Below are 114372 nucleotides of genomic sequence, written 5' to 3' on the forward strand. Positions count from 1 at the left end.
CGCTTCATCGGTGGCGCGGGCAACGATACCGTGTCGTATACCGACGCCGGTGCCGGTATCACCCTGAACTTCAAGACTGGCGTGCACACCGGCATCGCCGCTGGCGATACCTTCGACAGCATCGAACTGTTCCAGGGTTCGAACTACGCCGATACCTTCATTAGTGACGCTCGTGCGCACACCTTCGAGGGCGGTCTTAACGACACGATGGACTATTCACTGTCCGAGCAGGCAGTGACCATCACAATCGACAACACCGGTGGCAAGGGGCAGGGTGGCGACGCCGAGGGTGACAAGTTCACGGGCATGTACAGTGTCATCGGCAGCAGCCAGAACGACACCTTCATCATGCAGGCGACAGGTTCGAGCAAGAGCTTTGCCGGTGGTGCCGGTAACGATACCTATTACCTGTACAACACCGCTGGTGTGTTCGAGCAGGCTGGCGGCGGCATCGACGAGGTGCGCACGACCCTGGCCAGCTACACCCTGACCCCTGAGGTGGAAAACCTCACCTACATTGGTACCGGCAACTTTACCGGGGTTGGCAATGCCAGCGACAACATCATCACCGGTGGCAGTGGCAACGACGTGATGCGTGGTGGCGCCGGTGCCGACCGCTTCATCGGTGGCGCGGGCAACGATACCGTGTCGTATACCGACGCCGGTGCTGGCATCACCCTGAACTTCAAGACCGGTGTGCATACTGGTATCGCCGCAGGCGATACCTTCGACAGCATCGAGGTGTTCCAAGGTTCGAACTACGCCGACACCTTCATCAGCGATGCCCGTGCGCACACCTTCGAGGGCGGTCTGAACGACACGTTGGACTATTCGCTGTCCGAGCAGGCGGTGAAGATCACGATAGAAGGTAATGGCGGCAGCGGGCAGGGTGGTGACGCCGAGGGTGACAAGTTCACGGGCATGTACAGTGTCATCGGCAGTAGCCAGAACGACACCTTCATCATGCAGGCGACAGGCTCGAGCAAGAGCTTTGCCGGTGGCGCCGGTGACGACGTCTACTACCTGTACAGCACCGCTGGCGTGGTCGAGCAGGCTGGTGGCGGCATCGACGAGGTGCGCACGACCCTTGCCAACTACACGCTGACCAACGAGGTGGAGAACCTGACCTTCATCGGTACCGGCAACTTCACCGGCTATGGCAATGCCAGTAACAATGTGATTGTCGGTGGTGCTGGCAATGACACCTTGTTTGGTGGCGCTGGTGCCGACCGATTCGTCGGTGGGGCGGGTATCGACACCGTTTCGTATGGCGACAGCAGTTCAGGCATCCTCCTGAATCTCAAGACCGGCCAGCACGGTGGCATCGCCGAAGGCGATACCTTCGAGGGCATCGAGAAGTTCGTCGGATCATCCTTGGGTGATGTCTTCGTGGCCAACGACCAGGCCAATGACTTCAATGGCGCTGGCGGCGTCGATCTGTTGACGTTCGCGGGTGAGGGGGCTGGCATCACGCTCGATCTGAACGCAACCGGCAATGACCTGTTCACCAGTATCGAGAGCTTCGAGGGCACGGCCTTCAATGACGCGTTCATCGGGACTGCCGCGAGCGAGAACTTCATCGGCGGCGCTGGGGCGGATGTGATCAATGGCGGGGCCGGGCGGGATTCGGCCTGGTACATCTCGAGTAATGCTAGTGTGTCGGTAGATCTTGCCACGGGGGTTGTGGGGGGTGGGCATGCCGAGGGTGATGTACTAAGCGGTATCGAGGGGGTGGCGGGCTCCGCGTTCGCTGATGTGCTCAATGGCGATGCCGGGGCGAACACGCTCTACGGCGCGGAAGGTGATGACGTCATCAATGGCGGCGCGGGCAATGACATTCTCTACGGGGATGGTATCTATTCCACCGATTTCGGCGCCTTGGCGCGCCCGGCCAATACGCAGGTTGCCCAGGCGGACACGATCAATGGTGGTGACGGCGACGACACCATCACGGGTGCGTTGAACGATACAGGCTCCATCTATCATGGGGACGCTGGCAACGACACGATCCAGACCGCCAATGGCAAGGCGTACGGTGATGACGGCAATGATCGCCTCGTTGGCAATGGCTACGCCTATGAGCTGTATGGTGGTGCCGGTGCCGACCGCCTTGACATGATGAGCGCCGGTTATGCCTTTGGGGGTGAGGGCAGTGATATCTACACCATCTATTCCAAGGCTGGCGTGGTGATTCAGGACACCGGTACCGCTGGTATCGATGTGGTCGTGCTGAAGAACATCCAGACATTCCAGGATGTCGTGGTACAGAACGATGGCGTCAATGCCTATATCTTCTCCAAGGCGGACTGGAATGCCGGCAACCTGGATTCTGGTGTGATGCTCAGTAATTGGTACGCCGGCTCGAACACCATCGAGTCGTTCCAGACCAACAACGGAGATACCTTCACCATCACCTGACAGCCAAGTGTCGCCAGGTAGCGTCGAGGGCGGCCAGCCCTTGCCGCTGCCGGCCGCCCGCCGCCGAGATTTTGTCTCGCGCGCGCCGGGCTTTTCAGCAAAGGCCCCGTAAACCGGGGTCTTTGCCGTTTTAATGGTAGTTGGCGCGAAACTTGCTCGACGCTTGCCACAGCCACGGCGACCGGCAATCGATCGCCAGTGCAGCGGAGGATGACTGTGGACAAGATGCTTTACGTGGCCATGACCGGTGCCAGCCAGAACGCACTGGCGCAGAAGGCCCATGCCAACAACCTGGCGAACGTTTCCACCAACGGTTTCCAGCGCGACCTGGAGCAGGCGCGCTCGATGCCGGTGTTTGGTGACAGCTTTCCGGCGCGTGCTTTCGCCATGAGCGAACGCCCGGCCACCGATTTCAGTGCCGGCCCGTTGGTTGAAACCGGTCGTGAACTGGATGTGGCGGTCACCGGTGATGGTTTCATTGCCGTGCAGGCGCCCGACGGCAGCGAAGCGTATGTGCGTACCGGCAGCCTGAACATTGACGCGCTTGGCGTGCTGCGGGCCGGCAATGGCATGGCGGTCATCGGCAACGGCGGCCCTATCGCCATTCCGCCAGAGCAGAAGGTCGAGATCGGTGACGACGGCACCATCAGCATCCGCGCCATGGGCGAAGACCCACGGGTAATGGCCGAAGTGGATCGCATCAAGCTGGTCAATCCGGACACCAAGGGCATGACCAAGGGGCTGGACGGTCTGATCCACACCGCCAGCGGCCAACCCGCGGACGCCGATGTGAATGTGCGTGTGGTGTCGGGTTTCCTCGAGGGCAGCAACGTCAATGCCGTCGGTGAGATGACTTCGATGCTGGCGCTGTCCCGTCAATTCGAACTGCACGTCAAAATGATGAGCGCGGCCAAGGAAGGCGACGAAGCCATGGCGCGTGTTTTGCAAATCGGCTAATCACATTTGAACGAGTGCCGTAAAACAGGCGCACGAGGAGAACACTAAATGCTTCCGGCTCTTTGGGTCGCTAAAACCGGCCTGTCCGCCCAGGACACCAACCTGACGGTCATCTCCAACAACCTGGCCAACGTTTCGACCACCGGCTTCAAGCGTGATCGTGCCGAGTTCCAGGACCTGCTGTACCAGATCAAACGCCAGCCTGGCGCGCAGTCCACCCAGGACAGCGAGCTGCCTTCGGGCCTGCAGGTCGGTACCGGCGTGCGCGTGGTCGGCACCCAGAAAAACTTCCAGACTGGCGGGTTGCAGAACACCGAGAACCCGCTGGACATGGCGATCAATGGCCGCGGTTTCTTCCAGGTGCTCCAGCCTGATGGCACCGTGTCGTACACCCGTGACGGCACCTTCCACCTGAACTCCGACGGCCAGGTGGTCACCGCCAACGGTTTCGCGCTGGAACCTGCCATTGTCGTGCCGCCGGATGCCCAGACCTTCACCGTGGGTCAGGACGGCACCGTGTCGATCACCACCCAGGGCAACCCGGCTGCGCAGATCATCGGCAACATCCAGACCGCCGACTTCATCAACCCGGCCGGCCTGCAGGCCATGGGCAACAACCTGTTCCTCGAAACCGCCGCCAGCGGTGCGCCACAGGTCGGTACCCCGGGGCTGAACGGCTTCGGTCTCACGTTGCAGCAGACCCTGGAAAACTCCAACGTCAGCACGGTCGAGGAGATGGTGAACATGATCACCACCCAGCGCGCGTACGAGATGAACTCCAAGGTCATCTCCGCCGCAGACAAGATGCTGTCGTTCGTCACTCAGCAACTGTAAGTCCTGGCGGCCCAGCCACTTCGGGCCGCCGATAAACCGCACGCTGCTACAGCGCCTGCTAGAGGTAAGTGTCATGTATCGTCTGTTGTCCGTTTTCGCCCTGGGGGGGGCGGTGTTGCTGGCTGGTTGCGTCGCACCGACGCCCAAGCCCAACGACCCGTACTACGCGCCGGTTCTGCCGCGCACCCCGCTGCCGGCAGCGGCCAATAACGGCTCGATCTACCAGGCCGGTTTCGAACAAGGCTTGTATACCGACCGCAAGGCGTTCCGGGTGGGTGACATCATCACCATCACCCTCAACGAGCGTACCTCGGCGAGCAAGAACGCAGGTTCCCAGATCCAGAAGAACAGCAAGGCCAATATCGGCCTCACCTCGCTGTTCGGTACCGTGCCCAACACCAACAACCCGCTGGGCAGCGGGGACCTCAGCCTTGACGCAGGCTACAGCGGCGATCGCAGCACCAAGGGCGACAGCAAGGCCACTCAGGGCAACACGCTCACCGGTTCGATCACCGTTACCGTGGCCGAAGTGCTGCCCAACGGCATCATTGCCGTGCGTGGTGAAAAATGGATGACCCTGAACACCGGCGAAGAGCTGGTGCGCATTGCCGGCCTGGTACGTGCCGATGACATCGCCACCGACAATACCGTGCCGTCCACCCGTGTGGCCGACGCGCGCATCACCTATTCGGGCACCGGCTCCTTCGCCGATGCCAGCCAGCCCGGTTGGCTGGACCGTTTCTTCATCAGCCCGCTCTGGCCCTTTTGAGTACGGATGACCATGTTCAACGCTAGGCGGTTGATTGCCGCGACACTCCTTCTGTCCTGCGCGTTCGGTGCTCACGCCGAGCGCCTGAAAGACATCGCCAGCATTTCCGGCGTGCGTGCCAACCAGTTGATCGGCTACGGCCTGGTGGTCGGCTTGAATGGCACCGGTGACCAGACGACGCAAACACCGTTCACCCTGCAGACCTTCAACAACATGCTGTCGCAGTTCGGCATCAAGGTGCCGCCTGGGTCTGGCAACGTGCAGCTGAAAAACGTGGCGGCGGTATCGGTGCATGCCGACCTGCCGGCATTCGCCAAGCCTGGCCAGGTGGTCGACATTACCGTGTCGTCGATCGGTAACTCCAAGAGCCTGCGTGGCGGTAGCCTGTTGATGACCCCGCTCAAAGGGATTGATGGCAATGTCTACGCCATCGCCCAGGGCAACCTGGTTGTAGGCGGTTTCGATGCCGAGGGTCGTGACGGTTCGAAGATCACCGTCAATGTTCCGTCGGCTGGCCGCATCCCGGGTGGTGCGTCGGTCGAGCGTGCCGTACCCAGCGGTTTCAACCAGGGCAACAGCCTTACCCTCAACCTCAACCGCCCAGACTTCACCACGGCCAAGCGGATCGTCGACAAGGTCAATGAACTGCTCGGCCCTGGCGTGGCCCAGGCCCTTGATGGCGGTTCGGTGCGGGTGACCGCGCCCATGGACCCGAGCCAGCGCGTCGATTACCTGTCGATCCTGGAGAACCTCGAAATCGATCCGGGACAGGCGGTGGCCAAGGTCATCATCAATTCGCGTACCGGAACCATCGTCATCGGCCAGAACGTCAAGGTCTCGCCTGCGGCCGTCACCCACGGCAGCCTGACCGTGACCATCACCGAAGACCCTATCGTCAGCCAGCCAGGGCCATTCTCCAATGGCCAGACTGCGGTCGTGCCGCGTTCGCGGGTCAATGCCCAGCAGGAAGCCAAGCCGATGTTCAAGTTCGGCCCCGGTACCACGCTGGATGAAATCGTCCGTGCAGTGAACCAGGTGGGTGCGGCGCCAGGCGACCTGATGGCGATCCTCGAAGCCCTGAAGCAGGCCGGCGCATTGCAAGCCGACCTGATCGTGATCTAAGGGGGGCGTCTGATGAATCCTAAAACTCAGGTGTCCAGCCAGATCGACAGCGGCGCCTACACCGACCTCAATCGCCTGAGCGCGCTCAAGCATGGTGATCGGGATAGCGAGGGCAATGTTCGCAAGGTAGCCCAGGAATTCGAGTCGATGTTCATCAGCGAGCTGCTCAAGGCATCGCGCAAGGCCACCGATGTCATGGCCGATGAAGACAGCCCGATGAACAGCGACACGGTCAAGCAGTACCGAGACATGTACGACCAGCAGCTGGCTGTGAGCATGTCCCGCGAGGGTGGTGGTATTGGCCTGCAGGACGTGCTGGTGCGCCAGTTGTCCAAGAACAAGGCCGCCTCCGTGAACACCAGCCCGTTCCCGCGTATCGAAGGGCATGCCCCGGCGTTGTGGGCGTCGAAAGTCGCCGCGCCAGTGCATGCCGAGGCAGGCGCGGGTGTGCGCAATGACGTGGCGGCGCTCAATTCGCGGCGCCTGGCGCTGCCGGGCAAGCTCACCGATCGGCTGCTGGCCGGTATCGTCCCGTCTGCCGGCAACCCAGGCACGGCGACCAACACGGCGGCGTTGCCGCGCCGGGGCGATATCCCGGTCGGTGGCGTTGCAACCGGCGACTGGGAGCCGGCCAGGGCGTTCGCGGCCCCGAGCGGCAACCTGCAGATTCTCGGGCGCGCTGTGGCTCAGCCCCCGCTGGCACCGAAAAAGGCTTTCGCCGACAGCGACGCCTTCGTCGAGACCATGCTGCCGATGGCCGAACAGGCGGCCAAGCGCATTGGCATCGACCCGCGGTACCTGGTGGCGCAGGCAGCGCTGGAAACCGGCTGGGGCAAATCGGTCATGCGCAATGCCGATGGCAGCAGCAGCCACAACCTGTTTGGCATCAAGGCAACTGGCAGTTGGCAGGGTGGTGAGGCGCGTGCGATCACCAGCGAGTTCCGCAATGGTGCGTTCGTCAAGGAGACGGCTGCGTTCCGTTCCTACGACAGCTATCAGGAAAGTTTCCACGACTTGGTAACTTTGCTGCAGAGCAATTCACGCTATCAAGATGCCGTGAGCGCCGCCGATAAACCAGAACAGTTTGTGCGAGAGCTGCAAAAGGCCGGTTACGCCACCGACCCCAATTACGCCAGCAAGATCTCGCAGATCGCGAAGCAGATGAAGTCGCAGCAGAGCTACGCAATGCTCGGTACCAGTACACAACTTTAAGGGCAGGGAACCATGGCGAGTTTGATCAATATCGGTATGTCGGGGCTGGGTGCCGCCCAGTCCGGGATGTACGTCCTGGGTAACAACATCGCCAACGCCGATGTTGAAAGTTACTCTCGCCAACAAATGGTGCAAAAGACCAAGGGTGCCCAGCAGGTTGGCCAGGTATTCATGGGCACCGGTACCACCCTGGCCGATGTGCGACGGGTGTACAACGCCTTCATCGAGAACCAGTTGCGTACCACCACGTCGCTCTCCAGTGACGCCAACACGTATCTTAATCAGATCGGCCCGCTCAACACTGCCCTGTCCGGCGCCGATACCGGTATCACTGCCGCACTCAAGAGCTTCTTCAGCGCCATGCAGGATGCTTCGGCCAAGCCCACCGAAGATGCCTCGCGCCAGTTGCTGCTGACCAGCGCACAATCACTTGCCAAGCGTTTCAATACGTTGTCGGCGCAGTTCACCCAGCAGAACGCCAACATCAATGGCAGTCTGGGGTCGATGGCCGAACAGGTGAACAACATCACCAAGACCATCGCCGACCTCAACCAGCAGATCGCCAAGCTCGGTGCTGTCAATGGCCAGCCCAATGACTTGCTTGACCAGCGTGATGGCGCGGTGCGCGAGCTGAACAAGCTTGTCGGCGTGGACGTGGTGGAGCGCGAGGGCAACTACGACATCTACCTGAAGAACGGCCAGTCCCTGGTGCTGGGCAACTCCACCCAGACGCTGGGTGTGGAACCCGCCTCGACCGACCCGACGCGCATGAATCTGGTGCTCAATCGCGGTTCGACCAAGATGGACGTCACCGACAGCACTACCGGTGGCGAAATCGGTGGCTTGCTGCGTTACCGCAGGGACACCCTCGACCCTGCGCTCAACGAACTGGGCCGTGTGGCGTTGGTGGTCGCCGATGCGATCAACAGCCAGCTGGCCCAGGGTATCGACAAGAATGGCCAGTTCGGTGCGACCCTCTTTGGCGACATCAACAGTGCAACGGCCGTTGCCGGGCGCAGCATCCCCAAGCTGGGCAACAGTGCCGGTTCCGGCAACCTCGATGTGCACATCAAGGACAGCGGCAAGCTCACTACCAACGACTATCAAGTCGTCTTCACCAGCGCCACCGAGTATTCCGTGCGGCGTCTGCCCGATAATTCCGAGATGGGTACCTTCGACATCACGGCCGACCCACCTCCTGTGATCGACGGTTTCACGCTCAACCTCAATGGTGGCACCCCGGTTGCCGGCGACAGCTTCAAGATCACCCCGACCCGCAACGCGGCGGCCAGCATGGAAACCGTGCTGACCGACCCGAGCCGTCTGGCCATGGCCAGCCCGCTGAACGCCACCAGCGGTTCGGGCAACAAGGGGACCGGGCAGACCTCCCAGCCCACGTTGACGTCCAAGCTGGATATCTACGACGCCAAGCAACGCTCGGACATGCAGACGGGGCTGAAGTATTCGACCCCGGTCAAGCTGGTGTTTGGCGACGATTCCGTATCGCCTCAGGCGTACACCATGTACGACTCCAAAGGTAACCCGCTTGGCAGCGGTACGGTCATCCCTGGCCAGGAAAACAAGCTGCAGCTGTCTGTGCCAATGGTCGATGGCAGCGGCAACCCGATCAAGGACGCCAGTGGCGCTCAAATGAACTTCTCGTTCGAGATGAGCATCTCCGGTGCGCCCAAGAATGGTGACAACTACACCGTATCGCTGACCAAGGCCGGTTCTGCAGACAACCGCAATGCACAGTCGGTGATCGACCTGCAGACCAAACCCACGGTCAATACCGGCGATGGCAGCAAGGGCATCAGCTTCACCGATGCCTACGCCAAGCTGGTATCCAATGTCGGCGGCAAGACCAACCAGGCATCGATGGACAGCGACGCCACCAACGCGCTGCATGGCTCCGCGCTGACCAGCCGCAACTCCAGCTCGGGGGTGTCGGTGGATGAAGAGGTCGGCAACCTGGTCAAGTTCCAGCAGTACTACACCGCGTCGTCGCAGATCATCAAGGCGGCACAGGAAACCTTCGCAACCTTGATCAACAGCCTTTAAGGAGCCGTAGGCCATGCGCATCTCCACTCCGCAGTTCTACTCCAGCAGCAGCGCCAACTACGAGCGTACTTTTGGCAATCTCAACAAGACCCAGCAAGAAGCCAGCGATTTCATCCGCGTGCGCACCGCCGCCGATGATCCGGTTGGCTACGCGCGTCTGTTGCAGCTCGAACAGCAGCAAAACATGCTCGACCAGTTCAAGGGCAACATCACCAACGTGCGCAACGCGCTGGGCTCCAGCGAAAGCACGCTCAATGCCATTGGCGCGGTGCTGCAGCGGGTCAATGAGCTGGCCATGGGCTCCGGCAATGCCGGCTTCACCGATGCCGACCGCAAGGCCAACGCCTCTGAGCTTGCCTCCCTGGAAGACCAACTGTTCTCGCTGATGAACAGCCGGGACGAGAACGGCAAGTACCTGTTCTCGGGCTCCAAGGGCGACACTCCGCCTTACGTGCGCAACTCCGACGGCACCTACAGCTATCAGGGCGACCAGAGCCAACTCATGCTGCAGGTGGGCGACATGCTCAGCCTGGCCGCCAACGAGACGGGCTACAGCGCGTTCGAGCAGGCGCTCAATACCAGCCGCAGCGAGACCAAGCAGACAGCCCCGCTACCTGATGACGGGCGTGTCAGCCTGTCCAATGGCCAGGTTTCCGGCAGTGCCACCTACAACGACCGTTTCCGTAGCGGCGAGCCCTACAGCATCGAGTTCACCAGCAGCACCGAATACAAGATCCTCGATGCCGGGGGCAACGATGTGACCCTGGAAGCCAGCCAGGGCGGCAAGTTCGACCCCAAAGGCGATAACATCAGCATCAACTTCCGCGGTGTAGACCTGCGCCTGAAGATCGATTTCAAGCCAGGTGACGAAGGCAACCCGGACGCGGCTATCGCCGGCCATACGTTCAGCCTGAGCTCCAAGGCTGACTCGATCTCTGGTAGCCGTAGCCCAGGCAATACGTCGTCGGAGCAGGTCACCGACGCCAAGATCACCGACCCGACCGCCTACAAGGCCGCATTCCCGGGTGGTGGTGCTGTACTCAAATTCACCAGTGCCACCGACTTCGAACTGTATGCAGCACCAATGACCGCCGACAGCCGCCCGATTTCCTCGGGAACTCTCAGCGGGAATACGGCCACCGCAGCCGGTGTGAGCTTCGAGCTGTCCGGTCCGCCAAGCGCAGGTGATTCGTTCGGCGTCAAGGTCGATACCCACCAGAATCAGAACATCCTCAACACCATCAGCCAGTTGCGCGGTGCGCTGAACACCCCGCAGGACCATGACTCGGTTGCTCGCCAGGCCTTCCTGGCCTCGCTGGACTCGGCGATCGGCAACATTGCCAGTGCCACTAGCCAAGTGTCATCTTCCATCTCGGCAATTGGTGGGCGCGGCCAGGCCCTCGATGTACAGGCTGAAACCAACGAGGCTCTGGGTATCGAGAACACCAAGACCCAGGGTTCGATCCGCGACAGTGATATCGGCGAAGTGATGATGCGCCTGGAGATGCAGAAGAACCAGCTGACAGCTTCGATGCAGTCCTTTGCCAAGATTTCCAGCTTGTCGCTGGTCAACTACATCTGATCCTTCCTCGTGTCATCGGCTGCGCACTGTCTCTTGCGGGGTAGTGCGCAGGCCTCTTCCAGCAGGTTCCCCTCGTGAATCACTCGGCTCTCGTCAGCATTGCCATTCCGGCATTCAACCCAGATTTTCTGCATGCTGCTCTGATGAGCGCACTCAGCCAGGACTATCCGAATCTCGAAGTTCTTGTGTGTGACGACAGTCGTGGCGACGATATCCGCCGTATCGTCGACGATGTGACCGAGCAAACCAAAAAACCGGTGCGCTACCTGCGTAATCCGCAGACCCTCGGGTTCGGCCGCAACTTGGTGATGTGCGTCGAGCAGGCGCGGGGCCAGTTGATCAAGTTCCTGTGTGATGACGATGTGTTGTTCAGCTCTTGTGTCAGCGAGCAGGCGGCGGTACTGAACCGGCATGCCGATGTCAGCATGAGCATCTGCCAGCGGATGCTCTGTGCGGCGGATGACTCACTGCTGCCGTCACGCATGCTGAATATGCTGATGTGCCCGCAGGATGCCGTGGTCAAGGGGGCTGACCTGCTTGAAGCGCTGGAGTCGATGGGCTCCAACCTCTTTGGTGGATTGAGCCACGCGCTGATGCGGCGTGAGCTGGTGCAGGAGTTTCTGCCCCCGCTGGTCGAAGGCGGATTTGTTGCGCGTCTGGACATGGCGCTTTTTCTCTGCCTGATGCGGCGCGGTAATCTGGGGCATCTGGAGCGCTTCCTCAGCCTGGAGCGCCTGCACCCGGGAAGACTGAGCCATCAGGCCGGTATGACCTTGGCCTATCCCACCGAGACCTTGTGGATCAAGGCGATGCTAGAGGCGCGTGGCAGTGAGGCGGCGCCGGCCAAAGGTTGGGTGCGCTACGTGCCACTGGCGTGTTACGACGGCGCGCAGGACGCCCATTGGGAGGAGTACGACCTCAACGGTCTGCGCGCACTGCAGGAAGCCCGGGTGCACCAGCAACTGGGAAGCGATTGCCTTTCCTTCGAGGAAATCTACAGCCAATGGCTGGATTGTCGCCGCTTGACGGAGGCCCAGTTCAAGCTGCTGCCGAAACGTTTCGAACGTTGGCCGTCCAGGCCTCGCATCGTACCGGTGATCTGGGCCGGGGAAGGTGACGAGCAGGCCTTGCGCACGACCTTGGCCAGTCTCGCCGAGCAATCCTACGCGCCAGCCGCCTGTTGGGTGTGCGCACCAGTCGAGATGCGCTTACCCGAAACTACGGGTATCGAGCGCTTGCCGGCACAAGGCAATGGGCTTGCGCAGTTGCAGGCGCGACTGGTGCAGGGAGATGCCGACTGGGTATTCCTGTTGCAGGCAGGTGATCGCCTGGTGCCCCACGCCTTGGCCATCATGGGCGAACGCATGGCCTTGCGAGATCGGGTCTGCATGTATGTCGACGAAGGCAGTCATGACAACCTGCGTGCGTCGACACCGATCTTCAAGCCAGATTTCAATCTGGATCTGATGCGCAGCCTGCCGTATGTCGGGCGCTTGCTGGCATTCGAATGCAAGGCACTGCTCCAAGTGGGTGGCTTCGATCTGGATTTCGACATCATGGCCCCTCACGATCTGTTCTGGCGCTTGGCAGAGACGCGTGGACTGCAGGTCATTGAACACGTCGACGAGCTGCTGGTGCATTGCCAGTGGGACTTCGCCCAATGGTTGAGTGATCCGCGTTGTGTGACGCAGGCACCGCGTGTGGTGCAGGCACATTTGCGACGACTCGGGGTAGGCGCCGACGTGGTCGGGGCATCCGACCAGGCATTGTGCCGCGTGGCCTACCGGCATGAAACACAGGCAGGGGTTTCGATCCTGGTGAGTGTGGGGGACGATCTTGTATCGGCGAGGCGTTGTGTCGAGTCCCTGTTCGAGCACTGCGCCTATGCCAATTTCGAGGTGCTGCTGATTGCCGCCACGGATACTCCGGCTGACCTGCGCCAATGGCTGCAGGCCATGCAGAGCCTGGGCAGCGACCAGTTGCGGGTGGTCGAGGTGTCCGCTGGCGGCCGTGTGGCGCGGCTTAACGAGGCGAGCCTCACCGCCCGTGGCGAATACCTGTTGATGCTCGACACCGCCTGCATGGCTTTCGAGCCGCGTTGGTTGGCGGAGCTCATGGCCCAAGCCCAGAGGCCGGAAGTCGGTGTAGTCGGGCCCAAGCTGTGCACGCCATCAGGCACTGTTTTCGGTGCGGGCCTGGTGCTGGGGTTGCACGGTGAGGCCGGTAGCCCCTTCGTCGGTTTGCCGGCGGATGCCAATGGCTACATGCACAGGCTTGGTTGCACGCAGAACTGGAGCGCTCTGTCCCTGGACTGCCTGTTGGTGCGTCGGGAGGTCTTCCACGCCTTGGGCGGCTTTGATGTCGAAGGGTTGCAGGGTAGGCTGCAGGATGCCGATTTCTGCCTGAGGGTCACAGAGCAGGGCTATCTGGTGGTCATGACCCCCATGTCCATGGTGGCGCGTCTGACCAGTCAGCAAGGTGATGTTCAGGGTGGTCCGCAGGGTAATGCCGACAGCGAGGTCTTTCATGACCGCTGGCTTGCCAAGCTTGCCCGCGATCCTGCTTACAACTGCAATCTCAGCCTGACAATGACCAGCTTCAGCCTGGAGCCCGGTCTGCGCCAAGGCTGGGATCCGTTCCTGGAGCGGGTCTTGCCATCGGTGTTGGCACTGCCGGTCAACTCGTCCGCCGTTGGCCATTACCGGGTCTCACAACCCTTCCGCGAGCTGGAGAGTGCCGGCTGGATCCAAGGGAAACAGAACTATCGGGTACCCGGCTTGATTGAGCTGGAGCGTGAAAAGCCTGACGTCATCGTGTTCCAGTACCGTAGCCGGATGAGTTCGGTCGAGGAGATCGGGCGAGTGGTGCGTGCGTCCAGCGCCCGCCATATCTACGAGATCGACGACTACATCATCGGCGTGCCGGAGCGAAACGATCACTCGCGCAACATGCCTGCCGATATTCGTGAGGCGGTCAGCCTGGGTATCTCGATGTGCGATCGCGTGGTGGTCTCCACCCAGCCGCTGGCGGATGCCCTGTCGAGCATGCATCAGGATATTCGGGTAGTGCCCAACATGCTGGCTGCGAAGCTGTGGGTCGGCCTTGAAAGTGAGCGCCAGACCACTGCGCGCCCACGGGTAGGCTGGGCGGGCGGTACCAGCCATCGGGGAGATCTGGAACTGTTGCAGGAGGTGATCAAGACCCTGGCGGGCCAGGTCGACTGGATATTCTTCGGCATGTGCCCGGATCCGCTGCGGCCTTATGTCAAGGAGTTCCACAGCGGCATACCGATGTCGGAGTACCCGCGGAAGCTGGCAAGCCTCAACCTCGACCTGGCATTGGCGCCACTGGAGCAGAACCTGTTCAACGACTGCAAGAGCAATCTTCGCCTGCTGGAGTATGGCGCTTGTGGTTTCCCGGTGATCTGCTCCGACACCAAGGCCTACGATGGCTATCTTCCTTGCACCCGGGTCGCCAGCAACAGCACCTCCGAGTGGCTCGACGCGATCCGCATGCACCTGGCCGATCCCGACGCCAGTTACCGCCAGGGTGAGGCCCTGCGTGAAGTGGTGTTGCGCGACTATGTTCTGAACGAACGTCACCTGCAGCATTGGGCCAACGCCTGGTTGGCCGACTGATAACGCCATGTGCCTCCTGCGAGCGCATGGTCATACTGAAATCTGAGTATCGGGTATCCCATGACTGCACAAACATCCGTAAACACTTCGTCCGCCCTCGATACCCACGTCGTACTGCTCGGCAGCGAGGACCTGGGTTATCGCGAGCGTGCGATTGCCTACCTTGACGGTAGCGGTCATACCGCCACCGTAATCGAGGGGGGCAGTGGCGAGCAGGTGCGCGAGGCGCTGAAGCGGGTGCTAGATGAGGTCGATTCCCCCTACGTGGTGCTGACCAGGGACAGCGACTTCCTGCTGCCCGAGGCGATGCAGGAGGCCCAGGTCTGGCTGGCCGCCAATCCGCAGGCGCAGGGTGTGCAGGGGTACGCGCTAGGCATGCGTCCCGGCAACAGCACGGTCAGTTATCACCGCCTCGGTGAAACAGCGCAGCCTCAACTCGGCCCAGGCATGCGTGACCGTGTGCTCGCACACGCCATCAGTGGCCTGCAGCCCTGGCGTGCCGTGCTGCGGGTGAGTGCGCTGCGAACGGCTCTTGCCGATGCTTCGGCGCGGGTAGATGGCGAGGACTGGCTGGTAGGATTGTCATTCGCCCTGTTGCGCCAAGGTGATATCCCGGTGCTCGAACAGACGCTGGTGGTCAGCGAATGCCGGGACCAGATCATCGATCCGGATGCCTTGGCGCCGGTCATTCGCACCCTGCGGCAGTGGGATGAGCAGCAAGCAGGTGAGTTCGAGGGAGATGAAGGCTTTACCATACTGCGCCAGTTCGTACTGACCACGGCGCACCTCGGTGTCGCACCCCTGCTTTTCGAATCGCCCTGGACCAGCGTCGTTCATACGCCTGAGCGCAGCTTCGAGCCGCGCCAGCATGTCGAGCTGCCTTACTACAATGCCAGGGTATTCCGCCAGTTGTCGGATTTGGAGTTCTTGGTGCACGCCTGGCCGGTTGGGCGTGAGCATGTGCGCGCGGTGGAAGGGGCATGGGTGCGCCAGCGCGATCTGCTGCAGCGTCATGCCAACGACAACCTGATGACACTGCGCGGGCGGTACTGGGAGGCTCTGGCGGTCAATCTTTTCTCGCCGCAGGTATGCCAGTTGTTGCTGGAGGTGCTGGAAGACGATGAGCAAGAGGCGCGCGAGGAACTGGCGCATTGGCTTGATCGCCTGGCGCAGGTCGGGGCTCCGGAGTTGACGGGCTGCCTGGCGCGGACAGCATCGGGCCAGGTGCTGCGAGTGCTGGCGGCTGCGACCCTGGATGACGCCGCAAAGCAGCGCGTGCAGAAGCATCTGGACGCTGGCCAGCGTCCGCAGATCGCCTTGCTGGTGCTGGACCTTGAAGATGATGACGCTGCTCTGCAGCGTACCTTTGACACAGTGGTGGCCAGCGGCCTGCGCGACTTTCGTCTCGTGGTACTCAAGGCTGGAAGCCTGCCGGCGATTACCACCGCGCGGGATACCCTGCATTTCGTCAAGGTCACGACGGAGAACGCCGTTTCGCACCTCAATCAGGTGGTCAGGCAGTTGCCCTGTGAGTGGCTGATGCTGATGCAGGCCGGTGACGAGTTGGCGGGCAGCGGTCTGCTGCGTCTGCAGTTGGAGCTGGCTCAGGCCGAAGGCCTCAAGGCTGTGTGTGGTAACGAGGTGCAGCGTGACTGTGAGGGTCGCCTGGTCAGTGTTCTGCGGCCAGGGGCGGATTTTGACCTGCTGCGCAGCCGTCCTGACCTGATGGCCCCGCACTGGTTGCTGCGTCGAGAGGTGGTGCTGGAGGTGGGCGGCTACAGCGACACCTGCCGTCAGGCGCTGGATCTGGATCTTCTGCTCAGGGTGGTGGAGGCCAATGGGCTGGACGGCCTGGCGCATATCGACGAATACCTGGTGATCGGTAGCAACCATTGCGAGTCGATGCTCTCCGACGCCCAGGTTACCTTGGGTCGACATCTGGGGCAGTTGGGTTATCGCGGACAGGTCGAGCAGGGGCACGAAGGGCGCCTGTTCATCGACTTCCGTCATCCGACCACGCCGCTGGTCAGCATTCTGCTGGATGCCGGGGATGATATGCAGCAACTGGGCACCAGCCTGGCCAGCATCCAGCAGCGTACGCGTTATCCACGCTACGAAGTGCTGGTGGTCACCCGTGGTGAGCAACGGCAGGAGACGAGCCTGGGTGGGCGTGTGCGGATGCTGTCGTGTCCGGCCGCGAGCTCGGTTGATCGGCTCAACCAGGCCATTGGCGAGGCGCGCGGTGAGTATCTGGTGTTGATGAGTGACCGCAGCCAGGTTTCCAGTCCCGGATGGATCGAGAGCTTGCTCAACCAGGCCCAACGCCCCGAGGTGGGTGTGGTCGGTTGCCAGATGCATGACGAAACCGGGCGTGTGAGTCATGCCGGCTATGAGTTGCTTGAGGCCGGGCAGGTTCATGCCAGTTGGCTGGGGCTTGGCGTAGATGAACGTGGCGAGGCCTTGGGGCTGGACGTCGTACGTGTCTGCCAGGCAGTTTCGATTGATGGCCTGATGGTGCGCAAAAAAGTGCTGGATGCACTAGGTGGGCTTGGTCAGGGTCAGGCGCCGGATATCGAGTTGTGCCTGCAGGTTTCCCAGGCGGGCCTGCTGGTGCTGATGGCGCCTCAGGCGCAACTGATCAACCAGGGCGTGCCGGTGCTGTCCGATGCTGCGCGCCAGGCGCTGGTCGCATATGCGCCTGCGGCGTTCGCCCGGGCCGTTGCGGTGGACGGGGCGTTGGGTATCGCGCAGCCGGCAGATGCAAGTGGGCCGCGTTGGTTGAACGCGTTGGGCTGAAGGGTAGCTCGAACCTTCTAGTGTCCTGACTCGGAAGTTCGTTCTCTTTTGGTGAGTGGCAACGCCGGCCGGGCGCCCAAGACGCCGTCAAAAGTGAGCAGCTAATTTCGGGGCAGTACACTAGGTTCTGTACGAAAAGTCTTGAGACGCAGGTCAGGCAAGGCGAAAACAGCCGAGGAACGGCCGGGGTCGCGCCCGACTGTACTGGAGTACATGAGCAATCCGAGGCTGTTTTCAACGCAGCATGAACAAGTATCAAGGCTTTTCGTACGGAGCCTAGATGGGTAGGCGTAGTGCAGGGATGAATCAAGGCCCTGTATTGCCTTGAGGAGAGGTGACAGCCTGCTCAGGTGAGCAGCTTCAAAAGTTCCCAGGCATCATACTCGCGCCAGCGGCCTGGCTGGCGGAGAAGCGCTTTGCATCGAAAATGCAATATTGCATTGACTGTTTATGCGCTTATGCATATTCTTTGATGGTCGCCATCTGCGGGGCGTTTAGGCGTGATCAATCCCCAGTGATGGGCACTGGGCCTGCTGGTGGCAAATTCAAGGAAAAAATTATGAAAAGGATGTTGAGTCGGGTATCGAGCTTGGGCATTGCCTTAGGTGCAGCCTTGACTGTGCAGGCAGGCGAAGTGCCGTCAGGCTATTGGAAGTTGTCTACCTTTCACGTCTCCAACGGTGCCGCTGCCACGGTGCAGATGGTTTGTTTCAAGGCCAACAAGACCTGGTACTCCACTACCGAAGCCAACTGGAATGGTGCATGGTTTACAGACGGCGATGAAATTCACTGGTATGGCAGTGTTCCTCTCGCCGACTACGGCAATGTAGCGACCATTGGTATGGGGGGGCTGTCGGGGGCTGTGAGTATGTCGGGGAAATACGCGGAATGGTCCGCGCCTGGCAATGCGCCCTATAGGTTTGACAGGCATTACACCTACACACTGACTTATCAGCAGGCAGAGTGTCCGCCTCCCAAGCTGTGAGCGCTAATAAGAAACAAGCTCAGTTGGATCCTGGGTTCAAATTGTATGTCTGGAAACTTTCGATCTACAAATTGCCTCGTCACGTGGACACGAAAACCTATCGGTGATTGGCGATTGGGGTTGCGTAGGCGCATGGTTTCGTGCCTTGAAAGGCGGCTTGGTGCGGCGATTTATTGACAGATTCAATAATATTGGATGCTTGATGTTCGAAAGCGCTGCAACTGGCTTCACATCGTCCCCTTCCTGTAGAGCAAACGCTGGTGACCATAGTCGTTAACTCTGCACCTTGCCCCTCGTTCTTTGCCGTTTGATGCTGCGGTGATGCCTCGTGCTGGCGACTCTCTGTGTGATTACACAAGCCTGGATTTACTGATCCCCCATTGAACTGGTTGAGCTAAGCACAGCCCGGCATCCTGCCGGTCTGTGCATCCGGTCTCGCCGGTCAATCTCGTGCAGGCGAATCGCTAGGCGGTGCTTTGCCCGGGCGCGAGTTGGCAGTCTTTTTGCTATGTCTGCCCAAGTAGCTGAATTGGTCAGTATTTTGTCAGCCCGTCCAGGGCAGCGGCCTTCCAAGGTAAGTCGACAATGAAAACAGTCATCCTGGCCGGCGGCCTGGGTACACGCATCAGCGAAGAGTCGCATCTTCGTCCCAAGCCGATGATCGAGATCGGCGGCAAGCCGATCATCTGGCACATCATGAAGATCTACTCCCACCATGGGATCAACGATTTCGTGATCTGCCTGGGCTACAAGGGCTATGTGATCAAGGAGTACTTCGCCAACTATTTCTTGCACATGTCCGACGTGACCTTCGACATGTCGGAAAACCGCATGCACATCCACAACCGCAACGCCGAGCCGTGGAGGGTGACGCTGGTGGACACCGGCGAGAACACCGCCACCGGTGGGCGGATCAAGCGTGTGCGCGACTATGTCGGCGACGAGACCTTCTGCCTGACCTACGGTGACGGGGTGGCGAACGTCGATATCCCCGCGCTGATCGATTTCCACAAGAACCACGGCAAGCTGTCGACTGTCACCGCCGTGCAGCCGCCCGGGCGCTATGGCGCGCTCGATGTTCGGGGCGAGCAGGTGCAGGGATTCCAGGAGAAACCCCTGGGTGACGGCGGCTGGATCAACGGCGGTTTCTTCGTGCTGGAGCCGGGCATCTTCGACTACATCGACGGCGACGACACCACCTGGGAATACGAGCCCATGCGTGCGCTCGCCCAGGCCGGCCAGCTGATGAGCCATACCCACCGCGGCTTCTGGCAGGCCATGGACACCCTGCGTGACCGCACTTACCTCGAAGAGCGCTGGAAGTCGGGAGAGGCGCAATGGCGGGTATGGCCGTAAGCCGCGACTTCTGGGCCGGGCGCCGGGTATTCCTGACCGGCCACAGCGGCTTCAAGGGCGGCTGGCTGGGGCTGTGGCTCAGCCAGTTGGGTGCCAAGGTGTATGGCTATTCGCTCGCACCGGACACCCAGCCTGCGCTCCACCAAAACGCGCGCCTGAACGAGTGCATGGCGGGAGAGTTTGCCGATATCCGTGATGCCGGGCACCTGGGGCGCAGCCTGCAGGCGTTTCGCCCCGAGGTGGTCCTGCACCTGGCCGCGCAACCGTTGGTGCGTGAGTCGTACCGGACCCCGGTGGACACCTACGCAACCAACGTCACCGGTACCCTCAACCTGCTCGAGGCTGTGCGCCAGTGCGATACGGTGCGTGCGGTACTGGTGGTGACCAGCGACAAGTGCTACGAAAACCGCGAGTGGCTCTGGCCCTATCGCGAGCAGGATGCCCTGGGCGGCCATGACCCCTATAGCAGCAGCAAGGCCTGCGTAGAGTTGCTGTGCGCGTCGTGGCGCGATTCCTTTCTGCGCGAGCGTGGTGTCGCGTTGGCGACCGCCCGTGCCGGCAACGTAATCGGGGGGGGCGACTGGTCGGCAGACCGACTGTTGCCGGACATTCTGCGTGCCTGGGACGCGGACGAAACGCTGACCCTGCGCTATCCGGACGCGGTGCGGCCGTGGCAGCACGTGCTTGACCCCTTGCACGGCTATCTGCTCTTGGCCCAGGCGCTGGTCGAGCAGGGCCAGGCGGTGGCCCAGGCCTGGAATTTCGGCCCCGACAGCCAGGGCACGGCCACCGTCGGCGAGGTGGTCCAGGCCATGGCCGGGCTGTGGCCAGGCGAAGCGCGCTGGACGGTCGAGTCGCTCGGTCAGCCCCACGAGGCCGGGCTGCTCACCCTTGATTCATCCCGGGCTCGTCAGCTGTTGGGCTGGCGCCCGCGCTGGGGCTTGCCGCAGGCCCTGCAACGAACCCTTGATTGGCATCGTGCCTGGCGCGACGGCCAGGACATGCAGCAATACAGCCGTGTGCAGATCGCGGCATATGAAGGCGAAAACCAATGACTGATCAAACGGCGCAGCAGTTGCGCCAGCAAATTGCCGAACTCGTCGGGCGTTACGCCGAGCTGGAACTGGCAACGCCGCAGTTCGTGCCTGGACAGCATGCCGTACCGCCGTCGGGCAAGGTCATCGGTGCGCCGGAGTTGCAGGCCATGACCGAGGCGGTGCTTGATGGCTGGCTGACCACTGGCCGTTTCAACCAGGCTTTCGAAAAGCGTCTGGCCCGTTACCTGGGACGTCGCGGTGTACTGACCGCCAACTCCGGGTCGTCGGCCAACCTGCTGGCATTTTCCGCGCTGACCTCGCCGCGCCTGGGGGACCGTGCGATTCGCAAGGGTGATGAAGTCATTGGCGTTGCCGCCGGTTTCCCGACCACGGTCAACCCGATCCTGCAGTTCGGCGCGGTGCCGGTGTTCGTCGATATCGAGATGGGCACCTACAACATCAACCCGGCGTTGATCGAAGCGGCCATCGGCCCGCGTACCAAGGCGATCATGCTCGCCCACACGCTCGGCAACCCGTTCAACCTCAAGGTGGTGCGCGAGTTGTGCGACCGCTATGGCCTGTGGTTGATCGAGGACTGCTGTGATGCCCTGGGCGCGACCTACGATGGCCGTCAGGTGGGCAGTTTCGGTGACCTGGGGACGCTGAGCTTCTACCCGGCGCACCACATCACCATGGGCGAGGGCGGCGCGGTGTTTACCGACTCGCCGTTGCTCAAGCGTATCGTCGAGTCCTTCCGCGACTGGGGCCGGGACTGCTACTGCGGCCCAGGCGAGGACAACACCTGCAGCAAGCGCTTCTGCTGGCAGCTTGGTGATCTGCCGCAGGGTTACGACCACAAGTACACCTACTCGCACCTGGGCTACAACCTGAAGATCACCGATATGCAGGCCGCCTGTGCCTTGGCGCAGATGGACCGGGTGGATGACTTCATTGCCGCGCGCAAACGCAATTTCGCCTGGCTCAGCGATCGTCTCTCCGGCTGCACCGAGCAACTGATCCTGCCTCACGCGACGCCGAACAGTGATCCGTCCTGGTTCGGTTTCCCGCTGACCCTGCGTGACGAGAGTGGTACCGAGCGCCTGGACCTCCTGCGTCATCTCGATGCGCAGAATGTCGGCACGCGACTGCTGTTCGCCGGCAACCTGACCCGCCAGCCTTACATGAAGGACCAGCAGTACCGTGTGGCGAGCGACCTGAGTGTGACCGAGAAAGTGATGAACGACACCTTCTGGATCGGCTTGTGGCCGGGACTCTCGGAGGATCATCTGGAGCATGCGGCCCGCAGTATCGAAACCTACGTGCGGAGGCTGCGTTGATGCGCGCCTACGTCCTGTGCGGCGGCTTTGGCACGCGTCTGCAGAGCGTGACCCAGGGCGGCCAGAAAGCCCTGGTGCCGGTGCATGGCGCGCCGTTTTTGCAGGGCGTGCTGGGCCAGCTGGCACAGGCCGGGATCACCCAGGTGGTGCTGTGCGCCCATTACCGTGCTGACCAGATGGCCGAGCAACTTGATGCCTTGGCCCAGGCCAGCGGTCTGGAGCTGCTACTGGTGGTCGAGGCCGAGCCACTTGGCACTGGTGGCGCGTTGTTGAATGCCTTAGGTGAGCAGCCAACTGATGGGCGCTTTCTTGTGCTCAACGCTGACACCTACCTGGATGCACCTGCCTACCGCTTGGCGATGGAGGCAGCAGGGCACGCCATCGTTGGCGTCAAGGTCGACGAGCGCAGCCGTTATGGCAGCCTGGCGACCGATGCCGCAGGCCACCTTTCCGCCATCGAGGAGAAGGGTGCAAACGGCCCGGGGCTGATCAATGCAGGCGTCTACGCGTTCACCGCCACGGCGTTCGTCGACCAGGCCGTGCGCGGCTGTTCTCTGGAGCGCGATCTGCTACCGACGCTGCTGGGGGGAGAGTCGATTGCCGTATGCCAGTATCAGGGCCGCTTCATCGATATCGGCACGCCTGAGTCGTTCGCCCGCTACTCCGATGATTTCCACAGGGACGCCGTGCAATGACCCCACTTGTCCAGACCTTGAGCATCAGCGAACGGCACAGCATCCTTGATGCGGTCGAGCGCATCGAGGCCGGTGCCCTGCAGATCGTCTTCGTCGTTGATGAAGGCGGATGCCTGGTGGGCGTGGTAACCAACGGCGACGTTCGCCGCCACCTGCTGCAGGGTGGGCAGACCGACCTGCCGGTGACCGCCTGCATGAACCGCCAGTTCCGCGCCGTGCCGGTCGGTACCTCGCGCGAGGAGCTGCTCAAGCTGTTCGACCTGGGGTACATCGCCTTGCCGGGCGTGGATGCGGAGCATCGCCTGGTAGAGGTCTATACCCGCCAGCTGGCCGCCAGCCCCGAAGTGCCGGTGCTGGCCCGGGCCAGGGCACCGGTGCGCATGAGCTTCTGCGGCGGTGGCACCGACCTGACCTATTTCTTCATCGACCACCCGGCTGCCGTGCTGAGCTGCACCGTGGGCCTGTACGCTCATGCCACCCTGGTACCGCGTAAAGACCGGCAGATCAGCATCCATGCCGAGGACCTGGGCCAGGAAGAACACTTCGACTCCCTGGGCGACCTGCTGGCGGCCGACGGCAAAAGCCTGCTGGCGACCATCATCTCGGTGATCAAACCCAGCTACGGCTTCGACCTGTTCCTGCGCTCGGACTTTCCGGTGGGGTCGGGGCTGGGCGGCTCTTCGGCGGCGACCACGGCGACCATCGCGGTGTTCAACGAGCTGCGCCAGGATCGCTGGAGCACCTACGAAATCGCCGAGCTGGCGTTCCAGGCCGAGCGTTTGTGCTTCGGCATTGCCGGCGGCTGGCAGGATCAATACGCCTCGGCCTTCGGTGGCTTCAATCTGATCGAGTTCGAGAATCAGCGCAACCTGGTGCATCCGATCCGACTGGAAGATGCGATCCGCAACGAGTTCGAATCCTGCCTGCTACTGTGCAACACCGGTATTTCCCACGACTCCGGGCGGCTGCATGAGCAGCAGCGCGAAGAGATCGAAGCACAGGACAACCAGACCGATCTGCTGCACGCCAGTGTGACGCTGTGTCGTCGCATGCACCGTCATCTCATTCGCGGCGAACTGCATGGCGTGGGCCTCTGCCTGGACGAAGCATGGCGCCTGAAAAAACGTTTTTCTTCAGGGATCAGTCATGGGCGTCTCGATGAAATCTATGAGTCTGCCATCGCGGCCGGCGCAGTTGGCGGCAAGCTGCTGGGAGCCGGTGGTGGTGGTTTCTTCCTGTTCTATGTGCAGCCCCAGTCGCGTCAGCGCGTGATTCACGTGTTGAACGGATTGGGCTGTCAAACCCAGAATTTCCGCTTTGAATCCAGCGGCGTAACCTCATGGCGAGCGAAAATCCAATGACTTCAATTCTTCTTGACGGCATCCCTCTGGGCGGCGAGCGCGTCTATGTCATTGCCGAGGTGGGCAACAACCACAACGGCTCCCTGGAGCTGGCGCGACAGTTGGTGGACGCGGCCATTGCGGCTGGTGCGGACTGCGTCAAATTCCAGTTGCGCAACCGCGAGGCACTGTACCGACGCAAGGCTGATGGCTCGCGGGCCGAAGATCTTGGCGTGGAATACATCCAGGACCTGCTGGACAAGGTCGAGCTAAGCCTCGATGAGCACCGTCAGGTGCGTGCGTATTGCGCGCAGAAGGGAATCACCTACCTGTGCACACCTTGGGATGAACCCAGTGTCGATGCCTTGGCCGAGTTCGATGTGGCGGCGCTGAAGATCGCCTCGGCGGACCTGTGCAACCCCTACCTGATCGCCAAGGCGGCCAGTCTGGGCAAACCGTTGATTCTGTCCACGGGGATGTCCTTCGAGCATGAAATCATCCGTGCGATCGAGCAGCTCAAGGCGTTGGGCACTCCCTTTGCTTTGCTGCATTGCAACAGCGCCTATCCGGCGCCGGAGTCCGACATCCAGCTGGGGTATCTGCGTCGCCTGCAGGAGCTGCACGACCTGATCGGTTACTCGGGGCACGAGCGCGGCACCGCCATCACCCTGGGCGCTGTGGCGCTGGGCGCCAGCCTGGTGGAGCGGCACATTACCCTGGACCGCGACATGGAGGGGCCTGATCACTTGGCCAGCCTGGAGCCGGCCGAGTTCCGCCAACTGGTCGACGGCATCCGCCAACTGGAACTGGCGCTGCCATGGCAAGGTCCAGGCCGGCATGCCAGCCAGGGGGAACTGCTCAACCGTGAAAACCTCGGCAAGAGTGTGATTGCCGCTCAAGATATCACGCGCGGGTGCGTGCTTGAGTCGCACATGTTGCGCGTTGCGAGCCCCGGCCAGGGATTACCGCCCTATCGACTGCCGGAGCTGCTCGGCAAGCCTGCCCAGCGCGATATCGCCTTGGGTGACTTCCTGTTCGAAAGCGACCTGGAAGAACAGCAAGCTGCGCAGCAGCTGGAGTTCCAGATGCCGATTCGCTGGGGGGTGCCGGTGCGTTATCACGACTTCCTTGACTACCGTCGTCGTATTCAGCCGGACCTGTTCGAGTTCCACCTCTCGTACCGCGATCTCAGCCTGGCGCCGCAGTCGTTCCTGGCGCCGGTCGACTGTTCGCGTCTGGTGGTACATGCCCCCGAGTTGTTCGAGAACAGCGAGTTGCTGGATCTGGTGGCCGATGATCCTGCCTATCGCCAGCGTTCCATCGATAACCTTCAGCGCGTGGTGGATGCGACCCAGCAGATCGGCGAGTTCTTCACCAATGCCGATGCCCGCCTGATCGTTGCCAACATTGGCGGGTTTTCCGCTGACGCTCCGCGTCCGCTGGCCGAGCGCGAGCAACTGTACGAACGCTTCCATGAAGCGTGTGCCCGCATCGACTTCGGCTCGACAGAACTCATCCCGCAGAACATGGCGCCGTTCCCTTGGCACTTCGGCGGCCAGCGTCACCAGAACATCTTCATGATGCCTGACGAGTTGGCGACCCAGGCCCGTGACAATGGAATGCGCCTGTGTCTGGACCTGTCCCACCTGCAAATGACCTGCTTCCATTTCGGCCTTGATTTCCAGGAGGCGCTGACACTGCTGCTGCCGTATTCGGCGCATCTGCACGTGGCTGATGCCAAGGGTACCAATGGCGAAGGCGTGCTGATGGGGACGGGTGATATTGACTGGCCTTCGGCGTGGGCGCGGGTCAAGGCCCATTCTCAGGTGAGCTTCATCCCGGAAGTGTGGCAGGGCCACAAGGATCATGGCGCCGGTTTCTGGTCGGCCCTGCGCTACCTGCAATCACTCTGAGGCTTTACTCATGCATGCCGAACCACTTAGCCAACGCCTCGAACATTTGCTGGGCGAATCACTGGAGTCTGTCCGAGAGCGACAGGCCAATACCCTGGAGCGCCTGATCGGAGGGCTGGATCGTCCTGTCGTGCTGTTCGGCGCCAGCCATCTGGGGCGTAAGGCTCAGGCAGTGCTGAAGGCGATGGGGCTTTCGCCCTGTGCCTTCATGGACAACAACCCCGCACTGTGGGGCACATCCATCAACGATGTTCCGGTCTACAGCCCGGCACAACTCCGCGAGTTGTGGGAAGGGAAACTGCCCGCAGTGATCTGTACGATCTGGAGCGGCCACATCCATGATTGCATGGCTGATCGGCTTGCGCCGTTGCGCGAACTTGGATTTGAACACATCGCGCTGTTTGGGCACCTGGCCTGGCGTTATCCAGAGCAGCTTCTTCCTCACTACTGCATGGACTTGCCCGAGCATGTGCTGGGAGAGGCGGATGCAATTCGTCGCGCATTCGCCCTGCTGAGTGATGAATCGTCGCGTCAATTGTTCGTGGATCACATCGAGTGGAGATTACATCTGGATCACGATCTGTTGCCGGTTTCCTCTCCGTCGCAGATTTACTTCGATGCCCGTTTCAGTACCAGCCTGGCTGATGAGGTGGTCTACGATCTGGGAGCCTTCAATGGCGATACGCTGGAGGGCTACCTGGCCACTGGCCGTGGATATCGCGAATATCATTGTTTCGAGCCGGTGCAGCGAAACTTCCAGGCCCTGCAGATGTGCTTGCAGAACATCGCGCGTCCAGGGCTTCATTCTCATAGGCTGGCTGTGGGGGACTCCCAGGGGGACGTCTTGATCGAGGCGGGTAATGGTCCTTCCTCGCGTGTCGGTCTGGGTGACGAGCGGGTACCCATGACGACTCTGGATGATCTTGCTGCGGCAGGTCTTCCCCCTACCTTCATCAAGATCGACATCGAGGGCTTTGAACCTCAATGCCTATCAGGCGGGAAGCACTTGATTTCCCTGCATCAGCCGGTGGTGGCCGTCAGCGTCTATCACGAGCAGAACCATCTGTGGCGCATTCTCCTGCAGTTGCACGAGTATCGCGCAGACTATCGCTACACCCTCTGTGGACACGTTAGTGATGGCTGGGATCTGGTGCTCTACGCCGTACCTGCCGAGCGGGTTCCTTCCTATCTCAGTTGCGAGTAACCATACATGCGTGTTGCCGATTTTATTTTTGACTTCATCGCCAGCAAAGGCGTCGGGCATGTCTTCTTCCTGCCGGGAGGAGGAGCCATGCATCTGAACAACGCGTTGTTCCAGCAACAGAGACTGACAGCGGTGAGCATGCTCCATGAGCAGGGTGCTGCTATTGCTGCAGAAGGGTATGCGCGTACCTCCGGCAAGTTCGGTGCCTGTCTGGTGACTTCCGGCCCTGGTGCAACCAACGCCATTACTGGTCTGGCCGGGGCATGGTTTGAGTCAACGCCGGCCATGTTCGTTTCCGGGCAGGTCAAGCGGGCAGATCTCAAAGGCGATAGTGGTCTGCGTCAGCTCGGAACCCAGGAGCTGGATATCGTCAGTGTGGTAGGCCCGCTCACCAAGTATGCGGTATGCCTGCTCGACCCCTTGCGGGTACGGTATGAGCTGGAGAAGGCTCATCACATGATGCTTAGCGGCCGTAAAGGCCCCGTCTGGATTGATGTGCCTCTGGATGTTCAGGCCACAGAGATCAATCCAGAGCAGTTGGAAAGTTATCAACCTGAAACCGAGGTCCTGCCGTCTGCACCGGATGCAGTGGCGTTAAAACATCTCGTAAGCCGTTTGCGGCAGGCAGAGCGTCCGGTGCTGCTGGTAGGCAACGGTGTCCATGCCGCCGGTGCTCAGCGATCTATGCGTCAGCTGATCGAGTCCCTCGGGCTCCCCACGCTGACCACATGGATCGGTGCCGATTTGTTGGAGTATGAACATCCTCTTTATGTCGGGCGTTGTGGGACTGTGGCCCAGCGTGGCGCCAACTTCAGTGTGCAGAACGCAGACTTGGTGCTGGCTGTCGGCTGTCGTATGGATTTCTCCATTACCGGATTCGACCGCAAACAGTTCGCGCGTCAGGCCGAAATCGTTGTGGTGGATATCGATCCGGCCGAGATCGCCAAACTGGCTGATATGCCCGATGAGCGCTTCGTGTGTGATGCGCGGTTATTTTTCGAGCAGTTGCAGGGTGTAGCGGGCGAGGCGCGGCTTGAATGCGAAAGCTGGCGTGAGCGCTGCGCGGCCTGGAAGCACGCCTATCCGGTGGTTCTGCCCGAGTATCGTGCTGGCGGCGATTATGTGAATACCTATGTGTTCAGTGAAGCGCTGTCAGAGGCGCTGGCCGAAGGCGATCAGATCATTCCGGGTAGTTCGGGGGCGGCTCTCGATACCTTCTGGTTGTCGGTCCGCCTCAAGCGAGGCCAGCGTGCGGTGGCTACCGGGGGCTTGGGTTCGATGGGATACGGTTTGCCCGCTTCCATCGGAGGGTGCCTGGGTAGCGGTGGTCGCCGTACCGTCTCGGTGGATGGTGATGGTGGTTTCGTGATGAACATCCAGGAGTTGGAGGTGGCCCGTAGGCTGAACCTGCCGATCAAGTACTTCGTCCTGAACAACAATGGGTACGCGTCGATTCGTGCCTCTCAGGGGGGGTACTTCAAGCAGACCATTGGTTGCGATCCTGCATCCGGCCTGACGTTGCCGGATATATCGGCCTTGGGGACTGCCTTTGGCCTGCAAGTTCGGCGTATCGATGGCAAGGTCGATCTGCGCAAGGCAATTGATGAAGCCTTGGCCCTTGATGGACCTGTACTGTGCGAGGTGATGGTCGAACCCGATCAGGCAATTGGTCCGCGTGTTACGTCGAAGATTGGCCAGAACGGCGCCATGATGTCGAGCCCTCTCGAGGACCTGTTCCCATTCCTGAGCCGGGAAGAACTGCGAGCCAACATGTTGATCCCGCTGGTGGACGAATGACGATGAACGACTATCTGCGCCAGTACGCCGATGCTGGCCTCTACACCATGCAAGGCCGCCTCGGTGCTCCGGAGCAAGGCCGTTTTCAGTCTTTCCCCCGTGAAGGGTGGCAGTTGGAGATCGAGCGCGCCTCCCGTATTGGCTTGCGTGGAATCGAGTGGATCTACGATGTGTTCGGCGAGGGTGCCAACCCGCTGGAGACGGAGGCAGGGCGTAAGCTGATGGGGGATCTTCTGGCCCAGCACCAGGTCTCGGTCGTTTCCATCTGCGCTGATTACTTCATGGACCGTCCGCTGCTCCGCTGCTCCGTCATCGAGCGTGGCGAGCTCCTGGAGCGACTGAAATGGCTGCTGGATGTCTCTGCCCAGATGGGCGTTGGACGAGTAGTTCTGCCTTTTGTCGATGCCTCGCGCATACGCGATGACGCGGAGCGTGACCAGGTAGTGGAAAGCCTGACTCATGTTTTGCCTGTGGCAGAGCAACATGGGGTAGAGCTGCACCTTGAGACAGACCTTGCGCCGCTGGCGTTTGCCGGACTGCTGGAGCGTCTGGACCATCCTCTGGTGAAGGTCAACTATGACGCCGGAAACAGCGCGTCTCTCGGGTACCGCCCAGAGGAGGAATTCGAGGCTTATGGGCCCAGGATCGGCAGTTTCCACATCAAGGATCGTCGTCTGGGGGCGGGTACCGTGCCATTGGGCGAGGGAGACACCGATTTCCATGCATTGCGTGAGCAATTGATCAAGCATGAGTACCGTGGCGACTTCGTTCTGCAAGTCGCCCGTGGCGAGGCTGGAGACGAACCCCGCTGGCTATCCGGTATGGCCGCGCTAGCGACCGACTGGTTACGCGGTGAGGCGCTCAACGAAAGGACAACCTCGTGAAAATTCTTTTTTGTGGTCTTGGTGGGATAGGTCAGCGCCACCTGCGTAACCTGCGACAGTTGCTTGGCGACGATTTGGAAGTCATTGCCTATCGTGTGCGCGGACAACGCATCAAGCTGCGGGATAATCTCACTATCGACGAAGGTGCCGATCTGGAGCAGGACTATCGGATAAAGGTGCATCACGATCTGTCCGCGGCGTTGGCCGAAGAGCCGGCTGCGGTATTCATCTGTAACCCCAACGCATTGCATGTCCCTGTTGCGCTCGAGTGCGTCCGCGCTGGCGTGCCGGTCTTCATGGAGAAGCCTCTAGCCAGCGACCTTGAAGGTATCGACGAGCTATTGGCTGAAGTTGAGCGGCGCCACTTGCCGTTTCACGTGGGTTACAACTTCCGTTTCCACCCCGGCCTGCAACGACTGAAGTCATTACTCGAGTCTGGTTTTTTTGGGCGCCTGCTCAGCGTGCGTTCCGAGATTGGCGAGTATCTGCCTAACTGGCATCGCTACGAAGATTATCGGCAGATGTACGCCGCCCGGGCTGACCAGGGGGGAGGGGTCATTCTCTCGCAGATTCATGAGATGGATCTTATCTACTGGTTCTTCGGCCTGCCGAACAGCATTGTCACCCATGGCGGCCAACTCAGTGGCCTTGAGATCGATGTCGAAGACACCGCTTCCTCACTGATGCGCTGTGGTAATGAAGGCCATTCCTTCCCGATTCTGCTGCATCAGGACTATCTGCAACGCCCGCCTGTACGCAGTTTCAAGATCGTCGGTGATGGGGGGTACGCTGAAATCGATCTGCTGGCTAACCGGATGAAGGTGTACGACGCCGAAGGCCAGTTGAGCGAAGAGGATGATTTCCAAGGGTTTGTACGCAACGATATGTTCCTGGCGCAGGCTCGGCACTTCCTGGAGTGCGTGCGCGGTACGGCCACACCGGCAGTAAGTCTCCATGATGGGTTGCAGAGTTTGCGCCTGGCCCTGGCAGCGCTTCGCTCCCTCAAAGAGGGGCGTGAGGTTCAGTTGAGCGAGGTGAATATTCATGGCTGATATGGAAAGTTTGTTCCGTCTCGATGATCGCGTGGCTGTTATCACCGGTGGGGCCGGACTGCTTGGTTACCAGCATGCGGCAACCATCGCGGGCCTTGGTGGCGTGCCGGTCTTGCTGGATATCAATGGGCAGGGATTGGCAGATAATGCCGCACGGCTGGCCGAGGAGACCGGTTGCCAAGCGCTCACCATAGCGGCGGATATCACTGATCTGGACGCTCTCAAGGAAGCGGCTAAACACCTCATGGGAAGTCACGGTCGGGTGGATATTCTCATCAACAATGCAGCACGTAACCCAAAAGTGGAAAGTGCGGCTGACAAAGACTTTTCTCGACTTGAGCACTTTCCCTGGGAGCAGTGGCAGCTTGATCTGGACGTGGGGCTCGGCGGCGCCTTCAATTGCGCCAAGGTGTTTGGCGTCGAAATGGCGAATCGGGGACGGGGGGTGATAGTCAATATCGCGTCGGATCTTGGAGTGATCGCCCCAGACCAGCGGCTGTATCGAATCGAAGGGCGCAGCCCTGATCAGCAACCGGTTAAACCTGTAACTTATTCGGTGGTTAAGCACGGCTTGATCGGGCTCACCAAATACCTGGCGACTTACTGGTGCGAGCAGGGCGTTCGCTGCAATGCGCTTTCTCCTGGCGGTGTCTATGCGGGGCAGAATGACGTCTTCGTCAGCAAACTGACCCAGCTGATACCTCTTGGGCGCATGGCCGAGGCCGATGAGTATCGTGGTGCCATTGCTTTCTTGTGCTCCGATGCATCCTCCTACATGAATGGAACCAATCTGGTAATCGATGGGGGGCGCAGTACATGGTGAATCGCGATTTTATTGCAAGGCATTGCATCTGCTGTGACAGCCAAAGGTTAGAGCGCTCACCCGCCGTGCTCATGCCCTTTGTAGCCCAGCGTGTCTTTGGGCACGAACCTGTGGAAATTACGTCGGACTGGGGGTTGCGAGATCTCCGACAGGGCATGGCGTACACCTTGTGCGCTTCGCTGCAATGCCAGGATTGCGGTGCGCTGTTTCTCGATTACCGCTTTACCGACGAGCAGATGGCAGCGCTCTACCACAACTATCGTGACGATGAATACAACGCTCAGCGCATCCGCTTCGAGCCGGGCTACGCCAACGTGGTGCCACATTATCACCAGCGCGCGGCCTACCTCGACAAGGTGGAGGCGTGGCTTGCGGCCCGTCTCCCGCAATCCCCGGCGGTATTGGACTGGGGTGGAGACACGGGTATAAATAGCCCGTTCCGTGAACGGCATCACTTGTTGCACATCCATGACATTTCCGGGGTGGAGCTCGTCCCGGGGGCTGAGCGAGCCGATCTCGAACTCATAGGCCAGACACGCTACGACCTGGTGACCTGCAGTCAGGTACTTGAGCACGTTTCCTTCCCGTCGGCTGTGGTCGAGCAAATGTTGCCAGCGCTGCGCGCGGACACGCTGCTCTATCTCGAGGTGCCACATGAGAGCCTGATGCGTGAGCATCCTGGCAGCCTGGAGCTTGCGCCTCTCAAGCGACATTGGCACGAACACGTCAACTTCTTCAGCGAGGCGTCCATGCGTCGTTTACTCGAACGCCTTGGCCTTGTGGTGGAAGATGTGCTGCTTCTGCCGGTAGACGTGGGCTGGACGCGTGGTGAGGTAATGGGTGTGTTGGCGAGGTTGGCCTGAGATGCAACTGTTGATGCAGGTAGCACCCCGTAATCGGGTGATCGCCGAGGATCTCGAGCAGATCTTTACACGGCCAGAGGACTGGGAGCGCTTTGCTGGCAAGCATGTGCTGATCGCCGGTGCGACAAGCTTCCTGGCGGCTTATCTGGTCGAGTTTTTTGCAACGCTGAGCGAGCGCTGGCCTCAGCGGCCGGTCACGATTCATGCATTGGCCCGTAGCAGGGACAAACTGAACCGGCGCTTTGCGCATTTGATGGACCAGACCTGGTTTTGTCCCATCATCCAGGACGTGTGCAATCCTCTTCCGCCAATGGAGCAGGTGGATTTTATCGTCCATGCCGCGGGTGCTGGTAGTCCCCGGCAGTATCTGGCGGATCCTATCGGTACAGCCCGTTCCAACATCATTGGGACTCTCAATTTGCTGGAGCTTGCCAGGGTCCATCGCGCGCGCTTGATGTTCATGAGCAGTGGTGCTGTCTATGGGCATGGTGATAGCGGCAAGCCAATTACCGAAAGTGACTTTGGCGCCCTCGATCCGTTGGATGTGTCTGCCTGTTATGGCGAAGGCAAGCGAATGGCGGAAACCTTGTGCGCCGACTATCACCGTCAGCATGGGGTGGCTGCGGTGATAGCCAGGATCTCTCATACATATGGCCCCGGCATCGCACTGGATGATGGTCGTTCGTTCGCTGATTTCGTGGCCGATGCTCTGGCTGGGCGCGATATCGTGCTCAATAGCGATGGTTCTGGGAGTCGTCCGTTCTGCTATGTGGGTGACGCAACCGCTGCGTTCTTGATGCTGCTGCTACGAGGGGAGGGCGGCAACGCCTACAACGTAGGCCTGGATCACGAGACGACGATTCTTGAGTTGGCAAGATTGATCGCCCAGTTGTCGCCGACTCCGGGTCTGAAGGTGATGCATCAACCCCCCAGTGCTGATCGGCAGGCGCTGTTTCGTTCCGGTGGCCACTTCGATCTTTCAAAAATGGAGCGGTTGGGGTGGCGGCCGAAAGTCATGCCAGAAGAAGGTTTTGCCCGGACGCTGCGCTATTTCATCCAGCGCTGACCGGTTCTCAAGAAAATAACTGTTTAGTGCTGCGGCATACCTGGAGCGCTCGCCGGCCGATGGCCGCTGCATTCCGGAGGTTGGTCCGCACAGCAGAGCCCCGGTGGCGGGGAGCTAAATCGATAGAGGTTCATCCATGCTCGCACCTACAGCCATGAAATACGGTCTTATCACCAATGTGATGGTTTTTGGCCATCTGACGGCGGGGAGCCGACATAACATCGGTGACGATATCCAGACCCACGCAGTCGAGCACCTGTATGCGTGCATGGGAATTCCGGCCGAGCAGATTGTTCGCCTGAATCGTTATGAGTTTCACGATTACGATGGTCGTCATGGCTACATCCTCATGCCGATGTGCGGCTACTTCACGCTGGGCAATGCGCAAAGTCCACTGCCTCTGTCTCCCTACATCATTCCGGTCTACTTCAGCTTTGGCCTGTCCAGTGATGTTGAGGAGCCCGCAGATCTGGAGCATTTTCGCCGTCACGAGCCTATTGGTACCCGGGATGAGCGAGTCATGCATATGTTTCGCGAGCGTGGTATCAGCGCATTCACCTCAGGGTGCTTGACCATTACCTTCCCGCTGCGTCAAAAGACGCCGGAGCATGGCAAGGTCTTTCTGGTCGATGTTCCCGATGCTTTGCTCGAGTATGTGCCTGTTGAGCTGGCCGACAGGGTGGAACGTGTTACCCATATGTATCCGTTCGAAAAGATTCCCTCGGACCAAGAGGAGGCAGAGCGCTTCGATGCGATGACACGCGAACTCTGTCAGCGCTATGCCGATGAAGGCGCTCTGGTGGTGACCAGTCGTTTGCACTGCGCGGCTCCTTGCATCGCCATGGGGATTCCAACCATTGTGGTTGCCCATAACATCAGTGATCGATTCGCTTGGCTGGATCGCTATGTCAGGATCTATACCGAAGAAAGCTTTAGCGAAATCGACTGGCAGCCCGTGGTGCCTGATATCGAGCAGGCCAAGCAAATGATTCGTGACGCGGCGGCTCGTCAGATTGAGGCAGCCAGAGCCCGGTGGGCGCCTTTAGCGGAAATCAGCACTTTTTATGAAACTCGTGAACGCAGCCAGTACAACCACCTCATGGTTGAGGCGCTCGATCGTTTGTTGCCCCAAGAGCCGTCGGCCTTGCGTTTTGCGTTCTGGGGGGCCAATACCCACGGCGTGCGCCTGAGCCGAGCCTTGCGTGAGATGCGCCCAGGCAGCGAGTTGGTGGCTGTGGTCGATGAGTTCCTCGAAACCAAGCGGTTTTGCGGGGTACCGGTTGTTCGCTCATCCGCGCTGGATGAGTTGCGCGAAGCGGGGGTGTACGTCTTCATCTCCACGTATGCAGGGCGTGATTACGCATTGAGTCGCCTGCAAGAAAAAGCGGTGAAACATGGCTGCCTTTTCGATGATCTGCTCACCTTTCATGCGCTCTCCTGAGCACAAGTTGCCGATGGCGTCGAAGTCGAAGACCGCCATAGGCAAGGCATTCTTTGCCCGTGATATGCCAAATTTACACGTTAGAGGTACATACGATGCGCCGTGAGCTATTTTCAAAGCGACCGCAACCTTACTACATTTATGCGCCCGACTACCGTCGCAGTTCGGCAGGCATTCGCGTGTTGCACATGCTTTGCGATGCGCTCAACCGGTCCGGACAAGAGGCCTATGTCACGGCTGCGGTGCTAAATCCTGACCTGATGACGCCACGTTTGAGTGCCGACATTATCGCGCGACACGATGCGCAGGGGCTCTCACCGATTGTGATTTACCCGGAGATCATCGACGGGAATCCACTTAACGGTAATACGGTGGTTCGTTATCTGCTAAATCGTCCTGGGTTCTTGCATGGACAAGGGCTATACGACGAGGATGACATTCTTTTCTCCTATACCAAGCCGCTGTTGCTCCCAGGAATGAGCGACGACCGGGTGCTTTATCTTCCTGGGCCTGACCTTACCGTCTTCTGCCCGCCAGCAGATCCCGCCAAACGAATTCCGGGAAAGGTTTGCTATTACCAGGGGCGTAGTGGCCAGGCCCCTATTGATCCCGCGTTGCTGCCGGCTGACGCGATCGAAATTACCTCCCGTTGGCCTCAAAGTTGGGAGGAGTTGGCGGACCTGTTCCAGCAGTGCGAATACTTTTACTGCACTGAAGCCTCGGCCCTGGCAGGGGAAGCCGCGCTTTGCGGGTGCCTGGGCGTTGTAATACCAAACGAGTGGGCGCCGCTCAAGCTGGAAAGTACTGCCTATGGCGTCGCTTGGGGGACCGAGCCTGCCGAAATTGACAGGGCTCGCTCCACTAATCATTTGTTGCGTGAGCGACTGTTGAAAGCTCAAGTGGACTTCTGGCCGGCATTGGACCACTTTATTGAACTGACCCAAAAAGTCGCCATCAAGCGCGCGGGTCGGTCGGACAAGCACCAACTGCGAGGCTGGCTCGAGGGGCGCGTTCCAACAGCGGTACAGCAGCGGTTGATTGATGAGCGCCTGGAGACACGTCAGGGGCCGAGTATCGCCGTGCTGATCCTTGATACCGAGAATGATGGTTCGCGCCTGCTGCAAACCATCAACAGCCTGGGGGTCGAACCTAATCTCTACCCCGCCGTGCGCATTATCGCATTGACGACAGGAGACATCCCGTTCACGCCTGCGGATGCCAAGTTGCGCTTCTTCGGTCTTGATCGCGAGCGTCCATTGATCAGCATTGATCACGCCCTGCGTGAAGTAGTTCCCGATTGGTTCATGGTGGTCGAGGCGGGTTGCACCTTTACTGCCAGTGGGTTGCTGATCAGTGCCCTGGAATTGCAGGACGCACCTGCCTGTCGTGCCATCTACGGTGATGAGTGCGTTCTTCAACCTACGGGAGAAATGAGTGTCGCACTGCGCCCCGCGCTTAACCTTGATCTCCTGCTCAGCTTTCCTGCCGCTAATGCTCGCCACTGGCTCTTCAATCGCAAGACTTGGTTGGAGTTGGATGGCTTCCGTGAAGAGGCAGGTGTTGCCTATGAGTTCGACTACATTCTGCGCCTGATCGAAACGGGTGGTTTTGAGGGTATCGGGCATGTCAACGAACCGATATTGATCAGTGATGTTCGACCACTCGTCGATTGCCCGCAAGAGCGGGAGGTGATCTTGCGTCACCTGCAAACTCGCGGGTTCCAGCAGGGGCAGGTCAATTCGTCGCTTGCGGGTCGTTACGAGATCGATTATGGAATTTGTGACGGAGAGCGGGTCACTATTCTGATCCTGTTGCAGAACGATAGCCCGGGGTTGATTCAGCGCTGTCTGGACAGCCTGCTGGAGAAGACATCCTATCCCTATTATGAGGTTCTCCTGCTAGTCCAGGACATCAGCGACGTCGCGCTGCGCAATTGGGTGCAGGGTATCGAGGATATGGGCGTGGGAGGGATGCGTGTCCTGCGTTTCGCCCCAGGGCTCTCTTGCGCGCAGGTTCGTAACATGGCTGCGGAGCATGCGCAGGGGGACTTCCTGCTCTGGCTGGATGAAGGCGTTGCAGTGCTTGAGCCGGATTGGTTGCATCAGTTGATTAACCACGGATCGCGCCAGGAGGTTGGGGCGGTGAGCGGAAAGCTGATTGCACCCGATCAGACAATTGGTCTGGCAGGTATCGTCCTGGGGCTGAACGATTCGGTGGGCAAGGCTTTCGAGGGGCTGCCCATGGAGGCGCCGGGTTACCTGCACAGGCTACAGGTCGATCAGAACTATGCGGCATTGAGTGGTAAATGCCTGTTGCTGCGCAAGCACCTGTTTGTGGAAATGGGAGGTTTCGATGAGACGCCAGAATTGCAGCGCTGGGCGGATATTGATCTGTGCCTGCGTCTCAATCGTGCCGGTTACCTGAATGTGTGGGCTGCTCGGGTGCTGCTGTTGTTGAGCGAGAGTCCAGGCGCAAAGGCCTCCAGCGAAGAGCTGGAGGCGCTGCACGAGCGGTGGTTGCCGCTGTTGGCTCACGACCCTGCCGGTAACGACAATATGTCGCTTAAAGGCAAGGGCTTCGATCTTGAGTCAGAAATGAGTCTTAGCTGGCGGCCGCTGACGTGGCGTCCATTGCCGGTCGTGCTTGCTCATCCGGAGGGTAGCGAGTCGTCCAGCGACTACCGTGTTTTGCAGCCGTTCAACGCGTTGGTGCGTGATGGCGAGATTGAAGGGGCGGTAACCGGCAGGCTGCTCAATACGGTCGAGCTCGAGCGTTATGCCCCTGACTCGATCGTCTTGCAGCGTCCTGTGCTTGAGGAGCAGATCGAGGCCCTGCGACGTAGCGGTAAGTTCTCGCGAGCGTTCAAGGTCGTAGACCTGGATGCGCATTTCCCAAGCCATATCGTGAATGATGCGCAAGCTTTCGAAGCTACGCTCCACAGTCTTCACCGCGGGCTTGCTTTCGCTGATAGGCTGATCGTCGGCACAGAAGCGCTGGCTGATATCTTTTCCAGCGTGCACGGTGATGTAAGGGTAATTGAGAACCGGTTGCCGCCCGAGCACTGGAGTGGATTGGTAAGTCGGCGCGGCATGGGCCGTCAGCCCCGGGTGGGGTTGGTCGGTGATATCGATAACGCCGGCCTGCTGGAACTGATAAGCGGTGTGGTCAAGGCGCTGGCGGGGACGGTTGAGTGGGTGCTGTTGGGTGAGTGTCCGCCAGAGTTGCGTCCATACATCCACGAAATCTACGCGCTGGAAAGTGTCATGCACTATCCCCAGGCCCTTGCGCGTCTTGATCTAGACCTTGCACTGGCGCCGTTGGCGCTTGGCGTGCTCAATGAATGCAAGGGGAACCAGCGTCTGTTGGAGTTCGGGGCTTGTGGCGTGCCTGTGGTGTGCAGCGATGTTCGTGCGTATCAGGGAGGGCTTGCGGTGACGCGAGTACCGAACCGTGCGGGTGAGTGGGTTGATGCCATTAATATGCACCTGAATGATCCTGCTGCCAGTGCCGCCAACGGGATTCAGCTCAAGATGCAGGTTCTGCAGGAATGGATGCTTGACGACCGTTCTCTCGCAAGCTGGCGTGAGGCCTGGCTGGCAGGTTGACCTCGGATGAGTTGGCGTTCCGGCTGACTCTGTAAGAAAAGGCGTCTCGACTTCGTTCGAGGCGCCTTTTTTGCTAATGGGGGTTAGGGGTACCTTTGCGGGCTCTCGCATTTGAGCCGACAAAACGCGTGACTCAAGAGTCACTGCGGGCATCTTCACTGTTATCATCGCGTTATCTGAAAACGACTGCGCGCTCGACCTGTCGTCAGCTGACCTGTTCCCGCTTGCTCTACAGGTCGGTGCCGTAGCGCGTACTTTGCTGTCACTGAATTGGGAAGCCATATGATTGGCATCAAAAGCATCGCCAGTTACGTACCTGTCGAAGGCGTCGACAACTACGCCCAGGGCGCGAAATTTGGCAAAGACCAGGATTTCATCTTCGGTAAGATCGGCTCGACCTTCCTGCCACGCAAGGGTGTCGACCAAGAGACCTCCGATCTTTGTGTCGAGGCTGCCCGCACGTTGTTTGCCGCCAACCCGGCGCTTGATCCGGCAATCATCGATATCGTCATCGTAGTCACCCAGAACGGCGATGCCGAAGGGCTGCCGCATACGGCGGCCATCGTGCAGCACAAGCTGGGTCTGCCCACTGCCGTTGCCGCCTTCGACGTATCCCTGGGCTGCTCGGGTTATGTCTACGGCCTTTATGCAATGAAAGGTTTCATGGAGGCTGCGGGCCTGAAGAACGGCTTGCTGCTCACCGCCGATCCTTATTCAAAGATCGTCGATCCTGAGGATCGCAATACCACCATGCTGTTTGGTGATGCCGCCACCGCCACCTGGATGGGTGAGAATGCCGCCTGGCAACTGGGCAAATCGCTGTTCGGTAGCGATGGTGCCGGTGCCGAGCACCTGCGGACCACTGATGGCAAGTTCTTCATGAATGGCCGCCAGGTGTACAACTTTGCCCTGGTCAAGGTGCCGGCCCACCTGCAGCAGTTGCTCGAGAGCAGCGGGTTGCAGGCTGACAATGTCGACCTCTACTGTCTGCATCAGGGGAGCGCGGCGATCGTGGATGCGGTTGCCCAGCGCTTCGACGAAGGGCGCCACCGCGAGAAGTTCATCAAGGACATGGTCGAGACCGGCAATACGGTATCTTCCAGCATCCCGTTGCTGCTCGAGAAGCATGTGCTCGGGTCGCAGTACAAGCGGGTTGCATTGAGTGGTTTTGGTGTGGGTCTGTCCTGGGGGTCGGCGATCATTGAGTGCAGCAGCTGATCCCGCCCGCGTTTTTACGTAAGGCGCTGACTCTTTCGGGTCGGCGCTTTTTATTTCCAGTGCTGGCTTCCTGGCGTCAAACCCCTGATTTCATTGGGGTGGCAGGGTGCCAGTAAAAAAATTGAGAATTCGCCCTAAAGCAAACTGCCCTGACGACGATAAACATTACGAAGGTTCTCTAGGCCACCTACCCGGCGAATTGCCAAGGCCGGAAGCCGTAGTACCCAATCCAACGAGGAATTCGTCATGGCTTTGACTGTAAACACCAACACCACCTCTCTGGGCGTTCAGAAGAACCTGAACCGTGCTTCCGACGCACTCAGCACTTCGATGACCCGTCTGTCCTCCGGCCTGAAAATCAACAGCGCCAAAGACGACGCCGCCGGCCTGCAGATCGCTACCCGCATGACCTCGCAGATCCGTGGTCAGACCATGGCTATCAAGAACGCCAACGACGGTATCTCCATCGCCCAGACCGCTGAAGGCGCGATGCAAGAGCAGACCAACATGCTGCAGCGTATGCGCGAACTGGCACTGCAGTCGCGAAACGACTCCAACAGCACCGAAGACCGTGCCGCTCTGGACAAAGAGTTCCAGTCGCTGGCTTCGGAACTGACCCGTATCGCCAACAGCACCCAGCTGAACGGCAAGAACCTGCTGGACGGTTCGGCTTCGACCATGACCTTCCAGGTTGGCTCGAACACCGGTGGCATCAACCAGATCAGCATCAACCTGAGCCAGAAGTTCGACGCCACTTCCCTGGGCATCGCTTCGACCGTCAACATCCAAGGTTCGACCAGCGCCCTGGCCGAAACCAACTACAGCGCCGCCGTTACCGCGATCGACAAGGCTCTGCAGACCATCAACACCAACCGTGCTGACCTGGGTGCCGCCCAGAACCGTCTGACCAGCACCATCAACAACCTGCAGAACATCAACGAGAACGCCGAAGCTGCTCGTGGCCGTGTACAGGACACCGACTTCGCTGCTGAAACTGCCCAGCTGACCAAGCAGCAGACTCTGCAACAGGCTTCGACCTCGGTTCTGGCCCAGGCCAACCAGCTGCCATCGGCAGTCCTGAAGCTGCTGGGCTAATCTGCCTGATAGCTGATGGCGGGGGAGTGCTCTCCAGGCGCTTCCCCGCCTTTTCATTGTGAGGTGGTGGACATGGACATGAGCGTCAAGCTGAACCTGTCTTACCCGGCTGCGCGCACGGCTGAGCAAGTTGCCGAAAAGCCGGTCGCCCGGTCGGATATTCCCGGCGACAGCGAAAAAAGGCAGGATTCGACCAGGGTGCAGGGCGCTGAAAAGGTCCAGGCTGCCGACAAGGTCAAGGAAGCTGTTTCGGAAATCGAGAAGTTTCTCAAGGAAACACGACGTAACCTGGAGTTCTTCACCGATGAAGAGTCCGGTAAGATCGTGGTCAAAGTCATCGCCAGTGAAACAGGTGAGTTGATTCGACAGTTGCCCTCTGAAGAGGCCTTGCGGATCGCCCATAGCCTGAGCGATGTCAAAAGTATTCTGTTCGACGCCAAGGTCTGATTGGCGGCGAGCGCAAACAGGTGATTCAAGTCGGCCTCGCAGGAGCGGGGCGGGCCTATCGAAGAGAGGAGCGACAGCATGGCAAGCCCGATTACTACCAACACGGGTGCGGGCTACGGGCTCGATATCAAGAACATCGTCAGTGTGCTGGTGAATGCCGATACTGCGGCCAAGGCCAACCAGATTGCTCGGCAGTCGAGCAACAACTCCGCGATGATTTCCGGTATCGGCTCCCTGCGCAGCGCCCTCACGGCGTTCCAGGACGCCATGAAGAAGCTTAACGACAAGAATGCGCCAGCGTTCAATGCCTTTGCAGGCACTTCTGCCAACGAGAACGTTGTCAAGATCAAGTCCAGTAACTCGGCGGTTGCCGGCAACTACGATATCAAGGTAGATCAGTTGGCTACTGGCTCCAAGGTCGCCAGCCAGCAGTTCGCGGGTGGGGCCTCCACGGCGATCAGCGCCGGGGAGCTGACCGTCAGCCAGAACGGCAAGGACTACAAGATCAATGTTGCCAGCGGTGCCACGCTGCAGAGCGTGCGTGACCAGATCAACAAAGAGATGGGCGCCAAGGGTATCACCGCCAACATCATCAACGAAGCAGGTGGTTCGCGACTGGTGTTCAGTTCCACCACCACCGGCAAGGGCAGTGATATTTCCGTTGGCGGTATCCCGGAGCTGGCCATCGATGGTACCCAGAAAATTTCCGGGAGTGGCGCGGGTTACATCACTGGCTTGGCCCAGGATGCGCAGTTCTCCATCGACGGTTTGTCGCTGACTAGTTCGAAGAATACCGTCGACCAGGCTGTCAGTGGTCTGACGCTCGAGCTCACGGGCGTATCTGCCAAGGATACAACCACGAAGGTTACCGTGGCGCAGGACAACGAAGGGCTGAAGAAGTCGGTGCAGTCGTTCGTCGACGCGTACAACACTCTGCAGAAGGCTGTCACCGCGCTCGTCACGCCGACCAAGGACGCCAACGGCAACGTCACCAGTCTGGGCCCGCTGACCAACGATCCGACTACTCGATCATTGCTTGCCGATGTTCGCAAGGTGCTGACGGAAACCGGCGCGGGTGACAAGTTGACCACGCTCAGCCAGTTGGGGATCAATACCCAGAAGGATGGCACCCTTGAATTCAACAGCACCAAGTTTACCGCAGCGCTGAACGACAAGAAGTTGGGCCCTGAAATCCAGGAGCTGTTCACGGGCGCCAATGGTCTGTTCGAGCGGATGAACAAGGCGATCGATCCGTACAACGCCACTGGTGGGTCGCTGGATACTCGCAAGAGCAACCTCGATAAGGTGGCCCGAAACCTGGAGAACCAGAAGACGGCATTGGATCGTCGCACCGAGTTGCTGACTACCTCGCTGACCAAGAAATTCTCCGCGCTCGACACCGCCCTGGCCAAGATGAAGAAGCAGGGCGAGCAGATCACCTCGATCTTCGAGGCCATGAACGCCCAGGCCAAGAAGTCCTGATCGATCTAGCATGACAAAAGCCCGGCAGCGCTACACAGGCGTGCCGGGCTTTGTCTTTTCTGGCTAAAGTTTTTTGACGTGGCGGCGATACAAGAGGTATATGCACCTTTTCGCTGCAACGAGGTAGATCCATGAACCCGATGTTGGCCCTTCGGCAATACCAGAAAGTCAATGGCGCGGCACAGACTTCCGAAGCCAGTCCGCACCGTCTGGTGCAAATGCTCATGCAGGGTGGTCTGGACCGCCTGGCCCAGGCAAAGGGCGCCATTGCCCGCAAGGATATCGCTCAAAGGGGCATCCTGATCGGCAAGGCCATCGATATCATCGGTGGCCTGCGCGAGGGTCTCGACCTGGAAAACCATGCCGACAGCCTGGCCGACCTGGACAACCTGTACACCTACATGAGCCGTCGCCTGATTGAGGCGAACGTCAAGAACGACCCCGAGATCATCGACGAAGTCGCGCGGCTGCTGATCACGGTCAAGGAAGGCTGGGATGCGATCGGCGAGCAGCTGCCGACGCCCTGAAGCAGGAGGTTGTCATGAGTGAGGTAATCGATCGTATCGACCAGACCCGCGAGTTGCTGCTGGCCGCCTTGGCCAGCCGTGATTGGGATGCGGTGGGCGAACTAGATCTTGAATGCCGTCTGTGTGTTGAAGACGTGCTGGCCGAGGCCTTGTCTAACGAGGATGAGGTTCGCGCAAGCCTGGAGCAGCTGCAGGGTGTCTATCGGCAGCTAATTGAAGTTGCAAGTGGCGAGCGTCAATCGGTAGTCGACGAGATGGCGAAGATCCGTCAGGCAGAAAACGCGACAAAGGTATACCATTTGTTCACCTGACCACAGGTGACACAAAAATCAGCGCGCCATAAATTTGACTGTGTGCCGTTTTTTGACTTTACTAGTGGCTGTTTTCGAAATTCAGACGTCCGAACACTGACCATTCAGTCGGAATGATGTCGTGCACGCCTTCGGGCGCCGATATGACTAGGGAAGTTGCTATTGCATGTGGCGTGAAACCAAGATTCTCCTGATCGATGACGACAGCGAACGCCGCCGCGATCTGGCGGTGGTCCTGAATTTTCTCGGCGAAGAAAACCTGTCCTGCTCCAGCGACGACTGGCAGCAGGTGGTCGAGGGTTTGTCTTCCAGCCGTGAAGTGCTGTGTGTCCTCATCGGTACCGTAAATGCCCCGGCCAGCGTGCTGGGGCTCCTTAAGACAGTGGCCGGGTGGGATGAGTTCCTTCCGGTTCTGCTTCTGGGTGAAATTTCTTCTGCGGACTTCCCCGAGGACCTGCGCCGTCGTGTGCTGTCCAACCTCGAGATGCCGCCGAGCTACAGCCAGTTGCTCGACTCCCTGCACCGTGCCCAGGTCTATCGCGAGATGTACGACCAGGCCCGCGAGCGCGGTCGTCAGCGCGAGCCCAACCTGTTCCGCAGCCTGGTGGGTACCAGTCGTGCCATCCAGCATGTGCGGCAGATGATGCAGCAGGTCGCTGACACCGATGCCAGTGTGCTGATCCTTGGCGAGTCCGGCACCGGCAAGGAAGTGGTGGCGCGCAACCTGCACTACCACTCCAAGCGCCGCGAGGCACCCTTCGTCCCGGTCAACTGCGGGGCGATCCCGGCGGAGTTGCTCGAAAGCGAATTGTTCGGTCACGAGAAGGGCGCCTTTACTGGCGCGATAACCAGCCGTGCCGGGCGTTTCGAGCTGGCCAACGGCGGTACGTTGTTCCTCGACGAGATCGGCGACATGCCGCTGCCGATGCAGGTCAAGCTGCTGCGCGTACTGCAGGAGCGCACCTTCGAGCGGGTCGGCAGCAACAAGACCCAGAGCATCGATGTGCGCATCATCGCTGCGACGCACAAGAACCTCGAGACCATGATCGAGGACGGGACCTTCCGCGAAGATTTGTATTACCGGCTGAACGTGTTCCCTATCGAGATGGCGCCGTTGCGTGAGCGGGTGGAAGATATCCCGCTGCTGATGAACGAGCTGATCTCGCGCATGGAGCACGAGAAGCGCGGTTCGATCCGCTTCAACTCCGCGTCGATCATGTCGTTGTGCCGCCACGGCTGGCCGGGCAACGTCCGCGAGCTGGCCAACCTGGTGGAGCGCATGGCGATCATGCATCCGTACGGGGTGATCGGTGTGGCGGAGCTGCCGAAGAAGTTCCGCTACGTCGATGATGAAGACGAGCAACTGGTGGACAGCCTGCGCTCCGACCTGGAAGAGCGCGTGGCGATCAACGGCCATGCGCCGAATTTCGCCAACCACGCCATGCTGCCGCCGGAAGGTTTGGACCTTAAGGACTACCTCGGCAGCCTGGAGCAAGGCCTGATCCAGCAGGCGCTGGATGATGCCAATGGCATCGTTGCGCGTGCTGCAGAGCGTCTGCGTATCCGTCGGACCACGCTGGTCGAGAAGATGCGCAAGTACGGCATGAGCCGGCAAGGTGGCGAGGACCAGGCCGACGAGTGACGCTTGCTCGCCAGGGGTCGCGATGCGGCCCCGGGCGTTGACGTCGATCAGCGTGCAATGCTGCCTGGTGTCATTGTCCCCATCTTCGGCACGGCTATTGCTACACCGCAGGCAACATACCGTTTTTATGACGGTCAGCCATGCGAGAGAGCACGATGCCCCAGGCCGCCCACCGTTCCCCAGCCCCCGATTTGCGAGGGCATACCCCGCTTGAGCAGGAGAGCCGGCAGGGTCTTGAGCAGGCGTTCGCCCTGTTCGATCAGGTCTCCAGCCAGTTGAGCCACTCCTACAGCATGCTTGAGTCGCGGGTCAGCGAGCTCAAGGGCGAGTTGGCAGTGGTCAGTGCCCAGCGCATGGCCGAGCTGGACGAGAAAGAGCGCCTGGCCAACCGTCTGCAGAACTTGCTCGATCTGCTGCCTGGCGGGGTGATCGTCATCGATGGTGAGGGCTGTGTGCGCGAGGCGAATCCGGCGGCTCGCGAGCTGCTGGGTGAACCTTTGACCGGGCTGCTGTGGCGCCAGGTGATTGCGCGCAGTTTCGCGCCGCGCGAGGACGACGGTCATGAGGTTTCCTTGCGTGACGGGCGTCGTTTGTCCATTGCCACCCGCTCTCTGGATGCCGAGCCCGGGCAGTTGGTGCTGCTCAATGACCTGACCGAAACGCGTCGCCTTCAGGGCCAGTTGGCGCGACACGAGCGTCTGTCTTCGTTGGGGCGCATGGTTGCCTCCCTCGCGCATCAGATTCGCACGCCCTTGTCGGCCGCGATGCTCTATGCCAGCCACTTGGCGGACCCGGAGCAGGCGTTGGCCTGCGACACGCGCCTGCGTTTTGCCGGCAATCTCAAGGAACGCCTGCACGAACTGGAGCATCAGGTTCGCGACATGCTGGTGTTCGCCCGTGGCGAGCTGCCACTCAATGATCGAGTCAGCCCCAAGGGGTTGTTCCAGGCCTTGCAGCAAGCCGCTCACTCCCATGTGCAGGGGCATGCGGTGCGCTGGCAATGTGATACCCATCTGGGAGAACTGCTGTGCAACCGCGATACGCTGGTGGGTGCATTGCTCAACCTGATCGAAAATGCCGTGCAGGCCGGTGGCGAGTCGGCGCGTTTGAAGATTCATCTGCTGCGCCGCGAAAACGCTGTGCACCTGTGTGTCAGCGATGCAGGCAGTGGTATCGATAGCCAGTTGTTGGCGCGTTTGGGGGAGCCGTTTTTGACCACCAAGTCCACGGGTACCGGGCTGGGGGTGGCTGTGGTCCAGGCAGTGGTGCGGGCGCACCGCGGTACGCTGCGCCTGCGTTCCCGGGTGGGGCGCGGTACATGCGCCACCGTGGAGCTGCCATTGATCGGTGTTCAGGAGGAGGCGGGGCAATGACGATGAAGGTGCTGCTGGTCGAGGATGACCGAGTCCTGCGCCAGGCGCTGGCCGACACCCTGGAGATCGGCGGCCTCGCTCACCGTGCAGTTGGTAGTGCTGAGGAAGCGTTGCGGGCGGTCGCAGAGGAATCCTTTGCGCTGGTAGTCAGTGATGTGAACATGCCTGGAATGGATGGCCACGAGCTGCTGGCACAATTACGCCGTCACCACCCGCACTTGCCGGTGCTGCTGATGACGGCTCACGCGGCTGTGGAGCGTGCGGTGGAAGCCATGCGCCAGGGAGCGGTCGACTATCTGGTAAAACCATTCGAACCCAAGGCCTTGCTCGACCTGGTGGCACGCCATGCTGTCGGTGGCGGTGCCGTGGGTGACGAAGCGGGGCCTGTTGCCTGTGAGCCTGCCAGTCGGCAACTGCTGGAGCTGGCTGTAAGGGTTGCGCAAAGCGACTCGACGGTGTTGATTTCCGGCGAGTCGGGCACGGGCAAGGAAGTGCTGGCGCGATTCATACATCAGCAGTCGCGCCGAGCCGGGCAGGCGTTCGTGGCGATCAACTGCGCGGCGATTCCTGACAACATGCTCGAAGCCACGCTTTTCGGCCATGAGAAGGGTGCCTTTACCGGAGCCATCGCCGCGCAGGCTGGCAAGTTCGAGCAGGCGGACGGCGGTACCTTGCTGCTCGATGAGATCTCTGAAATGCCGCTAGGGCTGCAGGCCAAGTTGCTGCGTGTGCTGCAGGAGCGTGAGGTGGAGCGGGTAGGCGGGCGCAAGCCGGTGGTGCTGGATATTCGCGTGTTGGCTACCACCAACCGCGATCTGGCGGAGGAGGTTGCTGCCGGCCGCTTCCGGGAGGACCTGTACTACCGCCTATCGGTATTCCCCATGGCTTGGCGTGCATTGCGTGATCGGCCGGCCGACATCGTGCCGCTCGCAGAGCGTTTGCTGGCACGTCATGTCAGCAAGATGCACCACGCTCAGGTCAAGCTATCCGCTGAGGCGCGGGCGTGCCTGCAGGCTTACGCCTGGCCTGGCAACGTCCGCGAGTTGGATAATGCGCTGCAGAGGGCGTTGATCCTGCAGCAGGGCGGAGTGATCGAGGCGGCGGATTTTTGTCTGGCTGGCGCCATTCCATTGTCGGCATCCAAAGTGGCCACTATTGAGCCGGTATTTGCGGATTCTGGGGGTGAGGCCGGTGGGCTGGGTGATGACATGCGTCGCCACGAATACCAGATGATCATCGACACCTTGCGTGCCGAGCGCGGTCGTCGCAAGGAGGCGGCCGATCGTCTGGGGATCAGCCCTAGAACCCTGCGTTACAAGCTTGCGCAGATGCGTGATGCCGGGTTCGATGTCGAGGCCAGTCTGTTCGGCTGATACGTCCTTTTGAATGTTTTCTGAGTGGCTGGCACTTCTCTTGCTAGCTCCATCACTATTCGCTGCATGAGTGTCAAAAAAAGTGCGGCCGCCGGAGAGAGAAGTCCATGACCCAAGGTGTTGAATTCAATCGTCTGATGTTGGACATGCGCGCCATGCAGGCCGATGCCATGTCCCTGCCCAAGGTTGGCGCCGCGCCTGAGCTCGCGCCTGGGCAGAGCAGCTTTGCCGATATGCTCGGCCAGGCCATTGGCAAGGTGAATGAGGTTCAGCAGGCATCCAGCCAATTGTCCAGCGCTTTCGAAATTGGCAAGAGTGGTGTTGACCTGACTGACGTGATGATCGCCTCGCAAAAGGCTTCCGTGTCGTTCCAGGCACTTACCCAGGTTCGTAACAAGCTGGTGCAAGCGTACCAGGACATCATGCAGATGCCGGTATAAGGGCGAGAGTGAGTCATGGCCGAAGCAGTCGTCGATAACGCCCCCGCCAAGAGTGGCCCTCCAGCAGCCAAGCCGCCGCTGTTCGGCATGTCGTTCCTGGAAAACATTTCGCAGATGCCCATGCTGCGTCAGGTCGGCCTGCTGGTCGGGCTGGCGGCAAGCGTGGCCATCGGCTTCGCCGTGGTGCTCTGGTCGCAGCAGCCGGACTACCGCCCGCTCTATGGCAGCCTGGCGGGCATGGACACCAAGCAGGTGATCGATACCCTGACCACCTCCGACATCCCGTATCGCGTGGAGCCGAACTCCGGCGCGCTGCTGGTCAAGGCCGACGATCTCTCCCGTGCGCGTCTGAAACTCGCTGCGGCCGGCGTGGCGCCGAGCGATGGCAATGTCGGCTTCGAATTGCTCGATAAAGAGCAAGGGCTGGGTACCAGCCAGTTCATGGAAGCTACCCGTTACCGTCGCAGCCTTGAAGGCGAGCTGGCGCGTACGGTATCGAGCCTGAACAACGTCAAGGCAGCCCGTGTGCACCTGGCGATCCCGAAAAGTTCGGTGTTCGTGCGCGACGAGCGCAAGCCCAGTGCTTCGGTACTGGTCGAGCTGTATCCGGGGCGCGCCCTGGAAGCCGGCCAGGTGATGGCGATTGTCAATCTGGTGGCGACCAGTGTGCCGGAGCTGGACAAGTCCCAGGTGACCGTAGTCGACCAGAAGGGCAACCTGCTCTCCGACCAGTTGCAAGACACGGCCCTGAGCATGGCGGGCAAGCAATTCGACTACAGCCGTCGCATGGAAAGCATGCTCACTCAGCGTGTGCACAATATTCTGCAGCCAGTGCTGGGTAACGACCGCTACAAGGCAGAGGTGTCTACTGACGTCGACTTCAGTGCTGTCGAGTCCACCTCCGAACAGTTCAACCCCGACCAACCGGCGCTGCGCAGCGAGCAATCGGTCAATGAGCAGCGTGCCAGCAGCCAAGGGCCGCAAGGTGTGCCGGGGGCGTTGAGTAACCAGCCGCCGGCCGGTGCCTCTGCCCCTGAAAACGCTACCGCTGGCGCGACACCTGCCGGCGCGATTCAACCGGGCCAGCCGCTGGTGGACGCCAATGGCCAACAGATCATGGACCCGGCGACTGGCCAGCCGATGCTGGCGCCATACCCGAGCGACAAGCGCCAGCAAAGTACCAAGAACTTCGAACTGGACCGTTCCATCAGCCACACCCGCCAGCAGCAGGGTCGCCTGACCCGCCTGTCGGTAGCCGTGGTGGTGGACGACCAGGTCAAGCTGGACCCCGCCACTGGCGAAGCCACCCGTACCCCGTGGGGCGCCGAGGACCTGGCGCGCTTCACCCGCCTGGTACAGGATGCGGTAGGTTTCGATGCCAGCCGTGGCGACAGCGTTACCGTGATCAACGTGCCGTTCGCCGCCGACCGTGGCGACGAGCTGGTCGATATTCCGTTCTACTCGCAGCCCTGGTTCTGGGACATCGTCAAGCAAGTGCTGGGTGTGCTGTTCATCCTGGTGCTGGTGTTCGGCGTGCTGCGTCCAGTGCTCAACAACATTACAGGTGGCGGCAAGCAGGCGGCCACGGACAGCGACATGGAGCTGGGCGGCATGATCGGTCTGGATGGCGAACTGGCCAACGACCGCGTCAGCCTGGGTGGCCCGACAAGCATTCTGTTGCCGAGCCCGAGCGAGGGTTACGAGGCACAGCTCAACGCAATCAAGGGCCTGGTGGCCGAAGACCCGGGCCGCGTGGCCCAGGTCGTGAAAGAGTGGATCAACGCCGATGAGTGACAATCGAGCCATTACCGCCAAGCTGAGCCGCGTCGACAAGGCGGCCATCCTTCTGCTCTCGCTCGGCGAGACCGATGCCGCGCAAGTCCTGCGCCACATGGGGCCCAAGGAAGTGCAGCGGGTGGGTGTGGCCATGGCGCAGATGGGCAACGTCCATCGCGAGCAGGTCGAGCAGGTAATGAGCGAGTTCGTCGAAATCGTCGGCGACCAGACCAGCCTGGGCGTCGGTTCCGACGGCTACATCCGCAAGATGCTCAACCAGGCCCTCGGCGAGGACAAGGCCAACGGCCTGATCGACCGCATCCTGCTCGGTGGCAACACCAGCGGCCTGGACAGCCTCAAGTGGATGGAGCCGCGTGCCGTGGCCGATGTCATCCGCTACGAGCACCCGCAGATCCAGGCCATCGTGGTCGCCTACCTCGACCCCGACCAGGCCGGCGAGGTGCTGAGCAACTTCGACCACAAGGTGCGCCTGGACATCGTCCTGCGCGTGTCGTCGCTCAACACCGTACAGCCAGCGGCGCTCAAGGAACTCAACCAGATCCTCGAGAAGCAGTTCTCTGGCAACTCCAATGCCGCGCGCACCACCCTGGGTGGCATCAAGCGCGCCGCCGATATCATGAACTTCCTCGACAGTTCGGTGGAAGGCGCGCTGATGGACTCGATCCGCGAGATCGACAGCGACCTGTCGGAGCAGATCGAAGACTTGATGTTCGTCTTCAACAACCTGGCCGACGTCGACGACCGTGGCATCCAGGCGCTGCTGCGCGAAGTGTCGTCGGACGTGCTGGTGGTGTCGCTCAAGGGCGCCGACGAGCGGGTCAAGGACAAGATCTTCAAGAACATGTCCAAGCGTGCGTCCGAGCTGCTGCGCGACGACCTGGAGGCCAAGGGGCCGGTACGGGTCAGCGACGTGGAAACGGCGCAGAAGGAAATCCTCACCATCGCCCGCCGCATGGCCGAGGCCGGCGAGATCGTGCTTGGCGGCAAGGGCGCCGAGGAAATGATTTAAGCGGCAGGTTTCAAGCTGCAAGCGACAAGAAACAGCGGGTCAAGCAAGGGCTGCCGTTTCTTGCTGCTTGAAGCTTGATGCTTGCAGCTAAAGAGGTTTTTGAGCATGTCCACCACCGAACACCCCAGCGATCTGATCCGTGCCCGCGACCTTGAGGGCGTGGATGTCTGGTCGTTGCCTAGCTTCGATCCGGAGCCTGAACCCCAGCCTGAGCCTGAGCCGACCGTCGTCGAGGAAGAAGTCGAAGAGGTGCCGCTGGAGGAAGTCCAGCCCCTTACCCTCGAAGAGCTTGAGGCCATTCGCCAGGAGGCCTACAACGAAGGTTTCGCCACCGGCGAGCGGGAAGGCTTCCACAGTACCCAGCTCAAGGTTCGTCAGGAGGCCGAAGTGGCGCTGGCCGCCAAACTTGCGAACCTGGAACAGGTCATGAACCACCTGCTGGAGCCGATCGCCGAGCAGGACACGCAGATCGAAAAGGCGCTGGTGCTGCTGGTGGCGAACATGACCCGCCAGGTCATCGGCCGCGAGTTGCGCGCAGATTCCAGCCAGATCACCCATGTGCTTCGTGAGGCACTGAAGCTGCTGCCGATGGGCGCTGACAACATCCGTATCCATCTCAATCCCCAGGACTTCGAGCTGGCCAAGACCCTGCGCGAGCGCCATGAGGAAGATTGGAAGCTACTTGAGGACGAAGCCCTGCTGCCTGGCGGTTGCCGGATCGAAACCGCCCACAGCCGCATCGACGCGACCATGGAAACCCGTATCGAGAAGGCCGTGGCGCAGCTGTTCGACCAATCCCATGACCAGGCATTGCACCCCGCGGCGCCGGATATTCAGGTCGAACTCGATGAGCCCGCAGGTGAAGCCGATGCGCCTTGAACGCACCAGTTTCGGCAAGCGCCTTGAAGGCTACGCCGATGCGGTGAGGCTGCCTGAGCAGCCAATCGTCGAGGGCCGCCTGCTGCGTATGGTCGGCCTCACGCTTGAGGCCGAAGGCCTGCGGGCAGCAGTGGGTAGCCGCTGCCTGGTGATCAACGACGACAGCTATCACCCTGTGCAGGTCGAGGCCGAAGTCATGGGTTTTGCCGGTGGCAAGGTGTTCCTGATGCCGGTCGGCAGCATTGTCGGGCTGGCGCCCGGTGCCCGCGTGGTGCCGCTGGATGACAGCGGCCGCTTGCCGATGGGCATGAGCATGCTCGGGCGGGTGCTCGATGGCGCCGGCCGTGCGCTGGATGGCAAGGGCGGCATGAAGGCCGAGGATTGGGTGCCGATGGATGGCCCGGTCATCAACCCCCTGAACCGTGACCCGATCAGCCAGCCATTGGACGTGGGCATTCGCAGCATCAATGGCCTGCTTACCGTGGGTCGCGGCCAGCGTCTGGGGCTGTTCGCCGGTACTGGTGTGGGCAAGTCGGTGCTGCTGGGCATGATGACGCGTTTTACCGAGGCCGAAATCATCGTGGTGGGGCTGATCGGTGAGCGGGGCCGCGAGGTTAAGGAGTTCATCGAGCACATTCTTGGTGAAGAGGGGCTCAAACGTTCGGTGGTGGTGGCCTCGCCTGCGGATGATGCCCCGCTGATGCGCCTGCGGGCAGCCATGTACTGCACGCGAATCGCCGAATATTTCCGTGACAAGGGCAAGAACGTCCTGCTGTTGATGGACTCGTTGACCCGTTTCGCCCAGGCCCAGCGTGAGATCGCCCTGGCAATCGGCGAGCCGCCGGCCACGCGTGGGTATCCGCCGTCGGTGTTCGCCAAGTTGCCCAAGCTGGTGGAGCGTGCCGGTAATGGCGAGCCGGGCGGTGGCTCGATCACCGCGTTCTATACCGTGCTCTCCGAGGGCGACGATCAGCAGGACCCGATCGCAGACTCGGCGCGGGGCGTGCTCGACGGGCACTTTGTGTTGTCCCGGCGCCTGGCCGAAGAGGGGCACTACCCGGCCATTGATATCGAAGCCTCGATCAGCCGGGTGATGCCTCAGGTGGTAGACCCTGATCACTTGCGCCAGGCGCAGAAATTCAAGCAGTTGTGGTCGCGCCTTTCGCAAAGCCGCGACCTGATCAGCGTCGGTGCCTATGTGGCTGGCGGTGACCCGGAAACCGACCTGGCCATTGCCTTGCAGCCCAAGCTGGTGGACTTCCTGCGCCAGGGCCTGGATGAAAACGTTGGCATGGCCCAGGGCCGCGAGCAGTTGGGCGCAATCTTTGCGCCGCCGGGGAACTGATAGGCCATGGCCCAGCCCAGCCGTGCCGCACGCCTGGCTCCCGTGGTGACCATGGCCGAGGAGGCCGAGCGCAAGGCCGCTCAGCGAGTAGGGCACTTTCAGCGAATGTTGACCGATGCGCAGGCCAAGCAGGCCGAGCTTGAAAGTTTCCGTGAGGCCTACCAGCAGCAGTGGATCAGCCGTGGCTCCAAGGGGGTCGACGGCAACTGGCTGGTCAATTACCAGCGTTTCCTTGGTCAGTTGGAAACGGCCATGACCCAGCAGCGCCAGAGCATGGCCTGGCACCAGAACAACCTCAACAACGCACGCAACGCCTGGCAGCAGACGTACGCACGGGTGGAGGGGTTGCGCAAGCTGGTGCAGCGCTACCTCGACGAGGCACGCAGGGCTGAAGACAAGCGCGAGCAGCGCCTGCTCGACGAGTTGTCCCAGCGCTTGCCGCGGCAGGGGCATCTGTAGGAAAGGGCTTGCCCGCCCGGCGTCAGCGCCTTGCACCGGCCCGTGGTGCCTGCTAAACCTTCAGAAGTCGCATTCGCCATCATCGAAGGAATCGCTCGCATGGCAGTCGAATCTGATTTTTCACAGGACGGAAAAAAGCTGACGATCAAGGTCAAGGGTCGTTTCGATTTCGGCAAGCATCAGGAATTCCGGGAGGCATACGAGCGGCAATGCCCGCGCCCGGACTCCGTGGTGGTCGACCTGAAGGAGGCCACTTATCTCGACAGCTCGGCGCTGGGCATGCTGCTGTTGCTGCGCGACCATGTCGGCGGTGAGGAGTCGGATATCCGCGTGGTCCATGCCAGCCCGGACGTGCGCAAGATCCTCGCCATCTCCAATTTCGAAAAACTGTTCGACATCAGTTGAGTACCGTTATGCCCGCCGAGCAAGCGTTGACCGTGCTGGTGGCCGAAGACGGCGCCGCAGATCGCCTCTTGCTGGCGCAGATTGTCCGGCGCCAGGGGCATGAGGTGTTCACTGCCGAGAACGGTGAACAGGCCGTGGCGATGTTCATCGAGCGACGGCCGCAACTGGTGTTGCTCGATGCCTTGATGCCGGTGATGGACGGTTTTGAAGCTGCGCGGCGAATCAAGGCGTTGGCCGGCGAGGCCCTTGTGCCGATCATCTTCCTGACCTCACTCAACGAAGAGGAGGGTCTGGTACGCTGCCTCGAGGCCGGGGGCGACGACTTCATGGCCAAACCCTACAGCGCCGTCATTCTTGCGGCGAAAATCCGTGCCATGGACCGTTTGCGCCGGTTGCACGCCACGGTGCTCGAGCAGCGTGACCAGATCACCCGTCACCATCACCACTTGCTCAACGAGCAGCGTGTGGCCAAGGCGGTGTTCGACAAGGTCGCCCATTCCGGCTGCCTGAAAGCGGCGAATATCCGGTATCTGCAATCGCCCTATGCACTGTTCAATGGCGATCTGCTGCTGGCAGCATTCACCCCGTCTGGCGACATGCATGTGCTGCTGGGGGATTTCACCGGGCACGGTTTGCCGGCTGCAGTGGGGGCCATGCCGCTGGCGGAGGTGTTCTATGGCATGACCGCCAAGGGCTATGGCCTGGCCGAGACGCTGCGGGAAATGAACGCCAAGCTCAAGCGTATTCTGCCGGTAGACATGTTCTGCTGCGCGTTGTTGCTCAGCCTGAGTTTTCAGCGCGGTACGGTCGAGGTCTGGAATGGCGGGATGCCGGATGGCTATCGTCTGTCTGCCGAAGGTGAGGTGCTGGGCATGCTGTGTTCCCATCATCTGCCGTTGGGGGTGCTGGCGCCGGAGCAGTTCGACGATGCCACCCAGGTGTTGCCACTGGCGGTCGGCGAGCGGTTGTTCCTGCTGTCCGATGGTGTGGTGGACACGGGGGATGCCCAAGAACGCTTGTTCGGGGTCGATCGCTTGCGCGATGTGCTGGCTGACAACCGCAACCCCGATCTGTTGTTCGATGAGGTAATGCAGGCTTTGGCAGTTTTCGGCGGGCAGTCGCGTGATGACATCAGCTTGTGCGATATCCGCATGTCTGCCCCTGAGGAGCTGGCGCCGCAACCAGTGGTGTACTCCGACAGTGGCCGTTCCAGCCCTCTGGACTGGTCGTTGCGGTTCGAGCTGCGGGGGCAGAGCCTGCGCCGCTTCAACCCGGTGCCTTATCTGGTGCAACTGTTGCAGGAAATTCACGGGCTCAGGCCTAGCAGCGGGCGCCTGCACAGTGTCCTGAGCGAGTTGTATTCCAATGCGCTGGAGCACGGTGTGCTGGCGATGGACTCCCGGCTCAAGCGCGACGCCCAGGGCTTTGCGCAGTATTATCGACAGCGTGCCGAGCGCTTGATGCACGAGGTGGGCGGGTTCGTGAGCATCGGACTGCAGGTTGAACCGCGGGGTGCTGGCGGGCGTCTGATGATCGAGGTGCGAGACAGTGGCGCAGGCTTCGACGTGGCGCGTGAGCTTGCCAGGACGCCTGAGCAGCAGGCTTTCAGTGGCCGAGGCATGGGCCTGGTACAGCGCCTGGCAGGTCAGGCCCGCTGGTTGGAGGGTGGTCGCCTTGCCCAGGTGGATTTTGAATGGTGAGCCTGCGGGATGCCCGCGGGGTCTGGCTTAGCGAGGCTTGATCAGGGAGTGAGCAAGTGGACGTGCACATCAATCAACAGGTGTTGAGTGACTTGCGGGAGGTCATGGAAGATGGCTACCTGCAGTTGCTGGAGACCTTTCTGGAAGACTCCGAGCGACGCCTGAACCAGTTGCACAAGGCCAAGGATGCCGATGAGCTGGGCATGGCAGCGCACAGCTTCAAGGGCAGTAGCAGCAATATGGGGGCCGTTGGCCTGGCCGCATTGTGCCAGCAGCTTGAAGAGCGTGTGCGCCAGCAGCCCTTGTATGGGATCGAAGACCTGATCAATCGCATCGATCAGGAATACCTGGTCGTCCAGCGTTACTATCGCAGTGAACGGCAACGAGTTTCCGCGCAATAGCTTAACCTGGCGCGAGTTTTGCTTTTCCAGCCCCAGACGTATTTTTCCAGGTTCTGGAGCGGAGATTGTTCAATGCCTGTCGCACCCAATCCATTGTTGCAAGCCGGCCTCGCCAATCAGGCGCAACGCCAAGCTGCCAGTGCGGCGGAAAAGCCGCTGCAGGCCGCGAAGCAAGGCGCCGGCTTTGATCAGGTGATGGCCCGACAAGAGCGTGACAGCACCCCGGTCAAGAGTGCCCCGGCAAGGGATGAAAAGCCCGCCAGCCAGGTGCCGCCGGCGAAGAACAAGGCGCAGCCAGACCCAGCCGCGGGCGGCAAGCAGGCCGCGGATAAGGCGCCGGCCGTTGCCGATGACGGCAAGAGCTTGCCATCGACTGCATCTTCGCAGCCCGTCGACGACACTGATGAGGCCGCCGATGGCAGTGCAGTACCCCCGCTCGATGCCAGCCTGGTCGCCGGCCAGGTGACCGATGCCCAGGCCGGGGCGCAACTGCTCCAGGCCCAGGCGGAAGCGGTGGCCCCGGTGTTGCAGGCGGCGGTTCAAGCGCCGCTGCAGCCTGCGCCAGCGCCGGTACAGGTAGCGCAAGAGGCTGAGCAAACCACGGCGTTCGACCCCGAGGCCGATGCACTTGCCGATATGCCGGCCTTGCGCCTGGCGCTTGAACAGGATGCGCAGTCCAAGGGCAAGACGTCGGCCCATGCCGTTGTCGATAACAACGGTCAGCAAACTGCCAACCCTGCTACTGCAGCCGTCAATACCTTGGCGACATTGGCCGAGAAAGGGGAGTCGGAGCCGGGGCAGGGTGAGCGCGGTGACAAGGCCTTTGCCGGCCTGCTCGATGACGGCCTCAAGGATATCAAGGGTGCCAGCAGTGATACCCGCGTAGACGATTTCGCCAACCGCCTAGCCAGCCTCACCCAGGCGGTGACGCCCAAGACCGCCAACGCCGTGCCCGCCACGCCTGGCCCGCTGCAGCAACCGTTGGCGATGAACCAGGGCGGCTGGACCGAGGGGTTGGTCAACCGGGTCATGTACCTCTCCAGCCAGAACCTCAAGTCTGCGGACATCCAGCTTGAGCCGCGGGAGTTGGGACGCCTGGATATTCGCGTCAACGTGGCGACAGACCAGTCGACCCAGATCCACTTCGTCAGCGGCCATGCCGGTGTGCGCGACGCCCTCGACAGCCAGGTGCATCGCCTGCGAGAGCTGTTCGCCCAGCAGGGCTTGGCCCAGCCCGACGTCAGCGTGGCTGATCAGTCCCGTGGCCAGCAGCAACAGCACGAGGCGCGGCAGGGTGGGTCGGGCCTGTCCGGGGTGGCGGCGCGGCGTGGCAACGCAGCGGAGGGGGACGATGCCGATCCCGCTGAAGTCGCGCGCCCTGTCGAGCAGCAGGTGGTGGTAGGCGACAGTGTGGTCGATTACTACGCTTGATTTTTCGGGCATGCCTGGCGTTGCCTATGCGCAGCGACGCCAGGCGTAATTTTGCAGATGCCGCATCTCGTAAAGAGGTTGCCACCCCAGAAGCTTGCAAAGGCAAATCTGGCATAACACTTGCTCAGCCACGTCATCCTTCTTTGAAACCCCGATGGACGACGGATTATTGGCATGGCGAAGAGCGACGCAGTGAAAGACCCCGCCACTAAAGGCAAACTCAAGCTGATCCTGCTGTTGGTGCTGGCGCTGCTTCTCGCAGTCGGCCTGTCGGTGGGTGCGACCTGGTTCTTCATGCACAAGAGCGAGTCGGCTCCGGCGCCTGAAGCAGCCCAGAGCAACATCAAGCCAGCGGCGATCTACGAGCCCCTGGCACCGGCCTTTGTCGTCAACTTCAACCAGAATGGCCGTCAGCGCTACATGCAGGTGAGCATCACCATGCAGGGCCGCAGCCAGGCTGATCTGGAGGCGCTGAAAGTACACATGCCGGTGATCCGCAACAACCTGGTGATGATGTTTTCCGGGCAGGGTTTCGACACCCTCGCCGCGAGCCCGGTCGGCCAGGAAATGCTGCGCCAGAAGGCCACCGCGGTGGTCCAGGAAGTGGCGCAGAAGGAAGTCGGCAGGCCGGTCGTCGACCAGCTGCTGTTCACCAATTTCGTATTGCAGTAGGAGCACATAGATGGCCGTGCAGGACCTGCTGTCCCAGGATGAGATCGACGCCCTGCTGCATGGGGTGGACGATGGGCTGGTACAAACCGAGAGCACCGGCGAGCCCGGCAGCATCAAGAGCTACGACCTGACCAGTCAGGACCGTATCGTCCGGGGACGCATGCCGACCCTGGAAATGATCAACGAGCGTTTCGCCCGTTACACCCGCATCAGCATGTTCAACCTGCTGCGCCGCTCCGCCGATGTGGCGGTGGGCGGCGTGCAGGTGATGAAGTTCGGCGAGTACGTACACTCGCTGTACGTGCCGACCAGCCTGAACCTGGTCAAGATCAAGCCGTTGCGCGGCACCGCGCTGTTCATCCTCGACGCCAAGCTGGTGTTCAAGCTGGTGGACAACTTCTTCGGTGGCGACGGCCGCCACGCCAAGATCGAGGGGCGAGAGTTCACCCCGACCGAGCTGCGCGTGGTGCGCATGGTCCTGGACCAGTGCTTCGTCGACCTCAAGGAGGCCTGGCAGGCGATCATGCCGGTCAACTTCGAGTACATAAACTCCGAGGTCAACCCGGCCATGGCCAACATCGTCGGCCCCAGCGAGGCAGTGGTGGTCTCGACCTTCCACATCGAACTCGATGGCGGTGGCGGCGACCTGCACGTGACCATGCCGTACTCGATGATCGAGCCGGTGCGTGAAATGCTCGATGCCGGCTTCCAGTCCGACCTGGACGACCAGGATGAGCGCTGGGTAAAGGCGCTGCGCGAGGATGTGCTGGACGTCAATGTGCCGCTGTCGGCCACTGTTGCCCGCCGTCAGCTCAAGCTGCGCGACATCCTGCACATGCAGCCAGGCGATGTGATCCCGGTCGAACTGCCGGAGCACCTGGTATTGCGCGCCAATGGCGTGCCGTCGTTCAAGGCGCGGCTGGGATCGCACAAGGGCACCCTGTCGCTGCAGATCATCGACCCGATCGAGCGCCGCTGACGGCGTGCCGGTCGCTTAAACGTATTGAATGCCTGTCGAGGAAATCATGGCTAACGAAAACGAGATCAACTCTCCAGAGGAACAGGCCCTGGCCGATGAGTGGGCTGCGGCCCTGGAAGAGACCGGCGATGCCGGCCAGTCCGACATCGATGCGCTGCTGGCTGCAGACTCCGGCGCCGGCCGCCTGCCGATGGAAGAGTTCGCAAGCTCCCCCAAGCCCAACGAGAATGTCAGCCTCGAAGGTCCCAACCTCGATGTGATCCTGGATATTCCGGTGAGCATCTCGATGGAAGTGGGCAGCACCGAAATCAACATCCGCAACCTGCTGCAACTCAACCAGGGTTCGGTGATCGAGCTTGATCGCCTCGCCGGCGAGCCGCTGGATGTGCTGGTCAACGGCACGCTGATCGCCCATGGCGAGGTCGTGGTGGTCAACGAGAAGTTCGGCATTCGCCTGACCGACGTGATCAGCCCCAGCGAACGTATCAAGAAGTTGCGCTGAGTGAAGCGCATGGTGCGGGCCATGCTGGCCCTTGGCACGTTGCTGGCCAGTGAGGTGGTGATCGCCGCTGCCGAGCCGGTAACCGTGCCGGCTGCGGCGCCTGCCCCTGGCGGCTTCGGCGCGCAGCTGGCGCAAACCGTATTCGGCCTGCTGGTGGTCGTCGGCCTGATCTTTTTCCTGGGCTGGTTGCTACGGCGCATGCAGGGTTCGGTGCAGCGGGGCGCTCCGGTCATCGAGATCGTCGGCACCCGTGCCATTGGCCCGCGCGACCGGCTGCTGCTGATCCAGGTGGGCAAGGAGCAGATTCTCATTGGCCATACCCCTGGCAGCATCGAGGCGTTGCATGTGCTGGCCGAGCCTGTCGACGTGCCCGCCGATGCGCGCCAGGCCACGCCGGAATTCGCCCAGCGGCTGCTTGAGCTGATGGGCAAGGATCAGAAGGACAAGAAGTGATGACCGGCGCACTGCGCTTACTGTTGACGCTGGCGCTTCTGCTAGCTGCACCGCTGGCCCTGGCTGCCGACCCGTTGTCCATCCCGGCCATCACCCTGTCCAATGGCGCGGACGGGCAGCAGGAGTATTCGGTCAGCCTGCAGATTCTGCTGATCATGACGGCGCTGAGCTTCATCCCGGCGTTCGTCATCCTGATGACCAGCTTTACCCGCATCATCATCGTCTTCTCGATCCTGCGTCAGGCTCTGGGCCTGCAACAGACTCCCTCGAACCAGATCCTCACCGGCATGGCGCTGTTCTTGACCATGTTCATCATGGCGCCGGTGTTCGAGCGGGTGAACAAGGATGCCATCCAACCTTATCTGGCCGAGCAGATGACGGCCCAGCAGGCCATCGACAAGGCCCAGGGCCCGTTGAAGGACTTCATGCTGGCACAAACCCGGCAGAGCGACCTGGACCTGTTCATGCGCCTGTCCAAGCGCACCGATATCGCAGGCCCGGATCAGGTGCCGCTGACGATCCTGGTGCCGGCGTTCGTGACCTCCGAGCTCAAGACGGCGTTCCAGATCGGCTTCATGATCTTCATCCCGTTCCTGATCATCGACATGGTGGTCGCCAGTGTGCTGATGGCCATGGGCATGATGATGCTGTCGCCGCTGATCATTTCGTTGCCGTTCAAGATCATGCTGTTCGTGCTGGTCGATGGATGGGCGCTGATCATGGGCACCCTGGCGGGTAGTTTTGGCGGTGTCTGACGCCATCAAGGAGAGCCTTGCATGACACCTGAAGTCGCTGTCGACCTGTTTCGTGAAGCCTTGTGGATGACCTCCATGATGGTCGCCATCCTGGTGGTGCCGAGCCTGCTGGTCGGCCTGGTGGTGGCGATGTTCCAGGCGGCCACGCAGATCAACGAACAGACCCTGAGCTTCCTGCCGCGCCTGTTGGTGATGCTGGTCACGCTGATCATCGCCGGCCCTTGGCTTGTGCAGAAGTTCATGGAGTACTTCATTGGCCTGTACACCAGCATCCCGCAGTTGATCGGTTGACGCGGCCATGCTGGAGCTGACCGATACTCAGATCGGTACCTGGGTGGCTACCTTCATCCTGCCGTTGTTTCGGGTGACGGCGCTGATGATGACCATGCCGATCTTTGGCACCAAGATGCTGCCGGCCCGGGTGCGGCTGTATGCGGCCTTGGCCATTACCGTGGTGATAGTGCCGGCGCTTCCGCCGTTGCCGCCGATTGACCCCTTGAGCCTGCGCGGCGTGCTGTTGTGCGGCGAACAGGTGATTGTTGGGGCGTTGTTCGGGTTCTCCCTGCAGTTGCTGTTTCAGGCGTTTGTGGTTGCGGGGCAGATCATTGCGATCCAGATGGGTATGGCGTTCGCCTCCATGATGGACCCGACCAACGGCGTCAACGTGGCGGTGGTCAGCCAGTTCATGACGATGCTGGTGAGCGTGTTGTTCCTGCTGATGAATGGCCACCTGGTGGCGTTCGAGATCCTCACCGAGAGCTTTACCACGCTGCCGGTGGGCAACGCTCTTGTGGTCAACCATTTCTGGGAGATGGCGGGGCGCCTTAGCTGGGTGCTGGGGGCGGGGTTGCTGTTGATCTTGCCGGCAATTGCATCGCTGCTGGTGGTCAACGTTGCGTTCGGGGTCATGACCCGCGCAGCCCCACAGTTGAACATCTTCTCCATCGGCTTCCCGCTGACACTGGTGTTGGGCCTGATCATTTTCTGGATCGGCCTGGCCGATATTCTTTCCCATTACCAGGCACTGGCCAGCGAAGCGCTGCAGTGGCTGCGTGAGCTGGCACGGGCGCGCTGAGCATGGCAGAGAGCGAGAGCGGTCAGGACAAGACAGAGGAACCCACCGACAAGCGCAAGAAAGACTCGCGCGAAAAGGGGGAGATTGCCCGTTCCAAGGAGCTGAACACCGTCGCGGTAACCTTGGCAGGCGCGGGTGCGCTGATGGCGTTCGGTGGCTACCTGGCCGAGACGTTGATGGCCTTGATGCGCATGAACTTCAGCCTTACGCGGGAGGTGCTGGTCGACGAGCGCAACATGGCGGCATTCCTGTTGGCCTCGGGCAAGATGGCCATCTGGGCTGTGCAGCCGGTACTGCTGCTGCTGTTCGTGATTTCATTCGTGGCGCCCATTGCGCTGGGAGGGTTCTTGTTCTCGGGCAGCTTGCTGCAGCCGAAGTTCAGCCGCATGAACCCGTTGTCGGGGATCAAGCGCATGTTCTCACTGAATGCGTTGACCGAACTGGTCAAGGCCATGGCCAAGTTCTTCATGATCCTGATCGTTGCCCTGGTCGTGCTGTCGGCGGACCGTCAGGCGTTGCTGGCGATTGCCAATGAGCCGCTCGAGCAGGCGATCATCCACTCGGTGCAGGTGGTGGGGTGGAGTGCGTTGTGGATGGCGGCGGGGCTGCTGTTGATTGCGGCGGCGGATGTGCCGTTCCAGCTTTGGCAGACGCACAAGAAAATGAAGATGACCAAGCAGGAAGTGAAGGACGAGTACAAGGACAGTGAGGGCAAGCCTGAGGTCAAGCAGCGTATCCGGCAGTTGCAGCGTGAGGCGTCGCAGCGGCGGATGATGGCGGCAGTGCCTGAGGCGGATGTGATCATCACCAACCCGACTCACTATGCGGTGGCGTTGCAATACGACCCTGAGAAGGGGGGTATGGCGCCGTTGCTGGTGGCCAAGGGCACCGATTTTGTCGCGCTGAAGATTCGTGAGATCGGGGCCGAGCACAATGTGCAGATACTCGAGTCGGCGGCCCTGGCGCGGGCTATCTACTACTCCACCGAGCTTGAGCAGGAGATCCCGGCGGGGTTGTACCTGGCGGTGGCGCAGGTATTGGCGTTTGTGTTCCAGGTTCGGCAGTACCGGGCGGGCAAGGGCAAGGCGCCTGAGCCTTTGAACAAGGATTTGCCGATTCCCGATGATTTGCAGCGTGATAGCTGAGTTTGTAGTTTTGTAGTTTGTAGTTTGTAGTTTGTAGTTTGTAGTTTGTAGTTTGTAGTTTGTAGTTCGGAGTTTTCGGTTGTATTGGGGGTTGTGTGCGCATTCATTTGCGATGGCGACGCTTATTCACCTTTCCGCCCTTACGGCGGCCTACTTTGGTCTTGGCCAAAGTAGGCAAAGCCGCTCGCTCCATTCATACGGCCCCTACGCTTCGCTCCGGGGTTCCCTCACTCCGGCCTTGCTCCCGGGAGGACCGCGCTGAACGCCCCATCCTGGGGCGCAGCGCTTGACGGGCATCCATGCCCGTCACCTCCCTCCGCAAGACCTGCGTTCGGCCTCCTGAAGTCGCGAAGTTACGGGCGGCGCCTGGGCTGGCGCAGCTGTCGCTAGTTGGAACGTAATTAATCTCTCGATTGTTTCACGGAGCAAGCCCGCTCCCACAGAGACGAATACTGCTTGACGTGAAATCAACGTGGGAGCGGGCTTGCTCCGCGATACGTCGGAACAGCCAATATATAACTAGCTGTCAAATAACCAAATTCGCATTTTCAGCTCTTGCTCTTGCTCTTGCTCTTGCTCTTGCTTCTAAGCGCACGATAGATCAGGCGCCACCAATTGCGACTTCAGGAGGCCGAGCGGAGTTCTTGCGTAGTGGGGCGACGGCCATGGATGGCCGTCGAGCGCTGCGGCCCAGGATGGGCCGTACAGCGCGGTACCCACGGGAGCAAGAACGGAGCGAGGGGACCCCGGAGCGAAGCGTAGGGGCCGGATGAACGGAGCCGAACGGTTTTGCCTCCTTTTCCCAAGAGAAAAGGAGGTCGCCGTAAAGGCGAAAAGGTGACTGTGCGTCGACGTGGCGAATGAATGCGCATACAAGAATCAAAACACACACTCTTAAGCCCGAGCCCGAGCCCGAGCCCGAGCCCGAGCCCGAGCCCGAGCCCGAGCCCGAGCCCGAGCCCGAGCCCCTCAAAATCCCCACCCCCAGAAAAGTTGGAAGGCTTCTTGCAAAGGCAGCGCCAGGCGCCACGCAGGCGTCAAAGTTTTGCTTGAAGAGGAATCGCGGTGGATCGCACTCAGTTAATCAGCAACGCCCGCAATAACCTGGCCGGTCTCGGCCGGGGCAATCTCGGCGTGCCGCTGCTGCTGCTGGTGATGTTGGCAATGATGATGTTGCCGATACCGCCGTTCCTGCTCGACGTGTTCTTCACCTTCAACATCGCCCTGTCGATCGTGGTGCTCCTCGTCTGCGTCTATGCGCTGCGTCCCCTGGACTTCGCCGCCTTCCCGACGATCCTGCTGGTGGCGACCCTGCTGCGTCTGGCGCTGAACGTCGCGTCCACCCGCGTGGTCATGCTGCACGGTCAGGAAGGCCATGGCGCCGCGGGCAAGGTGATCCAGGCCTTCGGTGAAGTGGTGATCGGCGGCAACTATGTCGTCGGTGCCGTGGTGTTCGCCATCCTCATGATCATCAACTTCGTGGTGGTGACCAAGGGTGCTGGGCGTATCTCCGAAGTGAGCGCACGGTTCACCCTCGACGCCATGCCCGGCAAGCAGATGGCCATCGACGCCGACCTCAACGCCGGCCTCATCGACCAGGCCCAGGCCAAGGCGCGGCGTAGCGAAGTTGCTCAGGAAGCCGAGTTCTACGGTTCCATGGACGGTGCCAGCAAGTTCGTGCGCGGTGACGCCATTGCCGGCCTGCTCATCCTCTTCATCAACCTCATCGGTGGCATGCTTATCGGCATGTTGCAGCACGGCATGAGCTTCGGCGATGCCGGCAAGGTCTATGCCTTGCTGACCATCGGTGACGGTTTGGTGGCGCAATTGCCATCACTGCTGTTGTCCACTGCGGCTGCAATCATGGTCACCCGCGCCTCGGGCTCCGAGGACATGGGCAAGCTGATCAATCGTCAGATGTTCGATTCGCCCAAGGCGCTGGCGGTGTCTGGCGGGCTGATGATTGTCATGGGGTTGGTGCCGGGCATGCCGCACATGGCCTTCCTGGGCCTGGGTGGAGTGGCCTGTGGTGGCGCCTACCTGCTCTGGAAAAAACAGCAAAAGGCCAAGGTCGTGGCCCAGCAGGAGGCCCAGCGCCAGCAGGACCTGCTGCCATCGCCGCAACGCGCCATGGAAACCAAGGAGCTGGGCTGGGACGACGTCACCCCCATCGACATGATCGGCCTGGAAGTCGGCTACCGCCTGATTCCGCTGGTTGATCGCAACCAGGGCGGCCAGTTGCTGGCGCGGATCAAGGGCGTGCGCAAGAAGCTTTCCCAGGACCTGGGCTTCCTCATGCCCACCGTGCACATTCGCGACAACCTCGACCTGCAGCCCAGCGCCTACCGCCTGACGCTGATGGGTGTGATCCTGGCCGAGGCCGAGATCTACCCGGACCGGGAGCTTGCGATCAACCCGGGCCAGGTGTTCGGCGCCCTCAACGGCATCGCCTCGCGAGATCCGGCATTTGGCCTGGAGGCAGTGTGGATCGATGTCGGTCAGCGCGCCCAGGCGCAATCGCTGGGCTACACGGTGGTGGACGCCAGCACCGTGGTCGCCACCCACCTCAACCAGATCCTGCAGAAACACTGCCACGAGCTGATCGGCCACGAGGAAGTGCAGCAGCTGCTGCAAGTGCTGGCCAAGGTCTCGCCGAAACTGGCCGAGGAGGTGGTGCCGGGCGTCATTTCCTTGTCGGGCCTGCTCAAAGTCCTGCAGGCGCTGCTCGCCGAGCAGGTGCCGGTGCGTGACATCCGCAGCATTGCCGAAGCCATCGCCAACAACGCGGCCAAGAGTCAAGATACCGCCGCGCTGGTGGCGGTGGTGCGCGTCGGATTGTGTCGCGCCATCGTGCAAAGCATTGTCGGCGTTGAGTCCGAGCTGCCTGTGATTACCCTTGAGCCAAGGTTGGAACAGATCTTGCTCAATAGTCTGCAAAGGGCCGGGCAGGGTCAGGAAGATGGTGTTCTTCTTGAGCCGAGCATGGCCGAAAAGCTTCAGCGTTCGTTGATCGAGGCAGCCCAGCGCCAGGAAATGCAGGGCCAGCCGGCCATCCTTCTGGTAGCCGGCCCGATCCGCGCCATGCTGTCGCGCTTCGGTCGCCTGGCTGTACCGAATTTGCATGTTTTGGCGTATCAGGAAATACCTGACAACAAGCAAGTCACCATCGTTGCCACCGTGGGCCCCAACGGCTGAGGTAGTGGGTTATGCAAGTTAAGCGTTTTTTTGCCGCCGATATGCGTCAGGCCATGAAGCTGGTCCGTGATGAGCTCGGCTCCGATGCCGCCATCATTGGCAACCGGCGCATTGCTGGCGGTGTCGAGCTGACGGCTGCGCTGGACTACAAGCTGTCCGCCCTGGCCCCGCGCGTGCCCAACGCAGAGCTCGAAGACGAGCTGCGCAAGACTCAGTCGCGCATCGTTACCGCTCAGGCCGAACTGACCGGGCGTGGCGATGCGGTCGAGGGCGGCAACCGGCAATTGTTCGCCGGGCAGCCTTTGACCGCTTCGGAACCTCTGATCGAACCGCATGTCGATGAGCCTGCGCCGGTTGTCGCACCTGCGTCAGCGCCTGTCGATCCACGCCTGTTCGATGCCATGCGTTTTGAGTTGACTGGCTTGCGCGAGCTGCTGGAAGTCCAGCTCGGTTCGCTTGCCTGGAGCCAACTGCAAGGCAGCAAGCCGCAGCAGGCCAATCTTTGGCGTCGACTGCAGCGCCTCGGCCTTTCCGGTGGCCTGGCCCGTGAGTTGCTCGAGCTCACTGCGGGAATCGATGAGCCGCGCCATGCCTGGCGCATGGTCCTGGCGCACCTGGCGCGGATGATCGACGTTCCTGAGATCGAACCGATCGAGGAGGGCGGGGTTATCGCCATGGTCGGCCCGGCCGGCATGGGCAAGACCACCACGCTGGCCAAGCTGGCCGCGCGATACGTGCTTAAGTACGGCGCCAACAACCTGGCGCTGGTGAGCATGGACAGCTTCCGTATTGGCGCCCAGGAGCAGCTCAAGACCCTGGGTCGCATCCTCAATGTGCCGGTCACTTATGTCGACCCGGGCGAGTCGTTGGCGCAGGCCCTCGAGCCTCTGCTGCGCAAGCGCGTGGTGCTGATCGATACCGCTGGGCTGCAGGCCAGCGACCCTGCGTTGCGCATGCAACTCGAGACCCTGGCCGGACGCGGCATCGCCGCGAAGAATTATCTGGTACTGGCAACCACCAGCCAGAAGCAGGTGCTCACTGCCGCCTACCATAGCTACAAGCGCTGTGGTCTGGCCGGTTGCATCTTGACCAAACTCGACGAAACGGCCTGCCTCGGCGAAGTGCTGAGCCTGGCCATCAGTCATGAATTGCCGGTGGCCTATCTGACCGATGGGCCGCGCATTCCCGACGACCTGCAGCTACCGCGCAAGCACCAGTTGGTAAGCCGCGCCGTCAGTGTGCAATTGCAGGAAGAGCCCAGCGACGAGGCCATGGCCGACATGTTCGCTGATCTGTACCACAGCCCTGGCAAGCGCGCGGGTTGAGGGTGAATACTGTGCAAAGTACCTACATCATGGGGTTGCCCGGCCGGACCGTGGCCTTGAATGTTCAGCCCCTCATGTGGCCTGGGTCCAAGCGAGACAAGGTAAAGAACAGACATGGGTAGCATGCATCCCGTACAGGTGATCGCCGTGACCGGTGGCAAAGGTGGCGTCGGCAAGACTAACGTTTCAGTGAACCTGTCCCTGGCGCTGGCCGAGCTCGGCCGCCGGGTGATGTTGCTGGACGCCGACCTGGGCCTGGCCAATGTCGACGTTCTGCTGGGGCTCACGCCCAAGCGCACCCTCGCCGACGTGATCGAAGGCCGCTGCGAGCTGCGCGATGTGCTGTTGCAAGGCCCGGGTGGTGTGCGCATCGTCCCGGCGGCCTCCGGCACGCAGAGCATGGTGCACCTGGCGCCCGCGCAACACGCCGGCCTGATCCAGGCCTTCAGCGACATCGGCGACAACCTCGATGTGCTGGTGATCGACACGGCTGCGGGTATCGGTGACTCGGTGGTCAGTTTCGTCCGCGCCGCCCAGGAAGTGTTGCTGGTGGTGTGCGACGAGCCGACCTCGATCACCGACGCCTACGCGCTGATCAAGCTGCTTAACCGCGATTACGGGATGAACCGGTTCCGTGTGCTGGCCAACATGGCCCAGAGCCCACAGGAAGGCCGCAACCTTTTCGCCAAGTTGACCAAGGTCACGGACCGCTTCCTCGACGTCGCCCTACAATACGTCGGTGCCGTGCCTTACGACGAATGCGTGCGCAAGGCCGTGCAGAAGCAGCGGGCGGTCTATGAGGCCTTCCCTCGGTCCAAGTGTGCGCTGGCGTTCAAGGCCATCGCGCAGAAGGTCGACAGCTGGCCGCTGCCTGCCAACCCGCGTGGGCACCTGGAATTCTTTGTCGAGCGCCTGGTGCAGCCCACCAGTGCAGGGCCGGTGCTATGAACGCGAGCGGTTTCAAGATGTACAGCAAGGCCGCCAAGGACGCGCAGTACGAGCTGATCGAACGCTACGCGCCACTGGTCAAGCGTATCGCCTACCACCTGTTGGCGCGTCTGCCGGCCAACGTCCAGGTCGAGGATCTGATCCAGGCCGGGATGATCGGCTTGCTGGAAGTGGCCAACAAATACGATGCGAGCAAGGGTGCCAGTTTCGAAACCTACGCCGGTATTCGTATTCGCGGCGCCATGCTCGACGAGGTGCGCAAGGGCGATTGGGCGCCACGTTCGGTGCACCGCAACACGCGCATGGTCAGTGACGCGATCCGCTGTGTCGAAGCAAAGACTGGCCGCGACGCTAAAGATCACGAGGTTGCTGCCGAACTCCAATTGAGTCTCGATGATTACTACGGGATTTTGAATGACACCTTGGGCAGCCGCCTGTTCAGTTTCGACGACCTGTTGCAGGACGGCGAACATGAAGGGCTGCACGAGGACGGAGCCAGCGGCCAGCTGGAGCCGGCGCGTGACCTGGAAGACGAGCGCTTCCAGGCTGCGCTGGCCGATGCGATCGCCAACCTGCCGGAGCGTGAACGCCTGGTCCTGGCGCTGTACTACGACGAAGAGCTGAACCTCAAGGAAATCGGTGAGGTGCTGGGGGTCAGCGAATCGCGTGTCAGCCAGTTGCACAGCCAGTGCGCCGCGCGTTTGCGCAGCCGCCTTGGGGAGTGGCGGGCACGTTGAACCCGGGTTCAGTGCAGTCGTTTTTTTTGTAGTGCCGAATTGATTGAGCGCGCGCTCGGCGCCGAGCGCGTTTAAGACTGCTTGGAGGTCTAATTGAACAAAGACATGAAAATCCTCATCGTTGACGACTTTTCGACGATGCGGCGGATCATCAAGAACCTGTTGCGTGACCTGGGGTTCACCAACGTCAAGGAAGCTGATGACGGCAACACGGCACTGCCGATGCTCAACAGCGAGCCTTTTGACTTCCTGGTAACCGACTGGAACATGCCGGGCATGACCGGTATCGACCTGCTGCGCGCGGTCCGTGCCGACGAGCGCCTCAAGCACCTGCCGGTACTGATGGTCACCGCGGAAGCCAAGCGCGAGCAGATCATCGAGGCGGCCCAGGCCGGCGTCAACGGCTACGTGGTCAAGCCTTTCACCGCCCTGGCGCTGAAAGAAAAGATCGAAAAGATCTTCGAACGCGTCAACGGCTGAGTCACGTCTGGGGGGCGCAATGGAGTCAACCAACAACTCTTTGGGTGAGTTCGAATCAACCCTGAAGAAGCATGCCCAGGAGCTGGTCGAGAGCCTCGAGCGCGGCCGGTTCGGTGAGGCGGTGCAGCTGATCCACCAACTGAACCAGACCCGCGACCGCGGGCTGTACCAGGAAGTCGGCAAGCTCACCCGCGAACTGCACAGTGCAATCGTCAATTTCCAGATCGACCCGGCCATGCCGCAGGCCGAGGAAGTGTCGCAGATTACCGATGCCGCCGAGCGCCTCTCCTACGTGGTCCGCCTCACCGAAGGTGCGGCCAACCGCACCATGGACCTGGCGGAGGCGTGCACCCCGGTGCTCAACGACCTTGCCACCGAGGCCCAGAGCCTGTCCGCCGACTGGCAGCGCTTCATGCGCCGCGAGGTGGCGGCGCCGGAGTTCCGTGAGTTGGTCAAGCGTGTGGACAGTTTCCTGACGCACAGCGCCGAAGGTAATCAGAAGGTCGCCGGCCATATCAACGATATCGTCCTGGCCCAGGATTATCAGGATCTCACCGGCCAGGTGATCAAACGGGTGACCACGCTGGTCACCGAAGTCGAAAGCAATCTGCTCAAGCTCGTGCTGATGGCAAGCCAGGTCGACCGCTTTGCCGGTATCGAACATGACCACCAGCAGCTGCGCGCTGAAAAAGATCAAGAAAAACATCCGACTCGGGGTGAAGGTCCGCAGATTCATGCCGATAAGCGTGAAGACGTCGTGTCCAGCCAGGACGATGTCGACGATCTGTTGTCCAGCCTGGGTTTTTAAGGAGCACGTTTAATGAGCTTCGGCGCCGATGAAGAAATCCTTCAGGATTTCCTGGTAGAAGCCGGCGAAATCCTCGAGCAACTGTCCGAGCAATTGGTCGAGCTGGAAAGCCGGCCTGATGATGCGGACCTGCTCAACGCGATTTTCCGCGGTTTCCACACTGTAAAAGGGGGCGCCGGCTTCCTTCAGCTCAATGAGTTGGTGGAGTGCTGCCACATTGCCGAGAACGTGTTCGACATCCTGCGCAAAGGTGAGCGCCGGGTCGACGCGGAGCTGATGGACGTGGTGCTCGAAGCACTCGACACGGTCAACAGCATGTTTGGCCAGGTACGTGAGCGCACGGATGTCACGCCGGCCACCCGTGAGCTGCTGGCAGCGCTGTCGCGCCTGGCCGAGCCCGCTGGTGCCGACGAGCCGGCCCCGGTCGAGGTGGCCGCTGTCGCCGAGGCGCCGGCTGCCGAGCCCGACATCACCGACACCGAGTTCGAGCAACTGCTCGACTCGCTCGATGCAGTCAAGGCCGAAGCCCAGGTTCACGAGCAACTGCAAGGTGAACAGGTCAGCGTGGGTGGTGACGAGATTACCGACGCCGAATTTGAGTCGTTGCTCGACCAGTTGCACGGCAAAGGCCAGTTTTCGCCAGATACCGCTGCCAGTGAGCCAGCGGCCGTTGCCCCTGCCAGTGATGAGATCACCGACGACGAATTCGAGTCGCTGCTCGATCAGTTGCACGGCAAGGGCACCTTCGCCGTCGACGCATTGCCTGGCGTCGCTGCGCCTGCAGCCAGTGAGGCCCCAGCGGCGGCCGACGAGAGCATCACCGAACACGAATTCGAGGCGCTGCTCGACCAGTTGCACGGCAAGGGCAAGTTTTCTGGCGAGGCGGTTGTTGCCGAGGCGCCAGCCGCCGCTGTTGCCGCACCTGTCGCGGCCAAGGCCGAAGCCAAGCCGGTTGCCAAGCCGGCGCCTGCCCCCGCTCCCGCGCCAGCCGCTGCCAAGCCTGCCGCTCCGGCCCGGGCGCCGGCGCCGGCCGCCGACAAGCATGGCGCCAGCGAGGCGGAGACCACCGTGCGGGTCGACACCGCGCGCCTGGACGAGATCATGAACATGGTCGGCGAACTGGTGCTGGTTCGTAACCGCCTGGTGCGCCTGGGGCTCAACAGCGGCGACGAGGCCATGTCCAAGGCCGTGTCCAACCTCGATGTGGTCACCGCCGACCTGCAGACCGCGGTCATGAAGACGCGCATGCAGCCAATCAAGAAGGTCTTCGGGCGGTTCCCGCGCCTGGTTCGCGACCTGGCTCGCCAGCTCAAGAAAGAGATCAACCTGGAGCTGGTCGGCGAAGAAACCGACCTGGACAAGAACCTGGTCGAGGCTCTGGCCGACCCGTTGGTGCACTTGGTGCGCAACGCCGTCGACCATGGCGTCGAGATGCCCGACGAGCGCGAGGCCTCCGGCAAGTCGCGCATGGGTCGGGTGGTGCTGTCCGCCGAGCAGGAAGGTGACCACATCCTGCTGTCGATTTCCGACGACGGCAAGGGCATGGACCCGAGCATCCTGCGCGCCAAGGCCGTGGAAAAGGGGCTGATGGACAAGGACGCGGCCGACCGCCTGAGCGAGTCGGACTGCTACAACCTGATCTTCGCCCCGGGCTTCTCGACCAAGACCGAGATCTCCGACGTGTCCGGCCGCGGTGTTGGCATGGACGTGGTGAAGACCAAGATTTCCCAGCTCAACGGCTCGATCAACATCTTCTCGGCCAAGGGTCAGGGCTCGAAGATCGTCATCAAGGTGCCGCTGACCCTGGCGATCATGCCGACGCTGATGGTGATGCTGGCCAACCAGGCGTTCGCCTTCCCGCTGGTCAACGTCAACGAGATCTTCCACCTCGACCTGTCGCGCACCAACGTGGTCGATGGCCAGGAAGTGGTGATCGTGCGCGACAAGGCGCTGCCACTGTTCTACCTCAAGCGCTGGCTGGTCCAGGACCACGAGCACGAAGAGCAGCACGAAGGTCATGTGGTGATCCTCTCGGTCGGCACCCAGCGCATCGGTTTCGTGGTCGACCAGTTGGTCGGCCAGGAAGAGGTGGTGATCAAGCCGTTGGGCAAGATGCTGCAGGGAACCCCGGGCATGTCCGGCGCGACCATCACCGGCGACGGCCGTATCGCGCTGATCCTCGACGTCCCGAGCATGCTCAAGCGTTACGCCGCCCGGCGTATTTGATTTCGGTGGCGCGCCCAGGCGGGTGCGCCGCCTAACGGAGTGTTTATGGCAGTCAAGGTCCTGGTGGTGGATGATTCCGGTTTCTTCCGCCGCCGTGTCTCGGAAATTCTCGCGTCCGACCCGACGATCCAGGTCGTGGGTACCGCGACCAACGGCAAGGAAGCGATCGACCAGGCGCTGGCGCTCAAGCCCGATGTCATTACCATGGACTATGAAATGCCCATGATGGACGGCATCACTGCGGTGCGTCACATCATGCAGCGCTGCCCGACGCCGGTATTGATGTTCTCCTCGCTGACCCATGAAGGCGCCCGCGTCACCCTCGACGCCCTGGATGCCGGTGCGGTCGACTACCTGCCGAAGAATTTCGAAGACATCTCGCGCAACCCGGAGAAGGTCAAGCAGATGCTCTGCGAGAAGGTCCACACCATCTCGCGCAGCAACCGACGTTTCAGTGCCTATTCGAGCCCGGCCCCAGCCGCCGCGCCTGCACCGGCCAGCAGCCAGGCTCCAGCCAGCAGCTTTGCCGGTACCGCGCCTGCGCGCACTGCCACCCCGGCCCGCGCCGCAGCAACGGCTGCCACGCATTCGCCGGCACCCAAGCGTAAGCCGTACAAACTGGTTGCGATCGGCACCTCCACGGGCGGTCCGGTTGCGCTGCAGAGGGTGCTGACCCAACTGCCCGCCGGTTTCCCGGCGCCGATCGTGTTGATCCAGCACATGCCGGCGGCCTTCACCAAGGCCTTTGCCGAGCGCTTGGACAAACTGTGCAAGATCAATGTCAAAGAGGCCGAGGACGGTGACGTGCTGCGCCCGGGCCTGGCCCTGTTGGCCCCGGGTGGCAAGCAGATGATGGTCGACGGCCGTGGCACGGTGAAGATCCTGCCGGGCGATGAACGCCTGAACTACAAACCCTGCGTGGATATCACCTTTGGTTCCGCTGCCAAGTCCTACGGCGACAAGGTGCTCTCGGTGGTCCTCACCGGCATGGGCGCCGATGGCCGCGAAGGCGCGCGCCTGCTCAAGCAGGGTGGCAGCACCGTGTGGGCGCAGGATGAAGCCAGCTGTGTGATCTATGGCATGCCCATGGCGATCGTCAAGGCCAACCTCGCCGACGCTGTCTACAGCCTTGACGAGATCGGCAAGCACTTGGTCGAGGCGTGCGTCTGATGGATGTATTGAGCCTGATCGGCCTGATCCTCGCCTTTGTCGCCATCGTCGGCGGCAATTTCATGGAGGGCGGCCACGTCGGTGCGCTGATCAACGGCCCGGCGGCACTGATCGTGCTGGGCGGCACCCTGGCGGCGGCATTGCTGCAGTCGCCGCTGTCGTCGTTCAAACGTGCCCTGCAGATCATCCGCTGGATTTTCTTCCCGCCACGGGTGGACCTGGCCGGCGGCATCGACCGGGTGGTGAACTGGAGCCTGACGGCGCGCAAGGAAGGCCTGCTGGGCCTGGAAGGCGTCGCCGATGCCGAGCCTGACCCCTATGCGCGCAAAGGCCTGCAGTTGCTGGTCGACGGTGCCGAGCCGGAAGCCATTCGCAGCATCCTCGAAGTCGATTTCTTGACCCAGGAGTCCCGTGACATCCAGGCTGCCAAGGTGTTCGAGAGCATGGGCGGCTACGCGCCGACCATCGGTATCATCGGTGCGGTCATGGGGCTGATCCATGTGATGGGCAACCTCGCCGATCCCTCGCAACTGGGCAACGGCATCGCCGTCGCCTTCGTCGCCACCATCTATGGCGTGGCCAGCGCCAACCTTATCCTATTGCCGGTCGCCAACAAGCTCAAGGCCATCACCCTGCGCCAGTCGCGTTACCGCGAGATGCTGCTCGAAGGCCTGCTGTCGATTGCCGAAGGCGAGAACCCACGCTCGATCGAGCTGAAGCTGCAAGGCTTCATGGAGTAAGCCATGGCACGCCGTCGCAAAGTCGAAGAGCACGAGAACCACGAACGCTGGTTGGTCTCGTATGCCGACTTCATTACCCTGCTGTTCGCGTTCTTCGTGGTCATGTACTCGATTTCGTCGATCAACGAAGGCAAGTACAAGCAGATCTCCCAGGCGCTGATCGGCGTGTTCAACGACCCCGAGCGCAGCATGAAACCGATCCCGATCGGCGATGAGCGCCCGCTGAGCGTCAAGCCGGCCGAACCGTTGATCAAGGACAGCGAGCAGACCGACGCGGGCCTGGCGCAGACCAGCGCCGACCCGCTCAAGACCATCGCCGACGATATGCGTGACGCCTTCGGCGACCTGATCAAGTCCAACCAGATGACCGTGCGCGGTAATGAATTGTGGGTGGAGATCGAGCTCAACTCCTCGCTGTTGTTCGCCAGCGCCGATGCCATGCCCAGTGATGTCGCATTCGAAATCATCGAGAAGGTGGCGAAGATCCTCAGGCCGTTCGCCAACCCGGTGCACGTCGAGGGTTTCACCGACAACCTGCCGATCCGTACCGCCCAGTATCCGACCAACTGGGAGCTGTCGTCGGCGCGGGCGGCGAGCATCGTCCGCTTGCTGGCCATGGAAGGGGTCAACCCGGCGCGCATGGCATCGGTGGGGTATGGCGAGTACCAGCCGGTGGCCAGCAACGACACTGCCGACGGCCGCGCGCGCAACCGCCGGGTGGTGCTGGTGATCTCGCGTAATCTGGAAGTGCGCCGCAGCCTGACCGGCAGCGGCAGCGCCAACGCCACCCCGGACGCGGCGATGCGCCGGGCTGGCACACAAAGTGCACCAGCCTCGCCAGCACCGACGACCGGGGGCTGATTTCGTCAAATCCCCGTCACTGAACTTCACACCGTTCCCGGCAGGGCAGGCGGCCATACCGGGAGGAAGCAACGCACGATGAGAGTCTGGGCAGTAGCCAATCAAAAAGGTGGCGTCGGCAAGACCACCACCACCATCGCCCTGGCCGGCCTGCTGGCCGAGGCGGGCAAGCGCGTGGTCGTGGTCGACCTCGATCCGCACGGTTCGATGACCAGCTATTTTGGGCACAACCCGGATGCGCTGGAGCACAGCTGCTACGACCTGTTCTTGCACAAAGGCACGGTGCCCGACGGGCTGCCAGGCCAGCTGCTGCTCCCCACCAGTGACGAGCGTATCTCGCTGCTGCCGTCGAGCACCGCATTGGCGGTGCTCGAGCGTCAGTCACCGGGCCAGAGTGGCCTGGGCCTGGTGATCGCCAAGAGTCTGGCGCAGCTGTGGCAGGATTTCGACTTCGCCCTGATCGACAGCCCGCCCTTGCTGGGCGTGCTGATGGTCAACGCCCTGGCCGCCAGCCAGCAGTTGGTGATCCCGGTGCAGACCGAGTTTCTCGCGGTCAAGGGCCTGGAGCGCATGGTGGGCACGCTGGGCATGATCAACCGTTCGCGCAAGCAGGCGTTGCCGTACCAGATCGTGCCGACCCTGTTCGATCGACGCACGCAGGCGTCGCTGGGCACCTTGAAAGTGCTGCGCGACACTTATGGCGATCAGGTCTGGCAAGGTTACATTCCGGTGGATACGCGCCTGCGCGATGCCAGCCGCAACGGTGTCACGCCCTCGCAGTTCGACGGCAAGAGCCGTGGCGTGGTGGCCTACCGGGCGCTGCTCAAGCATCTGCTCACCTATCGCTCCGCGCTGCAGGTGGCCTGATGAACCAGGCACCGCACATCACCACCAAGCCGCAGATGGCCTTGCAGTCATACCTGGATGGGTTGCTGCAGGAGGCTACCGAGCCACTCGAGCTGCCGCAAGAACAGGACGCGGCGGTCGCGCCGCACGTGGAGCAGGCCCCCGGCGATGAGTTCGAGGCGGCGGTCCGCGAGGAACAGGCCCGCGATGCCCAGCGCCAGGTCATGCCGGCCGCGCCTGCGCCCCGGCCTTTTGCCGAGCCGCAGGCCAAGGTCCTGCCAACCGTGCTGCCGCCCGTCACGCCTGTCATGGACCCGGTGGTGGCGGTGGTCGAGCGTGAGGTGGTGGCAGAGGCCAGCATCCCGCTATTGACCGAAGCTCCGGCCATCGAGCCGGCGACGCCACTGGTGGAACTGCATGTACCGGCGGCGCCTGCCGCGCCCACACCACCGGCCACGGTCGACGGGCGCCCGGAATGGGCCGCCGAGCCATTCGAATGCCTGCTGTTCGATGTCGCCGGCCTGACCCTGGCGGTACCGCTGGTATGCCTGGGCTCGATCTATACCTTGGCCGGCCAGGAACTGACGCCGCTGTTCGGCCAGCCGGACTGGTTCCTCGGCATCCTCACATGCCAGGCGGGCAACCTCAAGGTGTTGGATACCGCCCGCTGGGTCATGCCCGACCGCTATCGGGACGATTTCCGCCAGGGCCTGCAATATGTCATATCGGTCCAGGGCTACGAATGGGGGCTGGCCGTGCACCAGGTCAGCCGCTCGCTGCGCCTGGACCCGAAAGAGATCAAATGGCGCAGCCAGCGCGGCCAACGCCCATGGTTGGCCGGCACGGTGATCGAACACATGTGCGCGTTGCTCGACGTCGCCGAACTGGCCGAGCTGATCGCCAGTGGCGCGGTCAAGCATATGAACACCAAACACAACTGAATCAACGCCGCTACTGCCGCGGCAACACAGAGCACACCGCCAATGGCGGATTTTGAGGGCTAGGGGAATGAAAAAGTCGTCTGCACAAGGTTCCGAAGATCCGATCCTGCAGTGGGTAACCTTCCGTCTGGACAACGAGTCCTACGGCATCAATGTCATGCAGGTGCAGGAAGTTCTGCGCTACACCGAGATTGCCCCGGTACCGGGCGCCCCCAGCTATGTGCTGGGCATCATCAACCTGCGCGGCAACGTGGTGACGGTGATCGACACCCGCCAGCGCTTCGGCTTGATGTCGAGCGAAGTCACCGACAACACCCGTATCGTCATCATCGAGGCGGACAAGCAGGTGGTCGGCATCCTCGTCGACAGCGTCGCTGAAGTGGTGTACCTGCGCCAGTCGGAGATCGAGACCGCGCCGAACGTCGGCAACGAAGAATCGGCGAAGTTCATCCAGGGCGTGTGCAACAAGAATGGCGAGCTGCTGATCCTGGTCGAGCTGGACAAGATGATGACCGAGGAAGAGTGGTCCGAGCTGGAGAACATCTGAGTTGATCTTCGAGGTTGCTGTCATCTTCCTGGCGCTGCTGTGGGCACTGAGCCTGTGGTTCTTCCTCAACTACAGCAAGCGCCAGCGCGAGCTGGCCGCCCAGCAGGCCCAGGGCGATGCGCTGCGTGACCAGCGCATCAAGGACCTCGCCAAACGCTTGGACGACTACCAGAACGGTACCGTGCGCATGGGCGAAGCGATCCATGAATTGCGCGCGGTGGTGGCGCCGCTGCCCGAGAAGCTCCAGCAACTCGAGCAGCGCGACCCCAACAGCGTCACCTTCGCCCAGGCCGCCAAGCTGGTGGGCATGGGCGCCAGCGTCGAGGAGCTGACCCAGACCTGCGGGTTGACCCAGGCCGAGGCGCAGTTGATGAGCAAGCTGCACCGCGGCGAGTGAGCAAGGAAGGCGACCCGGCGGTCGCCTTTTTTCATCCCGCAATCAGGGCTTTGCCCATGAATGATTGCCACCCACTCGCATCAGGCGGTTGAACGGCAGCCACTGGCGTAATGCAGCCCGATAGGCCTCTGGATTCACATACTGGAAGGTATTGATGCGGGGCATCTGGAACAGATTGGTGATATGGCGCAGGGTCCTCAGCACCGGCAGGTGCTGGTCTACGACGTCGGTGAGCAGCCCCGGGCCGGTCAAGCGGTTGAGGCTGGCGGCATAACGATAGAAGCCGGCTGGGTCGTCTCGCAGACTGGGGCAGCTGCCATAGAACTCTGGTTCAACCAGATAGCGGCTGCGCATCTCCTCGCTGATTGCCAGCAGTGTCGGGTTGCCGGCGTGGCTGCCGATCAGGCTGGTGTTGAACTGGCAGTTCATCCCGAGCTTTTCGTTGGACATCGGAGGGAACAGCAGCAGCCCGTCGTCGGTGGTGCTCAGGTCCACCTGCTCGATGGCTTCAGCGGGGCTGCCCACCGGCCGGCCATTCACCTTGTAGGGATATTCGCCCACCGCCAGCAGGTGGTCGTCAACGTCCATGTAGATACCGCCTTGGCTGTGGAGCATGCAATAGCGCAGCACATCAGAGGCGGAGGCGAAATTGCCGCCATCGAGGGCTGCCTGATACTGGGGATGGTATGGGCCTTCACGAAAGTGGCGGAACCAGTCCTGTTCCTCCAGTGGCACTATCTGCACGCCAGGTGCTTTCTTTGCAAGCAGGTGCAGATTTTCATCAAAGGCGCTGGTGCTGGCCTTCGACAGGTATAGCCGCAGGGTGTAGGAACTGCCGTGCAGGCGTTCTGCATTGCTGCGCAGATTGCTCAGTAATGGCGGGTCGATTGCTTTGTCCCCCACCCATAGGCTCAGGAATTGTCGTGGAACGGGCCGTGCCCCGGCTGGAAACGGACCAGGCATCTGTACCGGCAAATGCAGTTCCACGCCAAGGGCGCGCAGCGTGCGCATGCGCATGGCATCGGTGACCTCTCGGCCGGCCAGGCTCACCGGTTGCAGGTCGCGGGTGCCGAGCCGGGGAAGGTAGTACTGGGGATCGACCGCATTAATATCGCCCTCGAGGATGAAGCTGTCGTTCTCCAGGTCGTAAACCACTTCGGTGTTGTAGCCGCCCACGCAGGCTGCCAACAGATCGGGTGTTCCATCAAATCGTGGTCTTCGATCAATGGCTTGGTAGGTAGCCGTATCGGCGCCCTCCAGCGCTGGGATGGGGTCGGGAATGTGGAAGTAGGGCGCGACCTCGCTCACGGGTAAGCGCGGCGGTGAGACGGGGCTTAGTGGATAGCCCAGTCGACCATTGATCGCCTGCGGCGCAATGAAACCCTCGTTCTTGAAGCGGTAGAGCGCTGCATCGCGCGTCAGGGTGGCGTGCGCCAACGGCAGGGCGTTTAGCACGCCAAAGGTAGCCATGCCTACGCCTTCGGCGCGCTCCTGCTGGCCATGACCATTGATCACCTGATCCAGACCCAGACCAAGTTGAGCGATGCCGCCCAAGGCAAGGATCGGCGCCAGTTCCGGTACGACGATGGCAAGCGGGGCGAGCAGGTTGACCGCCGCGTTCAAGTAGGCGCGCCAGCGAGCTTTGGTGATTTCGCCATTGCTGGTGATGCGATAGTCGGCGTCCTCATAGCTGTGTTTGCGTTGTTGGTGGGTCAGCGCCCAGAAAAGCTCCTCCTCGATCAGCGGGCTGTACTTGTCCGGCTTGTAGTTGACGTAGGTGCTTGGTTGCCAGACGCCTTCAGCGGTGAACCCGGGGCGGTTGCTAGACAGGTGGTTGAGTGTGGGGAAGGCGGCGAGCCCGTCCAGTGCGGTAGCCAAGCCGCTGAAGTCGAGGCCGTCGGGTTGGTCGGCGAGAGCAAAGTGATGTAGCAGGGCAGCGCGGGTGTCCGTGTTGCGGCACTGACTGGCGACCCAGTCCTGCAGCGCCGAGGGGGTGGCGAAGGTATGCAGTGGCGCGGAGTTGCCAGGGATATAGAGCAGGGTCAGGCCGCTTTCAGGGTCGCTGATCTGCAGCAGGTCGGTGGCGACATAGCCATAGATGTTCACGAAGCGTCGGAGCAGCGGCTGCGGGGCCTGCTCCAACCCCGCAGCGCGCCATGCGAGCCGGCGCGCCTGGTCGTCGAGGCTGCCTTCGGCGAGCTGGCGGTTGCAGGCGGTAATGAAGGCGATTTTCGCCGCCAGCCGATGACTGGTTGCGTGGCTACGCCAGTACGTGTCCAGCATGGCCTTGTAGGCGCTGTGAAAGTCGAGGTTGCAGATAAACTGCTGGAGGTCTTCTGCAGCCAGTCTCACATGGGTCCGGGCGCTGTATTCGCTGGGGGTGGTCTGGCGGAACAAGCCATTGTAGATGGCATAGCCGCTACTGTTGGATAGTGGACCAGGGGGATCCAGTCGGTCGACCAGGGTGATGCTTTGGCTGTCGGGAAAGTGCCCGGCCCAGGGGCTGTTCAAGGCTGCGCCAATGAGGTTGTTGCTGGACTCGCCCTGCCAGTTGGCCATGACGGCCTGAGTGAGCGTCATTTTCTGTGCCACGACGCCAACCTCGCCCACGCCGTGGCGCCATTGATGGTGCAGTACGACCACATCGGTGCGGTCGGGGTCCAGAGACTGACCGCGGCGAGCGGCCCAGTCGCGAATCGCCGTGGCCGCGGCATGATCGGGGCGTGGGAAGTCCTTGAGGTGGTCGCGGACATAGCGCACACCGGCATTGTTGACGAAACGGGGCTTCATGGTGATGACCCTGGAAAGAATGGGTCGTCACGATGAGCGATTCGCCCCGCCCGCGTGCGGCAGTCGGCTACCGCCCGTCGTCAGGAATGGTAGGGCAGGCCGGGCAGTTGGGGGGTGATGTCGCGCTCGGCGGCGGGTGCATCGCTGAAGCCCATGGGCATCTTGCCGCGCAGCTGCCAGGCGAACGCGATGATCTCGGCGATGGTCAGGTATAACGCCTCGGGGATCTGTTCCCCCAGCTCCAGGCGCGCCAGTAGGCGCACGAGCTCGGCGTTCTCGTAGATCGGCACGTCATGTTCGCGGGCCAGGGCGAGGATGGCTTCGGCCAATTCGTCGTCGCCTTTGGCGCTCAGGGTCGGGGCCTGTTGCCCGTCGTAGATCAGGGCAATGGCCTGGCGCGGTTGCTTGCTGCTCATGCGTTCTCGTCCACCCAGCGTTGTTCCAGGCGCGTGCGCGGGCCTTGGGGCGGCGTGCCGGGGTGGCATTCCAGGTCGCCAACGTCCAGCCCGCGGGCCACCAGGCGTTCGCGCAAGGCGCCCAACTGGCTGTCGATCAGCCGCGCGGTTTGTTCCTGCTGAGCCCACAGCTGGCCGGACAGTCGACCCTGGGCCAATTGCGCCTGGACCTGCAGCGGGCCAAGTGGGGACAGGTCGAATGCCAGTTCGATGCGCCACAGTGCCTTCAACGGATCATCCTGTTCACGTTCACGATCGGCTTGTTGCTCCGGGGTTTCTTCGCGTTGCAGCTTCACTTGCAGGGGAATGAACTCCTGGCCATGGCGCACCGGGACCTCGGTCTGCCAGGTGGTCTGCTGGTTACCGTTGTCGAGTGTGCCGCTCTGCTGCAGGCTGGACAGCGAATGGCTCTGCAGCCGCGAGATCGCCGCGGCGGCCAGGCGCAGCAGTTGCTGCAGGTCGCCTTCGCTTTCCAGCTTCTGCAGCAGCCGCGAGGGCAGGGGAAAAGCGCTTGGCAGCGGTCGTGGGCTGACCTGGCCGAGCATGCCCAGGGCGCTGCGCGCCAGCCCTGGCAGGGCCTGGGCGAGGGTGCCGGTGGCGAGCGCGGTAGCCAGCGGTGGATGGCCGGGCACGCTGGGCAGCGCCTGGGCCACCAGCTTGACCAGTTGTGCCTTGAGGTCGGGCGCGATGCCGCTGGCGAGTCCGCCCAGCAGCTTGGATTCGAAGAACGTGCCGCTGTTGTTCAGTGCCTGGGCCAGGTTTTTCGCATCGCCGAGTTGCCGCGCTTCCGGCAGGCTGGCGAGCAGGCGCTCGGCACTGGCGCGCAGCTCCGGGGCTGCATCGGGGCTGCTGGTGATCTGCTGCAGGCTGTTGAGCACACCCGGCAAGGAGGCCTGGAGGCTTTGCTGGGTCGACAGGTGCTGGGTAACGGCCAATTGGTCCTGGCGGCCGCTCAGGGGCACGAAGCGCAGCGCCTGCTCGCCCTGCACCAGCGCGCTGAGCAGGCTGCCCACGGGAAGCCTGCGCGGGCTGTCGATGGCCAGGGTGGCACCCGCCTGGCTGCTGTTGAGCAGGCTCACCAGCGAGCGGAAAGTGACGGCTGAGCCAGGGCTTTGCGGCAGTACCTGGCTGGTCAGCACCTTGGCCTGCAGCAAGGTGCCGACCGGGAGCTGCCGGGTATCCAGTTGAGTCAAGGTAGCGATGTTGCCGGCACTGGCCTGCTGCACCATCACCGCCAGGCGGCTGCTCTCGGGCTGGGTGACGGTGATCAAACTGCCGGGGGGCAGCGGCTGGCTGGCGGTGGTCAATACCTGGATCTGGTTGCCATTGGCCTGGGTGAGCCGCAGCAGCATCTGGAACTCCTGGCCGATCTGGCGCAGGGTGACGACCTCGGCTTCGGCGATTTCTCCAGGCGGCAGCAGACCGGGCTGGGCCTGCAGCAGGCGCAGCAGTTCGCCGGACATCGCGGCCCTGGTCGCTTGGGCGCTTACCGCGGTTTGTGTGCTGAGACTATTGATTTCAGTCATGATTGTATACAACCTGTCGAACCAGCCCTCTTGGCAGCGCCGTGGCGCGTGCAATAATGCCGCTCGCTCGCCATTGCCAGTATAACGGCAGGGGTTGGAGCGACTTGAGACACAGACTGCATAAGGCGATACCGTGACCCTTCACCTCCAAGCTGCGGGCCTGGCCTGCGAGCGCGACTGGCGGCTGCTGTTCGAGCACCTGCACTTCGAGCTGCACCCCGGCGACATGCTGCAGATCGCCGGCCCCAACGGTAGCGGCAAGACCAGCTTGCTGCGCCTGCTGGCCGGGCTGATGCAGCCCACCGCCGGGCAGATCCTGCTGGGGGGGCAGCCGTTGGCCGAACAACGCCATGCCCTGGCCAGCATCCTGCTGTGGATCGGCCATGCCGCCGGGATCAAGGACCTGCTCACCGCCGAAGAGAACCTTGCCTGGCTCTGCGCATTGCACCGCCCGGCCAACCGCGAGGCGATCTGGAAGGCGCTGGAGGCTGTCGGCCTGCGCGGTTTCGAGGACGTGCCCTGCCATACCCTGTCCGCTGGCCAGCAGCGCCGCGTGGCCCTGGCCCGGCTGTACCTGGACAGCCCGCCGCTGTGGATCCTCGACGAACCTTTCACCGCTCTTGACAAGCAGGGCGTGGCCCAACTGGAAGCGCACCTGGCGGCGCACTGCGAGCAGGGTGGTACCGTGGTGCTGACCACCCACCATACGCTCGAGCGCAAGCCATCCGGCTATCGCGAGCTGAACCTGGGGCAATGGGCGGCATGAGCGTATTCCTTCTGCTGTTGCGCCGCGAGGCGCGGCTGTTGTTCCGCCGCCCGGCGGAGCTGGCTAACCCGCTGGTGTTCTTCGCCATTGTCGTTGCCCTGTTCCCGCTGGCGGTAGGGCCAGAGACACAATTGTTGCAAACCTTGTCGCCAGGACTGGTCTGGGTAGCGGCCTTGCTGGCGGTATTGTTGTCGCTCGACGGGTTGTTTCGCAGTGATTTCGAGGACGGCTCGCTCGAGCAGTGGGTGCTTTCGCCGCATCCGTTGGCCATGCTGGTACTGGCCAAGGTGCTGGCGCACTGGATCTTTTCCGGGTTGGCGCTGGTATTGTTGGCACCGCTGCTGGCGCTGATGCTGGGGCTGCCGCCCAGTTGCCTGCCGGTGCTGCTCGCCTCCTTGTTGCTGGGTACCCCGGTCTTGAGCCTGCTGGGCGCGGTTGGGGCGGCGCTGACGGTCGGTCTCAAGCGCGGCGGCCTGCTGCTGGCATTGTTGATTCTGCCGTTGTATATCCCTGTATTGATCCTGGGCAGTGGTGCGTTGCAGGCGGCGTTGCAGAATATACCCGCCACCGGTCATCTGCTCTGGCTCGCCAGCCTGACGGCCCTGGCGGTGACATTGGCACCCTTTGCGATCGCGGCCGGCCTGAAGATCAGCGTCGGCGAATAACGAGTGCCGGGCATTGCAGCCCGGCCAACACCCTGGATGTACCCTGATGAAAATAAGCTGGACGTGGTTCCACAAGCTGGGTTCCCCCAAATGGTTCTATGCCATCAGCGGCCGCATGCTGCCGTGGCTGACCGTTTGCGCCATCGTGCTGTTGCTGGTCGGCATCACCTGGGGCCTGGCCTTCGCCCCCCAGGACTACCAGCAGGGCAACAGCTTCCGCATCATCTATATCCATGTGCCGACCGCCATGCTGGCGCAGTCGTGCTATGTGATGCTCGCCGTGGCAGGCGTGGTGGGGCTGGTGTGGAAGATGAAACTGGCCGATGTCGCGCTGCAGTGCGCGGCGCCCATTGGTGCCTGGATGACCGCGGTGGCCCTGGTCACCGGGGCAATCTGGGGCAAGCCCACCTGGGGCAGTTGGTGGGTCTGGGATGCGCGTCTGACGTCCATGCTTATCTTGCTGTTCCTGTACTTCGGCATCATTGCCCTGGGTCAGGCCATCAGCAATCGCGACAGCGCTGCCAAGGCCTGCGCAGTGCTGGCGATCGTCGGCGTGATCAACATCCCGATCATCAAATATTCGGTGGAGTGGTGGAATACCCTGCACCAGGGCGCCACCTTCACGCTTACTGAAAAGCCGGCAATGCCGGTGGAAATGTGGGCGCCGTTGCTGATCACCGCGTTGGGCTTCTATTGCTTCTTCGGAGCCGTGCTCTTGCTGCGCATGCGTCTGGAAGTGCTCAAGCGCGAGGCACGGGCCAGTTGGGTCAAGGATGAAGTGCTGAGCCAGCTTGGCCGGGAGGCGGCACGATGAGCTTTGCCTCCTTCACTGATTTTCTGGCCATGGGCCACCATGGCCTGTACGTCTGGTCGGCCTATGGCATCTGCCTGGCGGTGCTGGCGTTGAATGTCGCCGCGCCCCTGTTGGCCCGCCGTCGTTACCTGCAAGAAGAGGCGCGCCGTCTGCGCCGGGAGAACAAACCGTGAATCCGCAGCGTAAGAAACGCCTGTTCATCATCCTAGGCTTGCTGGCCGGCGTCGGCGTCGCCGTGGGCTTTGCCCTGAGTGCGCTGCAGCAGAACATCAACCTGTTCTACACCCCGACGCAGATCGCCAACGGCGAGGCGCCCCTGGACACCCGCATCCGCGCCGGTGGCATGGTCGAGAAAGGCTCGGTGCAGCGCTCGGCCGATTCGCTCGACGTGCGCTTTGTGGTCACCGACTACAGCAAGTCGGTGCCTATCACCTACCGCGGCATCCTCCCCGACCTGTTCCGCGAAGGGCAAGGCATTGTCGCCCTCGGCAAGCTCAATGCCGACGGCGTGGTGGTGGCCGATGAGGTGTTGGCCAAGCACGATGAGAAATACATGCCGCCGGAAGTCACCAAGGCGCTGAAGGAAAGCGGCCAGGCCGCCAGCGATGCGGGGGCCAAGCCATGAACGCGACCCTGGTGATCCCCGAGCTCGGCCAGCTGGCGATGATCCTGGCCATCTGCTTCGCCGCCGTGCAGGCCAGCGTGCCGCTGCTCGGCGCCTGGCGCGGCGACAGCCTGTGGATGGGCCTGGCGCGGCCGGCGGCCTGGGGGCAGTTCGCCTTCCTGGCCTTCGCCTTTGCCTGCCTCACCCACGCCTTCATGACCGACAACTTCTCGGTCGCCTATGTGGCCAGCAACTCCAACAGCGCCTTGCCCTGGTACTACAAGTTCAGTGCCGTCTGGGGCGCGCACGAAGGCTCACTGCTGCTGTGGGCGTTGATCCTCGGCGGCTGGACCTTCGCCGTGTCGATCTTCTCGCGCCAGTTGCCCCAGGTGATGCTGGCCCGGGTACTGGCGGTCATGGGCATGATCAGCGTGGGCTTCCTGAGCTTCCTGATCATCACTTCCAACCCGTTCCAGCGCCTGCTGCCGCAGGTGCCGGGCGACGGTCGCGACCTCAACCCGTTGCTGCAGGACTTCGGCCTGATCGTCCACCCGCCGATGCTGTACATGGGCTACGTGGGCTTCTCGGTGGCGTTCGCCTTCGCCATCGCCGCCTTGCTCGGCGGGCGTCTGGACGCCGCCTGGGCGCGCTGGTCGCGGCCCTGGACCATCGTCGCCTGGGCCTTCCTTGGCGTCGGTATCACCCTCGGCTCGTGGTGGGCCTACTACGAACTGGGCTGGGGCGGCTGGTGGTTCTGGGACCCGGTCGAGAACGCCTCGTTCATGCCCTGGCTGGTGGGCACGGCGCTGATCCACTCGCTGGCGGTCACCGAAAAGCGCGGGGTGTTCAAGAGCTGGACCGTGCTGCTGGCCATCGCCGCCTTCTCCCTGAGTCTGCTGGGTACATTCCTGGTGCGTTCCGGTGTACTGACCTCGGTGCACGCGTTCGCCGCCGATCCTTCGCGCGGCATCTTCATCCTGTTCTTCCTGCTGTTCGTGGTCGGCGGCTCGCTGACCCTCTTCGCCCTGCGTGCCCCGGTGGTCAAGAGCCAGGTGGGCTTTGCCTTATGGTCCCGTGAAACGCTGCTGCTGGCCAACAACCTGGTGTTGGTGGTGGCGGCGTCGATGATCCTGCTCGGCACGCTGTACCCGCTGGTGCTCGACGCCCTGACCGGGGCCAAGTTGTCGGTCGGCCCGCCGTACTTCGACGCCTTGTTCCTGCCGCTGATGGCGCTGCTGATGGTGGTGCTGGGTATCGGTGTGGTGGTGCGCTGGAAGGACACCCCCGGCAAGTGGCTGGCCGGCATGCTGACCCCGGTGCTGATCGGTAGCGCGGTGCTGGCGCCGATCGCGGGGTTGATCGTCGATGACTTCGACTGGCCGGCCCTCAGCGTGTTCGCCCTGGCCGCATGGGTGGTGCTCGCTGGCGTGCGCGATATCCTCGACAAGACCCGTCACAAGGGCCTGGTCAAAGGCCTGGGTGGCCTTAACCGCAGCTATTGGGGCATGCACCTGGCGCACCTCGGGCTGGTGGTCTGCGCCCTGGGCGTGGTGCTGTCGAGCAACAACAGCGCCGAGCGCGACCTGCGCATGGCACCGGGTGAGAGCGTCGAGCTGGGCGGTTACCACTTCCTGTTCGAGGGCGCCAAGCACTTCGAAGGCCCGAACTTCATCTCTGACAAGGGCACTATTCGCGTTTCGCGCAATGGCCGCGAAGTGTCCGTGCTGCACCCGGAAAAGCGCCTGTACACCGTGCAGCAGTCGATGATGACCGAGGCCGGCATCGATGCCGGTTTCACCCGCGACCTGTATGTCGCCTTGGGCGAGCCGCTGGAAAACGGCGCCTGGGCGGTGCGGGTGCATATCAAACCCTATGTCCGCTGGATCTGGCTGGGCGGTCTGCTGACCGGCCTGGGCGGCTTGCTGGCGGCCTTCGACCGGCGCTACCGCGTCAAGGTCAAGACCCGGGTGCGTGAGGCCCTGGGCGTGTCTGGAGCAACTGCATGAAGCGTTGGATCATGGTGGTGCCCCTGGCGGTGTTCCTGCTGGTGGCGGTCTTTCTCTACAAGGGGTTGTTCCTCAAGCCCGACGAACTGCCTTCGGCGATGATCGGCAAGCCATTCCCGGCGTTCTCCCTGGCGTCGGTGCAGGATGACCGCACCCTGACCCAGGCCGACCTGCTCGGGCGCCCGGCGCTGGTCAACGTGTGGGGCACCTGGTGCCCGTCCTGCAAGGTCGAGCACCCCTACCTGAACCAGCTGGCCGAGCAGGGCGTGGTAATCCACGGGGTCAACTACAAGGACGACAACGCCGCCGCGCTGAAGTGGCTGGCCGAGTTCCACAACCCTTACCAGCTGAACATCGCCGACCAGCAAGGCACGCTGGGCCTGGACCTGGGCGTGTATGGCGCGCCGGAAACCTTCCTGATCGACGCCAAGGGCATCATCCGCTACAAGCATGTCGGCGTGGTCGATGCCACGGTGTGGCGCGAGCAGTTGGCGCCGCTGTACCAGGGCCTGGTCGACGAGGCCAGGCCATGAAGCGCTGGCTTACTGCTGCCGTGCTTGGCCTGAGCCTGGCCGGGGTGGCCAAGGCCGCCATCGACACCTACCAGTTCCGCGACGAAGCCGAGCGCGAGCGCTACCAGCAACTGACCAAGGAACTGCGCTGCCCCAAGTGCCAGAACCAGGACATCGCTGATTCCAACGCACCGATCGCCGCCGACCTGCGCCGCGAGATCTTCCGCATGCTGGGTGAAGGCAAGAACAACCAGCAGATCGTCGATTTCATGGTCGATCGCTACGGTGACTTCGTGCGCTACAAACCGGCGCTGAGCGGGCGCACCTGGCTGCTCTGGTTCGGCCCGGGGATTCTCCTGGCCGGTGGTTTCGTGGTGTTGGCGGTGATCGTCCGCCGTCGCCGCGGGCAGGCTGTGGCCGGCAACACCGAACTGTCCGCCGACGAACGCGAGCGTCTGGCCAAACTGCTGGATAAAGAACATACCCATGACTGAATTCTGGCTTAGCGCGGGCCTGTTGTTGCTCGCCGCCCTGGCTTTCCTGCTGCTGCCGATCCTGCGTGGCCACCGCCGCCAGCAGGCCGAACAAGACCGTACCGCCCTCAATGTGGCGCTCTACGAGGAGCGCGTCGCCGAACTGTCCGCCCAGCAGGCGGCCGGGGTGCTTGACGACCGGCAATTGGCCACGGGGCGTGACGAAGCCGCCCGCGAGCTGCTGGCTGACACCGAACGCGACGATGCGGTGCGCCAGGGCCGCCTGGGCAAGGCCATTCCGTTGCTGGCGGCGGTGCTGGTACCGGTGATGGCTCTGGGGCTCTACCTGCACTTCGGCGCAGCCGACAAGGTCGAGTTGACCCAGGAGTTCGCCAGCGCGCCGCAGTCGATGAGCGAAATGACCACACGCCTGGAGCGCGCGGTGCAGGCCCAGCCGGACTCGGCCGAGGGCCTGTACTTCCTTGGCCGGGCATACATGGCCGAGCAGCGGCCGGCTGATGCGGCCAAGGCCTTCGAGCGTGCCGTGGCCCTTGCCGGGCGCCAACCCGAGCTGCTCGGGCAATGGGCCCAGGCGCTGTACTTCGCCGCCGACAAACAATGGTCGGCGCAACTGCAGGCGCTCACCGATGAAGCGCTGAAAGCCGATCCACGAGAAGTCACCAGCCTTGGCCTGCGTGGCATCGCTGCGTTCGAGGGCGAACGCTTCCAGGAAGCCATCGACTTCTGGCAGCGCCTGTTGGCGCAATTGCCGGAGGGTGATGCCTCTCGTGCCGCGCTGCAGGGTGGCATCGATCGTGCCGCCGACAAGCTCAAGGCCGGGGGCGGCAAGGTCGCCGAGGCCGCGCGCCTGAAAGTACGGGTCGAGCTGGGCGCGGCGCTCAAGGACAAGGTGCGCCCGGATGACACCGTGTTCATCTTCGCCCGTGCCAGCAATGGCCCGCCCATGCCGCTGGCGGCCAAGCGGGTGACGGTGGCACAGTTGCCGATCGAAGTGGAGCTGTCGGATGCCGACGCGATGATGCCGCAGATGAAACTGTCGGACTTCACCGAAGTCCAACTGGTTGCCCGAGTCTCGCGCGCCGGCGTGCCGACTCGCGGCGAGTGGAAGGGCCAGAGTGCGCCACTGGCCACCACCACCCAGGCCACCCAGCACCTGACCATCGACAGCCCCGATTCGTAAGAGAGCAACCGTCATGAACAGCACCGTCCGCCTGACCCTGATCACCCTGGCCCTGGGTCTTTCCGCGTGTACGGTGCACCAGCCGGGGGAGCGTGAACCGCTGCCACCGATCGAGACCACGCCGCCACCGCACCAGGGGCCGGTGGTCAAGCCACTGCCAGGTGGCCAGCCCGGTACCCAGCCGAGCAAGCCGGCGGCGATTCCCAAGCCCATGCCACGCACTTCTGCCAGCTTCGCGCCGCCGCCCGGTGGCGCCAGCCATTGGGATCCGAAGCTTGGGGTCTATGTACTGGAGAAGCAACCCAATACGTTCTACCGCCAGCGCACCTACTACCGCTGGAACAACGGCTGGAGCTGGTCGCTGAGCCCCAGTGGGCCTTGGCAGGAAACCGACAGCAGTGGCGTGCCGGGCGGCTTGGGCAGGGCGTTCGCGCAGTAGCGATCATCTGCCAGGTGCGAGCGGGATGGGTTCGATGATTAGCCGGCGATGCCCGCTGCGTTGAGGGTGCTGGGCAATACGGTTCCGGTTAGCGGTTGAATCTTGTTCGAGTCCGCCCGGTGCTGCGCCGGGCTTGAGGAGCCTTTGCATGCAACTAGAGATTTTTCAGGTCGATGCCTTTTCATCCGTGCCATTCGGCGGTAACCCGGCGGCGGTGATTCCCCTGCAACAGTGGCTGCCCGACGACGTTCTGCAGCGCATCGCCGAGGAAAACAACCTGTCCGAAACGGCGTACTTCGTACGAAATGGCGAAGCGTTCGATCTGCGCTGGTTCACCCCGGCGGTGGAAGTCGACCTGTGTGGACATGCGACATTGGCCGCGGCCTGGGTGCTATTCGAGCAACTGGGGGAGCAGGCTGAGGTGCTGCGCTTCAATACCCGCAGCGGGGAATTGCGGGTGAGCCGCAACGCTGATGGTCTGCTGGCAATGGATTTCCCGGTCAAGCAGCCGGTTGCCGTCGAGATTGCGCCGGGGTTGCTCGAGGCGTTGGGGTTGAGCGAGGCCCGGGCGTTGTATCGGACGGACGATTATGTATTGGTGATCGACGATGCTTCGCTGATCGAAGGGCTCAAGCCGGATTTCGTGGCGTTGTCGTCATTCGATGTGCGGGGGATTGCAGTGACGGCGGCGGGGCGGGGGTTCGATTTCGTCACGCGATGGTTCGGGCCCAGGGTGGGGGTCAATGAAGATCCGGTGACCGGGTCGGCCCACACTTCCCTGGCGCCTTATTGGGCCGAACGGCTGGGCAAAAACAGCTTGCGCTGTGAGCAGGGTGGGGCGCGCAAGGGGCAGTTGCAGTGTGATGTGCCGGGCAATGGGCGAGTGATCATCAGTGGGCGGGGGGCGCTGTATCTGCGGGGTGTGATTTTTATTTGAGTGCCACTGGCGGGCGGCCAATCGGCCTCCCGCTATTTCCGCGAATTGGCCGTTTGCCCTTTGTGACGCCGGGCTTAACCTGCAGGCAGATCCCTACAGGAGAAGCCCCATGCGTTCTGTCCATTTCCCCGCGGCCCTGCTGACGCTCGGCCTGCTCGCCCCACTATCGCTGGCCTGGGCCCATGGCGAAAAGCCCGATCAGGTCAGGATCCTCCAGGAGCAGCTCCCCACCAATTCCCCTGGCAACAAAGCCGTGATGCTCACGGTGAGCTATGCCCCTGGCGAGGCATCGCCCGGCCACTGGCATCCGGGTGCGGTCATGGCCTATGTGCTGGAAGGCGCGGTGACATCCAAGCTCAATGACGAATCGGAGAAGACCTACAAGGCCGGCGAATTCTGGTACGAGGCCCCGGGGACGGTGCACAGCGTCTCGCGCAATGCCAGTAAAAGTGCCCCAGCCAAGCTGCTGGTATGGAGCCTGGTGGAAGAAGGCAAGCCGGTGACCGAGCCGTTGCCCAAGCGCTGAATCGCAGGTAATAAAAAACCTCCAGTGCATGCGCATCTGGAGGTTTTCAGAGTTTGGCTCCGCGACCTGGACTCGAACCAGGGACCCAATGATTAACAGTCATTTGCTCTACCGACTGAGCTATCGCGGAATCTGCGCGTATCTTACTGCGTGTCTCGGGGAAGTCAAGCTTCCCCTAGACAATCAAGCAGTTACAGCACTTCTACGATGGCCTTGGTGACCACGTGGATGTTGCTCTGGTTCAGCGCGGCGACCGCGATGCGGCCAGTGTCCAGCGCGTAGATGCCGAACTCGTTCTTCAGGCGTGCCACTTGTTCAACGGTCAGGCCCGAGTAGGAGAACATGCCGCACTGGCGGCCGACGAAGCTGAAGTCACGCTTGGCGCCGTACTCGGCCAGCAGTTCGACCATCTGCTTGCGCATGCCGTGGATGCGCTCGCGCATCTCGGCCAGCTCGGTTTCCCACATCTGGCGCAGCTCGGGGCTGTTGAGCACCGCGGCGACGATGCTGGCACCGTGGGTCGGCGGGTTGGAGTAGGTGGTGCGGATAACCCGCTTGACCTGCGACAGCACGCGGGTGCTCTCGTCCTTCGAGGCGGTGACGATCGACAGCGCGCCGACACGCTCGCCGTACAGCGAGAACGACTTGGAGAACGAGCTGGAAACGAAGAACTCCAGGCCCGACTCGGCGAACAGGCGAACGGCAAAGGCGTCTTCGTCGATGCCGGCACCGAAGCCTTGGTAGGCCATGTCGAGGAAGGGGATGTGGCCTTTTGCCTTGACTACTTCCAGCACATTTTTCCAGTCGTCCAGCGACAGGTCGACGCCGGTCGGGTTGTGACAGCAAGCGTGCAGCACGATGACCGAACCAGATGGCAGGCTGTTCAGGTCTTCGAGCATGCCGGCGCGGTTGACGTCCTGGCTGGCGGCATCGTAGTAGCGGTAGGTCTGTACCGGGAAACCGGCGCTCTCGAACAGCGCACGGTGGTTTTCCCAGCTCGGGTCGCTGATGGCGACTACGGCGCCCGGCTGCAGGCGCTTGAGGAAATCGGCGCCGATCTTCAGCGCGCCGGTACCGCCGACGGCCTGCACGGTGACCACGCGGCCTGCGGCCAGCAACGGCGATTCGGCGCCGAAGATCAGCTTCTGCACGGCCTGGTCGTACTGGGCGATGCCGTCGATCGGCAGGTAGCCGCGGGAGGCGTGCTGGGCGGCACGGGCGGTCTCGGCTGCGATCACCGCGCGCAGCAGCGGGATGCGGCCTTCCTCATTGCAGTAGACGCCCACGCCCAGGTTCACCTTGTCGGTGCGTGGGTCGGCGTTGAATGCTTCGTTGAGGCCCAGGATAGGGTCGCGGGGTGCCAGCTCGACAGCGGAAAACAGGCTCATTGTTACCTTGGCTCTGATAGGAGAGTGATAGGGTCGCCACGCTCCAGCCGAAGGCACTGAAGCGGTGCGCAAACGGGGAGTCAGTATAGTGATACCCACCGGTCACTGCGACAGTCTGGCGCAGCTTTTCCGGCTGTTTGCGCAAATATTTTTCGACCATTGGTCGAATTGCCCGGTCCATTGCCTTGAAGGGGCGAGGGTCGCACTTGAATCTGGCGCCCGGGGGGCGCATTTGGGTATAGACTACTGGCTAAATTTACAGTTGCCGCGACATCCACGAGGTCCGTCATGTCCGAGTTCCAGCTCGTCACCCGCTTCCAGCCGGCCGGCGATCAGCCCGAGGCCATCCGCCAGATGGTCGAGGGTATCGACGCCGGCCTTTCGCACCAGACCCTGCTCGGGGTGACCGGCTCGGGCAAGACCTTCAGCATCGCCAACGTCATCCAGCAGGTGCAGCGCCCGACCATGGTGCTGGCGCCGAACAAGACCCTGGCCGCCCAGCTGTACGGCGAGTTCAAGGCATTCTTCCCGAACAACGCCGTCGAGTATTTCGTTTCCTATTACGACTACTATCAGCCGGAAGCCTATGTTCCGTCGTCGGACACCTTCATCGAGAAGGACGCCTCGATCAACGACCATATCGAACAGATGCGCCTGTCGGCGACCAAGGCGCTGCTGGAACGACGCGACGCGATCATCGTCACCACCGTGTCGTGCATCTACGGCCTGGGCAGCCCCGAGACGTACCTGAAGATGGTCCTGCACGTCGATCGTGGCGACAAGCTCGACCAGCGCGCCCTGTTGCGCCGCCTGGCCGACCTGCAATACACCCGCAACGAGATGGATTTCGCCCGCGCCACCTTCCGCGTGCGCGGCGACGTGATCGACATCTTCCCGGCCGAATCAGACCTCGAGGCCATCCGCATCGAGCTGTTCGACGACGAAGTGGAGAACATCGCCGCTTTCGACCCGCTCACCGGCGAGGTCATCCGCAAGCTGCCGCGTTTCACCTTCTACCCCAAGAGTCACTACGTGACCCCGCGGGAAACCCTGGTCGAGGCAGTGGACGGCATCAAGGAAGAGCTCAAGCAGCGCCTCGAGTACCTGCACGCGAGCAACAGGCTGGTCGAGGCCCAGCGCCTGGAGCAGCGCACCCGTTTCGACCTGGAGATGATCCTCGAACTGGGCTACTGCAACGGCATCGAGAACTACTCGCGCTACCTCTCCGGCCGCCCGGCCGGCGCGCCGCCGCCCACGCTCTACGATTACCTGCCGGATGACGCGCTGCTGGTGATCGACGAATCACACGTCAGCGTTCCGCAGGTCGGCGCCATGTACAAGGGCGACCGCTCACGCAAGGAAACCCTGGTGGAGTATGGCTTCCGCCTGCCGTCGGCACTCGACAACCGTCCCATGCGTTTCGATGAATGGGAGGCGGTCAGCCCGCAGACCATCTTCGTCTCCGCCACCCCTGGCCCCTACGAGGCCGAGCATGCCGGGCGGGTGGTTGAGCAGGTGGTGCGGCCGACCGGCCTGGTCGACCCGCAGGTCGAGGTGCGTCCGGCACTGACCCAGGTCGACGACTTGCTGTCGGAGATCGGCAAGCGCGTCGCCCTGGGCGAGCGCGTGCTGGCCACCACGCTGACCAAGCGCATGGCCGAGGACCTCACCGATTACCTGGCCGATCACGATGTGCGGGTGCGCTACCTGCACTCGGACATCGACACCGTCGAGCGGGTCGAGATCATCCGCGACCTGCGCCTCGGCACTTTCGACGTGCTGGTGGGGATCAACCTGCTGCGCGAGGGGCTGGACATGCCCGAGGTGTCGCTGGTCGCGATCCTTGACGCCGACAAGGAGGGCTTCCTGCGTTCGGAACGCTCGCTGATCCAGACCATCGGCCGTGCCGCACGTAACCTCAACGGTAGGGCGATCCTCTACGCCGACAACATCACCGGCTCCATGCAGCGAGCCATCGATGAGACCGAGCGGCGCCGCGAGAAGCAGGTCGCTTTCAACCAGGCCAACGGCATCGTGCCCAAGGGCGTGGTCAAGGACATCACCGACATCCTCGAAGGCGCCACCGTGCCTGGAGCCCGCAGCAAGAAGCGCAAGGGCATGGCCAAGGCGGCGGAGGAGGCCGGGCGTTACGAGGTCGAGCTGCAGACCCCGGCGCAGATCACCAAGCGCATCAAGCAACTGGAAGAGAAGATGTTCCAGTTCGCCCGCGACCTGGAGTTCGAAGCGGCGGCGCAATTGCGCGACGAGATCGGACAGTTGCGCGAGCGGCTGATCGCCAGCTGATTGCCGCCTGTTAGTGTTATGTGGTGTGGAAGCGGGCTTGCCAATGGGTCAATGGGCTTCCCCAGCTTTCAACCCCTGCGGCAGCTTGCGCGTCAACAGCACCGCCAGCATGCTCACCACAAGGCCGATGCCGACGAAATGGAAGGCATCGTTGTAGGCCATGATCAGGGCCTGCTGGTGGGTGATCTCCGACAGCTTGCCCAGTGCCGCGTTGTCGCTGCCCAGGCGTTCAGCCAGTTGCGCCAGGCGTTCGGCCACCTGCGGATTGCTCGGCACCACCGCCTCGCGCAAATAGTCGAAATACACTTTGGTCCTCGCATCCAGCAGCGTTGCCAGCAGGGCTATGCCGATGGCACCCCCCAGGTTGCGCAGGATATTGAACAGGCTCGAAGCCGACCCCGCGTCCTGCGGCTGGATGTAAGCCGTGGCAATCAGCGAGATGGTCACCATGATCATCGGCTGGCCGAGGGCGCGGATCACCTGGATCTGGTTGAACTGCGGGCCGGCAAAGTCCGGGTTGAGCACGCCGGAGCCGAAACTGGCTGCGCCGAACAGGCAGAAGCCCAGGGCGCACAGCACCTTGGGCGGGATCACCTTCATCAGCTGCGGTACCAGAGGGATCAGGAACAGCTGCGGTATGCCCATCCACATGATCACTTTGCCGATCTGCAGCGCGTTGTAGCCCTGCACCTGCGCCAGATAGAGCGGCAACAGGTAGATCGAGCCATACAGGCCGACGCCCATGCCCAGGCTGGCGATGCTCGACAGGCCGAAGTTGCGGTTGCCGAGGATGCGCAGGTTGATCAACGGGTGCGGCCGGGAGAACTGGAGGATCACGAACAGGATAAGGGCGAGCAGGGCGACGGTGCCCAGGCTGACGATCAGGCTCGACTCCAGCCAGTCCTTGCGATGGCCTTCCTCGAGAAACACCTGCAGGCAACCCAGGCCCAGGCCGAGGGTGGCGATACCAGCGTAGTCGGTGCTCTTGAGCAGTTCCCAGTGCGCTTCCTTCTTTTCCAGCCCATAGAGCAGCCCGGCGATCATCAGCAGCCCCGGCGGGATGTTGATGTAGAAGATGTATTCCCAGCCCCAGTTCTCGGTCAGCCAGCCGCCCAGGGCCGGGCCGATGGATGGGGCGAAGGTGGCGGTCATGGCGAACATGGCCATGCCCTTGGCGCGGTGGTGCTCCGGTAGCTTGATGAGCGTCAGGGTGAAGGCCAGCGGGATCAGCGCGCCGCCGGTAAAGCCCTGCAGGGCGCGGAACACAATCATGCTTTCCAGGTTCCAGGCCATCGAGCACAACAGCGACGACACCAGGAAGCCCAGCGATACCCAAACCGCCAGGCGTCGGGCCGAAAGCAGCTGCACCAGCCAGGCGGTCAGCGGGATCATGATGATCTCGGCCACCAGGTAGGAGGTGGAGATCCACGAGCCTTCCTCCAGGGTCGCCGACAGCGCGCCCTGGATGTCCTTGAGCGAGGAATTGGTGATCTGGATGTCCAGCACCGCCATGAAGGCACCGAGCATCACGCTCATCACCGCGATCCAGTCGCGCCGGGTCGGCTCGGCGGTCGGGCGTAACAGCGCGTCACCGGCCATGCTGGTCGTCGTCTTCGCCGCGCAGGTCGACGGTGACGGTCACCGACATGCCTGGGCGGATGCGACCGTGCAGCGGGTTGTCCGCGGCGACGGTCAGCTTGACCGGCAGGCGCTGCACGACCTTGGTGAAGTTGCCGGTGGCGTTGTCCGGCGGCAGCAGGCTGAACTGCGCGCCGGAGGCGGCGAACAGGCTGTCGACCCGGCCTTCGATCGGGGTGTCGGGGTAGCTGTCGAATACCAGCTCGGCGCGTTGGCCGGGGTGCATCCCGCCGATCTGGGTTTCCTTGAAGTTGGCCTGTACCCAGATGTCCTCGTCGGGGACGATCGACATCAGGTAGGCGCCGGCCTGCACCACCTGGCCGTTGCGTGCGTTGCGCTGGCCGATGGTGCCGCTGATCGGCGCGTGGATCGCGCAGCGGGTCAGGTTCAGCTCGGCCTGGGCCAGGTCGGCGTGGGCATTGGCGATCTGCGCGTCGAGGCGCTTGAGCTCGGCGGCCAGGGCGTCGACCTGCTGGCGTTGGCCCTTGAGGTCAGCCTGGGCCTTGTCCACTTGGGAGCGGGCGACATGGCTTTCGGCCGACAGGGTAGTGACCCGCTCCTCGGAGACGAATCCAGGTTTGCGCAGAGCCTGGGCGCGGTTTAGGTCAAGTTGCGAGCGGTCGAGGTTGGCCTGGTTGGCGGCCACCTGGGCCTGGCCCGCGGCGATCAGGCTGCCTTGCTGGGTCAGGCGGCTGCGCGCCTGCGCGAGTTCGGCCTCGCGGCTGGCCAGTGCGGCACGGGCACGCTCGACGGCGAGTTCGAAGTCGGCGGCTTCCAGGCGCACCAGCACGTCGCCTTTGCTCACGTGCTGATTGTCCTCCACGCGCACCTCGTCGATACGCGCCCCCAACTGGCTGGAGATACGCGTGATCTCGCCCTGCACATAGGCGTTGTCGGTACTCTCGTAGAAGCGTCCCTTGAAGTACCAGTGGGCCAGGAAGGCGAGGCCGACCAGCAGTACCAGGGTAATGAAGACCAGCAAGCGACGTTTGAGTGGGCTAGGCATGGGGGTATTCGTTGAAAAGTGTAAGCAAATTTAACAGCTCTGGATGGCAAGGCCACAAGTGACGATAGCGCCATTGCTGGAGCCCGATGCCTGCTCCCTGCTAACATCGCGCCTTTGTTTCTCTTCGTTCGAGACTCTCAATGACCACCGTTCGCACGCGTATTGCGCCATCGCCCACTGGCGACCCCCATGTCGGCACCGCCTACATCGCCCTGTTCAACTACTGCTTTGCCAAGCAGCACGGCGGTGAGTTCATCCTGCGTATCGAAGACACCGACCAGTTGCGCTCCACCCGTGAGTCGGAGCAGCAGATCTTCGACGCACTGCGCTGGCTCGGCATCGAATGGAACGAAGGCCCGGACGTCGGCGGCCCGCACGGCCCGTATCGTCAGAGTGAGCGCGGGGAGATCTACGCCAGGTATGCCAAGGAGCTGGTCGATGCCGGCCACGCCTTCTATTGCTTCTGCACCGCCGAAGAGCTGGAGCAGATGCGTGCCGAGCAGATGGCCCGCGGCGAAACCCCGCGCTATGACGGCCGCGCCCTGTTGCTGAGCGACGAGGAAGTGCAGCGCCGCCTGGCCGCTGGCGAGCCGCACGTGATCCGCATGAAGGTGCCGAGCGAAGGCATTTGCGTGGTCCCGGACATGCTCCGTGGCGATGTCGAGATTCCATGGGATCGCATGGACATGCAGGTGCTGATGAAGAACGACGGCCTGCCGACGTACTTCCTGGCCAACGTGGTCGACGACCACCTGATGGGCATCACCCATGTGTTGCGTGGTGAAGAGTGGCTGCCATCGGCGCCCAAGCTGATCAAGCTTTACGAGTACTTCGGCTGGGAGCAGCCCAAGCTGTGCTATATGCCGTTGCTGCGCAACCCGGACAAGAGCAAGCTGTCCAAGCGCAAGAACCCGACCTCGGTCACCTTCTACGAGCGCATGGGCTTCATGCCCGAAGCCATGCTCAACTACTTGGGCCGCATGGGTTGGTCGATGCCGGACGAGCGCGAGAAGTTCTCGCTGGCCGAGATGGTCGAACACTTCGACCTGTCGCGCATCTCCCTGGGCGGGCCGATTTTCGACATCGAGAAACTGTCCTGGCTCAACGGCCAGTGGCTGCGTGAACTGCCGGTGGAAGAGTTCGCCGCGCGCGTGCAGAAGTGGGCGTTCAACAGCGACTACATGATGAAGATCGCCCCGCACGTTCAGGGCCGGGTCGAAACCTTCAGCCAGGTCGCCCCGCTGGGTGGCTTCTTCTTCGAAGGCGCGCTGAAGCTCGACGCCAAACTGTTCGAGAGCAAGAAACTGTCGGCCGACCAGGTGCGCCAGGTGATGCAGCTGATCCTGTGGAAGCTGGAAAGCCTGCGCCAGTGGGAAAAGGATCGCATCACCGCCTGCATCCAGGCCGTGGTCGAGTCGCTGGAGCTCAAGTTGCGCGACGCCATGCCGCTGATGTTCGCCGCCATCACCGGCCAGGCCAGCTCGGTGTCGGTGCTCGACGCCATGGAAATCCTCGGCCCCGACCTGACCCGCTACCGTCTGCGCCAGGCCATCGACCTGCTCGGCGGCGTGTCGAAGAAGGAAAACAAGGAGTGGGAAAAGCTGCTGGCGAACATCGCCTGATCCAGGCTTTTCCGGCCATGTGGGAGCGAGCTTGCCCCGCGATTGCGATGTCGGATTCATGACCGCCATCGCGGGACAAGCCCGCTCCCACTGGCCGCACTCCTCGCAGAGGGGCAGGGCAGGGCGGTAAGTGATTGTTATCTGTGAAAAATTTTTTGAATATTTTCGAAAATTCGTTTGACAGCCTTGCAATCCGATCTTAATATGCGCCCCGTCCACAGCGATGAACGAAAACGAAACGCCAGGCACCCAGCCAGCGCTTCGGTTCAAAGCGACATTGTGGGGCTATAGCTCAGCTGGGAGAGCGCCTGCATGGCATGCAGGAGGTCAGCGGTTCGATCCCGCTTAGCTCCACCAAATTCCGCTTGATGGCCAAGGTCCTCAGGCAAGACCGGTTCCAGAGAACGGGTCTTGAAGGTAAGAAGGTTCGTCCCCTTCGTCTAGTGGCCTAGGACACCGCCCTTTCACGGCGGTAACAGGGGTTCGAGTCCCCTAGGGGACGCCAGTTTTACACAAGCGATGTTGCATGATGTCGCTGGGCCGAGAGGCTAGAAATCCGGGGCTATAGCTCAGCTGGGAGAGCGCCTGCATGGCATGCAGGAGGTCAGCGGTTCGATCCCGCTTAGCTCCACCAATTTTGCCGCGATTCGCGAAGGCGGATCGGCACGAAGGTTACGTCCCCTTCGTCTAGTGGCCTAGGACACCGCCCTTTCACGGCGGTAACAGGGGTTCGAGTCCCCTAGGGGACGCCACTTTTACCCGCGTTTTGCGGGAGTTTAAAGGCTCATCATCCAGATCGATGCGTCTTTTGTTTTACTCGGGGCTATAGCTCAGCTGGGAGAGCGCCTGCATGGCATGCAGGAGGTCAGCGGTTCGATCCCGCTTAGCTCCACCAATTCGCCACGATTCGCAACAGCGGGTCGGCACGAAGGTTAAAGTCCCCTTCGTCTAGTGGCCTAGGACACCGCCCTTTCACGGCGGTAACAGGGGTTCGAGTCCCCTAGGGGACGCCAATTTTTTACCTGCGTTTTGCAGGACTTATAAGGCTCATTCGCTTATTGAATGGGCCTTTTGTTTTTTCTGCCTTCCAAAAAATCCAGCTGTGCCGATCAATGGCCGCAGATTCCGCTTGCCAGAAAATATTATGAGCATAATATGTCGATCATAATATTCAGAGGTGAGCCATGAGCGACAAGAAGAGCAAGACCCGCCAGCGCATCCTCGATGCGGCGCGCAGCGCGCTGGTCCAGCAAGGCCCGGCCGATCCGAGCGTAAGCCAGGTCATGGGCGCTGCGGGGCTTACGGTCGGCGGCTTCTATGCCCACTTCGACAGCAAGGACGAGCTCATGCTCGAAGCCTTCAGCCAGTTGCTGGCCGAACGCCGTGCCTTGCTCGCCCAGCTCGATCCAGCCCTTGACGGTACCGAGCGCCGGGCGTTGGTCGCGGCCTTCTACCTGTCGCGCAAGCACCGCGATACCGAGGTGCAGGCCTGCCCGATTCCCAATGCGCTGAGCGAGATGCAGCGCCTGCCCGACGCCTTCCGTGACGTGCTGGCCGAACACATCGAGCTGATGACCGCGCAAATGGTCGACCGTCCCGAGGACATCGACAAGGCGCTCGCCGATTTCGCCCTGATGGTTGGCGGCCTCGCCGTGGCCCGCGCCCTGGGCGACGGCGAGTTGTCCGACCGGATACTGCGTGCCGCCAAGTCGGCGGTGATCTGAGCAACCTGACCCTGGAGCAAGGCGATGACTACCCTGAGCTGGATTCGTGGCGTCAATGGCACCCTCGGCCACCTGGCCCCTGAACATGTCGCCGGCAAGATGCGCCGCGCCTTCATGACTCCGCGTAACCTGCCGCCCAAACCGTGGGAGCTGCCGCTGCTGGCCAGGGCCGAGCGCATAACCTTGCGCTTCGGGTTGTCGGCGTTGCGCTGGGGGCAGGGGCCGACGGTATTGCTGATGCATGGCTGGGAAGGGCGCCCCACCCAGTTTGCGGCATTGATCGAGCGGCTGGTGGACAGCGGCCATACCGTGGTGTCGCTGGAAGGGCCGGCACACGGGCGTTCGCCCGGCGAGCAGGCGCATGTGGTGGCGTTTGCCCGCGCCTTGCTCGAGGCCGCCGCCGAACTGCCGCCGCTGCGCGCGGTGATCGGACACTCGATGGGTGGCGCCAGCCTGTTGCTGGCGCTGCAGTGGGGGCTGCGCACCGATGCGGCGGTAAGCATCGCCGCTCCGGCCCGTTTGCTCGGCGTGCTGCGTGGCTTTGCCCGGCGACTGGGCTTGCCGGCGCGGGCGCGGGCCGCGTTCATCCGCCAGGTGGAGCGCGATGTCGGCGTCCAGGTGGCGCGCCTGGATGTCAGTGCCTATCAACTGGATGTGCCGGGCTTGGTGGTGCATGCCGAGGACGATCCCGTAGTGCCCGCCAGCGAGGCGCCGCTGATTCACCAGGCCTGGTTCGACAGCCGCCTGCTGCTGCTGGAGGAGGGCGGTCATCAGCGGGTGCTGGCCGATCCGCGCCTGGGCCAGGCAGTGATCGAGCTGCTCGCACGCTCCACCGAGCGGGCGCGGCAAAGCGCCTGAGCATCCGGTACACTCTGCCCGTTCACTGAAAACCAGGAGCAGGCATGAGTTGGGATCTGGCGGCACCATTCATCATCGACCTTCGCGTCGGCAGCGAGGATATCGACGGCCTCGGCCACGCCAACAACGCCGTCTACGTCACCTGGCTGGAGCGCTGCGCCTGGCGCCATTCCCAGCGTCTGGGGCTGGACCTGGCCGAGTATCGTCGGCTGGACCGGGCCATGGCGGTGGTCCGCCATGAAATCGACTACCTCGCCGCCGCCTATGAGGACGACGAGCTGCAACTGGCCACCTGGATCATCGATTGGGACCAGCGCCTGCGCATGACCCGGCGCTTCCAGCTCAAGCGCCCGAGTGACGGCGTGACCTTGCTGCGGGCACAGACCACCTTTGCCTGCATCGAGCTGTCCAGCGGCAAGCCCAGGCGCATGCCGGCGGAATTCATCGACGGCTACGGCCCGGCGCTGACCGGCAGCTGACGGCTGGCGGAAGTTTGCTAGACTGCCGCCTTTTTCGTGGCGAGACCCTGAAATGCAAATTGCCCTGGCCCCCATGGAGGGGCTGGTCGACAACATCCTGCGCGACGTCCTGACCCGTGTGGGCGGTATCGATTGGTGCGTCACCGAGTTCATCCGCGTCTGCGACCGCCTGCTGCCGGCCTCTTCGTTCGACAAGCTGGCACCGGAGCTGCGCCAAGGCGCCCGTACCGCCGCTGGCGTGCCGATGCGCGTGCAATTGCTCGGCTCCGACCCAGTATGCCTGGCCGAGAACGCAGCGCTGGCCTGCGAGCTGGGCGCGCCGGTGATCGACCTGAATTTCGGTTGCCCGGCCAAGACCGTCAACAAATCACGGGGCGGGGCGGTGCTGCTCAAGGAGCCGGAGCTGTTGCATGCCATCGTCCGTGAAGTGCGCCGGGCGGTGCCGGCACATATCCCGGTGACCGCAAAGATGCGCCTGGGCTACGACAGCCCCGACGGTGCCCTGGACTGCGCCACGGCGCTGGCCGAGGGCGGCTCGGCGCACCTGGTGGTGCATGCGCGGACCAAGGTCGAGGGCTACAAGCCGCCCGCCCACTGGGAATGGGTGGCGCGGGTGCAGGATGTGGTCAAGGTGCCGGTGTTCGCCAATGGCGAGATCTGGACTGTCGACGACTGGCGGCGTTGTCGCGAAGTCAGCGGCGCCGAGCACATCATGCTTGGCCGCGGGCTGGTGTCGCGTCCGGATCTGGCCTTGCAGATCGCTGCGGCCCGGGATGGTATCGAGTATCAGCCGATAAGCTGGGAGGCGCTGCAGCCGCTGCTGCGCGAGTTCTGGCGCCAGGCACAGCATAAGTTGTCGCCGCGCTATGCCCCAGGGCGGATGAAGCAGTGGCTGGCGATGCTGACCCGCGGTTACCCCGAGGCGGTGGCGCTCTTCGCTGAGTTGCGTCGGGAGGATGACTGCCAGCGAATCAGCGGCTTGCTGGGGATGGAGGAGCAGGCGGCGCTAGTCTGTGTTGCCTGAGCCAACCTGGCGTAAATTTTTTCACGTTGGCCCTTGAAAGCCTTTTGCCCGGACATATCTCTTGAGTACGCGATGCCGAACTCGGGTCGCGTAGTGACTTAACTTGCTGAATCTCAGGAGTTCATGACCATGACTACCGCTTTCTCTCTCGCACCACTTTTCCGCAACTCTGTCGGTTTCGACCGTTTCAACGATCTGTTCGAAGCCGCCGCCCGTAATGAGGCCGGTAGCAGCTACCCGCCCTACAACGTGGAAAAACACGGTGATGACCACTACCGCATCGTGGTGGCCGCCGCTGGTTTCCAGGAGCAGGACCTCGATCTGCAGGTCGAAAAAGGCGTCCTCACGGTGACTGGCGGCAAGCGCGACGGCAGCAGCGAAGGCGTTACCTTCCTGCACCAGGGCATTGCCCAGCGTGCCTTCAAGCTGTCGTTCCGCCTGGCCGACCACATCGAGGTCAAGGGCGCGGGCCTGGCCAATGGATTGCTCAGCATCGAGCTGCTGCGCATCGTGCCGGAAGAAGCCAAGGCCAAGCGGATTCCGATCAACGGTGACAAGCCGGCGCTGAACTGATTTCAGCGCATGAAGAAAGGGCACCCTCGGGTGCCCTTTCTGCATTCTGTGGCGCAAGCAACTGTGTTTGGGCATCAGTAGTCCGCCGGTGCCTCCAGCAGCATCTGGCGAAACTCCGGCAATGGCAATGGGCGGCTGTGCAGGTAGCCCTGGTACAGGTGGCAGCCTTGTCGCTCAAGGAACTCCAGCTGTTCGGTGAGTTCCACCCCCTCGGCAATCACCGCGAGCTCCAGGCTGCGAGCCATGGCCACGATCGCGCGGACGATCTCGGCGTCGTTGGGGTCGACCGGTGCGTCGCGTACGAAGGTCTGATCGATCTTCAGCGCATCCACCGGCAGGCGCTTGAGATAGGTGAGCGACGAATAGCCAGTGCCGAAGTCGTCCATGGCGAAGCTCACGCCGTGACGCTTGAGTTCGCGCATCTTGCTGATGGTGTCCTCCAGGTTCTGGATGACGATGCCTTCGGTGATCTCCAGCGTGAGCATGCGCCGGGGCAGGCGGTAGTCGTCGAGGCTGCGCAGCACCCGGTCGACGAAATCGTTCTGGCGGAATTGCCGCGGGCTGATGTTGACGCACAGGCTGAAATCGTCGGCGTCGATCAGGCCATCGCCAAGCATCCGCGCACAGGCGTCGCAGGCTTCATCGAGAATCCAGCTGCCGACTTCGAGGATCAGCCCGCTTTCCTCCAGAACCTGAATGAACTGCGCCGGAGGTTGCTGGCCCAGTTGCGGATGATGCCAGCGCAGCAGCACTTCAGCGCCGACGATCCGGTTGTCGCGGGCATCGACCTGGGGCTGGAAGTGCAAGGCCAGTTCGCCGCGGGCGAGGGCCAGGCGCAAGTCGTTCTCCATGCGCAGCCGCTCACTAGCGGCCTTCTGCATGGTGGTGTGGAACAATTGCGTGGTGTTACGTCCGGAGTCCTTGGCGCGGTACAGGGCGATGTCGGCACGCTTGAGCAGGTCGGCGGGGGTGGCGCCATGGTCGGGGATCAGCGCCACGCCGATACTGGGTGTGACCTGCAGGCGCTGGCCGTCCAGCGACATCGGTTCGGCCAGCAGCTCGCGCAGGGTGTCGGCCAGTTCACGTACCTTGTTTTCCACCTGCTCGCGGCTGCCCTCCAGGCCGCTGAGCAAAACCACGAATTCGTCGCCGCCCAACCGCGCCACGGTGTCTTCCAGGCGCACACTGGCTTCGAGACGGGCGGTGATGATCTTCAACACCGTGTCGCCCACTGGGTGGCCGAGCGAGTCGTTGATGTGCTTGAAGTGGTCAAGGTCGAGGAACAGCAAGGCGCCGCGCAGGTTGTGGCGCTTGAGCAGGGCGATCTGCTGACTCAGGCGATCCATCAGCAGGGCGCGATTGGGCAGGTTGGTCAGTGGGTCGTGGTAGGCCAGGTGGCGGATCTGTGCCTGAGCGTTCTTCAACAGGCTGACATCGCGAGCGGTCAGCAGCAGGCAGTCGGTTTCGTTGAGGCTGATTGGCTCTACCGACACTTCCACAGTGAGGATATCGCCGCGCTTGTTGCGGCCGAGCATCTCCCGGTGATGCACCCGGCCGCGCTCGCGCAGTTCGTTGAGCAGGGCAGCGCGCTGTTTCTCATCGGCCCAGATGCCGATCTCGTAGACCGTGCGGCCCAGCACCTCCTCAGGCTTATAGCCGGTCAACCGGCTGAAGCCGTCGTTGACTTCCACATAGCGCCCGCTGTGGCGCTCGGTAATAGTGATGGCGTCGGGGCTGGAATGGAACGCCTTGGCGAATTTCTCCTCGCTTGCCTTGAGCGCTGCCTCGGCGCGTTGCTGCTGAGTAATGTCGCGCAGGGTGGTAACGCTGCACGGCTGGCTGTCTACGCTGATCAGGCGGCTGGAGATCACGCAGGTCAGCGGCGTGCCGTTGCGGTGATTGACCACCACCGCCACATTGCTCAGGGCCTGGTCGCGGATCACCCGCTCGATGCGCTGGGCACGTTCGGCCGACTCGGCCCACAGGCCGATTTCCTCGGCGGTGTGGCCGAGGATCTGCTCCGGGGCCCAGCCAAAGGTCTGGCTGAAGGCCGGGTTGATCTCGATGAACTGACCGCTGTCCTGGCGGGTCACGCAGATGGGGTCGGGGCTGACCTGGAACAGGCTGGCGAACTTTTCCTCTGAGGCCGTCAGACGCTGTTCGCGCTCCACCTGGTCGGTGATGTCGAGCAAAGTGCCGGCCATGCGCAGCGGGTTGCCCTGTTCGTCGCGGTATAGACGGGCGCGGCTTTCGATATAGCGCGAGGCACCGTTGTCGAGCTGTACGCGATAGGTGATCTGGTAATTGCCCGCCGGTCCTTCGCGCAGGCTGCGATAGGCCTGGCGCATGACGCTGCGTTCGTGCTCGGGCACGCCTTCGAAAAAGGCCTCGAACGATTCGTGGAAGGGCACTGGGTCCAGCCCGTGCAGTTGCGCGGCGCGGGCCGAACCGTAGAGCATGCCGCTGGGGATGTGCCAGTCCCAGGTACCCAGCTGGGCCGAGTCCAGGGCCAGATCGAGACGCTCCTGGCTGTCCTTGAGCGCCTGTTCGGCGCGTTTGCGCTCGGTGGTATCGACAAAGGTGCTGATCAGGTAGGTGCCACCTTCGAGTTCGATGCCTTGGGTACAGAGAATGCCATCGTGAATCTTGCCGTTGGTGGCGCGGAACTGCACCTCGAGGGTCAGTGGGCCGCTACCGGCGCGGGTGGCTTCCAGCACCTGGTGACGTTGCTCGGGGTTGACCCACAGGCCCAGTTCGACGCTTGTCTTGCCCACTACTTGAGCGCCCGGCCAACCGAACATGTGCTCGAAGTGCTGGTTGACCTCGATGATCAGGCCGTCATGGCGGCGAGTCAGGAGGATGGCGTTGGGGCTGAGGTGGAACAGGGTGGCGAAGCGCTTCTCCGAATGGATCAGCGCGGTTTCGCGCTCGCGCTGGCGGCTGATCTCGCGGATCACCCCGATCATCTGCGGGCGGCCATGGGGATCGTGGGTAAGGCTGCCGTTGATTTCCAGCCAGTGCACGCTGCCATCGGGCCAGCGGATGCGATGGCGCATGGCCTGCTCGACCGGTTCGCCATTGACCACGGCCTGGAACGCCTGGCGCGTCCGGGCGCGATCCTCCTCGGGCAGCAGGTCGAGGTAATCGATGTCGTTGGGCAGCGGCCGTTGCGGGTCGAAGCCGAACAGCGCCTGGGTGCCCCGCGACCAGCTCACCCGGCCACTCTCGATATCCCACAGCCAAGCCCCCAGGCGCGCGGCGTTGAGCGCGGCCAGCAACTGGGGAGCGTTCTGCCAGGCCTGTTCCGACTCCTGTGGGTCGGCCGCGGGAATACGGGGCAGGCGCGGAAAGCGGTTTGCTGATTTGGGCATCGATACCAGACCTTTGGCGGAAACGCGTCCTTGTGGAGAGAGAATGCCGTGCCTGCGACCGGTCAGGCAGCCCCGGCGTCGCTGTCGAGCAGCGCCATGAAGGCCCTGGCCGCATTCGATAGCGTGCGCTCCGTGTGCAATATGTAGCCTAGCTGGCGCGACAGCTGTATGCCGGGCAGTGCGATGGGCGCAACCTGCTCATCGAGCATAGTACGTGGCAGCACACTCCAGGCCAGGCCGATCGACACCATCATCTTGATGGTTTCCAGATAATTGGTGCTCATGGCGATATTCGGCACCAGGCCCTGGCTTTCGAACAGGCGCTGGACAATATGGTGTGTGAAGGTATTGCCGCCGGGGAACACCGCCGGGTGGCGCGCCACGTCAGCCAGGCTGACTCCGCCGTTGCTGGCCAGCGGGTGCTCCGGCGAGGCGACGAAGTCGAGGGCGTCATTCCAGACTTGAGTCGCCCTGATCAGATGGTGAGGTTCTGGGGCCAGGGTAATAACGGCAATCTCAGCGCGGCCATGGAGAATTTCATCGTAGGCAGCTTCTGAATCCATGAACTGAATATCCAGCGCTACTTCGGGGTGTTGCCGGGTGAAAGCCCGTAATACCGGGGGGAGTCGATGTAAACCTATATGGTGGCTAGTTGCCAGGGTTAGTCGACCTCCCACTTCACCCGTCAGATTGGTCAATGCGCGTCGCGTATCATCGAGCACGTTGAGGATCTGATAGGCCCTTGGCAGCAACGCGCGGCCAGCTTCGGTGAGGTTCACTTCACGGCCCAGCCGATCGAAAAGCCGCACATCCAATTGTTGTTCCAGCCCGGCGATGCGTTTACTGATAGCGGGTTGTGTCAGATGCAGACGCTCGCCGGCGCCGGAAAAACTGCCGGTTTCGGCAATGGCGATGAAGGCGCTGAGGTTGGCCAAGTCCATCTGATTTGAATTCCTGATGGTTATGCAAAGCATGAAAATTATGAATTTGAGTTATTCAATTTAACGCCATAGCATCGTCCGTACAAGCCAAGGGGTCTTTGGCATAGAAAGACGCTGATGAGGAACAGTCTGATGGCTGGTAAAACGCTCTACGACAAACTTTGGGAAGCTCATGAGGTCAAGCGCCGCGATGACGGCTCGTCCTTGATCTACATCGACCGTCATATCATCCACGAAGTGACCTCGCCCCAGGCTTTCGAAGGCCTGCGCCTGGCCAGCCGCCAGCCATGGCGCATCGATGCCAACATTGCCACCCCTGACCACAACGTGCCGACCACGCCTGAGCGTAAAGGCGGTATCGAGGCCATCGCCGACCAGGTTTCGCGCCTTCAGGTGCAGACCCTTGATGAGAACTGTGACGAATATGGCATCGTCGAATTCAAGATGAATGACGAGCGTCAGGGTATCGTGCACGTCATCAGCCCGGAGCAGGGCGCGACCTTGCCGGGCATGACCGTGGTCTGCGGTGATTCGCATACTTCCACCCATGGCGCGTTCGGTGCCCTGGCCCATGGCATCGGCACCTCCGAGGTCGAGCACGTGCTCGCCACACAGTGCCTGGTGGCCAAGAAGATGAAGAACATGCTGGTGCGCGTCGAAGGCCAATTGCCCGCCGGTGTCACCGCCAAGGACATCGTCCTCGCCGTGATCGGCAAGATCGGCACCGCCGGCGGTAACGGCCATGCCATGGAGTTTGCCGGCAGCGCGATCCGCGACTTGTCCATGGAAGGTCGCATGACCATCTGCAACATGTCCATCGAGGCCGGTGCCCGTGTGGGCTTGGTCGCGGTCGACGATACCACCGTCAACTACGTCGAGGGCCGTCCCTACGCGCCAAAGGGCGAGCAGTGGACGCAGGCCATCGAGACCTGGAAAGGATTGGTCTCTGACGCCGACGCAGTGTTCGACACCGTGGTCGAACTCGACGCCGCGCAGATCAAGCCACAGGTGAGCTGGGGCACCTCGCCGGAGATGGTGTTGGCCGTCGATCAGCGCGTGCCTGATCCGGCCGCCGAGCCCGACTTGATCAAGCGTGGCTCGATCGAGCGCGCCCTCAAGTACATGGGCTTGGCTGCGAACCAGGCGATCACCGATATCCAGCTTGACCGCGTGTTCATCGGCTCGTGCACCAACTCGCGCATCGAAGACCTGCGCGCAGCTGCTGAGATCGCCAAGGGCCGCAAGGTCGCCGCCAACATCAAGCAGGCGCTGGTGGTGCCGGGCTCGGGATTGGTCAAGGCCCAAGCGGAGCGCGAAGGGCTGGACAAGATTTTCCTCGAGGCCGGTTTCGAGTGGCGTGAACCAGGTTGCTCGATGTGCCTGGCGATGAACCCGGACCGCCTGGAAAGCGGCGAGCACTGCGCGTCCACTTCCAACCGCAACTTTGAAGGTCGCCAGGGCGCCGGTGGCCGTACCCACCTGGTCAGCCCGGCCATGGCCGCCGCCGCCGCAGTGACCGGCCACTTCATCGATGTCCGCGAGTTGATCCAAGGGAGCGCAGCATGAAAGCCTTTACCCAGCATACTGGTCTTGTCGCACCTTTGGATCGAGCCAACGTCGACACCGATCAGATCATTCCCAAGCAGTTTCTCAAGTCGATCAAGCGCACTGGCTTCGGTCCCAACCTGTTCGACGAGTGGCGCTACCTTGACGTCGGCCAACCATACCAGGACAACAGCAAGCGCCCGTTGAACCAGGATTTCGTGCTCAACCATGCGCGTTACCAAGGAGCCAGCGTGTTGCTGGCGAGGGAGAACTTCGGTTGCGGCTCTAGCCGCGAGCATGCTCCGTGGGCACTCGATGAGTACGGTTTCCGCAGCGTGATCGCGCCGAGCTTCGCCGACATCTTCTTCAACAACAGCTTCAAGAATGGCCTGTTGCCGATCATTCTCGACGCCGCCGAAGTCGACGAGCTGTTCAAGCAGGTCGAGGCCAACCCGGGTTACCAGTTGACCATCGACCTCGACGCCCAGGCCGTGACCCGTCCGGACGGAAAAGTGCTGAAGTTCGAGATCGATGCATTCCGCAAGCACTGCCTGCTCAACGGCCTGGACGATATCGGCCTGACCCTGCAGGACAGCGACGCGATCAAGGCGTTCGAGGGCAAGCACCGCGCCAGCCAGCCGTGGTTGTTCCGCGATTGATCGAAGGCCTCATCACCACGCGTGGAAGCGGGCTTTCCCCGCGATGAGGTCCGTTGGACACTGAGTTTATCGGCGCGCCGACAGGGCGCGCCGCTTGATTGGATAGAGGAAAGCATGAGCAAGCAGATTCTGATTCTCCCAGGTGATGGCATCGGTCCGGAAATCATGGCCGAGGCGGTCAAGGTGCTGGAACTGGCCAACGACAAGTTCCAGCTCGGCTTCAGCCTCACCCACGACGTGATCGGTGGTGCGGCCATCGACAAGCACGGCGTGCCGCTGGCCGACGAGACCCTGGAGCGTGCGCGCCATGCTGACGCGGTTCTGCTGGGCGCCGTGGGCGGTCCGAAGTGGGACAAGATCGAGCGTGACATCCGCCCGGAGCGCGGCTTGCTGAAGATCCGTTCGCAACTGGGCCTGTTCGCCAACCTGCGCCCGGCCATCCTTTATCCGCAGTTGGCCGACGCCTCGTCGCTCAAGCCAGAGATCGTCGCTGGCCTGGACATCCTTATCGTCCGCGAGCTGACCGGCGGCATCTACTTCGGCGCGCCACGCGGCCAGCGCGAGCTGGAAGGCGGCGAGCGCCAGGCGTACGACACCCTGCCGTACAGCGAAAGCGAAGTGCGCCGCATCGCCCGCGTCGGCTTCGACATGGCCCGTGTACGCGGCAAGAAACTGTGTTCGGTGGACAAGGCCAACGTCCTGGCTTCCAGCCAGCTGTGGCGTGAAGTGGTCGAGGAAGTGGCCAAGGACTACCCGGACGTCGAGCTGAGCCACATGTACGTCGACAACGCCGCCATGCAGCTGGTGCGCGCGCCCAAGCAGTTTGACGTGGTGGTGACCGACAATATGTTCGGCGACATCCTGTCGGATGAAGCTTCCATGCTCACCGGTTCCATCGGCATGCTGCCGTCGGCGTCGCTGGATGCCGACAACAAGGGCATGTACGAGCCGTGCCACGGCTCGGCGCCGGACATCGCCGGGCAGGGCATCGCCAACCCGCTGGCGACCATTCTCTCGGTGTCGATGATGCTGCGCTACAGCTTCAACCAGACGGCCGCCGCCGAGGCGATCGAGCAGGCGGTGAGCCTGGTGCTGGACCAGGGCCTGCGCACTGGTGACATCTTCTCCGAAGGTTGCCGCAAGGTCGGTACGCAGGAAATGGGCGACGCAGTAGTCGCAGCGCTGCGGAATCTGTAATCTCTCTGGCCCGCCACCCAAAACTCCCGGTGGCGGCCCACTTTTAGCAAAGGTGTAGTTGCGATGAAACGTGTAGGTCTGATCGGTTGGCGTGGAATGGTCGGTTCCGTGCTTATGCAGCGGATGCTCGAAGAGCAGGACTTCGACCTGATCGAGCCGGTGTTCTTCACCACCTCCAATGTCGGTGGCCAAGGTCCGGCGGTGGGCAAGGACATTGCGCCGCTCAAGGATGCCTACAACATCGAAGAGCTCAAGACCCTCGACGTCATCCTCACCTGCCAGGGCGGCGACTACACCAACGAAGTATTCCCCAAGCTGCGCGAAGCCGGCTGGCAGGGTTACTGGATCGACGCGGCCTCCTCCCTGCGCATGCAGGACGACGCGGTGATCATTCTTGACCCGGTCAACCGCAAGGTCATCGACCAGCAGCTGGATGCGGGCACCAAGAACTACATCGGCGGCAACTGCACCGTCAGCCTGATGCTGATGGGGCTGGGCGGCCTGTTCGAAGCCGGCCTGGTCGAGTGGATGAGTGCCATGACCTATCAGGCGGCTTCCGGTGCCGGCGCGCAGAACATGCGTGAGCTGATCAAGCAGATGGGCGGTATTCACGCGGCGGTCGCCGACGACCTGGCCAACCCGGCCAGCGCCATCCTCGACATCGATCGCAAGGTGGCCGAGGCCATGCGTGGCGAAGGCTTCCCGACCGACAACTTCGGCGTGCCGCTGGCCGGCAGCCTGATCCCGTGGATCGACAAGGAACTGCCGAACGGCCAGAGCCGCGAAGAGTGGAAGGCCCAGGCCGAGACCAACAAGATCCTCGGGCGCTTCAAGAGCCCGATCCCGGTCGATGGCATCTGCGTGCGGATTGGCGCCATGCGTTGCCATAGCCAGGCGCTGACCATCAAGCTGAACAAGGATGTGCCTTTGGCGGATATCGAAGGCATGATCAGCCAGCACAACCCTTGGGTGAAGCTGGTGCCGAATCAGCGTGAGATCAGTATGCAGGAGCTGAGCCCTACCCAGGTGACCGGGACCCTGAACGTGCCGGTCGGGCGTTTGCGCAAGCTGAACATGGGGTCGCAGTACCTCGGGGCCTTCACCGTTGGTGACCAGTTGCTGTGGGGGGCTGCGGAGCCGCTGCGGCGGATGTTGCGGATTCTGCTGGAGCGGTGATCTGGGTGGTTTGAGTTTGGATTTTGAAGGACCCGTGTTGCGAGAGTGATGCGGGTTTTTTTATTGGTGCTAGATTGGTTGTTGGTTGTTGGTTGTTGGTTGTTGGTTGTTGGTTGTTGGTTGTTTTGATTTTTTTTATGCGCATTCATTTGCGATGTCGACGCTTATTCACCTTTCCGCCCTTACGGCGGGTCCCTTTTTGAAGGATCAAAAAGGAACCAAAAAATCCT

The 114372-nt window shown here is 62.0% G+C and carries 98 protein-coding genes and 7 tRNA genes; 96 read left to right on the plus strand and 9 right to left on the minus strand.

Annotation, left to right across the window (positions count from 1 at the left end):
• The 67 genes from OH705_RS21890 to OH705_RS22220 all read left to right on the plus strand — a co-directional run.
• Positions 1 to 2418 (plus strand): beta strand repeat-containing protein (locus OH705_RS21890; protein WP_267302983.1); only part of this gene is annotated, 2418 nt, incomplete at its 5' end.
• A 216-nt stretch (positions 2419 to 2634) separates the two neighbouring features.
• Entirely contained in the window at positions 2635 to 3375 is a 741-nt protein-coding gene (gene flgF, locus OH705_RS21895; RefSeq protein WP_160291229.1) for a flagellar basal-body rod protein FlgF, read from the plus strand.
• Between the two features lie 48 nt (positions 3376 to 3423).
• A complete protein-coding gene (gene flgG, locus OH705_RS21900) occupies positions 3424 to 4209 on the plus strand; it encodes a flagellar basal-body rod protein FlgG (protein ID WP_046854649.1) in 786 nt (261 codons plus the stop codon).
• Positions 4210 to 4282: 73 nt separating this feature from the next.
• Positions 4283 to 4978 (plus strand): flagellar basal body L-ring protein FlgH, encoded by a 696-nt coding sequence (gene flgH / locus OH705_RS21905; RefSeq protein WP_046854650.1) that lies wholly within the window; start codon positions 4283 to 4285, stop codon positions 4976 to 4978.
• 12 nt (positions 4979 to 4990) lie between these two features.
• Positions 4991 to 6100, plus strand: coding sequence for a flagellar basal body P-ring protein FlgI (locus tag OH705_RS21910; RefSeq protein ID WP_046857711.1), 1110 nt, complete (start codon positions 4991 to 4993; stop codon positions 6098 to 6100).
• A gap of 12 nt (positions 6101 to 6112) precedes the next feature.
• Positions 6113 to 7312: a flagellar assembly peptidoglycan hydrolase FlgJ gene (gene flgJ / locus OH705_RS21915; protein WP_267302984.1), complete on the plus strand. Its 1200-nt coding sequence runs from the start codon at positions 6113 to 6115 to the stop codon at positions 7310 to 7312.
• Positions 7313 to 7324: 12 nt separating this feature from the next.
• Complete coding sequence (gene flgK, locus OH705_RS21920) at positions 7325 to 9373, plus strand: flagellar hook-associated protein FlgK (protein ID WP_267302985.1); 2049 nt, start codon at positions 7325 to 7327, stop codon at positions 9371 to 9373.
• 13 nt (positions 9374 to 9386) lie between these two features.
• Positions 9387 to 10955, plus strand: coding sequence for a flagellar hook-associated protein 3 (locus OH705_RS21925; protein WP_267302986.1), 1569 nt, complete (start codon positions 9387 to 9389; stop codon positions 10953 to 10955).
• Between the two features lie 74 nt (positions 10956 to 11029).
• Positions 11030 to 14593 carry a glycosyltransferase gene (locus OH705_RS21930; RefSeq protein ID WP_267302987.1) on the plus strand — a complete coding sequence of 1188 codons (3564 nt, stop codon included), beginning with the start codon at positions 11030 to 11032 and terminating at the stop codon, positions 14591 to 14593.
• Between the two features lie 60 nt (positions 14594 to 14653).
• Positions 14654 to 17389, plus strand: a complete 2736-nt coding sequence (locus OH705_RS21935) for a glycosyltransferase (protein ID WP_267302988.1) — start codon at positions 14654 to 14656, stop codon at positions 17387 to 17389.
• A 334-nt stretch (positions 17390 to 17723) separates the two neighbouring features.
• Entirely contained in the window at positions 17724 to 18374 is a 651-nt protein-coding gene (locus OH705_RS21940) for a hypothetical protein (RefSeq protein WP_267302989.1), read from the plus strand.
• Between the two features lie 585 nt (positions 18375 to 18959).
• Complete coding sequence (gene rfbF / locus OH705_RS21945; protein WP_267302990.1) at positions 18960 to 19730, plus strand: glucose-1-phosphate cytidylyltransferase; 771 nt, start codon at positions 18960 to 18962, stop codon at positions 19728 to 19730.
• A complete protein-coding gene (gene rfbG / locus OH705_RS21950) occupies positions 19712 to 20785 on the plus strand; it encodes a CDP-glucose 4,6-dehydratase (protein WP_267302991.1) in 1074 nt (357 codons plus the stop codon). The genes rfbF and rfbG overlap by 19 nt, the downstream gene beginning before the upstream one ends.
• Entirely contained in the window at positions 20782 to 22104 is a 1323-nt protein-coding gene (rfbH, locus tag OH705_RS21955) for a lipopolysaccharide biosynthesis protein RfbH (RefSeq protein WP_267302992.1), read from the plus strand. The genes rfbG and rfbH overlap by 4 nt, the downstream gene beginning before the upstream one ends.
• Positions 22104 to 22799, plus strand: a complete 696-nt coding sequence (locus OH705_RS21960) for a sugar phosphate nucleotidyltransferase (RefSeq protein WP_267302993.1) — start codon at positions 22104 to 22106, stop codon at positions 22797 to 22799. The genes rfbH and OH705_RS21960 overlap by 1 nt, the downstream gene beginning before the upstream one ends.
• Positions 22796 to 24160: a CBS domain-containing protein gene (locus OH705_RS21965; protein ID WP_267302994.1), complete on the plus strand. Its 1365-nt coding sequence runs from the start codon at positions 22796 to 22798 to the stop codon at positions 24158 to 24160. Before OH705_RS21960 ends, OH705_RS21965 begins: the two co-directional genes overlap by 4 nt.
• On the plus strand, positions 24157 to 26052 hold the full coding sequence (locus OH705_RS21970) for an N-acetylneuraminate synthase family protein (RefSeq protein ID WP_267302995.1): 1896 nt from the start codon (positions 24157 to 24159) through the stop codon (positions 26050 to 26052). Before OH705_RS21965 ends, OH705_RS21970 begins: the two co-directional genes overlap by 4 nt.
• A 10-nt stretch (positions 26053 to 26062) precedes the next feature.
• Positions 26063 to 27256 carry an FkbM family methyltransferase gene (locus OH705_RS21975; RefSeq protein ID WP_267302996.1) on the plus strand — a complete coding sequence of 398 codons (1194 nt, stop codon included), beginning with the start codon at positions 26063 to 26065 and terminating at the stop codon, positions 27254 to 27256.
• Between the two features lie 6 nt (positions 27257 to 27262).
• A complete protein-coding gene (locus OH705_RS21980; RefSeq protein WP_267302997.1) occupies positions 27263 to 29053 on the plus strand; it encodes a thiamine pyrophosphate-binding protein in 1791 nt (596 codons plus the stop codon).
• Positions 29054 to 29055: 2 nt separating this feature from the next.
• Positions 29056 to 29937 carry a sugar phosphate isomerase/epimerase family protein gene (locus OH705_RS21985; RefSeq protein WP_267302998.1) on the plus strand — a complete coding sequence of 294 codons (882 nt, stop codon included), beginning with the start codon at positions 29056 to 29058 and terminating at the stop codon, positions 29935 to 29937.
• Positions 29934 to 30989, plus strand: a complete 1056-nt coding sequence (locus OH705_RS21990) for a Gfo/Idh/MocA family protein (protein ID WP_267302999.1) — start codon at positions 29934 to 29936, stop codon at positions 30987 to 30989. The genes OH705_RS21985 and OH705_RS21990 overlap by 4 nt, the downstream gene beginning before the upstream one ends.
• Entirely contained in the window at positions 30982 to 31812 is an 831-nt protein-coding gene (locus OH705_RS21995) for an SDR family oxidoreductase (protein ID WP_267303000.1), read from the plus strand. Before OH705_RS21990 ends, OH705_RS21995 begins: the two co-directional genes overlap by 8 nt.
• A gap of 155 nt (positions 31813 to 31967) precedes the next feature.
• A complete protein-coding gene (locus OH705_RS22000; RefSeq protein ID WP_267303001.1) occupies positions 31968 to 32675 on the plus strand; it encodes a class I SAM-dependent methyltransferase in 708 nt (235 codons plus the stop codon).
• A gap of 1 nt (position 32676) precedes the next feature.
• On the plus strand, positions 32677 to 33741 hold the full coding sequence (locus OH705_RS22005) for an NAD-dependent epimerase/dehydratase family protein (RefSeq protein WP_267303002.1): 1065 nt from the start codon (positions 32677 to 32679) through the stop codon (positions 33739 to 33741).
• Positions 33742 to 33877: 136 nt separating this feature from the next.
• Positions 33878 to 35182 (plus strand): polysaccharide pyruvyl transferase family protein, encoded by a 1305-nt coding sequence (locus OH705_RS22010; RefSeq protein ID WP_267303003.1) that lies wholly within the window; start codon positions 33878 to 33880, stop codon positions 35180 to 35182.
• Between the two features lie 59 nt (positions 35183 to 35241).
• The gene (locus OH705_RS22015) at positions 35242 to 38787 is read left to right on the plus strand and encodes a glycosyltransferase (protein ID WP_267303004.1); all 3546 of its coding nucleotides are present in this window, start codon (positions 35242 to 35244) and stop codon (positions 38785 to 38787) included.
• Positions 38788 to 39069: 282 nt separating this feature from the next.
• Positions 39070 to 40005 carry a ketoacyl-ACP synthase III gene (locus OH705_RS22020; protein WP_267303005.1) on the plus strand — a complete coding sequence of 312 codons (936 nt, stop codon included), beginning with the start codon at positions 39070 to 39072 and terminating at the stop codon, positions 40003 to 40005.
• A 246-nt stretch (positions 40006 to 40251) separates the two neighbouring features.
• Positions 40252 to 41100, plus strand: a complete 849-nt coding sequence (locus OH705_RS22025; protein ID WP_050706682.1) for a flagellin domain-containing protein — start codon at positions 40252 to 40254, stop codon at positions 41098 to 41100.
• A gap of 72 nt (positions 41101 to 41172) precedes the next feature.
• Positions 41173 to 41547, plus strand: coding sequence for a flagellar protein FlaG (locus tag OH705_RS22030; RefSeq protein ID WP_267303006.1), 375 nt, complete (start codon positions 41173 to 41175; stop codon positions 41545 to 41547).
• A gap of 78 nt (positions 41548 to 41625) precedes the next feature.
• Positions 41626 to 43029: a flagellar filament capping protein FliD gene (gene fliD / locus OH705_RS22035; RefSeq protein ID WP_267303007.1), complete on the plus strand. Its 1404-nt coding sequence runs from the start codon at positions 41626 to 41628 to the stop codon at positions 43027 to 43029.
• A gap of 131 nt (positions 43030 to 43160) precedes the next feature.
• The gene (gene fliS, locus OH705_RS22040) at positions 43161 to 43556 is read left to right on the plus strand and encodes a flagellar export chaperone FliS (RefSeq protein ID WP_267303008.1); all 396 of its coding nucleotides are present in this window, start codon (positions 43161 to 43163) and stop codon (positions 43554 to 43556) included.
• 14 nt (positions 43557 to 43570) lie between these two features.
• A complete protein-coding gene (gene fliT, locus OH705_RS22045; RefSeq protein WP_094012445.1) occupies positions 43571 to 43867 on the plus strand; it encodes a flagellar protein FliT in 297 nt (98 codons plus the stop codon).
• Between the two features lie 166 nt (positions 43868 to 44033).
• Positions 44034 to 45509 carry a transcriptional regulator FleQ gene (fleQ, locus tag OH705_RS22050; RefSeq protein WP_046854671.1) on the plus strand — a complete coding sequence of 492 codons (1476 nt, stop codon included), beginning with the start codon at positions 44034 to 44036 and terminating at the stop codon, positions 45507 to 45509.
• A 155-nt stretch (positions 45510 to 45664) separates the two neighbouring features.
• A complete protein-coding gene (locus OH705_RS22055; RefSeq protein ID WP_267303009.1) occupies positions 45665 to 46882 on the plus strand; it encodes a sensor histidine kinase in 1218 nt (405 codons plus the stop codon).
• Positions 46879 to 48255: a sigma-54-dependent transcriptional regulator gene (locus OH705_RS22060; protein WP_094012447.1), complete on the plus strand. Its 1377-nt coding sequence runs from the start codon at positions 46879 to 46881 to the stop codon at positions 48253 to 48255. The genes OH705_RS22055 and OH705_RS22060 overlap by 4 nt, the downstream gene beginning before the upstream one ends.
• Before the next feature lie 107 nt (positions 48256 to 48362).
• On the plus strand, positions 48363 to 48695 hold the full coding sequence (gene fliE, locus OH705_RS22065) for a flagellar hook-basal body complex protein FliE (protein ID WP_046854674.1): 333 nt from the start codon (positions 48363 to 48365) through the stop codon (positions 48693 to 48695).
• A gap of 15 nt (positions 48696 to 48710) precedes the next feature.
• Positions 48711 to 50489: a flagellar basal-body MS-ring/collar protein FliF gene (gene fliF / locus OH705_RS22070; RefSeq protein WP_094012448.1), complete on the plus strand. Its 1779-nt coding sequence runs from the start codon at positions 48711 to 48713 to the stop codon at positions 50487 to 50489.
• On the plus strand, positions 50482 to 51501 hold the full coding sequence (gene fliG / locus OH705_RS22075; protein WP_023631000.1) for a flagellar motor switch protein FliG: 1020 nt from the start codon (positions 50482 to 50484) through the stop codon (positions 51499 to 51501). Before fliF ends, fliG begins: the two co-directional genes overlap by 8 nt.
• A gap of 105 nt (positions 51502 to 51606) precedes the next feature.
• Positions 51607 to 52380, plus strand: a complete 774-nt coding sequence (gene fliH / locus OH705_RS22080; RefSeq protein ID WP_094012449.1) for a flagellar assembly protein FliH — start codon at positions 51607 to 51609, stop codon at positions 52378 to 52380.
• Entirely contained in the window at positions 52370 to 53725 is a 1356-nt protein-coding gene (fliI, locus tag OH705_RS22085; RefSeq protein ID WP_046857712.1) for a flagellar protein export ATPase FliI, read from the plus strand. Before fliH ends, fliI begins: the two co-directional genes overlap by 11 nt.
• A 6-nt stretch (positions 53726 to 53731) precedes the next feature.
• Entirely contained in the window at positions 53732 to 54184 is a 453-nt protein-coding gene (gene fliJ / locus OH705_RS22090; protein ID WP_046854677.1) for a flagellar export protein FliJ, read from the plus strand.
• Between the two features lie 99 nt (positions 54185 to 54283).
• Positions 54284 to 54589: an STAS domain-containing protein gene (locus OH705_RS22095; RefSeq protein WP_094012450.1), complete on the plus strand. Its 306-nt coding sequence runs from the start codon at positions 54284 to 54286 to the stop codon at positions 54587 to 54589.
• An 8-nt stretch (positions 54590 to 54597) separates the two neighbouring features.
• Positions 54598 to 56289 carry a fused response regulator/phosphatase gene (locus OH705_RS22100; protein WP_094012451.1) on the plus strand — a complete coding sequence of 564 codons (1692 nt, stop codon included), beginning with the start codon at positions 54598 to 54600 and terminating at the stop codon, positions 56287 to 56289.
• 104 nt (positions 56290 to 56393) lie between these two features.
• A complete protein-coding gene (locus OH705_RS22105) occupies positions 56394 to 56690 on the plus strand; it encodes an Hpt domain-containing protein (RefSeq protein WP_267303018.1) in 297 nt (98 codons plus the stop codon).
• A gap of 72 nt (positions 56691 to 56762) precedes the next feature.
• Entirely contained in the window at positions 56763 to 58121 is a 1359-nt protein-coding gene (locus tag OH705_RS22110) for a flagellar hook-length control protein FliK (protein WP_267303010.1), read from the plus strand.
• Positions 58122 to 58295: 174 nt separating this feature from the next.
• The gene (gene fliL, locus OH705_RS22115) at positions 58296 to 58793 is read left to right on the plus strand and encodes a flagellar basal body-associated protein FliL (protein WP_046854681.1); all 498 of its coding nucleotides are present in this window, start codon (positions 58296 to 58298) and stop codon (positions 58791 to 58793) included.
• A 10-nt stretch (positions 58794 to 58803) separates the two neighbouring features.
• Positions 58804 to 59772 (plus strand): flagellar motor switch protein FliM, encoded by a 969-nt coding sequence (fliM, locus tag OH705_RS22120; protein WP_046854682.1) that lies wholly within the window; start codon positions 58804 to 58806, stop codon positions 59770 to 59772.
• A gap of 46 nt (positions 59773 to 59818) precedes the next feature.
• Positions 59819 to 60274: a flagellar motor switch protein FliN gene (fliN, locus tag OH705_RS22125; RefSeq protein ID WP_046854683.1), complete on the plus strand. Its 456-nt coding sequence runs from the start codon at positions 59819 to 59821 to the stop codon at positions 60272 to 60274.
• Positions 60275 to 60727 carry a flagellar biosynthetic protein FliO gene (gene fliO / locus OH705_RS22130; protein WP_094012453.1) on the plus strand — a complete coding sequence of 151 codons (453 nt, stop codon included), beginning with the start codon at positions 60275 to 60277 and terminating at the stop codon, positions 60725 to 60727. It abuts the gene before it with no gap.
• Positions 60727 to 61482: a flagellar type III secretion system pore protein FliP gene (gene fliP / locus OH705_RS22135; RefSeq protein WP_046854685.1), complete on the plus strand. Its 756-nt coding sequence runs from the start codon at positions 60727 to 60729 to the stop codon at positions 61480 to 61482. The genes fliO and fliP overlap by 1 nt, the downstream gene beginning before the upstream one ends.
• 21 nt (positions 61483 to 61503) lie before the next feature.
• The gene (fliQ, locus tag OH705_RS22140) at positions 61504 to 61773 is read left to right on the plus strand and encodes a flagellar biosynthesis protein FliQ (RefSeq protein WP_046854686.1); all 270 of its coding nucleotides are present in this window, start codon (positions 61504 to 61506) and stop codon (positions 61771 to 61773) included.
• Positions 61774 to 61780: 7 nt separating this feature from the next.
• Positions 61781 to 62557, plus strand: a complete 777-nt coding sequence (gene fliR / locus OH705_RS22145; RefSeq protein WP_267303011.1) for a flagellar biosynthetic protein FliR — start codon at positions 61781 to 61783, stop codon at positions 62555 to 62557.
• A gap of 2 nt (positions 62558 to 62559) precedes the next feature.
• Positions 62560 to 63702, plus strand: coding sequence for a flagellar biosynthesis protein FlhB (flhB, locus tag OH705_RS22150; protein ID WP_094012455.1), 1143 nt, complete (start codon positions 62560 to 62562; stop codon positions 63700 to 63702).
• A 1065-nt stretch (positions 63703 to 64767) separates the two neighbouring features.
• Entirely contained in the window at positions 64768 to 66897 is a 2130-nt protein-coding gene (flhA, locus tag OH705_RS22155) for a flagellar biosynthesis protein FlhA (protein WP_094012456.1), read from the plus strand.
• An 11-nt stretch (positions 66898 to 66908) separates the two neighbouring features.
• Complete coding sequence (gene flhF / locus OH705_RS22160) at positions 66909 to 68222, plus strand: flagellar biosynthesis protein FlhF (RefSeq protein WP_267303012.1); 1314 nt, start codon at positions 66909 to 66911, stop codon at positions 68220 to 68222.
• 114 nt (positions 68223 to 68336) lie between these two features.
• The gene (gene fleN, locus OH705_RS22165; protein WP_023630864.1) at positions 68337 to 69170 is read left to right on the plus strand and encodes a flagellar synthesis regulator FleN; all 834 of its coding nucleotides are present in this window, start codon (positions 68337 to 68339) and stop codon (positions 69168 to 69170) included.
• Positions 69167 to 69907, plus strand: a complete 741-nt coding sequence (fliA, locus tag OH705_RS22170; RefSeq protein WP_038706555.1) for an RNA polymerase sigma factor FliA — start codon at positions 69167 to 69169, stop codon at positions 69905 to 69907. Before fleN ends, fliA begins: the two co-directional genes overlap by 4 nt.
• A gap of 105 nt (positions 69908 to 70012) precedes the next feature.
• A complete protein-coding gene (locus OH705_RS22175; RefSeq protein WP_177182950.1) occupies positions 70013 to 70387 on the plus strand; it encodes a chemotaxis response regulator CheY in 375 nt (124 codons plus the stop codon).
• Between the two features lie 19 nt (positions 70388 to 70406).
• Positions 70407 to 71195 (plus strand): protein phosphatase CheZ, encoded by a 789-nt coding sequence (locus OH705_RS22180; RefSeq protein WP_046854691.1) that lies wholly within the window; start codon positions 70407 to 70409, stop codon positions 71193 to 71195.
• A 12-nt stretch (positions 71196 to 71207) separates the two neighbouring features.
• Complete coding sequence (locus OH705_RS22185; protein ID WP_267303013.1) at positions 71208 to 73421, plus strand: chemotaxis protein CheA; 2214 nt, start codon at positions 71208 to 71210, stop codon at positions 73419 to 73421.
• Between the two features lie 45 nt (positions 73422 to 73466).
• Positions 73467 to 74591, plus strand: coding sequence for a protein-glutamate methylesterase/protein-glutamine glutaminase (locus OH705_RS22190; protein WP_038706553.1), 1125 nt, complete (start codon positions 73467 to 73469; stop codon positions 74589 to 74591).
• Complete coding sequence (locus tag OH705_RS22195; protein ID WP_023631606.1) at positions 74591 to 75331, plus strand: flagellar motor protein; 741 nt, start codon at positions 74591 to 74593, stop codon at positions 75329 to 75331. Before OH705_RS22190 ends, OH705_RS22195 begins: the two co-directional genes overlap by 1 nt.
• A gap of 3 nt (positions 75332 to 75334) precedes the next feature.
• Positions 75335 to 76192, plus strand: a complete 858-nt coding sequence (gene motD / locus OH705_RS22200; protein ID WP_094012458.1) for a flagellar motor protein MotD — start codon at positions 75335 to 75337, stop codon at positions 76190 to 76192.
• Positions 76193 to 76270: 78 nt separating this feature from the next.
• The gene (locus OH705_RS22205) at positions 76271 to 77059 is read left to right on the plus strand and encodes a ParA family protein (protein ID WP_023631839.1); all 789 of its coding nucleotides are present in this window, start codon (positions 76271 to 76273) and stop codon (positions 77057 to 77059) included.
• Positions 77059 to 77979 carry a CheW domain-containing protein gene (locus OH705_RS22210; RefSeq protein ID WP_160291301.1) on the plus strand — a complete coding sequence of 307 codons (921 nt, stop codon included), beginning with the start codon at positions 77059 to 77061 and terminating at the stop codon, positions 77977 to 77979. Before OH705_RS22205 ends, OH705_RS22210 begins: the two co-directional genes overlap by 1 nt.
• 67 nt (positions 77980 to 78046) lie before the next feature.
• Positions 78047 to 78526, plus strand: coding sequence for a chemotaxis protein CheW (locus OH705_RS22215; RefSeq protein ID WP_023630607.1), 480 nt, complete (start codon positions 78047 to 78049; stop codon positions 78524 to 78526).
• A gap of 1 nt (position 78527) precedes the next feature.
• Positions 78528 to 78923, plus strand: a complete 396-nt coding sequence (locus tag OH705_RS22220; protein ID WP_023630608.1) for a DUF2802 domain-containing protein — start codon at positions 78528 to 78530, stop codon at positions 78921 to 78923.
• A gap of 42 nt (positions 78924 to 78965) precedes the next feature.
• Here OH705_RS22220 and OH705_RS22225 read toward each other — a convergent pair whose 3' ends face one another.
• The 3 genes from OH705_RS22225 to OH705_RS22235 form a co-directional block, all read right to left on the minus strand.
• Complete coding sequence (locus OH705_RS22225; protein WP_267303014.1) at positions 78966 to 81713, minus strand: dermonecrotic toxin domain-containing protein; 2748 nt, start codon at positions 81711 to 81713, stop codon at positions 78966 to 78968.
• An 80-nt stretch (positions 81714 to 81793) separates the two neighbouring features.
• The gene (locus tag OH705_RS22230; protein ID WP_160291299.1) at positions 81794 to 82129 is read right to left on the minus strand and encodes an EscU/YscU/HrcU family type III secretion system export apparatus switch protein; all 336 of its coding nucleotides are present in this window, start codon (positions 82127 to 82129) and stop codon (positions 81794 to 81796) included.
• Complete coding sequence (locus OH705_RS22235) at positions 82126 to 83694, minus strand: flagellar hook-length control protein FliK (protein ID WP_267303015.1); 1569 nt, start codon at positions 83692 to 83694, stop codon at positions 82126 to 82128. The genes OH705_RS22230 and OH705_RS22235 overlap by 4 nt, the downstream gene beginning before the upstream one ends.
• Positions 83695 to 83827: 133 nt before the next feature.
• Between OH705_RS22235 and ccmA the strand changes: the two genes are divergently transcribed.
• From ccmA to OH705_RS22295, 12 genes are all read left to right on the plus strand, one after another.
• Positions 83828 to 84460 carry a cytochrome c biogenesis heme-transporting ATPase CcmA gene (gene ccmA / locus OH705_RS22240; RefSeq protein WP_110605664.1) on the plus strand — a complete coding sequence of 211 codons (633 nt, stop codon included), beginning with the start codon at positions 83828 to 83830 and terminating at the stop codon, positions 84458 to 84460.
• Entirely contained in the window at positions 84457 to 85125 is a 669-nt protein-coding gene (gene ccmB / locus OH705_RS22245; protein ID WP_267303016.1) for a heme exporter protein CcmB, read from the plus strand. Before ccmA ends, ccmB begins: the two co-directional genes overlap by 4 nt.
• 46 nt (positions 85126 to 85171) lie before the next feature.
• Positions 85172 to 85939, plus strand: a complete 768-nt coding sequence (locus OH705_RS22250) for a heme ABC transporter permease (RefSeq protein WP_023632019.1) — start codon at positions 85172 to 85174, stop codon at positions 85937 to 85939.
• Positions 85936 to 86112 (plus strand): heme exporter protein CcmD, encoded by a 177-nt coding sequence (gene ccmD / locus OH705_RS22255; RefSeq protein ID WP_023632020.1) that lies wholly within the window; start codon positions 85936 to 85938, stop codon positions 86110 to 86112. The genes OH705_RS22250 and ccmD overlap by 4 nt, the downstream gene beginning before the upstream one ends.
• Positions 86109 to 86564 (plus strand): cytochrome c maturation protein CcmE, encoded by a 456-nt coding sequence (gene ccmE / locus OH705_RS22260; protein WP_023632021.1) that lies wholly within the window; start codon positions 86109 to 86111, stop codon positions 86562 to 86564. The genes ccmD and ccmE overlap by 4 nt, the downstream gene beginning before the upstream one ends.
• Before the next feature lie 11 nt (positions 86565 to 86575).
• Positions 86576 to 88549 carry a heme lyase CcmF/NrfE family subunit gene (locus OH705_RS22265; RefSeq protein ID WP_193385822.1) on the plus strand — a complete coding sequence of 658 codons (1974 nt, stop codon included), beginning with the start codon at positions 86576 to 86578 and terminating at the stop codon, positions 88547 to 88549.
• Positions 88546 to 89082: a DsbE family thiol:disulfide interchange protein gene (locus OH705_RS22270; protein ID WP_023632293.1), complete on the plus strand. Its 537-nt coding sequence runs from the start codon at positions 88546 to 88548 to the stop codon at positions 89080 to 89082. Before OH705_RS22265 ends, OH705_RS22270 begins: the two co-directional genes overlap by 4 nt.
• On the plus strand, positions 89079 to 89555 hold the full coding sequence (locus tag OH705_RS22275; RefSeq protein WP_023632294.1) for a cytochrome c-type biogenesis protein: 477 nt from the start codon (positions 89079 to 89081) through the stop codon (positions 89553 to 89555). The genes OH705_RS22270 and OH705_RS22275 overlap by 4 nt, the downstream gene beginning before the upstream one ends.
• The gene (gene ccmI, locus OH705_RS22280) at positions 89548 to 90735 is read left to right on the plus strand and encodes a c-type cytochrome biogenesis protein CcmI (protein WP_038706547.1); all 1188 of its coding nucleotides are present in this window, start codon (positions 89548 to 89550) and stop codon (positions 90733 to 90735) included. The genes OH705_RS22275 and ccmI overlap by 8 nt, the downstream gene beginning before the upstream one ends.
• A 13-nt stretch (positions 90736 to 90748) precedes the next feature.
• Positions 90749 to 91174 carry a hypothetical protein gene (locus OH705_RS22285; RefSeq protein ID WP_038706546.1) on the plus strand — a complete coding sequence of 142 codons (426 nt, stop codon included), beginning with the start codon at positions 90749 to 90751 and terminating at the stop codon, positions 91172 to 91174.
• A 148-nt stretch (positions 91175 to 91322) separates the two neighbouring features.
• Positions 91323 to 92111 (plus strand): PhzF family phenazine biosynthesis protein, encoded by a 789-nt coding sequence (locus OH705_RS22290; RefSeq protein ID WP_094012464.1) that lies wholly within the window; start codon positions 91323 to 91325, stop codon positions 92109 to 92111.
• A 109-nt stretch (positions 92112 to 92220) separates the two neighbouring features.
• Positions 92221 to 92637 (plus strand): cupin domain-containing protein, encoded by a 417-nt coding sequence (locus OH705_RS22295; RefSeq protein ID WP_104445096.1) that lies wholly within the window; start codon positions 92221 to 92223, stop codon positions 92635 to 92637.
• A 54-nt stretch (positions 92638 to 92691) separates the two neighbouring features.
• Here the strand turns inward: OH705_RS22295 and OH705_RS22300 are convergent.
• Both OH705_RS22300 and OH705_RS22305 read right to left on the minus strand, forming a co-directional pair.
• Positions 92692 to 92767: transfer RNA gene (locus tag OH705_RS22300), tRNA-Asn, on the minus strand.
• A gap of 61 nt (positions 92768 to 92828) precedes the next feature.
• Positions 92829 to 94025 carry an amino acid aminotransferase gene (locus OH705_RS22305; protein WP_094012465.1) on the minus strand — a complete coding sequence of 399 codons (1197 nt, stop codon included), beginning with the start codon at positions 94023 to 94025 and terminating at the stop codon, positions 92829 to 92831.
• Between the two features lie 288 nt (positions 94026 to 94313).
• On the opposite strand from OH705_RS22305, the gene uvrB reads away from it, so the two are divergent.
• The gene (uvrB, locus tag OH705_RS22310; RefSeq protein WP_267303017.1) at positions 94314 to 96329 is read left to right on the plus strand and encodes an excinuclease ABC subunit UvrB; all 2016 of its coding nucleotides are present in this window, start codon (positions 94314 to 94316) and stop codon (positions 96327 to 96329) included.
• A 48-nt stretch (positions 96330 to 96377) separates the two neighbouring features.
• Here uvrB and OH705_RS22315 read toward each other — a convergent pair whose 3' ends face one another.
• A complete protein-coding gene (locus OH705_RS22315) occupies positions 96378 to 97868 on the minus strand; it encodes an MDR family MFS transporter (protein WP_177182952.1) in 1491 nt (496 codons plus the stop codon).
• Positions 97869 to 97917: 49 nt separating this feature from the next.
• The gene (locus OH705_RS22320; RefSeq protein ID WP_094012467.1) at positions 97918 to 98973 is read right to left on the minus strand and encodes an HlyD family secretion protein; all 1056 of its coding nucleotides are present in this window, start codon (positions 98971 to 98973) and stop codon (positions 97918 to 97920) included.
• Positions 98974 to 99113: 140 nt separating this feature from the next.
• Here OH705_RS22320 and gltX point away from each other — a divergent pair, with 140 nt between their 5' ends.
• From gltX to OH705_RS22380, 12 genes are all read left to right on the plus strand, one after another.
• Positions 99114 to 100595 carry a glutamate--tRNA ligase gene (gene gltX, locus OH705_RS22325; RefSeq protein WP_046854712.1) on the plus strand — a complete coding sequence of 494 codons (1482 nt, stop codon included), beginning with the start codon at positions 99114 to 99116 and terminating at the stop codon, positions 100593 to 100595.
• 281 nt (positions 100596 to 100876) lie between these two features.
• Positions 100877 to 100952: transfer RNA gene (locus OH705_RS22330), tRNA-Ala, on the plus strand.
• Between the two features lie 72 nt (positions 100953 to 101024).
• Positions 101025 to 101100, plus strand: a tRNA-Glu gene (locus OH705_RS22335).
• A 53-nt stretch (positions 101101 to 101153) separates the two neighbouring features.
• Positions 101154 to 101229: transfer RNA gene (locus OH705_RS22340), tRNA-Ala, on the plus strand.
• 42 nt (positions 101230 to 101271) lie between these two features.
• Positions 101272 to 101347 (plus strand) — tRNA-Glu (locus OH705_RS22345).
• A gap of 67 nt (positions 101348 to 101414) precedes the next feature.
• A tRNA-Ala gene (locus OH705_RS22350) sits at positions 101415 to 101490 on the plus strand.
• Positions 101491 to 101532: 42 nt separating this feature from the next.
• Positions 101533 to 101608: transfer RNA gene (locus OH705_RS22355), tRNA-Glu, on the plus strand.
• A gap of 171 nt (positions 101609 to 101779) precedes the next feature.
• Positions 101780 to 102319 carry a TetR/AcrR family transcriptional regulator gene (locus OH705_RS22360; protein ID WP_023631831.1) on the plus strand — a complete coding sequence of 180 codons (540 nt, stop codon included), beginning with the start codon at positions 101780 to 101782 and terminating at the stop codon, positions 102317 to 102319.
• Positions 102320 to 102343: 24 nt separating this feature from the next.
• Complete coding sequence (locus tag OH705_RS22365; protein WP_038706542.1) at positions 102344 to 103177, plus strand: alpha/beta fold hydrolase; 834 nt, start codon at positions 102344 to 102346, stop codon at positions 103175 to 103177.
• A 44-nt stretch (positions 103178 to 103221) separates the two neighbouring features.
• A complete protein-coding gene (locus OH705_RS22370) occupies positions 103222 to 103656 on the plus strand; it encodes an acyl-CoA thioesterase (protein ID WP_023632910.1) in 435 nt (144 codons plus the stop codon).
• A gap of 52 nt (positions 103657 to 103708) precedes the next feature.
• Complete coding sequence (locus OH705_RS22375; RefSeq protein WP_038706541.1) at positions 103709 to 104680, plus strand: tRNA dihydrouridine synthase; 972 nt, start codon at positions 103709 to 103711, stop codon at positions 104678 to 104680.
• Positions 104681 to 104809: 129 nt separating this feature from the next.
• The gene (locus tag OH705_RS22380) at positions 104810 to 105253 is read left to right on the plus strand and encodes an Hsp20 family protein (protein WP_031315058.1); all 444 of its coding nucleotides are present in this window, start codon (positions 104810 to 104812) and stop codon (positions 105251 to 105253) included.
• A 74-nt stretch (positions 105254 to 105327) separates the two neighbouring features.
• On the opposite strand, the gene OH705_RS22385 is transcribed toward OH705_RS22380, so the two are convergent.
• Together OH705_RS22385 and OH705_RS22390 are read right to left on the minus strand one after the other, a co-directional pair.
• Positions 105328 to 108624 carry a PAS domain S-box protein gene (locus tag OH705_RS22385; RefSeq protein WP_023630509.1) on the minus strand — a complete coding sequence of 1099 codons (3297 nt, stop codon included), beginning with the start codon at positions 108622 to 108624 and terminating at the stop codon, positions 105328 to 105330.
• A 62-nt stretch (positions 108625 to 108686) separates the two neighbouring features.
• Positions 108687 to 109565: a LysR family transcriptional regulator gene (locus tag OH705_RS22390; protein ID WP_023630510.1), complete on the minus strand. Its 879-nt coding sequence runs from the start codon at positions 109563 to 109565 to the stop codon at positions 108687 to 108689.
• A gap of 132 nt (positions 109566 to 109697) precedes the next feature.
• Here OH705_RS22390 and leuC point away from each other — a divergent pair, with 132 nt between their 5' ends.
• The 4 genes from leuC to asd all read left to right on the plus strand — a co-directional run bounded on the left by leuC (position 109698) and on the right by asd (position 114142).
• Entirely contained in the window at positions 109698 to 111131 is a 1434-nt protein-coding gene (leuC, locus tag OH705_RS22395) for a 3-isopropylmalate dehydratase large subunit (RefSeq protein ID WP_094012469.1), read from the plus strand.
• A complete protein-coding gene (gene leuD, locus OH705_RS22400) occupies positions 111128 to 111769 on the plus strand; it encodes a 3-isopropylmalate dehydratase small subunit (protein ID WP_023630512.1) in 642 nt (213 codons plus the stop codon). Before leuC ends, leuD begins: the two co-directional genes overlap by 4 nt.
• Before the next feature lie 114 nt (positions 111770 to 111883).
• Positions 111884 to 112966: a 3-isopropylmalate dehydrogenase gene (leuB, locus tag OH705_RS22405; protein WP_023630513.1), complete on the plus strand. Its 1083-nt coding sequence runs from the start codon at positions 111884 to 111886 to the stop codon at positions 112964 to 112966.
• Between the two features lie 63 nt (positions 112967 to 113029).
• Positions 113030 to 114142, plus strand: coding sequence for an aspartate-semialdehyde dehydrogenase (asd, locus tag OH705_RS22410; protein WP_023630514.1), 1113 nt, complete (start codon positions 113030 to 113032; stop codon positions 114140 to 114142).
• Positions 114143 to 114372 lie beyond the last annotated feature (230 nt).

This window comes from Pseudomonas sp. BJa3, assembly GCF_026343815.1.
Taxonomy (GTDB): Bacteria; Pseudomonadota; Gammaproteobacteria; order Pseudomonadales; family Pseudomonadaceae; genus Aquipseudomonas; species Aquipseudomonas soli.

What these genes read in the sequence shown, in the direction of transcription:
- flgG (WP_046854649.1), top strand. Translation starts at nt 3,424, where the DNA reads ATGCTTCCGGCTCTTTGGGTCGCTAAAACCGGCCTGTCCGCCCAGGAC.
- flgH (WP_046854650.1), top strand. Translation starts at nt 4,283, where the DNA reads ATGTATCGTCTGTTGTCCGTTTTCGCCCTGGGGGGGGCGGTGTTGCTG.
- OH705_RS21910 (WP_046857711.1), top strand. Translation starts at nt 4,991, where the DNA reads ATGTTCAACGCTAGGCGGTTGATTGCCGCGACACTCCTTCTGTCCTGC.
- flgJ (WP_267302984.1), top strand. Translation starts at nt 6,113, where the DNA reads ATGAATCCTAAAACTCAGGTGTCCAGCCAGATCGACAGCGGCGCCTAC.
- flgK (WP_267302985.1), top strand. Translation starts at nt 7,325, where the DNA reads ATGGCGAGTTTGATCAATATCGGTATGTCGGGGCTGGGTGCCGCCCAG.
- OH705_RS21925 (WP_267302986.1), top strand. Translation starts at nt 9,387, where the DNA reads ATGCGCATCTCCACTCCGCAGTTCTACTCCAGCAGCAGCGCCAACTAC.
- OH705_RS21935 (WP_267302988.1), top strand. Translation starts at nt 14,654, where the DNA reads ATGACTGCACAAACATCCGTAAACACTTCGTCCGCCCTCGATACCCAC.
- rfbF (WP_267302990.1), top strand. Translation starts at nt 18,960, where the DNA reads ATGAAAACAGTCATCCTGGCCGGCGGCCTGGGTACACGCATCAGCGAA.
- rfbG (WP_267302991.1), top strand. Translation starts at nt 19,712, where the DNA reads ATGGCGGGTATGGCCGTAAGCCGCGACTTCTGGGCCGGGCGCCGGGTA.
- rfbH (WP_267302992.1), top strand. Translation starts at nt 20,782, where the DNA reads ATGACTGATCAAACGGCGCAGCAGTTGCGCCAGCAAATTGCCGAACTC.
- OH705_RS21960 (WP_267302993.1), top strand. Translation starts at nt 22,104, where the DNA reads ATGCGCGCCTACGTCCTGTGCGGCGGCTTTGGCACGCGTCTGCAGAGC.
- OH705_RS21965 (WP_267302994.1), top strand. Translation starts at nt 22,796, where the DNA reads ATGACCCCACTTGTCCAGACCTTGAGCATCAGCGAACGGCACAGCATC.
- OH705_RS21970 (WP_267302995.1), top strand. Translation starts at nt 24,157, where the DNA reads ATGACTTCAATTCTTCTTGACGGCATCCCTCTGGGCGGCGAGCGCGTC.
- OH705_RS21975 (WP_267302996.1), top strand. Translation starts at nt 26,063, where the DNA reads ATGCATGCCGAACCACTTAGCCAACGCCTCGAACATTTGCTGGGCGAA.
- OH705_RS21980 (WP_267302997.1), top strand. Translation starts at nt 27,263, where the DNA reads ATGCGTGTTGCCGATTTTATTTTTGACTTCATCGCCAGCAAAGGCGTC.
- OH705_RS21985 (WP_267302998.1), top strand. Translation starts at nt 29,056, where the DNA reads ATGAACGACTATCTGCGCCAGTACGCCGATGCTGGCCTCTACACCATG.
- OH705_RS21995 (WP_267303000.1), top strand. Translation starts at nt 30,982, where the DNA reads ATGGCTGATATGGAAAGTTTGTTCCGTCTCGATGATCGCGTGGCTGTT.
- OH705_RS22000 (WP_267303001.1), top strand. Translation starts at nt 31,968, where the DNA reads ATGGCGTACACCTTGTGCGCTTCGCTGCAATGCCAGGATTGCGGTGCG.
- OH705_RS22005 (WP_267303002.1), top strand. Translation starts at nt 32,677, where the DNA reads ATGCAACTGTTGATGCAGGTAGCACCCCGTAATCGGGTGATCGCCGAG.
- OH705_RS22010 (WP_267303003.1), top strand. Translation starts at nt 33,878, where the DNA reads ATGCTCGCACCTACAGCCATGAAATACGGTCTTATCACCAATGTGATG.
- OH705_RS22020 (WP_267303005.1), top strand. Translation starts at nt 39,070, where the DNA reads ATGATTGGCATCAAAAGCATCGCCAGTTACGTACCTGTCGAAGGCGTC.
- OH705_RS22025 (WP_050706682.1), top strand. Translation starts at nt 40,252, where the DNA reads ATGGCTTTGACTGTAAACACCAACACCACCTCTCTGGGCGTTCAGAAG.
- OH705_RS22030 (WP_267303006.1), top strand. Translation starts at nt 41,173, where the DNA reads ATGGACATGAGCGTCAAGCTGAACCTGTCTTACCCGGCTGCGCGCACG.
- fliD (WP_267303007.1), top strand. Translation starts at nt 41,626, where the DNA reads ATGGCAAGCCCGATTACTACCAACACGGGTGCGGGCTACGGGCTCGAT.
- fliS (WP_267303008.1), top strand. Translation starts at nt 43,161, where the DNA reads ATGAACCCGATGTTGGCCCTTCGGCAATACCAGAAAGTCAATGGCGCG.
- fliT (WP_094012445.1), top strand. Translation starts at nt 43,571, where the DNA reads ATGAGTGAGGTAATCGATCGTATCGACCAGACCCGCGAGTTGCTGCTG.
- fleQ (WP_046854671.1), top strand. Translation starts at nt 44,034, where the DNA reads ATGTGGCGTGAAACCAAGATTCTCCTGATCGATGACGACAGCGAACGC.
- OH705_RS22055 (WP_267303009.1), top strand. Translation starts at nt 45,665, where the DNA reads ATGCCCCAGGCCGCCCACCGTTCCCCAGCCCCCGATTTGCGAGGGCAT.
- OH705_RS22060 (WP_094012447.1), top strand. Translation starts at nt 46,879, where the DNA reads ATGACGATGAAGGTGCTGCTGGTCGAGGATGACCGAGTCCTGCGCCAG.
- fliE (WP_046854674.1), top strand. Translation starts at nt 48,363, where the DNA reads ATGACCCAAGGTGTTGAATTCAATCGTCTGATGTTGGACATGCGCGCC.
- fliF (WP_094012448.1), top strand. Translation starts at nt 48,711, where the DNA reads ATGGCCGAAGCAGTCGTCGATAACGCCCCCGCCAAGAGTGGCCCTCCA.
- fliG (WP_023631000.1), top strand. Translation starts at nt 50,482, where the DNA reads ATGAGTGACAATCGAGCCATTACCGCCAAGCTGAGCCGCGTCGACAAG.
- fliH (WP_094012449.1), top strand. Translation starts at nt 51,607, where the DNA reads ATGTCCACCACCGAACACCCCAGCGATCTGATCCGTGCCCGCGACCTT.
- fliI (WP_046857712.1), top strand. Translation starts at nt 52,370, where the DNA reads ATGCGCCTTGAACGCACCAGTTTCGGCAAGCGCCTTGAAGGCTACGCC.
- fliJ (WP_046854677.1), top strand. Translation starts at nt 53,732, where the DNA reads ATGGCCCAGCCCAGCCGTGCCGCACGCCTGGCTCCCGTGGTGACCATG.
- OH705_RS22095 (WP_094012450.1), top strand. Translation starts at nt 54,284, where the DNA reads ATGGCAGTCGAATCTGATTTTTCACAGGACGGAAAAAAGCTGACGATC.
- OH705_RS22100 (WP_094012451.1), top strand. Translation starts at nt 54,598, where the DNA reads ATGCCCGCCGAGCAAGCGTTGACCGTGCTGGTGGCCGAAGACGGCGCC.
- OH705_RS22105 (WP_267303018.1), top strand. Translation starts at nt 56,394, where the DNA reads ATGGAAGATGGCTACCTGCAGTTGCTGGAGACCTTTCTGGAAGACTCC.
- OH705_RS22110 (WP_267303010.1), top strand. Translation starts at nt 56,763, where the DNA reads ATGCCTGTCGCACCCAATCCATTGTTGCAAGCCGGCCTCGCCAATCAG.
- fliL (WP_046854681.1), top strand. Translation starts at nt 58,296, where the DNA reads ATGGCGAAGAGCGACGCAGTGAAAGACCCCGCCACTAAAGGCAAACTC.
- fliM (WP_046854682.1), top strand. Translation starts at nt 58,804, where the DNA reads ATGGCCGTGCAGGACCTGCTGTCCCAGGATGAGATCGACGCCCTGCTG.
- fliN (WP_046854683.1), top strand. Translation starts at nt 59,819, where the DNA reads ATGGCTAACGAAAACGAGATCAACTCTCCAGAGGAACAGGCCCTGGCC.
- fliP (WP_046854685.1), top strand. Translation starts at nt 60,727, where the DNA reads ATGACCGGCGCACTGCGCTTACTGTTGACGCTGGCGCTTCTGCTAGCT.
- fliQ (WP_046854686.1), top strand. Translation starts at nt 61,504, where the DNA reads ATGACACCTGAAGTCGCTGTCGACCTGTTTCGTGAAGCCTTGTGGATG.
- fliR (WP_267303011.1), top strand. Translation starts at nt 61,781, where the DNA reads ATGCTGGAGCTGACCGATACTCAGATCGGTACCTGGGTGGCTACCTTC.
- flhB (WP_094012455.1), top strand. Translation starts at nt 62,560, where the DNA reads ATGGCAGAGAGCGAGAGCGGTCAGGACAAGACAGAGGAACCCACCGAC.
- flhF (WP_267303012.1), top strand. Translation starts at nt 66,909, where the DNA reads ATGCAAGTTAAGCGTTTTTTTGCCGCCGATATGCGTCAGGCCATGAAG.
- fleN (WP_023630864.1), top strand. Translation starts at nt 68,337, where the DNA reads ATGGGTAGCATGCATCCCGTACAGGTGATCGCCGTGACCGGTGGCAAA.
- fliA (WP_038706555.1), top strand. Translation starts at nt 69,167, where the DNA reads ATGAACGCGAGCGGTTTCAAGATGTACAGCAAGGCCGCCAAGGACGCG.
- OH705_RS22175 (WP_177182950.1), top strand. Translation starts at nt 70,013, where the DNA reads ATGAAAATCCTCATCGTTGACGACTTTTCGACGATGCGGCGGATCATC.
- OH705_RS22180 (WP_046854691.1), top strand. Translation starts at nt 70,407, where the DNA reads ATGGAGTCAACCAACAACTCTTTGGGTGAGTTCGAATCAACCCTGAAG.
- OH705_RS22185 (WP_267303013.1), top strand. Translation starts at nt 71,208, where the DNA reads ATGAGCTTCGGCGCCGATGAAGAAATCCTTCAGGATTTCCTGGTAGAA.
- OH705_RS22190 (WP_038706553.1), top strand. Translation starts at nt 73,467, where the DNA reads ATGGCAGTCAAGGTCCTGGTGGTGGATGATTCCGGTTTCTTCCGCCGC.
- OH705_RS22195 (WP_023631606.1), top strand. Translation starts at nt 74,591, where the DNA reads ATGGATGTATTGAGCCTGATCGGCCTGATCCTCGCCTTTGTCGCCATC.
- motD (WP_094012458.1), top strand. Translation starts at nt 75,335, where the DNA reads ATGGCACGCCGTCGCAAAGTCGAAGAGCACGAGAACCACGAACGCTGG.
- OH705_RS22205 (WP_023631839.1), top strand. Translation starts at nt 76,271, where the DNA reads ATGAGAGTCTGGGCAGTAGCCAATCAAAAAGGTGGCGTCGGCAAGACC.
- OH705_RS22210 (WP_160291301.1), top strand. Translation starts at nt 77,059, where the DNA reads ATGAACCAGGCACCGCACATCACCACCAAGCCGCAGATGGCCTTGCAG.
- OH705_RS22215 (WP_023630607.1), top strand. Translation starts at nt 78,047, where the DNA reads ATGAAAAAGTCGTCTGCACAAGGTTCCGAAGATCCGATCCTGCAGTGG.
- OH705_RS22225 (WP_267303014.1), bottom strand. Translation starts at nt 81,713, where the DNA reads ATGAAGCCCCGTTTCGTCAACAATGCCGGTGTGCGCTATGTCCGCGAC.
- OH705_RS22230 (WP_160291299.1), bottom strand. Translation starts at nt 82,129, where the DNA reads ATGAGCAGCAAGCAACCGCGCCAGGCCATTGCCCTGATCTACGACGGG.
- OH705_RS22235 (WP_267303015.1), bottom strand. Translation starts at nt 83,694, where the DNA reads ATGACTGAAATCAATAGTCTCAGCACACAAACCGCGGTAAGCGCCCAA.
- ccmB (WP_267303016.1), top strand. Translation starts at nt 84,457, where the DNA reads ATGAGCGTATTCCTTCTGCTGTTGCGCCGCGAGGCGCGGCTGTTGTTC.
- OH705_RS22250 (WP_023632019.1), top strand. Translation starts at nt 85,172, where the DNA reads ATGAAAATAAGCTGGACGTGGTTCCACAAGCTGGGTTCCCCCAAATGG.
- ccmD (WP_023632020.1), top strand. Translation starts at nt 85,936, where the DNA reads ATGAGCTTTGCCTCCTTCACTGATTTTCTGGCCATGGGCCACCATGGC.
- OH705_RS22270 (WP_023632293.1), top strand. Translation starts at nt 88,546, where the DNA reads ATGAAGCGTTGGATCATGGTGGTGCCCCTGGCGGTGTTCCTGCTGGTG.
- OH705_RS22275 (WP_023632294.1), top strand. Translation starts at nt 89,079, where the DNA reads ATGAAGCGCTGGCTTACTGCTGCCGTGCTTGGCCTGAGCCTGGCCGGG.
- ccmI (WP_038706547.1), top strand. Translation starts at nt 89,548, where the DNA reads ATGACTGAATTCTGGCTTAGCGCGGGCCTGTTGTTGCTCGCCGCCCTG.
- OH705_RS22285 (WP_038706546.1), top strand. Translation starts at nt 90,749, where the DNA reads ATGAACAGCACCGTCCGCCTGACCCTGATCACCCTGGCCCTGGGTCTT.
- OH705_RS22290 (WP_094012464.1), top strand. Translation starts at nt 91,323, where the DNA reads ATGCAACTAGAGATTTTTCAGGTCGATGCCTTTTCATCCGTGCCATTC.
- OH705_RS22295 (WP_104445096.1), top strand. Translation starts at nt 92,221, where the DNA reads ATGCGTTCTGTCCATTTCCCCGCGGCCCTGCTGACGCTCGGCCTGCTC.
- OH705_RS22305 (WP_094012465.1), bottom strand. Translation starts at nt 94,025, where the DNA reads ATGAGCCTGTTTTCCGCTGTCGAGCTGGCACCCCGCGACCCTATCCTG.
- uvrB (WP_267303017.1), top strand. Translation starts at nt 94,314, where the DNA reads ATGTCCGAGTTCCAGCTCGTCACCCGCTTCCAGCCGGCCGGCGATCAG.
- OH705_RS22320 (WP_094012467.1), bottom strand. Translation starts at nt 98,973, where the DNA reads ATGCCTAGCCCACTCAAACGTCGCTTGCTGGTCTTCATTACCCTGGTA.
- gltX (WP_046854712.1), top strand. Translation starts at nt 99,114, where the DNA reads ATGACCACCGTTCGCACGCGTATTGCGCCATCGCCCACTGGCGACCCC.
- OH705_RS22360 (WP_023631831.1), top strand. Translation starts at nt 101,780, where the DNA reads ATGAGCGACAAGAAGAGCAAGACCCGCCAGCGCATCCTCGATGCGGCG.
- OH705_RS22365 (WP_038706542.1), top strand. Translation starts at nt 102,344, where the DNA reads ATGACTACCCTGAGCTGGATTCGTGGCGTCAATGGCACCCTCGGCCAC.
- OH705_RS22370 (WP_023632910.1), top strand. Translation starts at nt 103,222, where the DNA reads ATGAGTTGGGATCTGGCGGCACCATTCATCATCGACCTTCGCGTCGGC.
- OH705_RS22375 (WP_038706541.1), top strand. Translation starts at nt 103,709, where the DNA reads ATGCAAATTGCCCTGGCCCCCATGGAGGGGCTGGTCGACAACATCCTG.
- OH705_RS22380 (WP_031315058.1), top strand. Translation starts at nt 104,810, where the DNA reads ATGACTACCGCTTTCTCTCTCGCACCACTTTTCCGCAACTCTGTCGGT.
- OH705_RS22385 (WP_023630509.1), bottom strand. Translation starts at nt 108,624, where the DNA reads ATGCCCAAATCAGCAAACCGCTTTCCGCGCCTGCCCCGTATTCCCGCG.
- OH705_RS22390 (WP_023630510.1), bottom strand. Translation starts at nt 109,565, where the DNA reads ATGGACTTGGCCAACCTCAGCGCCTTCATCGCCATTGCCGAAACCGGC.
- leuC (WP_094012469.1), top strand. Translation starts at nt 109,698, where the DNA reads ATGGCTGGTAAAACGCTCTACGACAAACTTTGGGAAGCTCATGAGGTC.
- leuD (WP_023630512.1), top strand. Translation starts at nt 111,128, where the DNA reads ATGAAAGCCTTTACCCAGCATACTGGTCTTGTCGCACCTTTGGATCGA.
- leuB (WP_023630513.1), top strand. Translation starts at nt 111,884, where the DNA reads ATGAGCAAGCAGATTCTGATTCTCCCAGGTGATGGCATCGGTCCGGAA.
- asd (WP_023630514.1), top strand. Translation starts at nt 113,030, where the DNA reads ATGAAACGTGTAGGTCTGATCGGTTGGCGTGGAATGGTCGGTTCCGTG.